Here is a 115,343-nt window from a genome sequence, read left to right as displayed (position 1 = left end):
CAGTTTCTACTGGAAGCTCGTGGCCCTCGACCGCAAGTACCACATCGGTGACCGGCTGGAGGCCCGCAAGGGCAACCCGCCGCAGGAACGGGTGGTGCAGGACATCGAGGTACCCGTGCAGCACACCGCCGACTTCGTCGAATGGTTCCTGCGGGAAATACCGATCGAGCCGATCTGGTTGTGCCCGTTGCGGTTGCGCGCGGTCGACGGTGCCCCGGCCACGGACGAGGACCGTCCGTGGCCGCTGTATCCGCTGGAACCGCAGCGCACCTATGTCAATGTCGGATTCTGGTCGGCGGTCCCGTCCGATCAGGGGAAACCGGAAGGGGCGGCCAACCGCGCGATCGAGAAGGTCGTGTCCGAATTCGACGGACACAAGTCGCTGTACTCCGATTCCTACTACGGCGAAGCCGAATTCGCCCAGCTCTACGGCGGCGCCACCTACACCGAACTGAAGACCCGTTACGACCCGGACCAACGACTGCTGAATCTGTATGCGAAGGCGGTGCAACGCAAGTGACGACATTCAAGGACCGTGCAGACAAATCCGTGGGGCTCCCCGAGCTGGGAGCCCGCCTCAGCATCGCCGAGGTGGTCGAGACACTCATCGACGGTGAGGTCCCGATCCGCCTGACCGCTTACGACGGCAGCGCGACCGGGCCGGCCGATGCGCCCTACACCCTCGACATCAAGACGCCGCGCGGGATCAACTACCTGGCCACCGCGCCGGGCGACCTCGGCATGGCGCGCGCCTACATCGCCGGTGACATGGTCGCCGAGGGCGTGCATCCGGGCGACCCGTACGACATCTTGAAGGCCATGCAGGACATGAAGTTCCATCGTCCTTCGGCCCTGTCGCTGGTCACCATCGCCCGCTCGCTGGGCTGGGAGCGGCTCAAGCCGATCGCTCCGCCGCCGCAGGAGACGCTGCCGCGCTGGCGCCGAATCGCACTGGAGGGCCTACGCCACTCCAAGACTCGGGACGCCGAGGCGATCCACCACCACTACGACGTCTCCAACACCTTCTACGAGTACGTGCTCGGCCCGTCGATGACCTACACCTGCGCGGTCTACGGCGATCCCGACTGGACGCTCGAGCAGGCGCAGGAGAACAAGTACCGGCTGATCTTCGAGAAGCTGCGCCTGCAGGAGGGCGACCGGCTGCTCGACATCGGCTGCGGCTGGGGCGGCATGGTCCGCTACGCGGCCAAACGCGGGGTGAAGGTGATCGGTGCGACGCTGTCGGCCGAGCAGGCGGCCTGGGCGCAGCAGAAGATCACCGAAGAAGGACTGGGTGAGCTGGCCGAAGTCAGGTACAGCGACTACCGCGACATTCCCGAGGGCGAATTCGACGCGGTGTCCTCGATCGGGCTCACCGAGCACATCGGCGTGCACAACTACCCGTTCTACTTCGGCTACATCAAGGACAAGCTGCGCGACGGCGGCTTGTTCCTCAACCACTGCATCACCCGCCCCGACAACACCCGCACCACCAAGGCGGGCGATTTCATCGACCGCTACGTGTTCCCCGACGGCGAGCTGATCGGCTCGGGCCGCATCGTCTCCGAGGCCCAGGACGTCGGGCTCGAGGTGCTGCACGAGGAGAACCTGCGCGAGCACTACGCGCTGACCCTGCACGAATGGTGCAAGAACCTGGTCGAGAACTGGGACGCGTGCGTGGCCGAGGTCGGCGAGGGCACCGCGAAGGTGTGGGGGCTGTACATGGCGGGTTGCCGCCTGGGCTTCCAACGCGATGTGGTGCAGCTGCACCATGTGCTCGGCGTGAAGCTGGGACGCGACGGTCGCTGGGACGTGCCGCTGCGCCCCTGGTGGCAGCCGTAGGCCGTCCGCCGCCCGCGAAGGTCACAGCAGTTCGGCGAGGAAGTGGCCGGGTAGGTCGTCGAGGATCGGGTGTTGGTGGCCGTCGTGGGCCTGGGTACGCAGGACGTGTAGCAGGCCGACGACACCCGGTCCGGCGTCGAGCAGCGGCCGGGTCCAGCCGAGTTCGGCGCAGGTGCGCAGGACCGGCAGCACCAGCCCGGTCGCCTCGCCGACCCATCCCGCGGCGGCCAGACACTCGGCGAGCAGCAGGGTGGCGTCCAATTCCGCACGGGGACGGTCCTGGTCGAGCACGCGGGAGTAGAGCACGCGCGCGTGGCGGGCGGCGCGGTCGTCGGCCCGCAGCCGTTGCTCGGTCATCAGCGCCCGGATATCGGCGTACTCTCGGGCCTCGGCGATGAGGGCGACCGCGCCCGACTTGCGGCGCGCGCCGTTACCGGTCACGTCGGTGGGGAAGCGGTCGGTGTCACCGACGGGCAGGCCGAGTCGGGACCGTTCGGCGCGCACGTGCGCGTCCAACCGGGCCAGTCCATTCGACTCGGCCACCCTGGCGCCCTCGTCCAGGCGTGCCGCCGCGGTGTACTGATCGCCCAGCGCGGCCTTCACCCTGGCCCCGATCACGAAGGTCGCGACGAGGAAGTCGACCGGGCCGACGCGGGTGAGCAGCTCGTGGCTCTCGTCGAGCAGCCGGTCGGCCAGGGTCAGATCCCCCCGGCGATACGCCACTTCGCCCAGGAGCGCCGCCGCGACGCGCACGGCGTCCGAACGTGGACCGGCCCTGGTGCGGGCGACCTCGTAGGCCTGCTCGAAACAGGCGGTGGCGGTGGTGATGTCGAGCTGTTCGTAGGCGGCGTCACCGCGGGCGCACAGGCCGAACACCGGGCCGAGCGGGTCCTTGGACCGATCGTGGAACTCGGTGGCCCAGTCCTGCATCGCGGTCACCCCGGCGAAATCGAACTCGCACAGCCGCACGAACGACATCAGGTTGGCCGCCGTCGAGACGATCCACGCGGGCAGATCGTCGGGCGCGGCCAGGCAGGCGGCCAGCTTGTCGGCCACACCGGCGGTGTCGTCGTGCGCCACCCGATCCGCCGCGTCGAGCACCGTCGCGGCGCAGCGCTGTTCGGCGTCCTCGGGGCCACCGGCGGACCCGCGGGCGAGCAGATTCGACAGCCTGCCGAGCGCGGTGCGCGCGGAGCCGGTCTGCTGCAGGTTCATGTTCGCCCTGGCGACCGCCATCAGCAGCTTGGACCGTGAAGTCACCTGTTGGACCGGCAGTTTCGAGACGCTGCCGAGCAGGGTGGCCAGCCGGGAGCCGTCGATCAGGTCCATGCCGCCGCTCTCGAGCAGGTCGGCGGCGAGTTTGAGGTCGGTGGCCGCGAGCGCGTGGTCGACCGACTTGCGCAGCAACTGATGCTCGGCGTACCAGCGAGCGGCCTTGCGGTGCAGGACCTTCGAGCGTCCGGGGTGAGCGCGCTCGAGCCGGGCGCGCAGGTGCTCGGCGAACAGCGGTTGCATCCGGTACCACTCGGGATCGTGCTCGATCCGGTGCACGAACAGCTCGCGCTGCTCGGCCTGTTCCAGCTGCGCCGCGCCGTCCTCGACCTCGGCGAGTAGCCCGGCCAGCGAACCGTTCACCCGTTCGACCACCGAGATCGCCATCAGGAACTCGAGCTGCTCCGGTTCCAGCGCGTCGAGCACGTTCTCGGCCAGGTATTCGCGCAGGCCGTGGCCGCCTTCGGCCAGCGAACTCAGCAGCTGCACCGGATCGGCCTTGCCGCGCAGGGTCAGGCTCACCAGCTGGATGGCGGCGGGCCAGCCCTCGGTCGCCAGGTGGATCTGCTCGATCTGTTCGTCGGTGAGCGCGAAACCGTTGCGCTCCACCAGGATCTGGCGGGTCTCGGCCTCGGTGAGCCGCAGCGCCGCCGCGCCGAGTTCGACCAGCTCGTCGCGCACCCGCAGCCTGCTGATCGGCAGTCCGGACTGATCGCGACTGGTCACCACGAAACGGACATGGTGGCAGCCGTTGTCGAGCAGTGTCGCCATGGCGCGGTGCACGCCGGGGTCGCGGACGCGATGCCAGTCGTCGACGAAGACCACCACCGGGCGGTCGCTGGCGTGGATCTCGTCGATGAGGGTGGCGATGACATAGGCGACCGCGTCGGCGGGCCGCTCCTCGAGCACCTGTTCGAGGCCGGCGCCCACATCGGGACGCACCCGGCGAATGGCTTCGATGAGGTGGGCGAGGAACCAGATCTCGCTGTCGTCGTCCTGGTCGACGCCGAGCCAGGCCACCGGAATGTGGCGGGCGACCAGGTCGGCCCGCCATTGCGTGGCGACGGTGCTCTTGCCGAAACCGGCGGGCGCGTGGATCAGGGCGAGCCGGCGATTGCCGCCCTCGCGCAGGACATCGAGCAGGCGCTGGCGAGGGAAGGGCTCGCGGGCCGGGGTCGGTGGCCGGAATTTGGTGGCCGCGGTCGGCGGCAGGGTGCCGGTCGGGCCGGTGGTGGCGGTGCGCATCGGGACCGAGGCACCCGCGGGCTGCAGGGTCAACGGCCAGCTGCGGCGGGCGGTGACGGCCTTCAAAACCTCCGGAGCGGACTCATCGGTGTCTTCTTCGGTGTCGAGCAGGGCCATCTCGTCGGGCATCTGCCCATGGGCACGCTGGACCTCGCGCAGCAGCTCACCGAATGCGTAGGCCGAGGCGGGACGCTCGGCGGATTCGGACGACATGGCCTGCTCGATCACGGCGGCCACATCGTCGGGGATGTCCTGATCGCGCAGGTCGGGCACGGGCTGGGTGGTGATCCGCAGGAACTGCGCGACCACCTTCTCCCCCGCCTGCCGTTCGAAGGCGGCATGACCGGTGAGCAGCGCGAACAGAGTCGCACCCAGCCCGTAGATATCGGACTGCACGGTCGGTTCACGGCCTTGGAGCACCTCCGGCGCGGTGAACGCGGGCGAGCCCGTGATCAAGCTGCTCGAGGTCTGAAAACCACCGGGAATACGGGCGATGCCGAAATCGGTGAGCTGCGGTTCGCCGTATCCGCTGATCAGCACATTCGCCGGTTTCACATCTCGGTGCAAGATGCCCGCCCGGTGCGCCGATTCGATCGCCGCGGCCAGCTTGACCCCGGCGCGCAGGGTGTCCGCCCAGGTCAGCGGGCCACGATCATGGATGAGACGCTCCAGGGAACCGCGCGAACAGTACGGCATGACGATCAGCGGCAACCCGGTCTCGGTCACGTCGACCTGCAGGATGTCGACGATGTTCGGGTGCCCCGACAGCCTGCCCATCGCCTGTTCCTCGCGCAGGAACCGCTCTCGACTCTCCGCATCGATCTCCGAGGACAGCACCTTCACCGCCACCACGCGATCCAGCGCGGGTTGCAGACACCGGTACACCACGCCGAACCCGCCGCGCCCGATCTCCTTGGCACCGGTCAGCCCCATGGCCTCGAGCTCCGCGACCACTGATTCATCGACCTCGCCGGGAGCCCGCTGGCGCTGCGTATTCGCTGTGCGCGTCTGCTGCGGATCCACGTGACCACCTCACGAATCGAATCGGCGTCACCGGCGTATCTCGGTCGGCATACAGACCCATCGGGCACACCCGATTTGTCCGTACGTATCCAAGCTAGCGCGATTCGGCATCCATCGGGTGGAGATTCGATGCTGTGGCGGCAACGGTTGTCCGCCAGAATCGTTGGCGCGCGTGTCGGCCGCAGCGCCGGGTCGGACTGGAACTCAACAACGTTCAGCCGTGGCCTTCGGATGCCGAGTTCCGGTGTATCCAACCCAGACCACCGCGAAGGCCCCGCCTCGCGATGGCGAGACGGGGCCGTTCGTGCAGATCAGCGCCGTGAAAGCGCTGTCGGCGACTTACTTGCGCAGGGAAGCCGGGACCTCGAAGCGCGGGCCGAACTTCTTGGCCAGTTCGTCGGCGCGGGCCACGAAGGCCTCCTGGCCACCGGGGTAGCCGACGATGAACTGGTGCGAGCCACCCGACCAGGCCGGGAAGCCGATGCCGAAGATCGAGCCGATGTTCGCGTCAGCGGTGCTGGTGAGCACGCCTTCGTCGAAGCACTTCTGGGTCTCGATGGCCTCGGCGAACATCATCCGGTCCTTGAGGTCCTGGAAGGTGACACCCTCCGGGAGCTCACGGCTCGAGTTGAAGATCGAACGCAGGTCGTCCCACAGGCCGGTGGCCTTGCCGTCGGCGTAGTCGTAGAAGCCCGCGCCGCCCAGCTTGCCCGTGCGGTCATACTTGTCGACCAGGGTGTCGAGGACCTTGGCGGTCTCGGCGGAAGCGGCGTTGAGCTCGCCACCCGCGGCGAGGATCGCGGCCTGGGTCTCCTTGTAGATCTTCTGCATGGTGGTGAAGTTCAGCTCGTCGCTGAGCTTCAGCGGCGCGGCCGGGTAGCCCGCCTGCAGACCGGCCTGCTCGACCGTCGAGGGGTCGATGCCCTCGGCGACCATGGAGATGGCCTCGTTGATGAAGGTGCCGATCACGCGCGAGGTGAAGAAGCCACGGCTGTCGTTGACGACGATCGGGGTCTTCTTGATGGCGAGGGTGTAGTCGTACACCCGGGCCAGCGCCTCGTCGGAGGTGTTCTCACCCTTGATGATCTCCACCAGCGGCATCTTGTCCACAGGGGAGAAGAAGTGGATACCGATGAAGTCCTCGGAGCGCTTCACGCCCTCCGAGAGCAGGGTGATCGGCAGGGTCGAGGTGTTCGAGCCGAGCAGCGCGTCGGGATCGACGATGTCCTCGATCTCCTGGAAGACCTTGTTCTTGAGCTCGGGGTTCTCGAACACGGCCTCGATCACGAAGTCGACGCCCTTGAAGTCGGCGGCGTCGGCGGTCGGAGTGATCCGAGCCAGCAGCGCGTCGGACTTCTCCTGGGTGGTCTTGCCACGCGCGAGGGCCTTCTTCTCGATGGCCTCCGAGTACGCCTTGCCCTTCTCGGCGGCTTCGAGCTTGACGTCCTTGAGGACGACCTCGTAACCGGCCTTGGCTGAGACGTAGGCGATGCCCGCGCCCATCATGCCGGCGCCGATGACACCGATCTTCTTGATGTCGCGCTTGGGCACATCAGCGACGGACGGACGCGAACCGCCACCGTTGATGTGGTTCAGGTCGAAGAAGAACGCCTGGATCATGTTCTTCGCGACCGGGCCGGTCAGCAGGCTCGTGAAGTAGCGGCCCTCGATGACCAGCGCGTTGTCGATGTCGACCTGCGCACCCTCGACCGCCGCGGCCATGATGGCGCGCGGGGCGGGCATGTTGGTGCCCTTGATCTGCTTGCGCAGGTTGGCCGGGAACGCGGGCAGGTTCGCCGCGAAGGCCGGAGTGGACGGGGTGCCGCCGGGAATCCGGTAGCCCTTCTTGTCCCACGGCTGGGCCGCTTCGGGGTTGGCCGCGATCCACGCCTTGGCGGCGGGGACGAGCTCCTCGACAGTGGCGACGACCTCGTCGATCAGGCCGATTTCCTTGGCCTTGGTGACGCGGTGACGCTGGCCCTGCAGCAGCACCTGCATCAGCGCGTTCTGCAGGCCGAGCATGCGCACGGTGCGGGTCACGCCGCCGCCACCGGGCAGCAGGCCCAGGGAGACCTCGGGCAGGCCGATGGCCGAACCCTTGACGTCGGCCGCGATGCGGTAATGGGTCGCCAGCGCGATCTCGAGGCCGCCACCGAGGGCAGCGCCGTTGATGGCGGCGACGACCGGCTTGCCGAGCTGCTCGAGGCGACGCAGCGGAGCCTTGACGTCGGTGACCATCTGCACGACCTCGGCCGCGTTGTCCGGGCCGACCTTCATCATGTTCTTCAGATCGCCGCCGGCGAAGAAGGTCTTCTTGCCCGAGGTGAGGATGACACCGGTGATGTCGTCCTTCTCCGCCTCGAGCCGCTCCACGGTCGCGTTCATCGACGCGAGGTACGCGTCGTTCATGGTGTTGGCGCCCTGGCTGGGGTCGTCGATGGTGAGGACGACCACGCCGTCGGCGTCCTTCTCCCAGCCGATGATGTTGTCAGTCATAGTTTTTGTTCTCTCCTATGAGAAAGTTCGGCCGGGGATCAGACGCGCTCGATGATGGTGGCAACGCCCATGCCGCCACCGATGCACAGCGTGATCAGCGCGTAGCGGGCGTTGCGACGCTCGAGCTCGTCGACCATGGTGCCGGTGATCATCGCGCCGGTGGCACCCAGCGGGTGGCCCATCGCGATCGCGCCACCGTTGACGTTCAGCTTCTCGTCCGGGACGTTCAGGTCCTTCTGGAACTTCAGCACCACGGAGGCGAACGCCTCGTTGATCTCGACGAGGTCCATGTCCTCGATCGTCAGACCGGCCTTGGCCAGCGCCTTCTGCGCGGCCGGGGTGGGGCCGGTCAGCATGATCGTGGAGTCCGCGCCGGAGGTGGCGGTGGCGACGACGCGGGCACGCGGGGTCAGACCCGAGTTCTTGCCGGCCTCTTCGGAACCGACCAGCACCAGGGCGGCGCCGTCGACGATGCCCGAGCTGTTGCCACCGTGGTGGACGTGGTTGATCTTCTCGATGTAGGTGAACTTCTGCAGCGCGACCGCGTCGAAGCCACCCATCTCACCGACACCGGCGAAGGAGGGGTTGAGCTTGCCGAGGTCGGCGGCGGTGGTGCCGGGGCGCATGTGCTCGTCACGGTCCAGCACGACCAGGCCGTTGATGTCCTTGACCGGGACGATCGACTTGGCGAAGTAGCCGCCGGTGGTCGCCGCGGCGGCCAGATCCTGCGAACGCACGGCGTAGGCATCGACATCGTCGCGGGTGAAGCCCTCGATGGTGGCGATCAGGTCGGCCGAGACGCCCTGCGGCACGAAGTAGCCGTCGTAGTTGGTGGCCGGGTCCAGCGCCCACGGGCCGCCGTCGGAGCCCATCGGCACGCGCGACATCGACTCGACGCCACCGGCGATGACCAGATCGTCGAAGCCGGAGCGAACCTTCTGCGCCGCCAGGTTCACGGCCTCGAGGCCGGAAGCACAGAAGCGATTGAGCTGGAAGCCGCCGACGGTGTCGGGCAGACCCGCGATGGTGGCCGCGGTGCGGGCGATGTCCATGCCCTGGTCACCGACGGGGGTCACGACGCCGAGGATCAGGTCCGAGATCTGGTCCTCGTCGAGGTTCGGGAAGCGGCCACGCAGCTCCTGGATCAGACCAACAGTCAGATCGATCGGCTTGACCGAGTGCAGCGAGCCGTTCTTCTTGCCGCGGCCGCGCGGAGTGCGGATGGCCTCGTAGATGTAGGCCTCTGTGGTCATATCGGAGTGTTTCCTTCCTTGGGGTGCGGTGGCCGCACGAACGCCACGACCGATCGTCTCGACGCCGTACAAATCCCGGCAAGCACCAGCGGAGCATAGAACCATGCCCATCCGGTGTTCCCGGCCACCCGTTCATACTACCGTGGTGTGCGAACTCCGGTTAACTTAACGCGGTACGGACGGCGACTGTCAACCATCCAGACTCTTTGCTCCGAGCTCGTCGCGCAGCAACGCCAGGGCGACCTCGTCCGGGTCCTGCCGATCACCCGGAGCCACCGGCTCCGCAGCGGCGGCCAGCATCTCCTGTTCCTCCTCCGGCGTCGGCGGCGCGGGAACACCACCGCCCGGCTTGCCCGCGCGCCCCGGTTCGCCGCCCGACCGGCCCGAATCAGGCCCGTAGCTTTCCTCCGGACCGGGGTCGTCGGGGAGGTCGGGGAAGTCCGGTGGCGGAATGTCGTCCTCGCCCGGCCCGCTCTGGCCGGACGGACGTCCCTGATTGCCCTTGGCCTGACTCGGCCGCGAGAACCGCGGCCGCGCCGCGGGCTTGTCCTCCCCCGGCCCCCGCGCCGGCGCACCCGAGCCCTTGACCACCGGCGCGGGCCGAGGCGCGGGCATCCCCGTCTCCCAGCGCACATCCAGCTCCCGCCCGAGCACCGCCCGCACCGCCGACCGCACCGCGTCGATATTGCGCGGATCCGACAATCGCTGCGCCAACGGCGGACTCTGATGCGCGAAGACGACCACGCCCCCGTCCACCCGCGATACCGCCGCCCCGGACAACAATGCCTGCAACGTCGCCCCGAACTCCCGCACCTTCCCCTTGATCTCCGGCCACGCCGCCTCGACGACACCGAGCAGATCCTCGACAGGCGCGGCCGACCCTCCGGTCGACGGCTGGGTGGCCGGCGCGCTCGGCTCCGGCGCGGTGCCGACCCGCGCCTCCGTCTGCGTGGGGGCTGTCCCATCCGGCGCAGTAGGCCGCCGGTCCGGCGTCACCCGGTTGCGGGAATCACCCTGCACCGCCGACGGTTCCACAGTCGACGCGCGCGGATCGACTGTCGGCGGAGCGATCTCGCCGACCGAAGTTGGCTGAGCAGCGACCTTCTCCGAGATCGCGGTGTCGCCTTGCTCGTTTCGCGGAGCCGACGCGGCGACTTCGGGCGGCGCGGCCTGCACTGGCGGCGCGTCAGCGGGTGCGGCGGTCTCCGCGGACGGCTCACCAGCAGGCGCGGCGCCCCGACCGGACGGTGCCGACGGGGCGGCCGAGGAACCAGCGGTAGGCGGCGCGGTAACAGTGGCCTCGGATTCCGCGACCGGCGCGGCCGGCCCACCGGCGGACGGCGTCGACCGAGCCACCGGAGCCGCAGCAGCAGGCGGCGCGGCAGCAGCAGTAGGCGCGGCAGCAGTAGGCGCGGCGGCATCCGCGGGCACGACCGGCACAGCGGCAGCAGGCGCGGTCTGCGCCGACCGATCGACCGGGGCCGACGAACCAGCGGCGGCCGGCGCGACCTGCGCGGACCGCTCAGCAGCAGACGAAGCGGACGCCGACCGAGGCCCCGACGAACCTGCGGCAGGCGACTGTGCGGTTGGTGCCGATGGGGCCGCACTTGGCGGTGACGGCGACTGCGTAGTCGGACCGGCGCCAGGCGACGGCGGCATGGCCGCCTGTGCGTCGCGCGGGGGCGCCGGGGTGGGGGGCCGGGTCGCGGCGTCCTTTTCGGCGAGCGCGGCGGCGAGGAGTTCAGCGCCGCGGGGACGACCGCCGCCGCTCGCCGGCGGTGCGGAACGAGGGGCCGGGCGTTCGGCAGGGGTGTCGTTCGAGGCGGAGACCGGGCGGGCAGGGGGGACGGCGCCCCCGGCGAATCCGCGTTCCAGGCGTTCCAGGCGCTGCAGGGTGGCGGATTCGGTGTCGGAGACCGAGGGCAGGAGCATGCGCGCGCAGATGACCTCGAGCAGGAGGCGGGGGGCGGTGGCGCCGCGCATCTCGCCGAGGCCCTCGTGCAGGAGTTCGGCGTAGCGGGTGAGGGTGGCGGGGCCGATGCGGCCGGCCTGGTCGCGCATCCGGTCCAGGACGTCACCGGGGCCGGCCACCAGGCCGCGGTCGACGGCATCGGGGACCGCGCGCATCAGGATCAGGTCGCGCAGGCGTTCGAGCAGGTCGACGGCGAATCGGCGAGGGTCGTGGCCCGCCTCCATCACCTGGTCGATGGTGCCGAACAGGGCGGCGCCGTCGTCGGTGGCCAGCGCGTCGACGGCGTTGTCGATCAGCGCCACATCGGTGACGCCGAGCAACGCGACCGCGCGCGGATAGGTGACCCCGTCGGGTCCGGCACCGGCCAGCAGCTGGTCGAGCACGCTCAGACTGTCGCGCGGCGAACCACCACCGGCCCGGATGACCAGCGGGTACACCGCTTCTTCCACTGGCACGTTCTCCTGCTCGCAGATCTTGCCGAGCAGCCCGCGCATGGTGGCCGGTGGCAACAGCCGGAACGGATAGTGGTGGGTGCGCGAACGAATCGTCGGCAGCACCTTGTCCGGCTCGGTGGTGGCGAAGATGAAGATCAGATGCGCCGGCGGCTCCTCGACGATCTTGAGCAACGCGTTGAAACCGGCCGTGGTGACCATGTGCGCCTCGTCGACGATGAACACGCGATAGCGCGACTCGGCCGGCGCGTAGAACGCCCGGTCACGCAGCTCACGGGTGTCGTCGACGCCACCGTGGCTGGCCGCGTCGAGCTCGATGACGTCGAGATTGCCCGAGCCGCCCGGCCCGAGCGCCACACAGGACGCGCAGGTGCCGCACGGCGTCGAGGTCGGACCGTCCACGCAGTTCAGCGAGCGCGCGAGAATCCGTGCGGAGGAAGTCTTTCCACAACCACGCGGCCCGGAGAACAGGTACGCGTGACTGATCCGCCCGGTGTCCAGCGCGATACTCAGCGGGTCGGTGACGTGCTCCTGCCCCACTACCTCAGCAAACGTCGCCGGTCGATACTTCCGGTACAGAGCCACGGCCAAAGGCTACCGACTACATCCGACAGTATTTTTTGGCGGCTGGTGCCGCGGGGTTTTCGGCCCTGAGGGCCTCACACCCGAAGGGCGATACTGCGCCTTCGGCGTTCCGTCTCGCCCTTCGGGTGCGAGGCGGCCGAAAACCCGTGGCCGTCAGTAATGTGATGTGAATCACATTGAATACCGCGGTCTGGAGAGTATGGACAAAGCGGGTCATTCAGGTGCAACAGGTGAGCTATCGACTGCTGCAGGAGCAGCTACTCGCGCCATCGGCCGACAGTCAACCCTGGTTATGGCGGTAATACAGACCTAGTCCCCGCTTAACGATCGCATTCCGGATGTAACGAAAGCGTCAATCATCGTGACAGCGGCGCAAGCGTCTGGCTACCGTGGATCTCGGCAACTTCGGTGGCCAAACCTTCATCAGGTTGGTGACCCCGGCCGGTCCCTCATCCCGACCGGGGCACAACCTTCGCGCACCGATCGCTCCCCCACCGCACCGACCGGAGGAACGTTTCACCGTGCTGTCGTGTGATGACATCGCAGCCGCCTGGCTGGCCCATACCGACTTCGCCGGCGACAACGCCGCGGTCGGACTGCTGAGCCGGGCGATCAGCCCCCAGGACTTCGACATCAAACGCGATTCGCTACCCGTCGCCGCCGCGGCGGATCCGGCGACCGCGGCCGCCATCCTGCAACTGCTCGAACGCGGGCAGGTGCCGACGATGGCGGCGATTCGCACCCTGACCGCGCAGAACGAGATGCGCCGCGAAGCCGAACGGATCGAACGCCTCGGCCGTCGCGCCCAGCGCAGCATCGACGAGTTCGGCCGCATCCTGGCCCGCCTGGCCGCCGCGCATTGGGCCGATCACGGCATCGGCCCGACTCGGCGCGACATCCTCGCCGACGCCGAGATCACCGAACTCATCGCCGAGCGGGTCGGCGAGATCGCGCCCTCGGCGGTCAAGCATCTGTGGCTGATCGAACGCGCACAGCGTGCGGGCTGGATCGCCTCGAACGCGAGCGCTGGTTCGCTGTGCCCGGCCCGGCGCTGGCACACCACCAAGTACGGCAACCGGGTCTCGCAGAAGCCGGTCAACATGATCGGCAAGCTGGTGGCGGGCTTCGTCATCGCGCACACGGCCGAGCGCGGCAGGCCGCCGAGCTGGGCGGCCCTGGCCCGTGACACCCGCGACGACCGCGGCCGTCGCGTCTTCTTCGACGTCGCCGACGCCCACGCCCAGCGCCGCTGGCTCACCACAGCGGAATGGCTCGCCGACAGCGATGACCTGCCCGTTCCCGGCAAGCGCGGCGCACGCGCGGTGGCGAAGGACAAGTCGGGCTCGCTGACCGCGTCTAGCTGACCTCGTTGGCCGGGGCCAGCCAGGTATTGCATTCGAAGTTGCGGTTCTTCGAATAGCCGTGGTTGTACCAGTTCCCGTTGTGCTCGGGAGTGCCGTGATCGCGGTGGCGGCCGTTGCCGTCACCACGGTCGTAGTTGTGCCGGACCGCGGCGTAGCCCTCCTGCGAGGTCCACGAACCGCCCGCCTCCGCGGAACCGATGTACATCCCACCGAAACAGCTGGCCTGCAACTCCATTCGGCGTGAGGTCTCCAGTCCGCCGTCCGACATGGCGCCCTGACCACGGCGCTGGTTCGACGAGGCCTGCAGCAGCCCGGTGATGCCCTGCACGTGGTGCCCGTATTCATGGGCGTAGATCGACAACGCCTCCATCGGCGGAAACGGGGTGTTGTTGATGACCAGCCCGGCCGTCGACATGTAGATGGTGCTCGACGCGCTGCAGTAGAACGCGTCGCTGCTGGCGCCACCACACGGTGAGGACAGCTCCCCCGGCCTCTCCGTGACGACCAGCCCCGGACTGCTGAACGGCAGATTCGCGGCGGCGAGGTTGGTGCGCCACATCTGATCGAGGCACACCTGGGCCGCGGCGAAGAACGCCGTGGCGGTGGCGGCGTCGGTCGACCAGCGCGGCAGGTCGCAGTCCATATTGGGCAGGTACGCGCTGTCGTCGTGAAACATCGGATGCTGACCGAGCGCGATCACCGGTTGCGGGCCAACGGGTTTCACCGTGGTCGGCGCGGTGGTGGGTGCCGAGGTGCGCGCGGTGGTCGCGCTGGGCGCGGCCGTCGCCGTCGTCGGCACCGTCGAATGCGGGGTGTAGGTGAAGCTGGGCGGGGTGGTCATGGCGACGTCACGCGAAGACTGCTCGGAGATCCCCACCGCGACCAGCAGCGTCCCGACGACACCGAAGACCGCCAGCACCGCGAGCACCGCGCCGAGCGTGCCCGAGCCGCCACGGCGCGGCGGTGGATACGGCCGATACCCCTGCGGCGCATAGCCGTACGGCGGCGGCAACGGCCGAGGGTACGGCGGCGGCATCGGCCTGCCGTACGGCGCCGGGTAGCCGTAGGGCCCTCGGCCCTGCTGCGGATGGCCGTACGGCGGCACCCCGGGAGGTCCGTAGGGGCCGTAGCCGGGCGGTTGGGACAAACCGAATCAGCTCACTTCGCTCGCGGATGCCGTGAAGGTGTTGCAGCGCGAGGTCAGATTGTGCGCGAGACCGTTCTCGAACCACCGGCCGCCGTTCTCGGACGAGCCGTGATCGCGCATGTCACCGACGCGATCGCCACGACCGTAGGAGTCCTCGGTGGCCAGGCCGACCTGATCGGCGGTCAGTGAGCCGCCGTCGCTGGTCGAGGAGATGAACATCCCGTCGAAACAGTTGGCCTGCAACTCGACACGGCGGGAGAGCTCCAACCCCCTGTCCGAGTGCACACCCGCGGCGCGGCGTTCACTGTTGGCCTTGATCAGGATGCCCGACTGCGCCTGGATGTGGTGGCCGTACTCGTGCGCGAACACCGACAGGTACACGATCCAGTTGTCGCGGAAGTAGTCGGTCTGCAGCTGGCTGATCGGCATGTAGATGGTCTTGTTCGCCGGGCAGTAGAAGGCGGCGAAATTGCTCGTCGAGCCGGTGCACGGGGTGGTGATGCCCGCGGTGGAGGCGGTGACGCTGAGCGTCGGCGCCTCGAACGGCAGACTGTTCCGCTCCATCACCGGTTTCCACGCCGCCTCCAGGCAGACCGCGGCCGATTCGAAGAACGCACGAGCCCGCTCCACCTGGGTGCCCCACGGCGCGTAGTCGCAGGAGGCGGGCACCAGCGTGCCGTCGGTGTCGGTGACCAGGGGATTGTCACCGGTCGCGGCGGGGGCTTCACCGGACCCGGGCGTGTAGGTCGTGGTCGGTCTCGGGCCGATGGCCCCGTCGAAACCGGTGTTCACCGCGTAGCGCACCAGACCACCGACCACCACGACGATGATGATCACGATCAGCGTCGAAAGGAATCCGCCGCCGCTCTTGCGCGGTGGCGGAGTCGGACGACCGGGCGGACCGTACGGCATCGGCGGTGGCCGGTATCCCGGCGGTGGGCCGGGGGGACGCTGTACGTAGCCCTGTGGATAACTCTGCGGCTGCGGGTATCCGGGCGGACCGTATCCGGGTTGTGGGCGATATCCCGGGGGCGGCCCATAGCCAGGAGGCGGCGGAACCTGTCGTCCACCAGGCCCGCGTGGGCCATAACCGTACGGTGGTTGGGTCACTCCCCCGTACCCCCTCGTCTCCTGAGTCGCCGACAGCCGCTGACGCAGAATAGCAAGCTGTCTAGAGTAAGCAGCCATGCTGACTTTTCGGGGGGGCGCCGCGGGCGCGCTGCTGCTCGCTTCAGCGGGCTTGTTCGCGGCCGCCCCGGTTGCCCACACGCAGCCCGCACCCGCCGGTGTGACGATCACCGCCGACCTCACCCTCACCGATGACGGCGTGCTCGAGGTTGTCGAGACCGTCGGAGTGCCCGCTGATGGCAGCTTCACGATGTCACTGCCGCTGCGCCTGAAGATCGGCGACGATGTCGAGCGGGTGTTCAAGGTCACCGACGTCACCGCGACCGGGGCGGGCACCGCGACGACGGCCAACGATCAGTTCGTCGTCGAGGCCAACCCTGGTGAATCGAAGTTCACCTACTCCGTACACAACACGGTCTCCGACGCACCGGGCACCCAGGTGTTCCACTGGCTTGGCGTGCTCAACGCCGATATCGCCGCACTGGACGTCTCGGTGATCAGCCCGAGCTTCCAGATGGGCATCGTCGACTGCAAACTCGGCCCCGCGGGCAATTCCAGGCCGTGCGCCGATGTACACGTCGAACCCGACGGCGTGCTGTATCTGAGTCAGACCGACCTGCGCAAGGGCGACGCGATCGATCTCACCCTGCAGATGCCGCCCAGCACGGTGCCCGCCAATGCCGATATCCGCGACGGCAGTTCGGCGGGCGCGTTCTCGCTGACCGCGCCCGTCTACGCCGCCTTCGGCGCGCTACTGCTGGCCCTGGCGGCAATGTTCGCCTACCTGCTGGCCGCCCGCAAGCGCGCCGCCACGGCGACCGCGGGCGGTGCGAACTTCGATCCGCTCGTCCAGCAGGGCGGCCGGGTGGACTTCACCTCCCCTGACGGCGTGCTGCCCGGCGAGGCGGGCTTGCTGCTCGATGCGCAGGTCGATCCCGTCGACATCGCCGCCACCGTCGTCGATCTCGCGGCGCGGCGCTACCTGTGGATCACGCCGGTGAACGCGCGCGGCGAGGACGACTGGCGGATCAGCCGCGTCAACGCCCCCGACGACCAGCTCCGCGACTACGAACGCGCCGTCTACGACATGCTGCTGCCCGAGGGCACCGACACCGTCGCCGTCCGCGAACTACGCGCCCCCGGCCGCGTGCAACTCGACCCCATCCGCGCCGCCATGCGCGCCGACGCGGTCGCCACCGGCGCCTTCGCCGACCCGAAGCAGCGCGCACTGCCCCGCTGGATCGGCGGGGCCCTGATCGTCGTCGGCGCCGTCGCCACCGTCGTGCTCGCCCTGACCTCCGGCCACGCCCTGGTGGGCGTCGCCATCGCCCTGGCAGGTGCCGCCGCGATGCTGCTCCCCAACTACCTACCGACCCGAACCCCCTTCGGCGACACCGTCGCAGGCCGGGTCCGCGCCATGCAGCGCGGCCTCGACACCATCGCCCGGGACCAGATCCCCCCCATCGACCAGGAAACAGTCTTCTCCCGAGCGCTGCCCTACACCCTCATCAGCGGCCGAGCCGACAACTGGATCCGCACCTTCCGCGACATGGACCCCTCCGCCGACTCCCAACCCGGCCTCTATTGGTTCGCGGGCTACGACCGAGACCACAACCTGCACCGCTTCGCCTCCCAGTTCCCCTTCTTCATCACGGCCTTGGAAGGCGCCTTCAACCCCCGCTGAACGACAGCGAATGGGATGTTCGGGAGTTCGGACTCGTCGCACAGCAGCCAGCGGATCGGCGTACAGCGCGCTCAGCGAGGTGACCACCGCCGCGAATTCCTGCACCTTCCCACCGAACTCACTGATCCGAAGGTCGGTGGGCGGCAGCTGAGTACTCTGTGTGAACGCCCGAGCCACGTGGGCCGGTAACCGGTGAATGCGTGTGCACCCGGCCGTCGAGGGTGACCGCGATGCCCGCGATCTCCCGGACGTAGAAGTACAGGCTGCTGCCGTGGTGGGTGTTCCTACACGTGGGACGTGGCAGCGCACGAATTGGCCGATTGCGCCTCCCGATGACCCGAATGAGGCTTCGCCGGGCGACCGAGTGTTGCTACTCGGCCGACGGGGTGCAGGGCTCATCGATCATGGTGATTCACCCGGACGTTTTCGCGGCGGCCTTGGCCTGCTTCTTGAATTCCCTTACTTCGGCGAGTGTTTCGGCATCGACGACATCGGCGACCGAACGTCGCGAGTTCTCGTCACCGTAGGCTCCCGCGGCCTTCTGCCAGCCGGTGGGACGCACGTCACGCTGTTTGCCGAGCAGCGCGAGGAAGATCTTCGCCTTCTGCGCGCCGAACCCCGGCAGTTCCTGCAACCTGCGCAGCACCTCCTTGCCGTCGGGATCGCCGTCGGTCCAGATCCCGGCGGGGACGCCGTCGTAGTGCTCGATCACGTACTGGGCGAGCGCCTGCGCACGCCGCGCCATCGACCGGCCGTAGCGGTGGATGGCGGGTGGGGTCGCGGCGAGTTCCTCGAAGTCGGCGGGATCAGCCTCGGCGATCCGGCGCAGATCGAATCCGCCCATGCGTTCCGCGAGTTTCCGGGGACCGCGAAACGCATGTTCCATCGGGTACTGCTGATCGAGCAGCATTCCCAGCAGCAACGCGAAATCATCGGTGCTGAGGAGTTCGTCGGCCTCGGGGTCCTGGGCCAGACACAGCGTACGAGTCATGCGTTCATCGTGACACATTTCACTAGTACCCTCATGACCCATGCTCCCGAGGACTACGGCGCCCACCGAACCGCGCCCACACAGTCTCGATATCTCGATGATGGCGGTACGCATGACCAACTACAGCCCACGACCCGCCCGCTTCGATCAAGCGGGCCAGGATCAGCTGATCGACGCGCACGACCTGGAAGTCACCCAGCCGGGGATGAGCGCGCTACGCACCTGGAGTCACGACGCGCTGGCGCTGCGCCCCGGCGAGACCGCGCTCGACATCGGCTCCGGCACCGGCTCGGAGGTGTTCGCCTTCGCCGACGCGGTCGGGCCGACCGGCACGGCCGTCGGTGTCGAACCCGATCCGAACCTGCTGGCCTCGGCCGAGCGGCGCGGCACCGAGCGTGGCTCGACGGCGGCCTTCGTCTCCGGTGACGCCTACGGTCTGCCCTTCGGCACCGACAGCTTCGACGCGGTCCTGTGCGAGCGGGTGTTCCAGCACCTCACCGCGCCGGCGCGGGCGGCGGCCGAGATCGCCAGGGTGCTGCGGCCGGGTGGTCGCGCGGTGGTGGTCGATGCCGACTGGGCAACCGCGATCGTGCACCCGGGCGATCAGCGGGTGGTCGGCGCCGTGATCGACACCCTGATCTCGTCCACCACCAACCCGCTGTCGGGGCGCCGGATCGCGGGGCTACTCAGCGGGGCCGGCCTGGTCGTCGACGGGATCGGCTCGCACGCACTGGTGCAGGATCGCACGGTGGGGGCGGGTGCGCTGGTCACCAGGATCGCGGGGCTGGCCGCCCTGCGCGGGGTGATCACCAGCGCCGAGCGCGACCAGCTCATCGTCGATCTGCAGGCGGGCGCCGACCGTGGCGACATCCACATCTCGGTCACCCTGTTCGGCACACTGGTGCACAAGCCGAACTGAGCCGGTGCCGGGCACGTGCGAACGTGCCCGGCCGCACGGTCAGTGCTGGTCGAGCAGTTTCTCCGTGGCCGCGAGCAGCACGCAGGTCGCGAGCCCTTCCATCGCCTTCTCCAGTTCCGGCAGCTGCGGGAAGCTGGGGGCGATACGGATGTTCTTGTCCTCGGGATCGGTGCTGTAGGGGAAGGCCGAACCGGCCGCGGTCAACGCGATGCCGGCGTCCTTGGCCAGCGCGATCACCCGCGCCGCCGTGCCCTCCAGCACGTCGAGGCTGATGAAATAGCCGCCCCTGGGCTCGGTCCAGGAGGCCACCTTCGAGGCGCCGAGGCGGTCCTCGAGGATCCGGCGAACCAGCGCGAACTTGGGCTCGAGCAGCTTGCGGTGTTTCTGCATGTGCTCACGCACGCCCGCGGCGTCGGTGAAGAAGCGCAGGTGCCGCAGCTGATTGACCTTGTCGGGGCCGATGCTCTTCTTCCCGGCATGCCCGAGGTACCAGTCGATGTTGGCCTTGGACGCGCCGAAGAAGCTCACGCCGGCACCGGCGAAGGTGATCTTGGAGGTGGAGGCGAAGACCAGCGGCCGGTTCGGGTTGCCCGCCGCCGCGGCCATGCCGAGCACGTCGAGCACCGGCGCGGCGGTGTCGGTGAGCGGGTGCACCGCGTAGGCGTTGTCCCAGAACAGCCGGAAGTCCGGTGCGGCGGGCAGCGAGACCAGCTCGCGGACAATCTCTTCGGAGTAGACGACGCCGGTGGGGTTGGAGTAGTTCGGCACCGCCCACAGGCCCTTGATCTGTGGGTCCTCGGCGAGCAGTTTCGCGATGGCACGGGTGTCGGGGCCGTCGTGGCGCATCGGGATGGTGATCATCTCGATGCCGAGCGCCTCGGTGATGGCGAAATGCCGGTCGTAACCCGGGGCCGGGCACAACCACTTGATCGGCTCGTCGGCCGCCCAGCGGCGCGGTGAGTCCGGGGTGCCGTAGAGCATCGAGAACACGATGATGTCGTGCATGAGTTCGAGGCTGGCGTTGTTGCCCGCCAGCAACTGCTCGACCGGGATGCCGAGCAGTTCGCCGAAGATCGCGCGTAGCTCGGGCAGACCCGTGAGGCCGCCGTAGTTGCGGCAGTCGGTGCCGGAACCGTCGCGGAAGTCGCCGTCGCCGGGCAGCGACAGCAGCGGCGTCGACAGGTCTAATTGCTCCGGCGAGGGCTTACCTCGGGTGAGATCCAGCGTGAGCTTCGCAGTCTTGAGCGTCGCATAGTTCGCGTTCTGCGACTCGTGCTCTGACACGAGTTCCGCGTGGCTCATCAAACCGATCTGCGTTTGCCGGGGCATCCTGGGCAGCCTTTCGAAGCAGCAAGGTGGGGGTAGCAGCAACGTTACCCGGCGGTTGCTCGGAATCGGTGGGGTATCCGGGCCCGGATCGGGCTCGCACGCTGCGAAGGTGCGTAGGCGGATCGATCCGGCGGGACCCCTGAGAGATTTAAGGGGACCCCGCGCACCCGGCAGAGCCCGTTGACCCTTGCTGCCTTCCGGCCCTGGGGGAGTTCACAGGATGCGCGCCGCGCGGGATCCGTCGGCCAGTGTAGCGGTAAACGAGCGCACTAGCGATCACGGGTGTCGAACAGCAGGTCGGTGGCCCGATCGAACACCTCGGCGCGGGTGCGGCCCTCGTGATCGGCGGCGAGGAAGTGTCCGCCGATGACCGCGCAGAACGCGAGCAGACTGCGCGCCTCGACTTCGTCGGGATCATCGCAGAATTCACCGATCGTCTCGCGCAGCAAGGCCATTCGCCGATTGTCGACCCGGCGCAGACGCTCGGCGACGGCAGTGTCGCGGCGGGCCCAGCCGCGGATCGCGAGGTCGATCGGCAGCAGCCGCTGGCTGGAGAAGGTGAGCAGTCCGGCCATCCTGGCCTTGGTCTTGGCGTCGATGCCGGGCTGGTCGACCTGGTCGATCACCTGGTCGACGGCCTCGCGCTCCCACTCGTCGAGCATCTCGGTGAGCAGGGCGTCGCGGTCGGCGAAGTATCCGTAGAACCCACCCTTGGTGACGCCGATGCGCTTGGCAAGCGCCTCCACCCGGACGGCGTCGACGCCCGAGGCGGCCAGCACTCGCAGACCTTCCTCGACCCATCTGGCTCGGGGAGTTCGCGCGGCGCCCACGACGTGTCCCACCTCATATCGCTCGACGATGACCGCAGCAAGAGCGGCCGGGGCACTCAGTGTACGCAGCCGTATAGTGCCCGGATCCGGCCTCGCCGACCCGACCCGTTTTTACACCGGGGCACCGCTGCCGCTATGCTGCTCCACGGAGGATTCGCCTAGTGGCCTATGGCGCTCGCCTGGAACGCGGGTTGGGTTAACGCCCTCAGGGGTTCAAATCCCCTATCCTCCGCCACAGCAGGGCCCTGATCGGTTCGCCGGTCGGGGCCCTGTTCGTTTAATCGGTGGATCTGTCGGTAGGCATCCGTAGAGTGAACCCCGATGGTGCGGGAGATCCCCACCACATCCACCCACCGGCGTCGCCGCACCTCACAAAGAAGTGCGTGCCGACACAGTGGAGTGGGTACCCAACCTTCGCGCCCGGCCCAGATGGACGGCGTGCGCCGGTCGATGTCGTTGACGGCGTCGACCGCACAGACTTGAGAAAGAAAACATCCGTAGTGAATACAGCACCTGAAACGAGCATCGGTCGCGACGCGACCGGGCCGATCCGGTTGATGCTGCGCGACCGCGATGCCACCACCGGCCCGATCGACGGCGCCTGGTGGCCGCGTACCGATCAGCCGATGACCGAACTGCACCAACTGGTGGCCGCGGTCGGACCGCGCATCGGCAAGTTGGCCCGGCTCGGATTCGACTGGAACAGCAGCGAACCCGGCACCGGCACCACCGGCGAGCAGGCCTCGCGCATCATGCACCTCGTGGGCAGCAACGGCGCGACGCTCGCGCTGCTCGTCATCCCCGCAGCGACCGAGGCGCCCGCGGCCCGCAGCCAGATGCGCTGGGCGGCGGGCAAACCCCGCGTCCAGGACCCGGCGCCCGCCGAGACCGCGGCCGACGGTCCACGCACTCTGGTGCGGAGCACCTAGGTCAGCGGTCGCTGGTATAGGTCGGGTCGAAGTCGCGCGGGGTACCGCGGCGGCTGAGCAACCGGTCGAACCACTCACCGAGGATGACGCCCGCGGCCAGCGCGCAGCCGACGCCGAACGCGCCGACCAGCTGACTGAACCCGATCAGTGACTCGTCCTCCAGCAGGGCGTAAAGGCCGCGATACACCTTCAGACCCGGCAGCAGCGGCGTGATTCCCGCGGCCGCGACGACCAGCGGCGGCGTGAGCGCGCGCCGCGCCATCAGACCACCGGCCAGCCCGATCACGGTGGCCGCCATGCCCGAGGCGACGACCGGGCCGAAGCCGATGTCCTGCGCGCCGAGGAAGACCAAGGTGCCGCCCGCGCCGCTGAGCCCGGCCGCGAGCAGCGCTCGCCGCTCGGCGTAGCAGGCCAGGGTGAAGGCGATCGCCGCCACCGCACCGGCGGCGAGTTTGATCCCCAGATACTCGGTGTCGCGCCCGGCCGAGGCCGCGATCTCGGGCACCGCGATCCCGAGCATGGTCGACACCCGCAGCGCCAGACCGATACCGGCGATGATGCCGCCGGTCATCATCAGCACCTCGAGCATGCGGGCAGCGGCGGTGATCGGCGCGCCGGTGATCGCGTCCTGCACCGAACCGACCAGTTGCTGCCCACTGAGCAGCACCGTGATGCCCGCGGCCACGATCAGCGCCGCGTCGGCGCGCCAGTGATCGCTGATCGAGGCCAGCGCGATCGCGGGCGCGGCGGCGATGACACCGCCGACCAGATGCTGGAAGAACATCGGCAGACCGAGCTGGTGCAGCGCCCGATTGACCACATCGATCAGCGCGGTGGTCGCGAAACTGATGGCGGCGAGGACGAGCCCGCCGCCGAGCAGCACCGCGATCGCGGCCGCCAGCAGCGACCAGCCCGCGGTCGAGGCCCACCGCGGATACGGGTGCCGCGCCGAGACGATCTCGTCCAGTGCGGCATGCGCCTCGTCGACGGGGACGACTTGGCTGCGGATCCGTCGGGTGAGCCGGTCGACCGCGGCGAGGCGGGTGAAGTCGAGCGAGCGGTACTTCACCACCCGCATGTCGCTGGCCGGTGGTAGCCGGGGGCCACGGTCGGCCGTGATGCGGATCGCGTCGAAGGTGACGTCGATATCGCATCTGTCCAGGCCGTAGGTCGAGGCGATGAACCGGACCTGCGCCGAGGTGTCACCGACACCGGTGCCCGCGGCCAGCACCACCTCGCCCACCCGCACCGCGAGATCGAGCACCTGCGACACCTCGGCGTCGTCGGTGAGGTCGATCGGCTGCAGCGGGGTGGGCGCGGCGACGATGTTGTCGGCCGTCGCGCGCTGCGACGGCAGGATGAATGGGCGGCGCAGCCGCCACCGGGAACGCAGACCTCGGCGCTCGGTGGCCGTACCGCCGTCGCCTTCCACCTCAGGGTCCACACTCATACCCACGACGGTAATGGCGTGCGAAGGGGGTTCGGCTCCTCGCAACGTGTTCGTCAACGTGTCGCCTGTTACACAGGCGCGCGCCGAGCACCTCACCGCGCGTCGTAGGCTCAGATGTCGTCGATCAAACCGGTGCTGTAGGCCGTCGCCGCCAGGTGTTGCAGGCAGCGCGGACCGCACCCGTCGTGCTGAGTCAGCACGAAACGGGCCTGCTGCAGCGAAGAAATGGGAGAATCGGCCACGCAGTCGGCATGCGCGGCGCGCCAGCGGTCTTCGTGATCGCGCAGGGCGGCGCGCGAGGTCGGCGGGTCTGGTGCGGATGTGTCCAGCAGGGTGTGACGGTAGGGGCCAGCGATGGAGGCGATGACTGTATGAACACCGGGACGGGGAAGGTGATCCAGGAGCGGCGGCGGCTGCTCGGGTTGTCGCAGCCCGCGCTCGCCACCGCGATCGGGGTGAGCTCGCGACAGATCACCCGGTACGAATCCGAGGAGCAGTCGCCCACGCTGCCGGTCGCGATCCGGCTGGCCGAGGCGTTGCAGATCTCGCTGGCCGAGTTGGCGGGGATTGTGGACAACCGCGTCGACCTGGCCGGTCGGTGGTGGGCGGCTTGGCAGAAGGCGGCGAAGCACGGCGAGCAGGTCGAGGTGGCCGCGGTGAACATCCGGCACGAGGGTGACCATCTGCTGCTCGACTCGGACGCGGAAACCCCAGCGGCGGAGGCGGAGCCGGTCGCGCAGGTCCGTGGCGAGATGCGGGTGTGGGACGGTGACGCACTGACCGGCTGGGTTCGCGGCATGGACATCGCGTTCCCGGTCGGCACCATCTACTACTCGCTGCACCCCCAAGGCGCTCACGCCGTCGGCTCGTGGACGACGAAATCCGGCGGCGACGGCCTCGTCCGCGGCTGGAGTGCGCTGGCCAGGGAGAAGTCCGACGCCGAGAAGCTGCTGTGGGAACTGTTGCGCACCGACGGCATCGTCGAGTCGTGGCCGGGGACGGCGCGCTCGGCCTGAAGCCGCAGCCGGATGTCGGCCACGCTCGGGCGTGCGGCGGTTTCCGGGGGCGGCAGGAGTAATAGGTAGCGGGTCAGCGCCCCGAACACCAACAGCCCCAGAGCAATCCACACGTAGATGTCCATCGGTCCCCTCCGAACGAGTCACTGCCGCACGGGTGGCGCGGTATGGTGATGACGAAGCCACCGGTGAAAAGTATGGTCGCCGTCAAGACCTTTTGGACAGCAAAAAGCGTCTACAAACGTCTACAGTTCTCTACGATGGCCTCATGTCCAGTCGGGGCGAGCAGGGGAACGGCGCGACCACCATCGTCGGAGCGCGGTTGCGACAGCTACGCGAAGAATCCGGGTTGTCCCTGACCGCGCTGGCGGCTCGCGTCCCGTACAGCAGGGCCGCGCTCGGTCACTACGAAACCGGTACGCGCGCAGCACCGTCCGAGGTGATCGCCTGGTACGAACGCATCCACTCCCAATCCGTGCCCGCGCTACCGCGCACCCGCCGACGTGACCCACGCGCCGCCGACGCCGCGCTCGCCACGGCCATCGCGGCCGCGCACCGCGCGGGACATCCGCTCATCGAGATCGGCCGACCGCACCAGGGCGACACCGGAACCGGCTATTTCTGCCCGTTTCGCATCGACGGGTTGGTCGAGGGCGAGGCCGCGGGCACCGACCCCGCGACCGCGCTGCACTCGGCGCTGCGCGCGGTCAGCATCGAATTGGCCAGGACCGTCGGGAAGCACTAACCGTGCGCGGCGACGACGGCGGCCAGCGACTCGGCGATCAGCTCCAGGTAGCGATCCGGGTCGGGCAGCACCCGGGGATCGGAATGTACCGACAGGGTGAGTTTTTCACCGATGCCGTGCACGCCGTGCGTCAGGTGCATGACCGTGCCGAGCGCGGGGAAGCCACCGGTGAACAGCACCGGCGCACCGGCGAAGGCGAGATCGGCCGCGCCGCGGTAGACGCTGGAGACGACCGTGTTGCCGTCGAGGGCGTCGGGCACGCTGTGCAGATCGGCGCGCTCGACATCGCGCACGGCCAGCACGGCCGGCACCACCTCGCTCACGCGATCCTGCGCGGCGAGTAGTGGATTGAGCGCTCGGTCGCGGCGGGTGGCGAGGCCGTCGGCGATCAGGGTGGCGCGCAGGCGCAGGTCCGGTTCCTCGATGTGCAGGTCGATCGACAGGCCGCGGTAGTTGTTGCGCGCGGCGCCTTGACTGGGCAGCGCCATCGGGAGCGCGGTACCGAGTCGCTCGGGGCGCTGGCCGCGTTCGGCGAGACAGCTGGTGAGTGCGCGTGAAATCGCTGTCAATGCAACGACAGTCACCGTGCGGCCGGGAACGCGCAGTTCGGTCGCGTCGACGACGAGCAAGCGGACTCGGTGACCGGCGACCGGCGTTGCCGGGTTGAGTGCGCAGGGCGCGAACCCGGTTGCGGCCGCGGGGACCTCGCCCGTCGCGGTTCGCTCGGCCAGCTCCCGCTGTGCGCGATAGGCGGCGTGACCACGCCAGATGGTTTCCGCTGCCTGCTGGGGAAACCGCAGTACCCCAAGCACACTCACGGCCGCTGTCAGCGGGGTCCATCCACAGACTTGTCCACAGGAATACACAGGCCGCGTGGGGGTCTTCGCTGGTACGGCGGGGTGGTCTCCCGAGTTATCCACAGGCGCAACGGGAGAGCTGTGGAGAACCTCGGATGTCGAACCGAAGAGAGAACGAGCGATCGCGGCAGCCCTGGTGCCATCGGCCAGCGCGTGGGAAACCTGAAGGATAGCCACCAGTACCGGACCTGACCACCCCGGCGCATCCCGCACCGCGCGGAAAACATGGATGCGCCAAGGGTATTCGGTGGCATCGAGGCCGGTGCCCAGAAGTTCGCCGACGCGATCGAGCAGACTGTGCCACGACAGGCCCTCGGGCCGATGGGTGACGAATTGCTGGGCGACGAATTCGGTGGATATCCACCGGGGATAGTCGAGGTCACCCGGAATCTCCTGCAACCGGATCCGCAGATCCGGAATGCGCGCGGCGCGCGCCGCGACGAATGCGCGGAGTTCATCGGTGGCAGTGGCGTTTTCGGCGAAAGAGTAGAGCAGGAACACATCATTGGCGGTGCGGCGCGACAGCCAGAACATCGTCGCGTCGCGCGGGGCCATCCTCGTCATCCGGCCACGATAGGCCACCGACGAGAAGGCCCCGAGTCCTACCGACCCGGGGCCGGGGCTGCCTGCGCGACGCGCATGGTGCGGATTCAGTCTTGCCTGAACACTCCCGAGTTGACGTCGGCCAGAAAGGCGTCCCACGCTCCCGGTCCGAAGGCCAGGATGGGGCCGCTGCCGAGATCCTTCGTGTCACGGACCGCCACCTCGGCGCCCGGCAGAAAGGCCACTTCCACGCAGTTCCCATCAGGTCCGCTGTAGGTGCTCTTCCGCCACACAGCGTTCGTCACATCAACTCCCACGGCACTTGCTCCTTTGTGTCATCGAGAACGGGATTACTCCTGGAATCGCTGCAATATTTCGGATTCCGGCGCGACCGACGAGTTACTTCGTGGCACACAGACACTGCCACACGGCACGCGCAACCAACCGGCACGAACCAGCGCATCGAGGCGTTTCCGCCTCCGGGGGCTGCCCCCGCGGAAGAGACACTAGCAGGTCTTCCGCAAGTTTGCGGATGAGAATTTGCTTTCTCATATCCTTTTGCCAATGTTGCGAAGTTTCACGTTTGCGGGACCATTGCCAGCCACCCTTACCCATTCCAATGCCCGCTGACACATCAACTTTTGCACCGGTGTGATTAGTCCGTGATACGTCACTTTCCGCGATACCTCACCCGCCCCATGGGCACCATCGTGAGCAGACATGGATCATGGGGGAATGATCTCCCGTGACCGCGACGCCGCAGGTCGTGCCCGCAACGACCGTCCCCGCGACCGACTCGGCAGGCCACTGCCGCCCGGCAGTGCCGGAGTGACCCGAATTCCGGACGACCTCGAGTTGTCACCCCAGCAAACTCTGACCTTCGCTCAGCAACTGCTGGACGATGGTCTGGCATTCAACGCGCACGAGGTATTGGAAGCGGCATGGAAGAACGGGCCGGTAGCCGAGCGGATGCTCTGGCAGGGTCTGGCGCAATACGCGGTGGGTATCACCCACATCCAGCGCGGAAACCGCAAGGGTGCGGGCACCCTCCTGCGCCGCGCGAGCGAGCGGCTCACGGTGTATCCGGCGAATGCCCAGCACCACGATGTCGACCGCGACGGACTGATCGCGCACGCGCGCGAGCTGCTCGGCGCCCTCGATTCCGGCGCCGAGATCACCGAGGACCGGCTGCGGCCGAGGCTGCGCGCCGAATCCACCTAGAATGGGTGCAGTGTCGACCAGCCATGCTCCGGGCGCGGGCCGCTACGCCCCGAGCCCGTCGGGTGAGCTGCACATCGGGAACCTGCGCACCGCCGTGCTCGCCTGGTTGTTCGCGCGAACCACCGGGCGGCGGTTTCTTCTCCGGGTCGACGACCTCGACCGGGTCCGGCCCGGCGCCGCCGAGCGTCAACTCGACGACCTCGCCGCCATCGGCATCGACTGGGACGGTCCCGTCGTCCACCAGTCCGAGCGTCTGCCCGCCTACGCGGCGGCCATCGCCGAACTCATCACCGCCGGACACACCTACGAGTGTTTCTGCACCCGACGCGAGATCCAGCAGGCCGCCACGGCACCGCACGGCCCGATGGGCGCCTATCCGGGCACCTGCCGACACCTGTCCGCGGCGCAGCGCGCCGTCCGGCGCGCCGAAGGTCGGCCCGCCGCCCTGCGTTTGCGCGCCGAGGTCACCGACTACGAGATCATCGATCAGCTGCACGGCCGCTATCGCGGCGCCGTCGACGATCTGGTGCTGCGCCGCGGTGACGGCATCCCCGCCTACAACCTGACCGTGGTGGTCGACGACGCCGCCGGAGGCATCGACCAGGTGGTGCGCGGTGACGATTTGCTGCCGTCCACGCCCCGCCAGGCCTACCTCGCCGAACTACTCGGACACGCCGCGCCGACCTACGCCCACGTGCCGCTCGTGCTCAATCAGGAGGGCAAGCGATTGGCCAAACGTGACGGGGCAGTGAGCCTTTCGGATCAACGCGCGCTGGGCAACACGCCCGAGGGCGTACTGAGCGCGATCGCCGACTCGCTCGGGTATTCCGCGCGGACCACAGCGGAGCTCCGCGAAGTATTCGACCCCACACACATCCCCGGAAAACCATGGATACTCGAGCCTATCGGGTTGTTCCGACCAGAGGGATGTCCGTAACGTACGCATCGACCGATCTACTGATCACGACGAGGACGAATCTATGACCAGCGGTGGTTACGACCCCAACCAGTACCCGCAGGGCGGTCAGCCCGGCGGCTACGGCCAGGATCCCTACGGCCAGCAGCAGCCGGGATACGGACAGCAGCAGCCCTATGGCCAGCCTCAGCCCGGCTACGGCGCCGATCCCTATGGCCAGCAGCAGCAACAGCCCGGATACGGGCAGGAAGCGTACCCGCAAGCGGGCTACGGTCAGGACCCTTACGGGCAGCAGGGATTCGGTGGGGTCACCCCGGCCGACCTGGGCATCCGGATCGGTGCGCGCATCATCGACAACCTGATCGTGAGCATCCCGATCGCGATCGTGCTCTCGCTCGTCCTCTCCGGCAACACGGTACAGCTGGCAACCGGATTCATCGGCTCGCTGGCGCTCTACGGCTACTTCGTGGCCATGGAGGTCACCCAGGGCACCTCGCTGGGCAAGAAGATCCTCGGGCTGCGCGTCGTCGCCCCCGGCGGCGCCCCGAACCTGACGCCGGAGCAGTCGCTCAAGCGCAACCTGTTCGTCGCCGTCGGCGCGGTCCCCTGCATCGGCAGCCTGGCCAGTCTGGGTCTGGCGATCTACATCATGGTCACCATCTCCCAGGACCCGAACAAGCAGGGCTGGCACGACAAGTTCGCCGGCGGCACGCAGGTCGTCAAGGGCTGATTCGCGGCTGACGCAAAGAAACAGGGGCGCTTCCGAATCCGGAAGCGCCCCTGTTGTCGTCTGTGCGGGTCAGTAGGTCGACGTGGTTTCCCACCCGCCGGCGAAGCCGAGGACCATCACGAACACCACGTACAGAAGGCCGAGCACCAGGGTGATCGCACCGATCCAGATGCCGGCCAGCGCCATCCCGCGACCCTCACCACCGCGCTCCTTGAGCTGGTTGAGCGCCATCACACCGAGCACGATGCCGACGATCGATCCGATGCAGGTGCACATGCCGATCAGCGAGGTCACCAGCGAGGCGATGGCCAGACCATTGGTGCCCTGCGGCTGGGGGTAGGCGCCATAGGGCTGGTAGCCACCGGCCTGCGGGTACCCGCCGTAGCCGGGCTGCTGCGGGTACTGCGGCGCCCCCGCCTGCGGTTGCTGGTAGTTCGGGTACTGCGGCTGCGAGGGCGGCGGAGCGGATTGCTGTGGGTACTGCGGCGCCGACGGGTAGCTGGGAGACTGCGGCTGGGAAGGCTGCGACGGCGGGGCGGTCGGGTACTGCGGCACCGAACCCGGCGCGCCGGACTCCGGCGACACGCCGGAGCCGCCGTACTGCTTCCACCACTCGTCGGAATCGCCGGGATTCGTCATTACTACAGCCTATTCCACAACCCGGGCCCGTGGCGCGGCGCGACCTTGGTTGGATAGAGGGCGTGACTGATGCAAACGCTCTCGACAAACCCACCGAAACTGGGCACCCCGCGCCGAACCATGCGGCGTTCGCCCAGGCTGCGCGGGGGTTCTATCCGGTCATCGTCGCCGCGTTCACCGCGACGCTGATCATCTCCAACATCTGCGCCACCAAGGGCGTGGAGTTCTTCGCCGACCACTCGGCGATGCTCGGACCACTGCAACTCCTGCCGATCACCACCGACGCCGCCTTCTTCCTGTTCCCGCTGGCCTACATCCTCGGTGATGTGCTCAGCGAGGTCTACGGCTTCCGCGCCACCCGCCACGCCATCTACACCGGCTTCGCCGCGCTGCTGCTCACCGTGGGCGCGTTCGCGATCGCCATCCAGCTGCCACCCGCGGGCTTCTACGACAACCAGGACGCCTTCCGCACCGTCATCGGCACCACGCCGCAACTGGTGCTCGCCGGCCTGGCCGGGTATTTCGTCGGCCAGCTGCTGAACTCGGCGACGCTGGTGCTGATCAAGGAACGCACCAAGGAAAAGCACCTGTGGGCCCGGCTGATCGGTTCCACCGTGATCGGCGAATTCGCCGACACCCTCATCTTCTGCTCGATCGCCGCCACCGCCATCGGCATCGATACCTGGCAGTCGTTCGTCAACTTCGTGATCATCGGCTTCCTCTGGAAGACGCTGTGCGAGGTGGTGATGCTGCCCGTCACCTATCGGGTGATCGCGCTGCTCAAGAAGTCCGAACCCACCTACGCCCCGGCGAAACGCGACGCGCTGCACGACTGAGCGCGCGGCGCCCGGGTCACGACGACGTCGACCCGGGCGCCTTGATCCGGCCCTGCCACTGCCCGAGGAACTCGGCCTTGAACGCGTCGAAGTAGCCGCCCTCGATGCTGGCCCTGATCCGGTCGACCAGCCGCACGGTGAACCGCTCGTTGTGGATCGTGCACAGCGTCGCCGAGAGCATCTCCTTGGCCTTGAACAGGTGATGCAGGTAGGCGCGGGTGTAGTGCGCGCAGGTGTAGCAGTCACAGTTCTCGTCGATCGGGGTGAAATCGCGACGGAACCGGCTGGTGTTGATGTTGAACCGGCCCTCGTCCACGTAGATCGCCGCGTTACGGGCCACCCGCGAGGGGTTGACGCAATCGAAGGTGTCCGCGCCGTTCTCGATGGCGGTGAACATGTCCTCGGGTTCGCTGATGCCGAGCATGTGGCGCGGCTTGTGCTCGGGCAGCTCGTCGCAGCACCAGCCGACGATGGTGCCCAGATTGTGCTTCTCCAGCGCACCGCCGATGCCGTAGCCGTCGAATTCCGTTCCGCCACTGCCGCGGATCGTCTCCAGCTCGCGACAGGCCTTGCGCCGCAGGTCTTCGTACTGCGCGCCCTGGATCACCGCGAACAGCGCCTGATACGGGCGGTGGGCCCGCTTGTCGGTGAGACGTTCGTGCTCGTCGATGCAGCGCTGGGCCCACTCGTGCGTGCGCTGCAGCGATTTCTCCTGGTAGCCACGGGTGTTCATCAGCGTGGTCAGCTCGTCGAAGGCGAACATGATGTCGGCGCCGAGCTCGTGCTGGATGCCCATCGACACCTCGGGCGTGAACCGGTGCTTGGAGCCGTCCAGGTGCGAGCGGAAGGTGACCCCGTCGTCGTCGACGGTGGCCAGCCGTTCCTTGCCCGCGGCGATCACCTGATCGGAGCGGATGTCGACGGCTTCCATCGCGAGCACCTTCTTGAACCCGACCCCGAGCGACATCACCTGAAAGCCACCGCTGTCGGTGAATGTCGGCCCCGGCCAGTTCATGAACTTCCCGAGCCCGCCCGCTTCGTCGACGATGTCCGCGCCGGGCTGCAGGTACAGGTGATAGGCGTTGGCCAGCAGCGCCTGCGCGCCCAGCTCCTTCATCGCCTCCGGCAGAACCGCCTTCACCGAGGCCTTGGTTCCCACCGGAATGAAGGCGGGCGTGGCGATCTCCCCGTGCGGGGTACTGATCACCCCGGTCCGACCATGGCGCCCACCATCGAGACGGGTACCCACCGCGAACGCGAACTCACTGCAATCAGCCACCCACTCATCGTGCCAAGTCCCTGGACACCCACCAGACCCAGCCCCGCACGACCCCACCTCGAGAGCATCCACCGCACATCTGACGGGCACCCGCGCCCCGAGCGAAACCCCCAGCCCAACTGTCCAGGTCCGCCCGCACGCACGCACCCATTCGTCCAGCCCGTTGACAACCCGTTCACCGACCGCACTCCCACCCCCGCACGACCTGACCTCGAGGAGGGTCCACCGACGCAGTCGGCGGTTCACGCCCGTCCCGACGATCAGGCGCCGTGGCGCAGGCGACGAAGGAGCAAGCAACAGTGCCCGATCAACAGGACCGCCCAGCAACGCGAACCCCGAACCCGCCACCGCTCCAACAAACCCAACCCCGCATATCCCGACCTCGAGGAGGGATCGCCGACGCAGTCGGCGGTTCGCGCCCGTCCCGACGATCAGGCGCCGTGGCGTACGCGACGAAGGAGCAAGCCACGGTGCCTGATCGTCGGGACCGCCGGGGGCGCGAACTCGAGCGCGCCAGCGCTCAATCCAACACAGCCGCGAACTGGGCGTTGTAGAGGCGGTAGTAGGCGCCGCGCTCGGTCAGCAGGCGTTCGTGGTTGCCGTGTTCGACGATGCGGCCCTTCTCCATCACCACGATCAGGTCGGCGTCGCGAATCGTCGACAACCGGTGCGCGATCACGAAACTCGTGCGATCGCGGCGCAGGGCCGCAGTGGCCTGCTGGACCAGCAGTTCGGTGCGGGTGTCGACCGAACTGGTCGCCTCGTCGAGGATCAGGATCGACGGCTTGGCCAGGAACGCGCGGGCGATGGTGATCAGCTGTTTCTCTCCCGCGCTGACTCCGCCACCCTCCTCGTCGATCACCGTGTCGTAGCCACGCGGCAGGGAGTGCACGAATCGGTCGACGTAGGCGGCGCGGGCCGCGGCCTGGATGTCGTGTTCGGAGGCGTTGGGGTTGCCGTAGGCGATGTTCTCCCGGATGGTGCCCTTGAACAGCCAGGTGTCCTGCAGCACCATGCCGATGCGCGAGCGCAGGTGGTCGCGGGTGATGGTGGTGATGTCGACGTCGTCGATCGTGATGGTGCCCGCGTCGAGTTCGTAGAACCGCATCAGCAGGTTGACCAGCGTGGTCTTGCCCGCGCCGGTCGGCCCGACGATGGCGATGACGTGGCCCGGGTCGGCGACCAGCGAGAGTCGTTCGATGATCGGGGTCTGCGGGTCGTAGCCGAAGGACACCCCCTCGAATTCGACGCGCCCGCGATCGACCGGACGCTGGTTCTCCACCAGCGGGTCCGGGCTCTGTTCCTCGGCGTCGAGGATCTCGAAGATCCGCTCGGCGGAGGCGACACCGGACTGCAGCAGATTCGCCATCGCGCCGATCTGGGTGAGCGGCTGGCTGAACTGGCGCGAGTACTGGATGAATGCCTGCACTTCACCGAGTGACAGGTTGCCGGTGGCCACCCGCAGACCGCCGACGAGGGCGATGAACACGAAGTTGATGTTCCCGAGGAACATGATCGCGGGCATGATCAGGCCGGAGATGAACTGCGCCTTGAAGCTCGCGTCATAGAGCTTCTGGTTGCGCTTGTCGAACTCCTCGCCGACCTCGCGACCGCGGCCGAAGGCGGTGATGATCTCGTGGCCGGTGTAGGCCTCCTCGACCGAGGCGTTCACCTCACCGGTGAATTTCCACTGGTCGACGAAGTGTGGCTTGGACCGCTTGGCGATCTGCGCGGTGACGATGATCGCCGCGGGCACGGTGAGCAGCGCGATCAGCGCCAGCAGCGGCGAGATCCAGAACATCATGATCAGGATGCCGACCACGGTGAACAGCGAGACCAGCAGCTGGCTCATGGTCTGCTGCAGGCTCTGCGAGACATTGTCGACGTCGTTGGTGACGCGGCTGAGCACGTCACCGCGGGGCGCGGTGTCGAAGTAGCGCAACGGGAGGCGGTGCAGCTTGTTCTCCACCTCGTCGCGCAACCGCTTCACCGTCCGGTTGATGACGATGTTGAGCAGATAGCCCTGCAGCCAGCCGAAGACCGAGGCGGCCACGTACAGGGAGAGCACCAGGATCAGCACCTGGCCGACGGCATGGAAGTCGACGCCGGTGCCGGGGATCACGTTCATCGCCGAGAGCATGTCGGCGCGGGTGTTCTCGCCCTGCTGACGCAGCAGCTCGACGGTCTGCTCCTTGCTGAGACCGGGGTCGAGCTCCTTGCCGACGAAACCGTCGAAGACGAGGTTGGTCGCCTTGCCGAGCAGATACGGGCCGAGCGTGTTGAGCACGACGGCGGTGATCACCAGCGCGATGATCACGCCGACGGTGAACCGTTCGGGAGCGAGTCTGCGCAGCAGCCGCTTCAGTGACGGGCCGAACGATTTCGGCTTGGTCCCCGGGGCTCCGGGGCCCGGCGCGCCTGGCCTCATCGAGCCTCCTCCACACTCAGCTGGGACTCGACGATCTCGCGGTACTGCGGACATCGCTGCATCAAATGGTCGTGTGTGCCGAGGCCGGCCATGGCACCGTCATCGAGCACGACGATCTGGTCGGCGTCGCGAATGGTCTGGATCCGCTGGGCGACGATGATCACCGCCGCGTCGGACGTCTCCGGCTTCAGCGCCGCGCGCAGGCGGGCGTCGGTGGCCACGTCGAGTGCGGAGAACGAGTCGTCGAACAGGTAGACGCGCGGCCGCCGCACCAGCGCGCGGGCGATGCACAGTCGCTGTCGCTGACCACCCGAGACCGTGGTCCCGCCCTGGGCGACGGGGGTATCGAGCCCCTGCGGCATCTCCCGCACGAAATCGGCCGCCTGGGCGACCTCGAGCGCGTGCCACAGTTCCTCGTCGGTGGCCTCGGGCTTGCCGTAGCGCAGGTTGGTGGCGATGGTCCCGGAGAACAGGTACGCCTTTTGCGGAACGAGGCCGATGCCGCCGCGCAGCAGTTCCAGATCGAGGTGGCGCACATCGGTGCCGCCGACATGGACCGCACCGTCGGTGACATCGATCAGCCGCGGGATCAGGTTGATCAGCGTGGACTTGCCCGAGCCGGTGGAACCGACGACGGCGGTGGTGGTGCCGGGCGCGACCTGGAAGCGGATGCCGCGCAGCACCGGCTTCTCCGCGCCGGGATAGGCGAATTCGGCGAACTGCACATCGACGGTGGCCGGGTCGCCCGCGAAGGGCTGCGGCAGCCGCGGCGGGCGGACCGAGGACTCGGTTTCGAGCACGGCCGCGATCCGGTCGGCCGAGACGGCGGCGCGCGGGGCCATCATCGCCAGGAACGAGGCCATCATGACGGCCATCAGGATCTGCATGATGTAGGACAGCAGCGCGGTGAGCGAACCGATCTGCATGGTCCCCTCGTCGACGTGGTGCCCGCCGAACCAGATCACCGCGACGGCGGTGACATTGCTGATCAGCATGACCGTGGGGAACATCAGCGCCGCCAGCTTGCCGACCCGCAGCGAGGCATCGGTGAGCGACCGGTTGGCCATCCCGAAGCGCCAGATCTCCTGGCGCTCGCGCACGAAGGCGCGCACCACCCGGATGCCGGTGATCTGCTCGCGCAGCACCCGATTGACCTCGTCGATGCGCGTCTGCATCTGCCGGAAGCCGGGCACCATGCGGGCCACGATGGTGCCCATCGACAGCGCGAGGGCGGGCACCGCGATGAGCAGCAGCCAGGACAGCCCGAGATCCTCGCGCAGCGCCATCACGATGCCGCCGATGCACATGATCGGTGCCATCACCAGAATCGTCACCGACATGACGATGAGCAGCTGCACCTGCTGGATGTCGTTGGTGGAGCGAGTGATCAGCGAGGGCGCGCCGAACACGCCGACCTCCCGTGCCGAGAAGGTCTCGACCCGGTGCAGTACCCCGCCGCGCATGTCGCGCCCGGCTCCCATCGCCGCCTGCGCGCCGAAGTACACCGAGGCCGCCGAGGCCACGATCTGCACGAAGCTCACCGCGAGCATCCACAGGCCGGTGGTCCAGATGAAGCCGATGTCGCCCTTGGTGACGCCGTCGTCGATGAGGTCGGCGTTGAGGCTGGGCAGGTAGAGCATCGCGATGACCGCGATCAGCTGGAGGACGAGGACCGCGGCCAGCTGGGCGCGGTACGGGGCCAGATAGGTCCGCAGCAGGGTGATCAACATGGTGGTCGCAGGCTACCGCGTGGGGAAGTGTGAAGCCCCGTAGTTTTACTCGACCTGTGGATAACCGGGGGGTGTGGAGTACTCATGCCCCCGCGGAGGTCCGCGGCTCGCGACGCGCCCACGCTCCGGGGTCGGATACGAGCTCGGCGATGAAGCCGGGCAGCTGGTTGTCGGCGATATCGGCGATGGAGACGTTCTCCAGCACGGCGCGGATGTTCACCCGCAGCGCGATCCACACCTGCTGCAGTGGCTCGGCCGCGCCCGGGTAGCGCACGTCCTCGGGTCGCTGCCCGCGCACCGAGGCCAGCGGCGATTCCACCGCGCGGATCACATCGGCCACCGAGATCTGCGGCGCGGGCCTGGCCAGCCGGTAGCCGCCGTCGGGACCGCGCCTGCTGAGCACGAGCTCGGCCCGGCGCAGCTCGGCCAGCACAGACTCCAGCACCTTCGGTGGGATCTGGGCGGCGGCGGCGATGGACTCGGCCTTGACGACGCCGTCGGCAGCCGCGAGCTCGAGCAACGTTCGCACCGCGTAGTCGACCCTGGCGGTGATATGCACGGGTCGAACTTACGCGCTGCCCCGGGCAGGAGTGGTCAGCGGCCGGAGGCGGTAGCGCGGCGTGACCACGCGGGCCGCCCGATCATGCCGAGTTGACACAGCCGGTCAGTACGCAGGTGGCCGCGTCGAGCAGGGTCTTCTCGACCACCTCGTCACCCACGCCCGGGGCGAGCTCGGTCGACAGCAGGGCGACCCCGAGCACCTCGATCGCGGCCGACGCGCGCAGGCGACGCTGGTCGGTCGGTTCGGGTCCGGCCAGCCACAGCCGCAGCTCCCTGGTGGGTTCCATCAGATCCGGATAGCGGTCGGCGATGGCGTTGACGATGGCGGCGGTGTCGCGCACGCACAGCGCGCCCGCGGCACGGTGCCGGATCATCCCGCGCAGATAGGTGCGCAACACCGCGCGGATACCCTCGTCGTCGTAGGGGACGGCGTCGATGTCGGTGACGATGTCGCGAATGTGATCGATGATCGGATCGATGATCGCCAGCAGCAGGTCGAGCTTCGAGGCGTAGTGGTAGTAGAGCGACGCCTTTGTGATTCCCACCATATCGGCGACCTCACGCAGGCTCGTCTGCTCGAAACCCTTGGCCCCGAACAGGTGGACCGCCGCATCGAGAATCGCCTGCTTGGTGCCTCCACCTGCGGCGACGGTGTCGTTGGTGTGTCGGGCAGCCATGCGCAGATCTTCCCATCATTCGGTGTGACTCATCCGGGACCGCCGATATCGAGGTTGCCCCTCCACTTACCGTCTCGGTAGTCTACCTACCGCACGGTAGGCAGAAAACGACGATGTGGAGGCGGGACCGTCAGCGGCGGCCCGCGTGTGCTGTCTACGAGCCTGATCCCACCCGAGTTCTTCGCGCTAGGAGCACCCTCGTGTCCGTATACCTGTACCGATGGGGAAAGTTCGCTTTCCGCCGTAAATGGATCGTGTTGCCGGTCTGGCTACTGTTGTTCGTGCTGCTCGGCTCCGTCGGCTTCTCTCTCAGCAAGCCGATGAGCAACGACTTCAGCATGCCCGAGCTGCCCTCGGCCCGCGCCAACGAGATCCTCGACAAGCACTTCCCCGGCATGTCCGAACAGTTCGAGTTCGACGCCGTGGCGGGCACCTACGTGATCGGCGCCCCCGAAGGCCAGAAGCTCACCGATCCGGCCAATCGCGCCGCGATCGACGCGTTCATCGCCAAGCTCGACGGTCTCGACATCGTCGATCACGACAAGCCGCTGACCAGCCCGGTGGAGATGACCGACGCGATGGGTTGCCTCGAGGCCCCTGACCCGTCGACCTGCTCCGGTGCCCCGCTCAACGTGCTGAACGAGACCGCGCCCGACACCGTCGGCGTGCTCACCGTGCCGTTCACCATCCCCAATGTCACCGATGTGACCGACGCCGATCGTGACGCCGCCTTCGACGTCGGCGCCGAAGCCCGCAACGCGGGCCTGACCGTCGAGCTCAGCGGCTCGATCGCGATGAAGCAGGAACAGCCGAGCGGCAAGTCCGAGATCATCGGCATGGGTGTCGCGCTGATCGTGATGGTCGTGGCCTTCGGCGCCCTCGTCGCCGCGGTCGTGCCCATCGTCACCGCCATCGTCGGCCTCGGCGCGGCGACCTCGCTGATTCTGCTCGGCACCTCGGTGATCGAAGTCCCCGCCTTCACCACCTTCCTCGCCTCGATGATCGGCATCGCGCTCTCGATCGACTACGCGCTGTTCATCGTCTCCCGGTACAAACACGAACTCGCCGTGCAGGACTCGCCCGAGGAAGCCGCGGGCACCGCGCTCGGCACCGCCGGTTCGGCCGTGGTGTTCGCCGGTCTGACCGTCATCATCGCGCTCGGCGCGCTCGGCATCGTCGGCGTGGAGTTCTTGACCTTCATGGGTCTCGGTGGCGCCATCGCGGCCGGGTTCGCCGTGCTCACCGCCGTCACCCTGATGCCCGCCCTGATGGGCGCCTTCGGCAAGTCGCTGTTCAAGCCGAAGTTGCCGCTGGTCGCCCAGCACGACCCCGAGGACGACAACTCGGTCACCCTCGGTCAGCGTTTCGGCCGCCTGATCGGCAAGGGCCCGTGGATCGCGCTGGTCATCGCCATCGGCGCGCTCGCCGCGCTCGCCGCCCCGGCGATCAATCTGAACCTCGGTCTGCCGGGTGAAGACAGCATGCCGACCACCTCGACCATCCGTAAGGCCTACGACCTGCGCACCGAGGGCTTCGGTGAGGGCAGCAACGGCGTGCTCATGGTCGCGGCCGACCTCAGCGGAGTGCCCGAGGGCGAGCGCGAAGCCGCCGTCGGCGCGCTGCGCGACAAGCTCGAGTCCTACGACGGCATGGACTACGTCACCGAGCCGCAGTGGAGCGAGAACAAGCAGGGCGTCATGCTCAACGGCGTCCCGAAGTCCGGCCCGAACAACCAGGACACCAAAGACCTGGTCGCGGAAGCGCGCGGCGCCGAAGACGAACTGAACGCGCAGTACGGCATGCAGTACGGCATCACCGGCACCACCGCCATCTACGCCGATGTCGACCACGTGCTGCTGAGCAAGATCCTGCCGTACCTGGCGATCGTGGCCGGTGCCGCGTTCATCCTGCTGATCCTGGTGTTCCGCTCGATCCTGGTCCCGCTCACCGCCGCGCTCGGCTTCCTGCTCTCCATGGCCGCGACCTTCGGCGCGACCGTGCTGATCTTCCAGGAGGGCGCGTTCGGTCTGATCGAGGATCCGCAACCGCTGGTCAGCTTCATGCCGATCATGTTGATCGGCTTGGTGTTCGGTCTCGCCATGGACTACCAGGTGTTTTTGGTGACCCGCATGCGCGAGGAATTCGTGCAGGGCAAGTCGCCCAAGGAAGCGATGGTGGCCGGTTACCACCATGGTGCCCGCGTGGTCACCGCGGCGGCGATCATCATGATCTCGGTGTTCGGTTCGTTCATCATGGAATCCGATGTCACCGCGAAGTCGTTCGGTTTCGCACTGGCCGTCGGTGTCGCGATCGACGCGTTCATCGTCCGCATGGTGATCGTGCCCGCCCTGCTGGTGATCATGGGCAAGTGGTCGTGGTGGATGCCGAAGTGGCTCGACCGCATCCTGCCCGACATCGACGTCGAGGGCGCCAAGCTCGAGCAGCTGCGCGCCGAGAAGGTCGATATCGAGAAGCAGCCGGTTCCGGTCGGCTGACCTGCGTCGACGCCAACGACCCCGCAATCCGTCACCGGATTGCGGGGTCGTGTTGTTTCGCCACTGGCGTGAGCGGGTGCTTGATATCGCACCGACCGGGCAGCAGACTCGGGGCTAGCTCGACCGGCTCCACCTCCCGATCCGCGCTCTGCACCGATCACCGCGAGGAGAATTCCGTGTCCGTCTATCTGTACCGGTGGGGCAAGCTGGCCTTTCGCCGCAAATGGATCGTGCTACCCGCCTGGTTGCTGTTGTTCTTGCTGCTCGGCGGTCTCGGCGCCCAGCTGCAGAAGCCGATGACCGACGACTTCAGCATGCCGAACCTGCCGTCGGAACGGGCCACCGAGATCCTCGACGAACATTTCCCCGGCATGTCGGAGGCCTTCGCCTTCGACGCTGTCACCGGCACCTATGTCATCGGGGCACCCGCCGGGCAGAAGCTCACCGATCCGGCCAACCGGGCAGCGATCACCGGGATCATCGAGCGGCTCGACGGGCTCGACATCGTCGACCACTCCGAACCGATCATCGATCCGATCACCGCCACCGAGGAAATGGGTTGTCTCACCGAGCAACCCGATCCCTCGACGTGCAGCGGCGCGCCGCTGAACGTGCTCAACACCGAGGCGCCCGAGACCGTCGCCTTCTTCAGCGTCCCGTTCACCATCACCGATTTCGCCGACATCACCGCCGAGGATCGCGAAGCCGCCTACGCCGTGGGCGAGGCCGCGCGCGAAGGTGGGCTGACCGTGGAGATCAGCGGCACCATCGCGATGGAACAGGAGATGCCCAGCGGCAAGTCCGAGCTGATCGGTATGGCCGTCGCCCTGGTGGTGATGGTCGTGGCGTTCGGCGCGATCGTGGCCGCGTTCGTCCCGATCATCACCGCGATCGTCGGCCTCGGCGCGGCGACCTCACTGATCTTCCTGTCCACCTCGGCGCTCTCGGTGCCCAGCTTCACCACGTTCCTCGCCTCGATGATCGGCATCGCGCTCTCGATCGACTACGCGCTGTTCATCGTCTCCCGGTACAAACACGAACTCGCCGTGCAGGACTCGGCCGAGGAAGCCGCGGGCACCGCGCTGGGTACGGCGGGCTCGGCGGTCGTCTTCGCCGGACTCACCGTCATCATCGCGCTGGTCGGCCTGAGCATCGTCGGGGTCAGATTCCTGACGTTCATGGGTCTGGGTGGCGCCGTCGCGGCCGCGTTCGCCGTGCTCACCGCCATCACGCTGATGCCGGCACTGCTCGGCGCGTTCGGAAAGTCACTGTTCAGACCGAAGCTGCCGGTGATCGCCCAGCACGATCCCGAAGACGACAGCATCGTCACCAACGGCACCCGCGTCGCGCGGGTGATCGCCAAGGCGCCCGCGATCACCATGGTGCTGGCCATCGTGGTGCTCGGTCTGCTCGCCGCACCCGCGCTCAACCTGAATCTCGGTCTGCCCGGCGAGGACAGCATGCCCAAGACGAGCACCGTCCGTCAGGCCTACGACCTGCGCACCGAGGGCTTCGGCGAGGGCAGCAACGGCGTGCTGCAGGTGGCCGTCGACCTCAGTGACACCCCCGCCGACCAGCGTCCGGAGGCGTTGGACGCCTTGCGCGCCCAACTCGCCTCCTACCCCGACATGGATCTGGTCACCGAGCCGCAGATGAGCGAAGACGGGGCGGGCGCGCTGCTCAACGGAATCCCCAAGTCCGGTCCCAACGCACAGTCCACCAAGGATCTCGTACAGTCGGCGCGCGATGCCGAAGCGGCGTTGAACGAGCAGTACAACATGTCCTACGGCATCACCGGCACCACCGCCATCTACGCCGACATCGACCACGTGCTGCTGAGCAAGATCGTCCCCTACATGGCGATCGTGGCCGGTGCCGCGTTCATCCTGCTGATCCTGGTGTTCCGCTCGATCCTGGTCCCGCTCACCGCCGCGCTCGGCTTCCTGCTGTCGATGGCGGCGACCTTCGGCGCGACGGTGCTGATCTTCCAGGAGGGCAAGCTCGGCCTGATCGAGGACCCACATCCCCTCGTCAGTTTCCTCCCGATCATGTTGATCGGCTTGGTGTTCGGCCTCGCCATGGACTACCAGGTGTTCCTGGTGACCCGGATGCGCGAGGAATTCGTGCACGGCGCGACGCCCACCGAGGCCGTGGTGAAGGGCTATCACCACGGTGCGCGCGTGGTGACCTGCGCGGCGATCATCATGATCTCGGTGTTCGGCTCGTTCCTGCTCGAAACCGATGTCACCGCGAAGTCGATGGGCTTCGCGCTCGCCGCCGGTGTGGCGCTGGACGCCTTCGTCGTGCGGATGGTGCTGATCCCGGCACTGCTCGTCCTGCTCGGCAAGTGGGCCTGGTGGATGCCCCAGTGGCTGGACAAGATCGTGCCCGACATCGATGTGGAGGGCGCTCGGCTACGGGAGCTGCAACCGCAGAAGACACCCGTCGACACGAATCCCTGACACCGACCTGCGGAAGGGGCCGTCCGACCGGATGGCCCCTTCTTCGCGTTCGAGGCGTGCAACCGCCCGCGCGCCTACTGACTCGGCTGCGGAACCTGACACTGGGTGACCCGCGGATTGAGACCCACATAGTTGGCCGGCCCCGCCGCCGCCGTCACCGCGATGGTCGCCCAATCCGCGCATTCCCGGGGCAATTGCGCGAAGTACTGCCGCTGCCCGGCCGCGAGCAGCCCGACGGCCACCCATCCGAGCACGACAAGAACCAGAAGCTTCCCCCCGAGCCCGATCCCGGACTTCGCGGGTGGCGGCTGTCGCCCGCGCATAAGACATCGTTCCTTCCCGGATTTCGGTACTCCCAGTCTATTACGTCCGGCCCCGCGGCCAGTGCCGTCCCGAGTGAACACCCGACAAAATGGCACCCTCACCTGGATTGATCACGCCGCCGACAAGTACCGCGACGCCTCTACCCTGGATGATCTTGTGGCACTTGGGCACACGGTCGCGCGCCGTTCGGGCGAGGCTGCCTGGCACGGGCCGGTGGTCGGTTGCCGTGACGGATCGCGTTGGCGGCGTGGATGCCGAGGGCGAATTCCTTCAAGTACTTCACCATGACTTCATCGTCCGAGCTTCGCGAGCTCGGAAGAAGTGGCGTAGGTGACGACTATCGCTAAGATTCAGACATGGCTTCGACAGTGTCGGTTCTGGCGTACGACGGGATGACCTCGTTCGAGACGGGCATCGTCATCGAGGTGTTCGGTCTGGTCTGGCCTGACATCGATCAGCCCTGGTACGAGCTGACCGTGTGCACCGAGACACCCGAGCCGATCCGGGTGATCGGCGGGGCGACGCTGAGCAGTCCGCACGGGCTGGCCGAGTTCGCCGCCGCGGACACCGTCGTCGTCCCCAGCGTCGCCGATCCGCGGGCCGAGACCTCCCCCGCGCTGATCGAGGCACTCCAACTGGCCCATCACCGGGGCTCCCGGGTCGTCTCGATCTGCTCCGGCGCGTTCGCCCTGGCCGCCGCGGGCCTGCTCGACGGCCGGCGCGCCACCACCCACTGGCGCTACGCCGACCTGCTGCGCGAGCGCTACCCCGCCATCGAGGTCGACCCCGAACCGCTCTACACCGACGAGGGCGACATCCTCACCAGCGCGGGCTGCGCCGCCGGCCTGGACCTCGCGCTGCACCTGGTCCGCAAGGACCTCGGTACCGCCGTCGCGAACGCCGTCGCCCGACGCCTGGTCATCCAGCCCCACCGCGCGGGCGGCCAAGCCCAGTACATCGAGTCGCCCATGCCTCCCGAACCACTCGACGCCCCGATCGCCCGCAGCCTCACCTGGGCCATCGAACACCTCGCCGACCCGATCGGCGTCCCCGACCTTGCCGACATCGCAGGCCTGTCCCCACGCACCTACCTACGCCATTTCGTCCGCTCGACCGGCACCACTCCGAGCAAATGGCTGATCGCCCAACGCATCCAAGCCGCCCTGGAAATGCTCGAAACCGGCGACGCCCCCGTCGAAGAAGTAGCCACGGCGGCCGGCTTCGCCACCCCCGTCACCTTCCGCCACCACTTCGCCAAGTCCCTGCGAACCTCCCCCTCCGCCTACCGCAACGCCTTCCGCGCCCGACAGGGCACAGCTCAGGCATCTCCGCACCCGATCTGACCGATGGCGGCCACACCGCCCACCCAACGACGAAGCCCCCACCTGGGCGAACAGGTGAGGGCTTCTTGGCGGTGGCGGAGGGATTTGAACCCTCGGACGGGGGTTACCCGTCACACGCTTTCGAGGCGTGCTCCTTAGGCCGCTCGGACACGCCACCGCCGCCTACGATACCGGAGGGGGTCCAGGATCGTTAAATCGGCTGGTCAGCGCTGGGTTCGGAAGAAACTGTCGAGGAGGGCGGCGCAGTCGCGCTCGAGGATTCCGCCGCGGACTTCAGGGCGGTGGTTGAGGCGGCGGTCGCGCACGACGTCCCAGAGCGAGCCGACGGCGCCGGTCTTGGGTTCCCAGGCCCCGAAGACCACCTTCCCGACGCGGGCCGCGACCAGCGCGCCCGCGCACATCGTGCAGGGTTCGAGGGTGACGGCGAGGGTCGCGCCTTCGAGCCGCCAGCCGTCACCGTGCACGGCGGCGGCGCGGCGCAGGGCCAGGATCTCGGCGTGCGCGGTGGGGTCGCCGAGTGCTTCCCGCGCGTTCGCGGCGCGGGCGAGCTCGCGACCCCCGGCGTCGAAGACGACGGCGCCGACCGGCACATCGCGCGGGTCGGCGGCGGCGGCCGCCGCGATCGCGGCGCGCACCATGTCGTGATCGGACACGGTGTGGTCGGTCACCTGGGCAGTTTGTCCAGCACCGCCGCGAATTCGTCGGCGAAACCGAGCCGCTGGGCGATCATGCCGAGCTGCTCGTCGGGGTAGAGGTCGGTCTCGGCGAGGATCACGCTGAGGACCGGTTCGGGGAGGCCGAGGTCGGCGAGGACGCCGAGGTCGCCCTCTTCCCACGGTTCGACGTCGTCGAGTTCGTCGGGATCGATGTCGGGGATCTCGACGTTGAGCGCGTCGAGGACATCGGCGGCGATGTCGTAGTCGATCGCCGCGGTCGCGTCGGAGACGAGCAGGCGGGTGCCGCTGGGCGCGGGGCGCAACACGATGAAGAACTCGTCATCGACGTCGAGCAGCCCGAACACCGCGCCTGAACTGCGCAATGCCTTCAGCTCGGTCTCGGCGACCGACAGATCGACGAGCGCGTCGTTGCTGAGGGGACTACACCGCCAGGTGCCTTCTTCACGGACCACCGCCACCGCGAACCCTTCGACGTCGAAGTCGTCATCCGACGTCGCCCTGTTCGTGCTCGAGCGCTGTGCTGCCATGGACCAAACGGTAGTCTGTCCCGCCCGCAATGATGAACTCGTGTGCCAATCTGTTCCGGTGACCCTCGACCCACGTGCTGCTGTCTGTGTCCTCGGAACCGGCCTGATCGGCGGCTCACTGCTGCGCGCCGCGGTCGCGGCCGGGTACGAGGCGTTCGGCTACAACCGGTCCGAGTCCGGCATCGAAGCGGCGCGTCGTGACGGATTCGATGTCTCGGGCGAGTTGTCCGCGGTGCTGCGACGGGCCGCGGCGGCCGACGCGCTGCTGGTGCTCGCGGTGCCGATGCCTGCCGTCGGGCGCCTCCTGGCCGAGATCGCCGTCCACGCGCCGTGGTGCCCGCTGACCGATGTGGTCAGCATCAAGGTGCCAGTCGCCGACGCAGTGCGCGAACAGGGCTTGCAGGCCGGCTATGTCGGCGGGCATCCGATGACAGGCACCTCCGAGTCCGGCTGGGCGGCAACCGATCCCGAGTTGTTCCGCGATGCGGTGTGGGCGGTCGGGGTGGACGAGGGCACGCGGGTCGAGCCGTGGTTGCGGGTCGTTCGGCTGGCGCTGGACTGCGGGTCGGTGGTCGTTCCGGTGGTCGCCGAGGAACACGATCGGGCCGTCGCACGGATCTCGCATCTGCCCCATGTGCTCGCCGAAGCGCTCGCGGCGGCAGGCGCGGCGGGCGGGGAGTTGGCACTGGGTTTGGCGGCCGGCTCGTTCCGCGACGGCACCCGGGTCGCCGGGACCGCCCCCGACCTGGTGCGCGCGATCTGCGAACCGAACGCCACCGCACTCGAGCGGGTGCTCGACGAAACCATCGACGCGCTGGTCGCCGCCCGCGACGCACTGCGCGCGGACGGCACCCTCGGCGAACTTGTCGAGGCGGGTTACCGCGGGCGCACCGCCTACGAGGGCCGCAGCCAGTGGGACATCACCGGCATCGCCCCTGGCGTCGGCGATTGGCTCGCAGACCTGCATCGAGCCGGTCAGCAGGGTGGGGTGCTCCGCGCCCTCTGAATCCCCGGTCGACGTCGCGCGTCGTCTTCAGCGCACGGCGAATCCCGCTCCGCGTCAGCAGTTCCGGCGTCACACCCGTTCGGCCAACCCCGGGTAGTCGAGGACGAATCCTTCCGGATCGACCGTCAGCGTGGCGCTGGAGACCGGCGAGAGCACATTGATGCCGTCGGCCGCGCTCGAGTAGGTGAGCTCGGCCTCCTGCACCAGCAGATCCGGCAGGCGCACGTAGACGACGGGGACCTGCACGTCACCGACTGCGTTCTGCAGACAGAACCGGCGGATCGGCAACGTGTTGAAGAACGGACTGAGCACCACGTCGACATCGAGCGCGCCGGCGAAGGTGGAGCGCACGTGCGTGCCGCCCGCGTCGACGAGCCAGTAGTTCTCCTCGTCGCGAGAGATCGAGGCATGGCGTTCACCGGCGGCGGTGGTGGTACGCAGCGACAATCGCCGCGTCGCGCCCGCCTCGTCGGTGACCAGGTCGTAGGAGGCGCTGAACGCCGGGTGTTCCTCGCCCGCGCTGCCGATCATCCGGCCCGCCGCCCTGATCCGGTTGCCGTTCACCGTGACGCGCACCGATTCCATGCGGGTGTTGTCGTGGGCACGCCAGGTGAGTACCGACGGCCACCGGGACGGTGGTCGGTTCTCGGTGGGGCCTGCGGCCGGGCCCGGGGCTGGGGTCGTCACCTCTCTACGGTAAGCGACACCAGCCCCACCGCTGTACAACACGGGGCCATCAGACCAGCGAATCCCGCCACGCGGCGTGCAGCCCGGCGAAGCGGCCCTGCCCGGCGATCAACTCCCGCGGTGCCCCGTCCTCGACGATCCGGCCGCCGTCGAGCACCAGCACCCGGTCGGCGATGGCGACGGTGGACAGCCGGTGCGCGATGATCACCGCGGTCCGGTCGCGCAGCAGCGTCTCCAGCGCGTGCTGGACCTGCCGCTCGCCCGGGATGTCGAGGCTGGAGGTGGCCTCGTCCAGCACGATGACCGCCGGATCGGCCAGGAACACCCGAGCGAAGGCCACCAGCTGACGCTGCCCCGCCGAGAGCCTGCCGCCACGGGTGCGCACGTCGGTGGCGTACCCGTCGGGCAGTTGGTCGACGAACACGTCGAGTCCCACCGCCCGCGCGGCGGCGGCGACCTCGGCGTCGGTCGCGTCGGGCCTGCCGAGCCGGATGTTGTCGGCGATGGTGCCGGAGAACAGATAGGCCTCCTGGGTCACCATCACGACGTGCCTGCGTAGTTCGGCGTCGACCAGGCGGCGCAGATCCACCCCGTCCAAGGTGATCGTGCCGCCGCTCGGGTCGTAGAACCGGGTGAGCAGTTTGGCCAGCGTCGATTTGCCCGCACCGGTGGCGCCGACGAGGGCCACTACCTGACCGGCCGGGATGTCCAGGTCGAACTCGGGCAGCACGCAGATGTCGTGGTAGCCGAACCAGACCTGGTCCATCCGCACCGCGCCGGTGGCCTTCTCGAGGCTGCGCGGGTCCGCGGGCTCGGCGACCGACGGCTCCTCCTCCAGCACACCGGAGATCTTCTCCAGGGCGGCCGCGGCGGACTGGTAGGAGTTGAACACCTGGGCCAATTCGTCGAGCGGGCCGTAGAACTGGTCGAGGTAGAGCAGGTAGGCGGCCAGCACACCGATCGCCAGATTGCCCTCCATCACCTGCCAGGCGCCGACCAGCAGCACGATCACCGTGGTCAGCTTGCCGATGAAGTTGGACAGGCCGACGTAGTCGCCGATGCCGCGGATGGCCGTGGTCGTCGCCCGCTGGTACTCGGCGTCCTCGGTGCCGAGTACCTCCTGGTTGCGCGCTTCGCGGCGGAACGCCTGCACCGCGCGCATCCCGCTCATCGCCTCGACGAACTGCACGACGACCCGGGCGATCGCGCCGCGGGTGCGCCGGTAGCCCGCCCGCTGGCGCCGCTGCGCCCACCGGGTGACCAGCACCAGCGGCACGAATCCGAGCAGCACGATCGAGGCCAGCATCGGGTCGAGCCAGACCAGCAGGATCGCGATGGTGACCACCGACAGGATCGCGCCGAAGGCCTCGTTCAGCGCACCTTCGAGCAGTTCCTGCAGTGCCTCGATATCGCTGGTGAGCCGGGTGACGACCTTGCCCGAGGTGTACTTCTCGTGGAACGCCACGCTCAGCTTCTGCGTGTGCTGGAACGCGCGCACCCGCAGATCGAACAGCACCCGCTGACTCAGCGACCCGGAGGCCCGCAGGAAGCAGAAGGTGGTGACACCGGAGCACACGGTCACCGCGACGAAGCCGACGACCGTGTGCACCATCGGCGCCCAATTGCCCTGTCGGCCCTGACTGATGCCGTGATCGAGGCCGTAGGCCACGAACAGCGGCAGCGACACCTTGGCCGCGTTGTCGAGCAGGATCAACACGAAGGTGAGCACCGCCTGCTTGCGGTAGGGCCGCACCAGATCGAGCAACAGACGTCGAGATCGCCCGGCCAACACCAGGTTTCCGGTGCCGGTGACGGTGTCGTCCTCCTTGGCGATACCGCGCCAATCGGCAGCCAGATCGGATTCCTCCTGCAGCACAGTGGTTTCCGGCGTTTTCGTGCTCGTGGTCATGCTTCACCTCCCATCAGTTCGCGGTAGCGGCTGTCGCTGCGCAGCAATCTCTCGTGCGTGCCCTCGGCGACGATCCGGCCGTCGGCGAGCAGCGCGACACGATCGGCCAGCGCCGCGGTGGACGGCCGGTGCGCGACCAGCAGCGTGGTGGCGTCGGCGAGAACAGTGCGCAACCGATCCTGCACGCGCTCTTCGGTGTCCACGTCCAGCGCCGAGAGCGGGTCGTCGAGCACCATGATCCGGCCACGTTCGGCGGCGGTGTCGCTGATGAGCACCGCCCTGGCCAGCGCGAGCCGCTGGCGCTGCCCGCCGGACAGACTCATGCCCTGCTCACCGATCCTGGTGTCCAGTCCCCAGGGCAGCGCGTCGACGAACTCGGTGGCCTGGGCGATGTCGAGTGCCTGGCGCACATCGGCGTCGGTGGCGCGCGGATCGCCCAGTGCCACGTTCTCGCGCACACTGGCCGAGAACAGCACCGGCTCTTCGAAAGCCACCGTCACCACCCGGCGCAGATCGGCCAGGCGCAGGGTGGCGATGTCGATGCCGTCGATGGTGATGGTGCCCGCGTCGACGTCGTAGAGCCGTGGGATCAGCTCCAGCAACGCGGTCTTGCCGCTGCCGGTGGCGCCGACCAGCGCGACCGTCTCCCCGGGGCGGATCCGCAGCGAGACATTCTCGAGCACAACGTGTTCCGGGCCGTGGTCGGCGCGCGGGTAGCCGAAGCGGACCCCGTCGATGACCAGTTCGCCGCGTAATCCGGCGGGCAGTTGCTCCGGCCGCGACGGGTCGGCGATGTCGAGCGGGGCGTCGATGATCTCCCAGAACCGGTCGGCGGCGGTACGCGCTTCGAACAGTTCCGACAGCAGGAAACCGGTCCAGATGATCGGCCACTGGAGGAACGTGGCCAGCGTGATGGTCGCGACCATCGTGCCCAGCGTCATCGTGCCCTGGACGACCGCGTAGCCGCCGACGCCGAGCGATATCGCGATCGCGACCGTCGGCAGCATCACCATGGCCGCCCACAGGGTCGCGTCGAGGCGCACCTTCTCCAGTTCGGTGCGTTGCAGTTCGCGCGAAAGCGCGGTGAAACGCGCGCCGAAGAATCGGCCGCGACCGAGCGCCTTGAGCACCCGCACACCCTGCGCGGATTCCTGCGCGATGGTCGCCAGATCGCCGGACTGGTCCTGCGAACGCCGCGAGGCCACCTCGAACCGGCGCACGAATCGCACGCAGAACAGCGTCAGCGGCAGCGAGAGCACCGTGAAGATCAGCCCCACCTGCCAGTTCATCGCGAACAGCGCGAACAGGCCGACCGGAAGAACCACGCTGTGCACGACGAGGAACGGTCCGGCGAAGGCCACGAACCGCCGGAGCACCGCGAGGTCGTCGATCGCGCGCGAGAGCAGCTGACCGGACTGCCAGCCGTCGTGCCGTCCGATCGACAGTGCCTGCAGCTGGGTGAAGAGCTTGGCCCGCATCTCGATCTCGAACAACGTCGATGGCTTGGACACCAGCCACCGTCTGCCCCACATACCGAACGATTCGAGCGAGCCGAGCAGCAGGATCAGCGCAACCGGCCCGAGCAGGCCGACGAAGTCGCGGTGCGCGATCGGCCCGTCCACCACGCTCGCGATCACCAGCGGAATGGCGATCGCGGTGCCGGTGGCGAGAATCGCGAGCACATTGGCCGCGATCAGCGGCACCCGATGCTTGCGCAGGTAGGGCAGAAACCGCCGCAGCGACCGCATTCCCCCGGTCGACTTCGGTGCGAGCGGACCCGATCTGTCGGCCTCCGTATCGGCGGCCACCAGATCTGACGTGACAGACAAAACTCCCCCTTGATGCCCGATGGATGGTGGGTTTCCGGAACGGACGCCCAGTGATGTTCGCACCGGGGTCCGACAAGTCGGTTCAACAACAGTGGCACCGCACCCCATCCTCGAGCCACTGATTTTCCGGCCACCCGGAGCGGGCTTCACCCACTCCCACCAGCCACAACCAGTCCCGATCCACCACCCGGCAGAACCCACCGTCAACACCACCCCAGCCCGCGCCAATGCCCGACGATCCGCGCTGTAGGGCCGCTTTGCCCCTCCGAAGACAACCCGCGCCCCCGTCCCGGGCAACCGCCCTCGAGCACGCCCCGGCCCACCGTTCGCCGCCCGATACAATGCGCCGCAGGCGTGAACAGCGGGTCGCTGAACGGCAGACCTCCGAACACAGGAGTTCTTTTGACGCGGATGGTCGGGTTGTTCGCCGGGATCGGCGGACTCGAACTCGGCCTCGGCAGGAATGGTTGGTCGTCCGAGCTGCTGTGCGAGATCGACCCCGGCGCACAGGGCGTGCTCGCCGCCCACTTCCCCGATACCCCGCTGCACGGCGACATCACCCGCCTGCGCTCCCTCCCCGCCGGCACCGAACTCGTCGCCGCCGGATTCCCTTGCCAGGATCTGTCGCAGGCCGGACGGACCGCGGGAATCACCGGTCGCCGTTCGGGTCTGGTGGACGAGGTGTTCCGCCTGGTCCGTAGGCAACGCGGTCCACGCTGGTTGTTGATCGAGAACGTCCCGTTCATGCTCCAACTCGGCCGTGGTGCGGCCATGCGTCACATCACCACCGCGCTGGAGGAACTCGGGTACATGTGGGCGTACCGGGTCGTCGACGGCCGCGCGTTCGGATTGCCGCAGCGGCGTCAGCGCGTGCTGATGCTGGCCTCGCGCACCGAGGACCCCCGTCCGGTCCTGTTCGGCGACGACGCGGGCCCGCGCGATTACGGTGACCCCGACCGCGATCCGTGCGGCTTCTACTGGACCGAGGGCGTGCGCGGGCTCGGCTGGGCGGTGAACGCGGTGCCGACCCTCAAAGGAGGTTCGGGTCTCGGGATCGCCAGTCCGCCCGCGGTCCGATTGCCCGCGGGCGAGATCGTCACCCCGGGCATCGTCGACGGCGAGCGATTACAGGGGTTCGACGCCGAGTGGACCGCGCCAGCCCTCGACGTGCCCGGCGTGCGGCACGGGCATCGCTGGAAGCTGGTGGGTAACGCGGTGAGTGTGCGGATGGCGAACTGGGTCGGCGAGCGACTGGCCGCCCCGCTCACCGCGCTGACCGAGGGCGAACCGCTGCGCCCCGGCCAGCCGTGGCCGACCGCGGCCTGGGGTCGGGCGGGCGTCGTGCATCGCGTCCCGCTGTCGACCTGGCCGGTCCACGAGCCCTACGAAGACCTGAAGAATTTCCTCACCGAACCCCGGTTGCTCTCGCCCCGCGCCACCGCGGGCTTCCTGCGCCGCACGTCCATGGGAAACCTACGGTTCCCGCCGGGTTTCCTCGACGATGTCCGCGACCACCTCGACCGCATGGGCGGCTGGGCGGCATGAGCGCGCGGCGCGGTGCCGACCGGCCATCGGACGAGACTCCGGCGCCCCGGTCGACCCCGAGCCGTCCCGCACCGATCGACGCCGCGACCAAGGCGCGCATGTCCCAGCAGCGGCGCACCGGCACCGCACCCGAACTGGCGCTGCGGCGCGAACTCCATCGCGCGGGCCTGCGCTATTTCGTCGATCGTCCGCCCATCAAGGGGCAGCGTCGCCGCGCGGATGTGGTGTTTCCCCGCCAGCGGGTCGCCGTCTACGTCGACGGCTGTTTCTGGCATCGCTGCCCGGAACACGCCACGGATCCGAAGAACAACGCGCAATGGTGGGCCGACAAACTGGCTGGCAATGTGGCCCGCGACCGTGCCACCGACGCCACCCTGGCCGCAGCGGGCTGGCGGGTCGTGCGGGTGTGGGAACACGAGGACCCCCAGGCCGCCGCTGAACAGATCGTCGCCCTGATTCGCCGGAATCAGGGCTCGACCGGCTGATATCGGCGATCAGCGCCGACGCGGGTCGCTGTGCACCCGCACCTTGACCAGCGAGCGTGGCGCGTTGGCCGCGATGTAGCTCGACACCGCCATCGCCGAGACCGTGGCGAACCCTGCCAGTGCCATCACGTAGCTCATCTGGACCTCCCGATCGTTTCGGTGTCCAGCCTGCCCGGTGAACCTGACAACAACCTGTGCGCACGCTGACGCAACCACGTGCGAGCGACTCGACGCGCCCGATCCACCGGTGAGGTCGCGGGTCGGCGCCGGGTGGACTGCTCGTCTTCCCGCGCCGTCGGCTGACCACGATCGGCTGGGTCGCCCTCCTGTGTTTCGGTGCCTCGACCATCGCCGACGCACTGTTCCCCCTGCACGACTGCGATCCCGGCGACAGCACGTGCGGCGGTGACAGCGGCCTGTTTCCGCAACTGCATCACCCACACGCGCTGACCAGCACCCTGGCCGCCGCCGCGATCATCGCTGGTTGAATCCTCACACGGCGGTGCTCTTGGCCGCTGGCCTCGATGGCGAAATCCGCACAGTTGTCCACAGGTTCACGGTTGTCCACAGGCCGGTATCAGGACCGGTTGAATGCCGATGCGCGCGGACCCGGGCAACTACGCTCGACCCCGTGACCAGCGAAACGGCTACTCCCACCGACCTGCTCACCCAGGTCGCCGCCTCCACCGCACGCCTCGACACCGCGATCGGGACGCTCACCGACGCGGCGCTGGCCGAGCCGTCCCAATTACCCGGCTGGACGCGCGGCCATGTCCTCGCCCATCTGTCCCGCAATGCCGACAGCCTGCTGAACCTGCTGCTCTGGGCGCGCACCGGCATCGAGATCCCGCAGTACCCCAGCGGCGCCGTGCGCGATGCCGACATCGTCGCGGGCGCACCCCGCTCGCTGGAGGTGCAGCACGACGATTTCACCGCCTCGGCGCACCGCTGGCAGGCGGTCGCCACCACGATGCCCGCCGCCGACTGGCACGCGGTGGTGCGCAACCGCCAGGGTGGCGAGCTGACCGCCGACCAGATCCCGTGGATGCGACTGCGCGAGACCGAGATCCACCACGTCGACCTCGACGTCGGCTACACCCCCGCCGACTGGCCCGCCGCCTTCGTCGCCCGCCTGCTCCCCGAAGCCGTCATCGACCTGTCCGCCAAGGTGCTCCCCGCAGCCACCCCCACCTTCGACATCCAGTCCACCGATACCGATTTCATCGCCACCGTAGGCCCTGGCCGCCCCCACCACACCGTCCTCGGCCCAGCCTCCGCCCTGCTGGCCTGGTTACTCGGCCGCAGCTCGGGCAGCGACCTCACCGGGCCGCTGCCGCCACTGCCCGCCTGGAAATAGCGATCCGGCCAACAGCCGCCGCCAAGAATTCCACAACCGCCACCGCCGATCATCAAGTGCATGAAATCTCTTGCCACACTTGGTTTCAAGCTCGCCTCGGTCGTAGCCCTGGCAGGGATCGGAGCCACCGTCACCACTGCCCCCGCATCGGCCGAATCAACCCTCTACGCGTCGATCGCCATCTCGCGCCAGACCGGCGTAACCGCCGCGGCATGGAACTACCCGACCCAACGTGCCGCTGAAAAGGCCGCGAAAAAGGCCTGCAAGAAAAGCGACTGCAGACCGTATGTCACCGCCGCCAGCGGCTACTGCGCCGCCGTCGCCCGCGCGACCAACAAGAACTGGTCGTGGGCCAGGGCCACTACCCGAGGCGTAGCCGCGGCGAACGCCGTCGGCGTCAACTCGGGCCCACAACCTCGCGTCGTCAACTCCGTGTGCCAGAACGCCGCCCTCGGCGTCGGCGCCCTCGAATCCTTCGCGCCCGAACAACCCACCGAGTGAGGAACATTGGTGGCGCCCCACCGATGTCATCGATGTCGGCCTCATCGAAGGACGCGGGTGGGCGGTCGTCGAAGCCAATTGCGCATTCGGAGCGGGCATGTACGGATGCGACCCAGTGCGCGTTCTCGAGGTACTCGCCCGTGCCTGTGTGCCCCGCCACGAGCTCCTCGGGTCCGACGCCACCTGGGCGTTGCCACCGGTCCGGCTCGCATATCCCGGAAAGTGTGGGTTCGTTTGCAAGGGGAAAGTAGGTGATCCTGCCCGGATCACCCGGAAACGAAACTCGCCTCCTACCGGTTTGCACTGGTAGGAGGCGAATTGTTGTGCGCCCGAAGGGATTCGAACCCCTAACCTCTTGATCCGTAGTCAAGTGCTCTATCCGTTGAGCTACGGGCGCATGGTCTTCAGTTGTTACCCGGCGAACCGGGGTGTGGCGGAGGCGAGAGGATTTGAACCTCCGGTCCCCGTGAAGGGACAACTCATTAGCAGTGAGTCCCATTCGGCCGCTCTGGCACGCCTCCTGGAGCCTTCTCTTCGAGGGCACCGGTCCTTGTCGAACCGCCGGGAATGAAGATTACACGAGCAGTCATGGTAGTCCAAAACGCCTGGTCAATCAGCGTAAGTTGCTGTCGAACCAGTCGTAGATGCGGGTCTGTGAATCGATCTGGATCGCGGCGGCAGCATCGTCGTCGGGATCGGGGCGATCGACGCGGTGGCCGAGGCCGGAGTAGCTGATGGTGAGACTGGCCACATTCGCGCGAGCGGTCGCGTCGCGGAGACGGTCGACGGCCTCGGGCGGGGTGGCCGGGTCGTCGGCGCCGAACAGGCCGAGCCAGGGCGCCTGGAGATCGGCGGCGACATCGACCAAGGCGGTGTCCTGATCCGGCAGCGGCTCGAGGATGCCTGGCGCGGCCACGCTCACCGCGGCGCCGATCGGTCGATTGGTGGCGACGAGGAAAGCGGCGGTGCCCGCGGTGTCGAAGCCGAGGACGCCGATGGTGTCGGGGAAGACCCCGCGGCGGGTGAGCCAGTCGAAGCCCGCGTCGAAATCGTCGAAGAGTTCCTCGCCGAACACCTCGCGCACTCCATCGTCGGTGCTGCGGTCGAACAGGTGCGGGGCGATGACGATCCAGCCCTCGAACGCCAGCGACTTCATCAACTCGCGCAGCTGGGGCGAGAATTCCCTGGATTCGTGCAGGACGACGATGCCACCGCGGGCAATGCGCTCGGGCTCGACGACGGTGATGGGCACACCGGTGCGGCTCGCGGATCCGATCGTGTCCACGCCGCGCGCCTCGGCGGTGGGCTCCACCGGCCGGAGTGGGGCGACATCGTCATAAGTGCCCGGCATAAACCCAGCGTAGGCGCCGGAACTGGACTTGGGTAGACCTTGTCGGCCGCGCCGCGCGCCGAGCCGGCCGATCATCGTAGGGTGGAGGCGTGACAGCGCACATCCGGCCCGACCTCGCCACCATCCCGGCCTATGTTCCCGGTCGTAACCACCCCGATGCGGTGAAGCTCGCGTCCAACGAGACGACCTTCGGCCCGCTGCCCAGCGCGGCCAAGGCGATCGCGGAGGCCGCTGAGCAGGCCAACCGGTACCCGGACAATCAGGTCACCGAGCTGCGGACGGCGCTGGCGGGGTTCCTCGACGTGAGTGTCGCCCAGGTCGCGGTCGGCTGCGGCAGCGTCGCGCTGTGCCAGGAACTCGTGCAGATCACCTGCGACGCACCCACCGACGAGGTGGTCTTCGCGTGGCGCTCGTTCGAGGCATATCCGATCGTCACACAGGTGGGTAATGCCACCGCGGTGCCGGTGCCGCTGACCGAGGGCCATCTGCACGATCTGGACGCGATGGCCGCGGCGGTCACCGAGCGCACCAAGCTGATCTTCGTCTGCAACCCGAACAATCCGACCGGCACCGCGCACGGCCGTGCCGAGCTGGAGCGGTTCCTCGACCGGGTGCCGGCGCACGTGCTCGTCGTGCTCGACGAGGCCTACTACGAGTACCTGCGACTGACCCCGGCGACGCGCCCCGACGGCGTCGAGATCGCGCGGACCCGGCCGAACGTGGTCGTGCTCCGCACCTTCTCCAAGGCCTACGGTCTGGCCGGACTACGGGTGGGATACGCGGTGGGCGATCCCGAGGTGATCACCGCGCTGCTGAAGGTGCACATCCCGTTCAGCGTGAACCGGGTGGCGCAGGCGGCCGCGATCGCCTCGCTGGAGGCGCGTGGCGAACTGCTCGATCGCACCGAGTTGCTGGTGGCCGAGCGCGGCCGGGTGCGCTCGGCGCTGCTCGCCGCGGGCTATGCGATGCCACCGAGCGAGGCCAATTTCGTGTGGCTGCCGCTGGGCGCGCGCACCGTGGAATTCGCCGAGGCCAGTGCGGCGGCGGGGGTACTGGTCCGCCCGTTCGCCGGAGACGGCGTGCGGGTGACGATCGGCGATCCGCACGAGAACGACCAGTTCCTCGCCTTCGCCACCGGCCCGGAGGCCGCCCCATTCCGTCAGACCAGCACACGGTCAGCATCCCTTGACGCGAGTCCAGGGGGCATTACCGCGATTTCGAGCACACCGCCAGCACACCGGTCGTAGGCTGATCTCACGCTGATTTCGGTGTTCGAACAGGACGAATATGCACGGGGCGATGATCGGTCGATTACCTGGTCGGCGCGCGCCACCGGTCGAGCGGAGTGTTCTCGGCGGGCGATCGACCCGCATCTCGGGTCCGCCCGCACGGCCCTGCACCCGCTGCCCGACCGGAGATGTACCGTGAACCAACGCTCCCGCCCTGCTGTCTGCGAAAAGCCCACCACCGCACCTACTTTGGACGACACGAGCGATCTCGTCACCACACCCGACACCGAGCTCGACCGTCGGCTGCGCGAATGCGACGAGTTCTTCCGCAACCCCGAACTCGGGCATCTGCCCACCCAGCGACGCCTCGGCGCACTCGCCGAACTGCGCGAAACCGGCACCTATCGACAGACCGCCGAGGAGATATTGATCGGCGCGAAACTGGCTTGGCGCAACCACGCTCGCTGCGTGGGCCGCAAACACTGGCGGTCGCTGAAACTGCTCGACGCGCGCCGAGTTACTTCCGCGCACGAGCTTTCCGAAGTGTGCTGGCAACATCTACGACTGGCCACCAATGGCGGCGCCATCCAGTCGATGATCACGGTGGGCCCCCCGCGTGATCCCGGCGGTGCCGAATACCGCATCGAGAGTTCCCAGTTGATCCGCTATGCCGGATACCGCAACGGTGACGGCACCGTCACCGGCGATCCGGCCAATATCGCCGCCACCGAGCAGGCACTCGCGCTGGGCTGGCACGGCGAGCGGACACCCTTCGACGTGTTGCCCGTTCTGATCAGCACGCCCACCGAGGACCTGCAGTACTTCGACGTCCCCCGCGAACTCGTTCGCGAAGTCGAGCTGAGCCACCCCGACTACCCGTGGTTCGCCGGGCTCGGCCTGAAATGGCATGCGCTGCCCGCGGTCTCGAACATGGACCTCGAGGTCGGCGGTGTCACCTACTCCTTCGCCCCGTTCAACGGCTGGTACGTCGGCACCGAGATCGGCGCGCGCAATCTCAGCGACAGCGACCGCTACAACATGCTCCCCCTGATCGCCGACATGATGGGTCTGGACACCTCATCGGTGCGCACGCTCTGGCGCGACAAGGCCCTGATCGAACTGAATCACGCTGTCCTGCACAGTTTCCGCACCTCGGGAGTGCACATGGTCGACCATCACACGGTCGCCAAGCAGTTCTGCGACCACGTCCAGCGCGAGGAATCCGCCGGCCGGGCCTGTCCCACCGACTGGAGCTGGGTCAACCCGCCGATCTCCTCCGGACTCACGCCCACCTTCCACCGCTACTACGACCCGCCCGACCTGGACGTGCGCCCCAACTTCGTCCGCAGGGACTGAGTGAATCCGGCCCCTGACCGGGGGTGTTTGGCCCGAAACCGACCGGGTATTTGCTGCCACGTAGCTGATCACCAACAACCCAGCGGAGCCCGGATGGCTCCCGGTAGGAGGGATCACGATGAGCAGAGCAACCTTGGATTCCCTGATCGGCGCGACCGCGTACGACGCGCACGGCGAGAAGATCGGCAAGGTCAAGCAGATCTATCTGGAGAACGCGACGGGTTCGCCGACCTGGGCCTCGGTCTCGACCGGGCTGTTCCACGGCGACTCCCTGGTGCCGCTGGCCGGCGCCGAGCACCAACCCGACCAGGACGCGCTGCGCCTTCGAGTCGACAAGAACGAGGTGAAATCCGCGCCGCATCTCGACGAGGGCGGCCGGATCAGTCCGGCAGCCGAGCAGGAACTGTTCGCGCACTACCATGTCGATCCGCGGGCCGCGGGCTGGAACACCTACGGCCGTCAGCAGATTCGGCCCGGTGCCGACGAACCGATGACGCACGGCCAACGCGCCGAGGATTCGGTCATCCGCTCGGAGGAACAGCTGCGCGTCGAGACCGACAGCGAGGAGGTCGGCACCGCCCGGCTGCGCAAGTACGTCGTGGAGGAGGAGCAGACCTTCACGGTGCCCACGACGCACGAGGAGGTCCGCGTCGAACGTGAGCCGATCACCGGCGAGCGCGGGCCGACCGAGATCGGCGAGGAGGAACGCGAGGTCCTTCTGCACGCCGATCAGGTGCACGTCGACAAGGAGGCCGTTCCCGTCGAGCGGGTGCGGCTGGCGGTCGACGAGGTCGACGACGAGCAGCAGGTGTCCGGCACCGTACGCAAGGAACGCGTGGAAACCGAAGGAGTGCAGGACGATCCGCGCCGGACCTAGTCAGGTGACGGACGGCACCTTCGCCGCCCCGGCCGGGCATCATCGGTGATCGGCCGGGGCACTCGCGGCCACCGCGAGCGCGGCGGCTGGGCGATCAGCTGACCAACCGGTACACCGAGAACGCCAGGAGCAGGACGCAGACAGCCATGCCGATGTAGCCGAGCACCTGACCGGGCGCACTCCGGCGCTCGGGCGTGAGCGCGCCCTTCGCGAACGTGTTCGCAGGCGCCGTGTAGTGGACCTCGGTGGCGTATCCGGGGAAAACCTGCAGCGCGACGGCGCCGCCGCCGTACTCCATCCCCAGCTGACTCGAATCGACGGTCACCGTGTGTACACCGGGCGGACCCGGCACGAAGTTGGCCCCCCACTGCGCATTCGGGACCGGATAGCCGTTGACTCGAATCTTCACCCCGATGCCGAAGGCGATCGGCATCTTCCAGGCGTAGACGGTGATCCCGGTCTGGCCCGGGACGGTGCGGAACTGTGGCGGCGCCGGAACGGCGAACCCGGGCACGGGACCGGTCATGAGAATTCCCCCTCGCACACATTCGTCGCCGCTCGATGATGACGACTCACAATCTGCAGACGGGGCGGGCCCGGCACGAAGTGTTTCGTCAGGCCCCGACCCGACAATGGCGGAGACGGAGGGATTTGAACCCCCGGTGGTTTTTTACGCCACGCTCGCTTTCAAGGCGAGTGCATTCGGCCGCTCTGCCACATCTCCCTGCTGGGGGATCTTAGCTGAGCCGTCCGTCTCGTCGCGATTCCGGGCTCGCCCGCCATCGCGACCAGCTCAGGTGCGGATCGTCGTGGCGGGCGACTGGGGCGCTGGGCCGGCACCCGAGAGGTGACCGACTTCAGCTGTCCTTGAAGGGGTTGAAGGTCTTTCCGACGAGGTAGCCCAGGCGGATGGGCAGGGGCTTCATGACGGCGGCGGAGATCTTGTTGACGGTACCCGGGACGCACACGGGTTTGCCTTTCATCACGGCTGCCCAGCCCTCGGTGACGACGGCGTCGGGCTGCTGCCAGAGGATGCCGGGCAGGTGGTCGGCCTTGTCCCGAGTGCCCATCACATCGTGAAACTCGGTGCGGGTGAAGCCGGGGCACAGGGCGGTGACATGGATGCCGTGGGGTTTGAGTTCCATATCCAGGGCTTGCGAGGCGTTGAGGACGTAGGACTTGACGCCGGTGTAGAGCAGGCCGGCGCCGGGTGGGGCGAACGCGGCGACCGAGGACAGGTTGACGATGCGGCCCCAGTGGCGCTCCTTCATGCCGGGGATGACCAGGTGGGCGAGTTCGGTCGGGGCGGTCACCATCAGCTGGATCTCCCCGGCCAGGGCGTCCCACGGGGTGTCGGCGAACGCGGTCTTGCCCGACAGGCCCGCGTTGTTGATCAGGACGTCGATGTCCAGGCCCTGCTGTTCGGCGTGGTCCACGATCGCGGCGGGGGCAGCGGGGTCGGTGAGGTCGGCGGCGAAAACCTCGCAGCGCACATCGTGGCGTTCGGCCAGCTGTGTGGCGAGCTCCTGCAGGCGATCGGCGCGACGGGCGACGAGTAGCAGCTGGTAGCCGCTTGCGGCCAGATGGTGGGCGAATGCCGCGCCGATGCCGGCGGACGCGCCGGTGATCAGGGCGGTGCGGGGGGATGTGGTCATGGTTCCTTCGCTCGGGTGGGGGTCGAGAGGTGGGGGTCGTCAGGCAGGTGGGCCGGGCAGCTCGCGGGGGCCGGGGGTGAAGTCGGGCCGAGCTGTGCCGATGTCGCCGCGGTACTCACCGACCGGGCCGGTGAGCAGGAAGGGCCGGGGGACGCGACGCTGAGCGTCGGTGAATCCCCAGGTGCCCATGCCCAGGTAGACCCCGGGCGCGGCACGGCGTAGCTCGTCCACCATGTGGATCGACCCGCACATCGAGGTGTAGGCGCGATAGACGAGCGTGTAGGCCGGGGCGCCGTCGTAGCGCGACGGGGCGATCAGCGTGCGCATCGGGTAGCGCTGCCGGACCCGCCCGAACTCGCGGAAGGTGTTGTAGCCGCGCCCGCCGTTGGCGTCGACGGGCCGGAATGCCTTGCACAGCCACGGCCCGAGCGGGTTGGCCACGGCCACTTTTCCGGTCACCATGGCGAACAGATTCGGCTGGGCGAGCAGGGCGGCGGTGTACTCGCCGTCGATCTCGGCGATCGTGGGGGCTTCCAGATCGGTGAACAGCGCGAGCAGCTCGCTGGTGTCGAGCCGGCGCAGCTCGGCGGCCGCGTTGTCGGTGTCCATGGGAACCAGCCTCATCTCGAAAGATCTTGAACGTCGCTCAAGAAGCGTAGCGCCTTCTTGAGTGCCGCTCAAGATAGGGTGGTGAAGTGCCAAGGAATCGACGCCCGCAGAATCGCGAGGAGAAGCGCGAGGAGATCATCGCCGCCGCGCAACGCCTGCTCATCGACGACGGCTTCGAATCCGCGTCCACGGCGCGGATCGCCAAGAGCGCGGGAGTCACTGTCAATACGATCTACTGGTATTTCAAGGACAAGGACGAGTTGCTCATCGAGGTCCTGGACCGCGTCCTGGCCGAGGCACTCGCCGCCTACGCGGCGATCGACAGCCTGTCGTTGAACGACCGCCTGCTGTGGGTGGTCGACCAGCTGGAGCAGCTGCGCGGGCTCGTCAACACCGTGCACGCCCGCGCCGCGAGTTCCCCCGCCATCGACACCTGGCACACCGCGTTCCACCAGCTGGCCGACGCGCTGTTCGCCGACAACCTCCGCACCGCTGGAGTCACCGAGACCGACCTCCCGGCCATGTCGGCCATCGGGACCTTCGTCATCGAAGGACTTCTCACCCATCAGCGCGACGACGCGGACAAGCGAGCGGTCATCGACCTGCTCGTACGCAGCCTCACCGCCGCCTCCGATCGACCCGGGCCGAACTGACCCCGGCAGCCGTGCGAGATCGGTGACGATATTTCCGTGTGGGTGCTCGCGGTCGGGCATCGGCGCGTGGAGGATCGGTATCCATGCACGCAATCGAGTTGAATGGGTTCGGTGGGCCCGAGGTGATGGAGTGGACCGTGACGGTCGATCCGGAGCCCGGGCCAGGGGAAGTTCTGGTCGAGGTCATCGCGGCGGGGGTGAACCGGGCCGATCTGTTGCAGCGGCGGGGGTTGTATCCGCCGCCCGCTGACGCGAGTTCGGTGTTGGGGCTGGAGTGTTCGGGGACGATCGTCGCGCTCGGGACGGGAGTGACCGACTGGCAGGTGGGCGATCGGGTGTGCGCGCTGCTGTCGGGGGGCGGGTACGCGGAGGTGGTCGCGGTGCCGGCCACCCAACTGCTGCCGATCCCGGACGGGCTCGATCCCGTCGCAGCCGCGGGGCTGCCCGAGGTGGCGGCCACGGTGTGGTCGAACCTGGTGATGACCGCGGGGATGCGGGCTGGGCAGTTGGTGTTGCTCCACGGTGGTGGGGGTGGGATCGGGACGCACGCGATTCAGGTGGCTCGGCGGTGCGGTGCGCGGGTGGCGGTGACGGCGGGGTCGGACGAGAAGCTGGCCCGGTGCGCCGAATTGGGGGCCGAGGTGCTGATCAACTATCGGACGCAGGACTTCGTCGAGGTGATCGCGAGCGAGTCGCCGGCGGGTGCCGACATCATTCTCGACAACATGGGCGCGACGTATCTGGAGCGCAATGTGGAGGCACTGGCCCCGCACGGGCAGCTGGTGGTGATCGGCATGCAGGGCGGCGTCAACGGCACGTTGAACCTGGGTGCGCTGCTGCGCAAGTGGGGCACGGTGCACGCCACCAATGTGCGCAGCAGGCCGCGGACCGGCGTCGGCAGCAAGGCCGAGATCGTGGCGGCGGTGCGAGCACAGTTGTGGCCGCAGGTCGCCGCGGGTGACGTTGTTCCGGTGATCTCGGCGGAGGTGCCGATCGCGGAGGCGGCGCGGGCACACGAGATGCTCGACGAGCCGGACACCTTCGGCAAGGTGATCCTGCGTCTCCGCGACTGACCGACGCGGTCGGGACCGCGCTCGTGGTCACCCCGCGGGAGGGCCGGTCGCCGACCGCGACGCCGACGTCACCGGTGGTGGTCGGCGGGTCTACTCGAGGGTGATGAGCGCGCGGCCGAGCTGGTCGATCTCGTAGCGAGTCGTATAGGGAGCCAGCCCGATGGTGACAGCGCCACCCTCGTCGTTGACCCCGAGCGCGTCGAGCAACCGGCTCCCGCCGTGCACCCCGCTGACCGTGCCGATCCGATTGTCGGCGAGCTTGGCCGCCACCTTCTCCGCCTGCATCCCGGCCATCGTGAAGCTGACGGTGGGGATGCGGGTGGAGGCGCGGCCGATCACGGTGAGGCCCTCGACCTTCTCCAGCACCTGCATCAGATGATCGAAGAGCTGATCGTGGTAGTCCTGCAGCGAGGTGATCGACATCTCCAGCCGCTCGCGACGGGTGCCGGTGGCGCGATCGTCGAGCGCGGCGAGGAAGTCGATCGACTCGGTGAGCCCGGCCAGCAGGGCGTACTGGTGTCCGCCCACCTCGAGCCGTTCAGCGCCCTTGGCATAGGGATTGAGCGACATCGACGGGATCCGGTCGAGGAAGGCCGGGTCGCGGAAGACCAGCGCGCCCACCTGCGGGCCGCCCCACGACGGTGCGCTCAGCGCCACCACATCGGCGTTGAGCTCGTCGATGTCGATCAGCGCGTACGGCGCGGCGCCGAACGCGTCGGCGACCAGCAGGCCCCCGACGTCGTGCACCCGGTCGGCGGCCACCCGGACCGCGGGCGCGGAGCCGACGATCGGGGACGCGGCGGTGAGCGCGACCAGGCGCGCGGTCGGGCCGATCAGTTCCTCGAACTGCCACGACGGCATCTCGCAGGTCTCGATCTCCACCTCGGCCCAGCGCACGTGCGCGCCGTAGCGGTTGGCGATGCGCAGCCACGGCGCGACGTTGGCCTCGTCGTCGAGGCGCGAGAGCACGATGCCGGTACCGAGGCCAAGGCGCGAGCTCAGCGATTCCGCCAGCCAGGCCAGCAGCACCGCACGATCGGGTCCGAGCACGACGCCGGCCGGATCTCCGCCGACCAGGTCGGCGACCGCCTCGCGGGCGGCGTCGAGAATGGCGCCGCTGCGTGTCGCCGCACCGTGGCGGCCGATGTGCGAAAACGAGGAGGTACGGAAACCCGTTGAGACGGCACGCGATACCGAATCGGGAACCAGCATCCCCGCCTGCGGGTCAAGATGGATCCAGCCGTCGCCGAGGGACGGTATCAGGCCCCGAACCCTCGCGACGTCATAAGTCATGGAGGCCACTTTAAGGGCAGCGGGCCTCGCGGGGTAACCGCGTGGGGGTTTTCGCGCGAAGCCGACACACACGCAATGATGGGGATATGACGCACTCGGAGGATGTCCCCGAATCCATCGTCGTGATCGGTCCCGACGGCCGTCCGCTCACCGTGCCCGCCGACGCCGATGGCGCGGCCGCCTTCACCGGACAGGTCGTCCCCGACGACGAGAAGGCCGACGACGGGAGCGGCGAGTCGCTGGCCGACATGGTCGAGCAGCCCGCCAAGGTGATGCGCATCGGCACCATGATCAAACAGTTGCTCGAAGAGGTGCGCGCGGCACCGCTCGACGACGCCAGCCGCTCGCGCCTCAAGCAGATCCACAAGTCCTCGGTCCGCGAGCTCGAGCAGGGCCTGGCCCCCGAGCTGCGCGAGGAGCTGGAACGGCTGACCCTGCCCTTCACCGAGGAGTCGGTGCCCTCGGACGCGGAACTGCGCATCGCCCAGGCCCAGCTGGTCGGCTGGCTGGAGGGCCTCTTCCACGGCATCCAGACCGCGCTGTTCGCCCAGCAGATGGCCGCGCGCGCCCAGCTCGAACAGATGCGTCAAGGGGCGCTGCCGCCGGGCATGCACACCGTCGATCCCAAAGCGGGCGGTCACGTCGGCGGCGGGCAATACCTGTAGAGCCGGTCACCCTGAACCGCCGAAGGCGGGTTCGCGGCCGGCCCCGATCTGGACTGACCAGAGGGTGCGACGAAGGAGTACCCGGCGGGAGGGAAGATCGGGGCCCTCGGGGCCGCGAACACCCGGCGCCAGCCGGAATACAACACTGTAGTGTCGGGGACCGTGCCCGCCGCCTCCGCTCGCCCCGAATCGGTCTCCGACCAGAGTGACGCGCGTCCCGAAGAGAGCCCCGTGCCTTCCGAAGACAACACCGACGGTTCAGCCACCGACGTCCAGCGCGAGCTGACCGAAGTAGCCGAAGCCGAGCACACAGCCGACGCACCGCTGGTCGTCACAACCCCGATGGTGTCGGACTCGCAGACGTTCAAGCGCGCGTTCAAGGACATGCGCGAGGGCCTCCATCAACGCGAGCTGTGGTTGTCGCTGGGCTGGCAGGACATCAAGCAGCGGTATCGCCGGTCGGTACTCGGTCCGTTCTGGATCACCATCGCGACCGGTCTGCAGGCGCTGGCGATGGGCCTGCTGTATTCGACTTTGCTCAATCAGCCGATCAGTGAGTATCTGCCCTATGTGACGATCGGCCTGATCGTCTGGAATGTCATCAGTGCCGCGATTCTCGACGGCTCCGATGTATTCATCGCCAATGAGGGTCTGATCAAGCAGTTGCCCTCGGCGCTGAGCGTGCACGTCTATCGACTGGTGTGGCGACAATTCCTCTTCTTCCTCCACAATGCGGCGATCTACCTCTTGCTGCTGGCGGTGTTCTCGATCTGGCGTGATCTCGACGCCTCGGTGCTGCTGGTGATCCCCGCGGTCCTGCTGCTGTTCCTCAACGCGATGTGGATCTCGATCGCGTTCGGCATCTTCGCCACCCGCTACCGCGACATCGCCCCGATCCTCGGCTCGATGACGCTGATGCTGTTCGTGCTGACCCCGGTCATGTGGTCGACGAAGGCGCTGGAGAACTCGGTCGGCGGGATGAGCGATCGCGCCCGGCTGGTCGAGATCGTGCCCACCTTCCACTACCTCGAGATCGTGCGCGCCCCCCTGCTGGGCGAACCGTCGGCGCTGCGGCACTGGGTGATCGTCGGCGTGATCACGCTGATCGGCTGGATCGTCGCGATCCTGGCGCTCAAGCAGTACCGTGCCCGCGTCCCGTACTGGGTTTAGGAGCAGACTCCGATGAGCCGTGTGAGTATCGAAACCCATGAGGCGTGGGTCGAGTTCCCCATCTTCGACGCCAAGTCGCGGTCGCTGAAGAAGGCGTTCCTGGGCAAGGCGGGCGGCGCGATCGGGCGCAACAGCTCCGATGTGGTGGTCGTCGAGGCGCTGCGCGACATCAACCTCTCGCTGAAAGAAGGCGACCGGATCGGTCTGGTCGGCCACAACGGCGCGGGCAAGTCGACGCTGCTGCGGCTGCTGTCGGGTATCTACGAACCCTCGCGCGGCAGTGCCCGCATCCGCGGCCGGGTGGCCCCGGTGTTCGACCTCGGTGTCGGCATGGACCCGGAGATCTCCGGCTACGAGAACATCATCATCCGCGGTCTGTTCCTCGGGCAGACGCGTAAGCAGATGCTGGCCAAGATCGACGAGATCGCCGATTTCACCGAACTCGGTGAGTACCTGTCGATGCCGCTGCGCACCTACTCCACCGGCATGCGGGTGCGGCTGGCGATGGGCGTGGTGACTTCCATCGACCCCGAGATCCTGCTGCTCGACGAGGGCATCGGCGCGGTCGACGCGGAGTTCATGAAGAAGGCCCGCACCCGGCTGCAGTCGCTGGTCGCGCGCTCGGGCATCCTGGTCTTCGCCAGCCATTCCAACGAGTTCCTGGCCCAGCTCTGCGATACCGCGATGTGGATCGACCACGGGCAGATCCGCTTGCACGGCGGAATCGAAGAAGTTGTGCGAGCGTACGAGGGTCCCGAGGCGGGTAATCACGTGGCACAGGTGCTGCGTGAACTGGAGACCGAGGGTGCGACGGGCGAGAAGGAACTGGAGCAGAACCAGGCATGAGCGGTCAACGGCCGGAGGCGGCAGCGCAGCGTAACCACGGAGGCCGTCCGAGCATGCCCGGAGTTACCGCATGAGCGGTCAACGGCCGGAGAAGAGCCAGCCCAGTGTGCCCGGCGGGTTCAGCATGACCGACCGGTTGGAAGCGACCGATGCCCCGGTCGAACCCGCGGCGGTCCTGCCCGATGACGCCGAGCTGCCCGAGGGCGCGGAACTGGCCGATCTGCGGACCGAGACCGGCCCCCAGGCGCGGATCGTCGCGGTGGTCGTCACGCACAAGCGCCGGGAACTGCTGGCCGAGTCGTTGAAGGTGCTGGCCTCGCAGTCGCGGCCCGTCGACCATCTGATCGTGGTCGACAACGCCAACGAGGACGCGGTCGCGGAGCTGGTCGCCCAGCAGCCGATCGAGGCGACCTACCTGGGTTCGCGGCACAATCTCGGCGGCGCGGGCGGTTTCGCCCTCGGCATGCTGCACGCGCTCACCCTCGGCGCGGACTGGGTCTGGCTGGCCGATGACGACGGCCGCCCCGACGGCCCCGAGGTGCTGGCCACGCTGATCGATTGCGCGCGCAGGCACGATCTGGTCGAGGTCTCGCCAGTGGTCTGCGACATCGACGAACCCGACCGTCTCGCCTTCCCGCTGCGTCGCGGCGTGGTGTGGCGGCGGCTGCGCTCCGAGCTCGGCGACGAGGACTTCCTGCCCGGCATCGCCTCGCTGTTCAACGGGGCGCTGATCTCGGCCAAGGCCGTCGACCTGATCGGCGTGCCCGACCTGCGCCTGTTCGTGCGCGGCGACGAGGTCGAGGTGCATCGTCGGCTGGTCCGCTCGGGTCTGCCGTTCGGCACCTGCCTGCAGACCGCCTACCTGCATCCCAACGGCGCCGAGGAATTCAAGCCGATCCTCGGCGGTCGTATGCACACCCAATACCCGGACGACCCGGTGAAGCGCTATTTCACCTATCGCAACCGCGGCTACCTGATGTCACAGCCGGGCATGCGGAAGTTGTTGCCGCAGGAGTGGATCCGCTTCTCCTGGTTCTTCCTGGTGACCCGCCGCGATCCGGCCGGACTCAAGGAATGGTTCCGGCTGCGCTCCCTTGGCCGCAACGAGCATTTCGGCAAACCCGAATAGCCCCGGAAACTCAGGGTAGTTCGCTCTGGTAAAGAGCGGCGGTTCCGTCTTACGATGCGAGATGTGACCTTCAGAAAGAGTTTCGCATCCGCCGCGGCGACCGTGCTCGCCGGCGCCGCGCTCTGTCTCGCCGCGCCGGGCACCGCGCACGCCGCCGACCCCTGCCGGCTCGGCTGGTCCAATGTGGGCCCGCGTACCTGCGCGATGACCGACGTACGGACCGCCCCGGTCGCCTTCCTCGGCGACGGCGTCTGCGTGGGCATTCTGAACGTGTCGGGCAACGCGTTCGACGGCCCACTCGCCGAGTACACCGAGGCACCCGGCGCCGCCCACGCGGTGGTGTTGCGGATCGGCCAGGGCTTCTCCCCGCTGGGCACCTGGGCGCCGACCGTGCTGGCCTGCGACGTGCACCTCGTCGTCGAATGGCACAACCTCGACCACGGCAACACCGGTTCGGTGACCCGGTTCGTCCCCGCCGCGCGCACGAACAATTCGCCAGAGATCGTGCTCGCCGACACCGGACCGGGCCGGGTGCAGTTGACCGTCCGCACCGACCGGCCGAACCTGCCGCAGTCGGTCGAGATCTTCGTGCCGTAGTCGGGCCGAGCTGGTCGCGGCTCGGCCGTGACCACCGGGGGGCGGCTACTCCCGGCGGTACGAAAATCAGTTGCGGAGTCCTCGGGCCGTGGGGCAGAGTCGAGGTCGAACGTTGGAGAGGAGGTGGATGTCCGTGAGCACACACGTGTGGATTGCCGTGCCCGGGCGGCGCGCTTGTGCACCCGCCCTGGTTGCTCCGGACATCACCTCACCTCGCTGAATCCGCTCGTTCGGGTTCGGCACCCGACGAAGGATTACCCATCATGGTCGACTACGACCGTCTCGTCCCTTACGGCTGGACCGAAGCCGTAGCCAACGAATACCTCCCCCAGCTCGACCCCGATCGCACACCGGCCCGGATCGTCCGGATGGACCGCAGCGAATGCGATGTGGCGACACCGAGCGGACCGGCCAGGGCCACCTGTACCCGCGACCTCACCGGTCTGTGTACCGGCGACTGGGTCGGCCTCGACTCCGAAGGCACTGTGCGACAACTGTTGCCGCGACGCTCAGCGATCGTCCGGTCGTCGGTCTCGGGTCGATCCGTCGCCCAGGTGCTGGCCGCCAATGTCGACACCGTGCTGATCTGCACCGCCGCCGACGGCGATGTGGACCTCGGACGGATCGAGCGCATGCTCGCCCTCGCCTGGGAGAGCAACGCCCAGCCGATCGTGGTGCTCACCAAAGCCGATGCGGCCGAGGACATCCCACTCGACGTGGTGCGCGCGATCGCGCCCGGTGCGACGGTACTCGCGGTGAGCGCCGCCGCCGAGGTGGGGCTGGATGTGCTGACCGCGTTGCTCGACGGCACCGTCGCGCTGATCGGTCCGTCCGGCGCGGGCAAGTCGACCCTCGCCAACGCGCTGCTCGGCGAGGAGGTGTTCGCCACCAACGCGGTGCGCGCGGTCGACGGCAAGGGCCGCCACACCACCGTGCACCGGGAATTGCGGGCGCTACCCGGGGGCGGCACGCTGATCGACACGCCAGGTCTGCGTGGCATCGGCCTCCACGACGCCGCCGAGGGCCTCAGCAAGACCTTCAGCGATATCGAATCCCTCACCGCCGATTGCCGTTTCACCGACTGCGCGCACGAGTCCGAACCCGGCTGCGCGGTCCTGGCCGCCGTCGACAACGGCACGCTGCCCGAACGCCGCCTGGCCAGCTACCGCAAACTCGCCAAGGAGAACGAGTACCAAGCAGCCAAAACCGACAAACGCCTGGCCGCCGAACGCGAAAAGGTCTGGCGCGACATCACCAAATTCCAGCGCCGCCACTACCGAGCCCGCGGTCACCGCTGACTGGGCGAGTGATCACCACGCTCTGGTGGCGGCAACGGCCGAGAGCCGACGCCACCGGAGCGTGGTGGGCAAGGGTTCAGCTGGGGTCGATGCCGTAGAGGCGGGCCCAGTTCTCGCGGCTGGTGAGTTCGGGGACGGCAGCGCGGTATTCGGCCTGCAGGGCCGGGAGTTCCTTGCGGAGTTTGCGCAAGGTGCGGTAGGTGCGGATGAGCAGAGCGCGGGCACGGGCCTTGTCGCGGATGCGGACACGGACGCCGGATTGGGAGGCGTCGGTGACCACCACGTGGTCGAACAGGCCGATGTGCCACCAGTGCGCGTCCTCGCGGGTGACGCCGATCAGGCCGTGCTGAGTGCGTCCGGTCCACTGGCCGATCGCGCGCTTGATCAGCACGAGGGTGACCCGGCTCGGTTCGCCGCCGGCGCGGCGGACCTGGATGTCGGCGGAGTTCACCGGCGGGGTCGCGGCGGGGTGCTTGATCGTCTCCGGGTAGTCGTTGCGGGTGGCACGGGCGGCGGCGAGGGCGTCGATCCCGCCGTCGCGCAACACCTTCGGGCCCTTCAGGAAGTCCTCGATGCCCTGCAGGGTGGTGTGCACCAGGCCGTACTGCATGCCGACGAGGTGCTCGGCGATGGTGCGGAAGAACTCGCGCGTGATCGCCTTGCCGTCCAGGTCGGTGTGCAGCGCGCCGACGATGAGCGAGTTACGGGTGGAGAAGTAGCGCGCCCAGTCGTCGTAGTCCTTCCAGTAGAAGTCGGCGTGCCAGACCGCGGCGTTGGGCAGGGTGACGGTGACGAAACCGTGCTCACGCGCCCGCACGCCGTACTCGACATCGTCCCACTGGAAGAAGATCGGCACCGGCAGGCCGATCTCGGCGACCACTTCGGCCGGGATCAGGCAGGTCCACCAGGCGTTGTAGCCCGCGTCGACGCGACGCTCCTGGTTCTTCTTGAGCATGGAAGTGTTGCGCAGCGCCTTGGGCACCTTCTGACCGTGCTTGAGCTCGTGCAGGTGCACGTCCTCGGCGCCGACATTGAGGTAGTCGGGGTTGAGCAGGAACAGCATCTGCGCGCCGACCAGGGTGGGCTCGACGGTGAGGTTGGCGAAGGCCCGCAGCCGAAGGACCGTCTCGGGTTCGCAGAGGATGTCGTCGTCCATCAGGATGACGTCGGCGTGCGCGGTGGCTTTGCCGCCCAGTGTGGCAGTGGCCGCCGACACCTCGTAGAGGCCGCGGGTGAACCCGCCCGCGCCACCGAGGTTGGGCTGGCGGATGTAGCGCAGCTTGTCGCCGAAGTCGGGCCGCACCCGCTGGAACAGCGGCCGGTTCTCGACCAGATCGGTGCCCTGGTCCACGACGTAGACCGCGTCGATGGCGGCCAGCACGGTCGGATCGGAGGCCAGCGCGGCCACCGTGTGCGCGCAGTCCTCGGCGCGGTTGAACGTGCAGATCGCGATGGCGACCGGGCGTACCCGCTCGGGCGCCTGCGCGGTCCAGGCGAGGTCGGTGATGCCGAGTTCGCCACCGATGGCGTCGAACTCGAGCCACAGCGCGCCGCCGTCGACGTACTGATCCAGCGGCGCGGTCAGGCTCACGACGCCGCTGCTGGTCGCCACCAGCGAGGCGATGATGCGCCGGTGGCCCGCGATGTCGGAGGCGACGAGGCGCACGTTGGCCTTGTTGCCGACGGTGAGCTGAGCGCTCACACTCACCTCGGTGACGGTGGTCCAGCGCTGCCAGTAGCTGGCGGCGAAGCGACCGAAGTAGGTGTTGGTGTGCGCGGAGGCGCCCTTGGGCAGATGCAGCGCCAGCCGCTCGCGAATCGCGGCGCCCCCCTTGACGACGGCGTACAGCTCGTCGCTCACCCGCGCCGACGGCCCGGTGAAGATGCCCCTGGCCAGCACGAGCCGTTCGGGCGCTGAGTGCTCGGCTCGAAGCGATGCGGGCGCGGCCTCGCGCCGATCGTTCGATTCGGTCACGGCTTGGGTAGCCGACTGCTCCATGAAGTCCTCGAAATTCTCGGTATCGACTGCGCCGACGCAGGCAGTCACGTAAAGAAAGGGGGCGTCGCCGCGGGCGGGGGTGAGGATATCAATCGCGCGGCGCCGTCGCGCTGTCAGTGAGGCGTTGCCGCACCCCGCGCGTGTTGCTCCTCGGTAACCGAGGAACCGGTGAAGACGAATTTGTCATAGGCCCAATACCGGAATACCACCGCGACGATCTGACCGATCAAGGTGCCGGAAATGTTGTCCGACAGCGGTGACGACAGATCGAGCACATAGCGGGAAAAGCCGAGGCAGCCGAGCTGCAGTCCGATCGCGACGATGTTGAACAGAAAGTACAGAAGGTATTCGCGCCCCGGATTGTCGGTCTTCTTGTGCGCGAAGGTCCACCACTTGTTGCCGAAGTAGGTGACCACCGTCGCCACCGCGATCGCGATGATCTTGGCAGGCAGTGGCGCGTGATAGAGCACACCTTCCCCGAAGGAGAATCCGCCGTCCCAGAACACCAGCAGGTTGTAGGTACCCGCGTCGACGAGGAACCCGATCGCCCCGACGACGAGGAACGCCGCACCCTGCCGCAGGGCCGTCATCACCTTCGACGTGAGGGCGATCGGGGCGGAGGCGGGCGGATCAGGCTGGGACACGGGCCGACCGTACACCGAGAGCGCTTCCGCCCCCGCGTTAAGCTCGCGGAACCGGGTGCGCGAACAGGACACACGCTGTGTACCCTCCCGGTGACCCATTGATGCCTACATTCGAGGATTGACCCGGGTGGACTCCACCGAGCTTCGCATTGCCGCCGTGGTCCCCTGCCACAACGAAGAGGCCGCGGTCGCCAAGGTCGTCGCCGACCTCAAGGCCGCCGTGCCGGGGATCGTCGTCTACGTCTACGACAACCGCAGCACCGACCGCACCGCCGACCGCGCTCGCGAAGCCGGGGCGATCGTGCGCTACGAGCACACCAAGGGCAAGGGCAATGTGGTCCGCCGCGCCTTCGCCGACATCGAGGCCGACGTCTACCTGATGATCGACGGCGACGACACCTACGAGGCCTCGGCGGCCCCGCTGATGATCAAGACGCTGCTCGACGGCCCTTACGATCACGTGCTCGGCGTGCGCAAGCAGGACGACACCGACGCCAGCGCCTACCGCTCCGGCCACGAGACCGGCAACAAGGTACTCAACGGCGTGGTCGGCAAGGTGTTCGGCGAGAACGTCGAGGACATGCTGAGCGGCTTCCGGGTGTTCTCGCGCCGATTCGTCAAGAGCTTCCCCGCGGTCTCGCGCGAGTTCGAGATCGAGACCGAGCTGACGGTCCACTCGCTGCACCTGCGGGTACCGCAGACCGCCGTGCAGGTGGGTTTCCGCGACCGCCCGGCCGGCAGCGAGTCCAAGCTGCGCACCTATCGCGACGGCACCAAGATCTTGGCGCTGATCCTCGGCCTGGCCCGGCACGAGCGGCCGGTGGCGTTCTACGGCCTGTTCGGCACGCTGGCCTGGCTGGTCTCGCTCGTGCTCACCGTCCCGATCGTGATCGAGTTCTACAACACCCACGAGGTGGCGCGGTTCCCGACGCTGTTCTTCGCGTTCACACTGATGCTGCTGGGCAGCCTCGCCTGGACCGCCGGACTCATCCTCGACGGCATCCGCCGGTCCCGGCACGAGACGGCGCGACTGGTCTACCTGCGCTACTCGGCCGCCGGGGTGAACGCCGACCTCGCGACCGGAGACCATCGGTGACCACCTCGACCGAGCCGGACGCCACCGTCGAGCTCAGCAAGCCCGCTGCTCCCGCACCCTCGGCCAAGGATCGGGCGCTCGCTCCTATCCAGTCGCTGACCAGGCGATTCGGTGCCGCGACCGTCGCGTTCGCGGTGGTCGCCACCGTCTTCGGCGCGCTGTTCGCCGTGCTGACCCCGCCGTTCTGGGGCCACGACGAGCTCACCCAGTTCGGCCGCGCCTACCAGGTCGCCCACGGCGGGGTGTTCCCGCAGGAGATCGAGGATGATCGCGGGGTCGCCTACGGCGGGCAGATCCCCGTGAGCGTCGACGCGCTGATGAGCTACGCGTTCCACGACTACAACGACAACCCCGAAGAGCCCTTCGCGATGGTTGCCGACCCGGCCGCCTACGACCGGCTCGGCGCCGCGAAGATCTCCGCGGAGACCCGGCAGATGTGGTTCACCAACACCGCCGCCTACTCTCCTGTGCCGTACGTGCCCGCTGCCGTCGGCATCCGCCTCGGTGAGGCGCTCGACCTGAATGTGGGCGGCATGTACCTGCTGACCCGGCTGGCGGGCCTGGTGGCCTACCTGGCGGTGGTCGGGTTCGCGCTCTACGCGCTGCGCGAGCGGCGCAGCCAGTGGCTGGTGTTCACCGTCGCGGTGCTGCCGATCGCGCTGTTCCAGGCGGGCACCGTCACCGCGGACACGCTCACCAACGCCCTGGCCATCATGGTGTCGGCATTGCTGCTCAAGGCGCTGTTCGTCGGTGATCGCCTGCGCCCGGTGGAGACCGCCGCGCTGCTGGCCGCGACGATCGCGCTGCCCCTGAGCAAGCCGACCTATGTGCTGCTGGCGATGCTCGTCGTGGTCGTTCCGGCCGACCGGCTCGGCCTCGCCGGAAAACTCAAGTTCCTGCCCTGGGCCTTCGCCGCGACCGGTGCCGCGCTGTTCTTGGCCTGGACCAAGATCGCCGCGCCGACCGGTGACGGCATGAGCCTGATGCGCCCGCCGCACCAGTGGGGCCAGGTGCGTCCGGGCGACCAGCTCGCGGGCATCCTCGGTGACCCGGTGGGCTTCGTGCACACCTTCGGCGAGAGCATCGCGCTGCGCGATCACCGCTGGTTCACCCAGTTCTTCGGTGAACTCGGTTTCGCGTATGTGGACGTGCCGGCGGTATCGATGCTGGCGTGCCTGATCGCCTTCGCGGTGAGTTTCGGCATCGCCGATCGAATGAACACCGCGACAGCCACTTTCCGACGCACGCTGATCGTGGCGCTCACGGTGCTGGCGAGCGTGGCGATGATCTATGTGACGCTGTACATGTCGTTCACGCCGGTCGATTTCTACATCATCGACGGCGTGCAGGGCCGGTACTTCGTCCCGCTGGCCATCGTCGGCCTCGCGGTCGTCGCGCGGTGGGTGCCTCTGCGGCTCACGAATCCCGACGGTGTGACGCCGACGCGCGGGACGGCGATCACCGTCACCTTCGCCTCGGTCTTCGCGCTGATCGCCGCCGCCGCAACGTATTACACCGTCATCTGGGGATGATCCCCCGGATGACGGTGCGCGGTCACAACGTCTGTTCGCCCGCGGCCGCGTAGGCGCGTTCGGTATCGGCCTTCTTGGGCCGCCACCAGTTCTCGTTCTCGCGGTACCAGGTGATGGTGTCGGCCAGCCCGGCGCGGAAATCGGCGTAGCGCGGTGACCAGCCGAGCTCATCGCGCAGCACGCTCGCGTCGATGGCGTAGCGCTGGTCGTGGCCGGGGCGATCCGTCACGTGATCGAAATCGGTGGGATCACGGTCGAAGGCCCGCAGAATCAGCTGGACGACGCTGAGATTGTCGAGTTCGCCCTCGGCGCCGATGAGGTAGGTCCGGCCGATTCGGCCGCGGTCGAGAATGTCCCAGACCGCGCGATTGTGGTCGTCGACGTGAATCCAGTCGCGCACCTGATGACCGGCGCCGTACAGCCGCGGCCGCACGCCGTCGATCAAATTGGTGATCTGTCGCGGAATGAATTTCTCCACGTGCTGATACGGGCCGTAATTGTTGGAGCAATTCGACAGGGTGGCGCGGACACCGAACGAGCGGGCCCAGGCGCGCACCAGCAGATCGCTACCGGCCTTGGTCGCCGAATACGGGCTCGACGGGTTGTAGGCGGTGGTTTCGGTGAAGGCGGGATCGTCGGGGGTGAGGTCGCCGTACACCTCGTCGGTGGAGACGTGGTGGTAGCGCACGTCATGACGGCGCACCGCCTGGAGCAGCGAGTAGGTGCCGACGATATTGGTCTGCACGAACGGCCACGGTTCGGCCAGGGAGTTGTCGTTGTGCGATTCGGCCGCGAAATGCACGACGGCGTCGACGCCGCTGACCAGATTGTCGACCAGGTCGAGGTCGGCGATGTCGCCGTGCACGAACTCGATTCGGTCGGCGACCGGGTCGAGGGAGGCGCGATTACCGGCGTAGGTGAGCGCGTCGAGCACGGTCACTCCCACGTCCGGGCGCGTGGCCACGGTCTGCTGGACGAAATTCGCACCGATGAACCCGGCCCCGCCGGTTACGAGCACTCGCACCAGGTCAACGATACGTGCCCGCTGACGACGAACCGGTGCCGAGGCAACGATGACCGAGCACCCGAACACCCCAGAAGTGATGTCCATCACAGTAACCCGCTCTAGGTTAAAACCAGGGGTCTCCTTTCCTGAGAAAATGCCCGGTCGGTACTCAGGTTTCCGACGCCGCACAGACCCCGGGGCATCAGCAGTGAACGGAATTTGAATGGAAGGTCATGCCGGGTTCACCACTCGTTGGCTGCAGGGGATTTGGATCATCGAGTCCCCTCCGAAAAGCTCCAACATCGAGGTTCAACAAAAATGCTGATGAGGAAATTCGCCGCCACTTCGGCGCTGCTGATCGCTGCCATGGGCGTCGCCGCCGGCACCGTGAACGCGGCCCCGGTCGTAGAGGCCGCCCCGATCAACTTCACCGCCGAGGAAGTGAACGGCACCTCGGTGATCACCACCGACGCCGGTTCACTGGTCGTCGAGGAAGGCGCGTTCAAGGTCAAGGCCGCCAATGGCACGACCGTCGCCGCGACCCCGCTGTCGTTCCGTCTCGACGAGTTCGAGTTCCCGATCGCCGCGGAGATCTCGGGCAACAAGGCCGTCCTGACCCCCGAGCTGGACCCGGCCAAGGCCGTCTACAAGCCGGTCGCCCTCCCCTTCGAGGACCAGGCTGAGTTCAAGAGCGAGTACGCGCGCGAGACCGCCGCGTGGAGCCGCATGACCTCCACCATTTCGATGGGTGCCGGGATCGGCGCCCTGGTCGGCGGCATCGGCGGCGGCGCTGTCGGCTGTGTGCTGGGCGGCATCGCCGGCGCGACCATCGCCTCGGCGACCATCGTCGGCCTGTTCGGGCCGTTCATCCCCGCCGCCGCGGTGGGCTGCATCGGCGGCATCCTGGCCATGGGCTCGCTCGGCGCGCTCACCGGTCAGATCCTCATCACCGCGCCGGTCGCGATCGGTGCCGTGATTCAGTACTTCACCACCATCAACGCGCCCTTCACCCCGCCGGCCAAGTAATCTCGCCGGACACTGAACCCGAACGGCCCCAGCTCGCAGTACTGCGAGCTGGGGCCGTTCGACGTCTGCGAGCGACTCGGTCGGACCGGCCGAGCCGTCCTCAGGCGGTGCGGGCCCGCTGCGCCGGTTCCAGCGCCGCCCGAACGAATTTCGAGACCCGGCCGAGCGCCGACCGGCTCTCCGGCATGCTCGGCAGAATGCTCATGAAAGCGTGCACCTGGCCGCGCCACAGTTCGAGCGTGGTCGGCACGCCCGCCGCGGCGAGGCGATGCGCCATGAGTTCGCAGTCGTAGCGCAGCAATTCGTCTTCGGCGGCGATGAGCAGGACCGGCGGCAGTCCGGTGAGGTCGGCGTTGACCGGCGACAACGCCGGGTCGAGCGGACCCTCGGCCTCGGCGCCGAGACGAACGACGGCTTCCAGCCCCGCAAGCGGGATGTAGGCGTCGCGACGGACGTTGACGTAGTTCTCCTTGGCCCGGTAGTCCAGGTCGAGCAGTGGCGACAGCCCGATCAGCGCCGCGGGCAGCGGCAAACCGATCTCGCGGGCGCGCAGTGCCGAGGCGAAGGTGAGGAAGCCACCCGCCGAGTCACCGGCGAACACGATGCGGGCCGGGTCGGCGCCGTGGCGCAGCAGCCACCGGTAGGCGAGCACACAGTCGTCGACCGAGGCGCTGATCGAACCGGGCAGCTGCCGGTACTCCACGTTGAGGACGGGCAGACCGGTGCGCCGGGCCAGCCCGGCGACGACCGCCCGATGGGTCTGCAGGCCGCAGACGGCGAAGCCACCGCCGTGCAGATACAGCACCGCGCCGTGCCGCAGCGCCCGTGAGCCACCCGCGGGCCGCACCATCTCCATCCGGAAACCGTCGAGCTGGATCTGCTCGCGCTCGATGCCGTGCGGTTCGGGCCGCAGCCGCGAGAGCAGGTCCACGGCGACGGCACCGATCGGAATGGTCGTCCGGTTGATCGGGACCGTGCGCAGCAGCGGCCCGATGACGCCGAGGCAGGCGCCCATCAACACCCGCGACGATGTGCTCATCTGCCCGGAGTTGACGACGATCCCCTGATCAGGCCGCTCGACGCTGGTCACCGGGGCAGCGGGCACGATCCCGCTCAGCACACCGGTTCCGGCGATCTTGGTCGCTCCCATCGCGCACCTACCTCACAGCTGGCGCGTCGACCCCACCCCGGGAGCCCCGGATCGGATGTCGACGCTGACATCTAACACAGTGATGTTTCACACATCGACGCTCACCCAATCAGATGAACGTCGTCTCTGCACCAGTAATCGCCCGACACGCCAACCTTCGAAACCTCCGTGATCAGATCGTGCCGAGCCCGGCACCCCGAAGTGACCGGCCAGGCCAACCCGGCACGCCCGCCGCCCCGGCCGCCCATAGACTCCTCCCATGCGCGGAATCATCCTGGCGGGCGGCACCGGCTCCCGGCTGCACCCGATCACGCGCGGAGTGAGCAAGCAGCTCGTTCCGGTCTACGACAAGCCGATGGTCTACTACCCGCTGTCGACCCTCATGCTGGCCGGCATCGACGACATCTTGGTGATCACCACCCCGGACGATGCCGCGGCGTTCGCGCGGCTGCTCGGTGACGGCAGCCAGTTCGGCATCTCGATCAGCTATGTCGTCCAGCCCAACCCCGACGGTCTGGCCAGCGCGTTCGTCCTCGGCGCCGACCACATCGGCACCGAACCGGCCGCGCTGGTGCTCGGTGACAACATCTTCCACGGCCCCGGCCTCGGCGCCAGCCTGGAGCGGTTCCACGACATCGACGGCGGCGCGGTGTTCGCCTACTGGGTCAGCGACCCGACCGCCTACGGCGTGGTGGAGTTCGCGCGGGGCCGCGCGGTCTCGATCGAGGAGAAGCCGAAGGTCCCGCGCTCGAACTACGCCATCCCCGGCCTCTACTTCTACGACAACGACGTGGTGGAGATCGCCCGCGAGCTGCGGCCGTCGGCGCGCGGGGAGTACGAGATCACCGACATCAATCGGGCCTATCTTGATCAGGACAAGCTCAGCGTCGACGTGCTGGCGCGCGGCACCGCCTGGCTCGACACCGGCACCTTCGACTCGCTGCTCGATGCCGCCAACTACGTGCGCACCATCGAGGAACGCCAGGGCCTCAAGATCGGCGTGCCGGAGGAAGTCGCGTGGCGGCGCGGCCTGATCACCGACGAACAGCTGTGCAAACTAGCCGAACCGATGGTGCGCTCGGGCTATGGCCGCTATCTGCTCGACCTGATCGATCGCGGAAAAGACTGGTAGCGCATGGATTTTCGGGAACTGTCCATCCCCGGCGCGTGGGTGGTGACCCCGCGCCTGCTCGGCGACGACCGCGGCATGTTCTGCGAGTCGTTCAAGGCCTCGGAGTTCGAGAAGGCCACCGGCCGCCCGTTCGACCTGCACCAGGTGAACACCTCGGTCTCGGCGGCCGGAGTGCTGCGCGGGATCCACTACACCGACGATCCGCCCGGTCAGGCCAAGTACGTGACCTGCGTGCGTGGCGCGTTCCTGGATGTGGTGGTCGACCTGCGACCGGGCTCGCCCACCTACGGCCGTTGGGACAGCGTGCTGCTCGACGACGTCGACCGCCGCTCGGTGTATCTGTCCGAGGGTCTCGGCCATGCCATCCTCTCCCTGGAGAACCGCTCGACGGTGACCTACCTGTGCTCGCTCGAGTACTCTCCCGAATTCGACCGGGACATGGATGCTTTCGACTCCGGCCTGGGTATCGAGTGGCCCACCGAGGGCCGCGACGGCCGTCCGCTGACCTACATCCGGTCGGCGAAAGACGAAGCGGCCCCGCCTTTTTCCTGATCCACGTGAAACACTGAACGGCGCCACCTGCGAAAAGTGGCGCCGTTCGGCGTTTTCGGGCCGGATCAGCCGACCGGTTCGAGCTCCTTGGTGTCCTCGTCACGTTCCTCGGCGACCGGCTTGCGCGGCAGGAACATCGGCGGCAGGAAGATCGTGAGCGCGACCAGCGCGCCGACGATCGTGATGCCCGCGGCGAACTCCAGGCCGGGCCGGTAGGTGTCGAGCATCTGCTGCGGCGAGTTGCCCTGGTGGACACCGGAGGTGACGATCGCGGTGGTCACCGCGAGCACGATGGCCGCGCCGACCTGCATGGAGGTCTGCAGAACACCGGCCGCCAGGCCCTGCTCGTCGTCGTCGATTCCGCTGGTGGCCTGCACATTGATGGCCGGGAAACCGACCCAGCCGATGCCGATCAGCAAGATCGCGGGCAGCAGCATGGTCAGGTAGCCGGGCGCGGTGTCGATCCGCAGGAACAGCAGGTAGCCGATGGCCATCACCGACAGGGTGACCGCGATGATCGGGCCGGTACCGAAGCGGTCGATCAGCTTGTCGGAGAAGAACGCGGACGCGACCACCAGCACACCCACCGGCAGCAGCGCCATGGCCAGCTTCAGCGGCGACCACGCCAGCGTGTCCTGCAGGTACAGGGTGACGATGAACTGCCAGCTGAAGTAGGAACCGGCGAGCGCGACGACGGCCAGGCTGGCGCGCACGAGACTCACCTTGCGCAGGATGCTCAGCCGGATCAGCGGGTGCTTCACCCGCTGCTCGGTGATCACGAACGCGGCGAACAGGGCGATCACGGCGAGGAAGGAGATGACCGTCCGGGCCGAGCCCCAGCCGACCTCCGGCGCGGTGACCACGGTGTAGACCAGCAGCAGCATGCCCGAGGTGGACAGCAACGCGCCGAGCAGGTCGTGGCCACCTTCTTCGGCAGGTCCGTCCTTCGGGATCAGGAGGTAGGCCGAGACCAGGGCCGCGAGCGCGATCGGGACGGGCAGCAGGAAGGTCCAGCGCCAGCCGATCCCGGTCATCAGGCCGCCGAACAGCAGGCCCATGGAGTAGCCGCCCGCACCGAAGACGGTGTAGACCGACAGCGCCTTGTTGCGCGCCTTTCCTTCGGCGAAGGTCGTGGTGATGATCGATAGGCCGGTCGGCGCGGTGAACGCGGCGGCGAGGCCCTTGATGAAGCGGGTGACGATCAGCAGCATCGGGTCGCTGACCAGGCCGCCGATCAGCGAGGCGATGGCGAACACGGCGAGCGCGATCAGGAAGACCTTGCGGCGTCCGAGCAGGTCGGCGGTGCGCCCGCCCAGCAGCAGCAGGCCGCCGTAACCGAGGACGTAGCCGCCGATGAGCCACTGCAGGGTGGAGGTGGACAGATCGAGTTCGGCGCCGATGGACGGTAGCGCGACACCGATCATCGAGACGTCGAGACCGTCGAGGAACAGAACGATGCACAGGGTGATCAGCATGGCCCAGAGCCGGGCGGGCCACCTGGTCGGATCGGCTGCCTGATCGGCGGCCGACAGCGTTGCTGGCGAAGTCATGGTCGAGGACATTACATGCGCACGCATTAATTGCCAACACATAAAATGCCGTTGCATGGACAGGCTGGGGACACTAAGATGGCCGCATGTCGAACCCGGCCACCACATCAGCTCGGCGCAACGAGGCGCCTTCCGAGCTGGTCGGTCAATGGCGCGCACTGCTCGATCGGCATGCCGCCGTGAGCTGCGCGCTGGAAAAGGCGCTCCAACAACGACACGGCATCGGGCTCAGCGAATTCGAGACACTCGATCGCCTGGTCGAGGCCGCCTGCCAGAAGTACCGGATGACCGAGCTGGCCGGCGACATCTACCTGAGCCAGAGCGCGCTCTCGCGCGCCGTGGCCCGGCTCGAACGCGACGGACTGGTCGAACGCACGATGTGCGCCGACGACCGCCGCGCGATCTTCGTCCACCTGACCGACAAGGGCAGGGCGCTCTACGATCACGCCCTGCCCACCCACCGTTCGGTGCTCGCCGGCTCCTGGTGAGCGACTACACCTCGCCCGACGCCGCCGCGACGATGTCGGCGAAGGCGTCGCGGAAGCGGTCGTGGTCGTTGGGCTTGTCCAGGTAGGCCGAACCGGCGAAGGTCTCGACGTAGACCACCGGCGGCTCCGGCCTGTCCACCGAGTCGTCGACCCCGAAGTCGAGGATCACGAACCGGCCCGATTCCAGCCCCGCGTGGTAGCCGGTGTCCGCGGGGACCACCTGGATCCGCACCGTGTCCGACTCGGCCAGCTCGCGCAACCGCGCGCGCTGGGCGGCGACCACCTTGTGGTCACCGATTCGCCTGGTCAGCACCGCCTCAGCCAGGACGACGTGCACGCGCAACGGCGACTCGGCGCGGGTGAGCAGCGCCTGTCGCGCCCGCAACACCCGCAGTCTGCGCTCGAGTTCGGCCTCGGTCAGACCGGGGACGGTCTGTTCGAGCAGCGCCGTGGCGTAGTCCTCGGTCTGCAGCAGCACGGGGATCAGGCCGTCCTCGTAGAGCGACAGGCCCGTCGCGGCCTCCTCCAGGCCGATGTAGACCTCGAATCCCTCCGCGATCACATCGCCGTAGCCCGTCCACCAGCCCCGCGCCTTGGTCTCCCGGGCCAAGGCCGCCAGCGGTTCGACCAGATCGGCCGGTGCGCCATACACCTTGCACATGGCTTCCACGTCGAGGCTGCGCAACGAGGTCTGCCCCGTCTCTATCCGCCAGATCTTCGCTTCCGACCATTCCAGTTGCGCCGCAGCGGTCCGTGTCGTCATCCGCGCACGATTGCGCAGGTCACGTAAGTGCCTGCCCAACTGCCTGCGCGGCATCGTCGAACCCGTGACGCCCTGTGGTGAAGCCATACTTCCCCCCTGTATCCAAATCCGGTCTCCCCCATCTCATCCGGAGACCGCCGTACGCAGCTGACGCATCATCAGATCTGCGGACGGATTGTTTCACAATGAATCGGACATCGCGCAGGACTACTTCTTCTTCCGGAATCGCCAGAACTGAACGGCCCGAACGTCTTCGGAGAGCTGGTTCACCGGCTCGGCGACATCGGACAGGGCTTGGAACAGGCCGTCGGCCAGCTCACTGATGTGCTCGACCCGGCCCGCGAGCCGGGCGGCGTTGTCGGCGAATTCGAGCATCAGGCGGACCGAGGCGGCGATGGTGAGACCCAGCGGCACCGCGACCAGCGCGGCGAGGATGCCGAGCAGAGCCGATGCCTTCCACATCAGCACCGTCAGCGCGATCGGCAGGCCGATGCCGAAGGACACGACGCCGAGGATGTAGGCCAGTGGGAGCAACGTCCTGGTCGCCGGCCTGCGGAACTGCACGTCGAGCAGCGAGCGTGCCGCCTCGGCGGCCCACTCCTTGGCGGTACCGGTGCTGCGAAACGGGTCATCGAAGCCCGCATCGCGTGGTATGTCTGTTTCCTCCGGAACGTCGCTGTCGGCACCGGCGCGGTCGGACTTGGCCGCCGAACGCTTCACATCGGTCTCTTTCCAAGAGAGCCAGCGTGATTCGGCTTCGAACTCCTCGCTATCCTCCTCGGACGACGGGGTGGTGCCCGGCACTTCGGTCATAGCCCGAATCCTGCCCCGTTTCGGCCCCTACGCCAACCCGGATCGAACCCACCCTGCGATAGCGAAGGTTGCGAAACTGAGACGAACCCGACAGTCTCGGACATTTTTCGGTAACGGCGTAACACCGCGGCCACCCCGAGCCGATACGACCCATGAACGCAGGAACGACAGCATTCGGGGAATGGAGAACACAGTGCGCACGACGTTTCCGACCACCACCATGGGCACCGACAAGGGTGCCGCCGCGCAGGAGTACGCCGCGCTTGGTTGGACGGTTGCCGAAACGGCCAACGGCCTGTGCCTGATCACCGACGAAGACCTCAGCGCCATCGAGGTCACCGGTGACATGGCCGCCGCGGTCCGCCGCTTCCTGCGCGCCAACAATCTCTCCGGTCCCGTGATCGAGATCCCGGGCCAGGAGCGTCGCGAGATCCACCTGGTCACCGGTGTCCGCAAGGCCACCATGGCGATCGAGGCGATGCGCGAGGCCGGTGTCATCGTGCACACCGACGGCGCGAGCATCCCGCTGCCGCCGACCCTGCTGGCCGCCGGTTCGGCCGCCTGGAGCGTCGCGCCCACCGAGGCGCGCTGGATCCCGCCGGTCGTCGCGCTCGGCGCGGCCGTGCGCGCGGCCGCGGCCCGCACCAACGCGGCCAGCACCAAGCGCACCGCGCTGACCGTGGCCTGCTAGGCACCCGAAACCACCGAACCCGCGATCGCGACGTTTCCCCGACGTCGCGATCGCGGGTTTTCGGCGTTTCCGAACGGGACGGGGGTGCGCGGCGTAAGCATGAATCATGGCTCCGCGAACACTGCTGCGCACCTGCCCACTGTGTGAGGCCGTCTGCGGTCTCACCCTGACCCTCGACGACACCGATCGCGTGCTCTCGGTGCGCGGCGATCGGGAAGATCCGTTCAGCAAGGGCTTCCTGTGCCCGAAGGGCGCCAGCTTCGGCAAGCTCGACGACGACCCCGACCTGGTCGCCACCCCGCTGATCCGCGACGGCGCCGGTTTCCGCGCCGCGGGCTGGGACGAGGCGTTCGACCTGATCGCGGCCCGCTTCGCCGAGGTCGTCGCCGCGCACGGCAGCGGTTCGACCGGGATCTACCTCGGCAATCCCAATGCGCACACCGTCGCCGGGGCGCTCCATCTGCCCGCCCTGATCCGCGCGCTGAGCACCCGGCACATCTACACCGCGAGCACCGCCGATCAGATGCCCAAGCAGGTCGCCGCCGGACTGATGTTCGGTGATCCGCTGACCGTGCCGGTGCCGGACCTCGATCGCACCGACTACCTGCTGATGCTGGGGGCCAATCCGCTCGAATCCAACGGTTCGCTGTGCACCGCGCCGGACTTCCCCGGCCGGTTGAAGGCGCTGCGGGCGCGCGGCGGGCGATTGGTCGTCGTCGATCCGAGGGCGACGCGGACGGCGGCGGTCGCCGACGAGCACCTGTTCATCAGGCCGGGCGCCGACGCGTATCTGCTGTTCGCGGTGGTGCACGTCTTGTTCGCCGAGGAGCTGGTCGACGTTCGCGTCGAGGTCGAGGGCCTCGACGAGCTCCGCGCGGCAGCCCAGGATTTCCCGCCGGACGCGGTGGTCGCGCGCACCGGGATCCCCGCGGCGACCATCCGCGCGCTGGCCCGCGACCTCGCCGCGGCACCGACGGCCGCCGTCTACGCCAGGATCGGCACCTGCACCGCCGAGTTCGGCACGCTCACCCAGTGGCTGGTCGACGCGGTCAACGCGCTCACCGGCAATCTCGACTCCCCCGGCGGCGCCATGTTCGCCGCGGCGGCCGCGGGCGGGGTCCAGCGAAGCAGGCCGTTCCGGCCCGGCCGGTGGACCAGCCGAGTGCGCGGGCTGCCGGAGGCGATGGGCGAGCTGCCCGTCGCCACGCTCGCCGACGAGATCGATACGCCGGGCGCGGGGCAGATCAAGGCACTGGTGACCGTGGCCGGCAATCCGGTGCTGAGCGCGCCGAGCGGGGACCGGCTGGACCAGGGGCTGGCCGGACTGTCGTTCATGGTGAGCGTGGACCGCTACGTCAACGAGACGACCAGGCACGCCGATGTCATCCTGCCGCCGCCGCGCTCGGTGCAGTCGCCGCACTTCGATTTCGCGCTGCTGCAGTTCGCGGTCCGCAACTACGCGAGGTACTCGCCGCCGCTGGTCGCGCTCGACGGCAGGCCATCGGAATCGGCGGTGATCGCGCGCCTGGCCGCCGCCGTCAGCGGGCAGCCGCACGCGGGGACCGGCGCGGAGAGCCCGATCGCCGTGGTCGACGAACTGGTGATCGCCGGCATGCTGCACAAGGCAGGCATGAGCGAGCGCCGCGACGAGCTGACCGGCGCCGACACCACCGAACAGCGCCTCGATCTGATGGTGAAACTCGGTCCCTACGGCGAATGGAACGGTGGCGACCTCAGCCTGAAGACCCTGCTGGACAACCCGCACGGCATCGACCTCGGACCGCTGCGGCCGCGTCTGCCCGGGGTCCTGCGCACCGCGTCGGGCCGGGTGGAGCTCGCCCCGCCGCAGCTCCTCGCCGATGTGCCGCGTCTGCGGGACGGGCTCATGGCGAGCACACCGGAGATGGTGCTGATCGGGCGCAGGCAGTTGCGGTCCAACAACAGCTGGATGCACAACATCGCCGGACTGGTCGGCGGGTCCAACCGCTGCACGCTGCAGATCCACCCCGACGACGCGAGCAGGCTCGGTCTCGGCGAGCAGGCCGAGATCACCTCGGCGGCCGGATCGCTGACTGTCCAGGTGGAACCGACGCCCACGATCATGCCCGGCGTGGTGAGCCTGCCGCACGGCTGGGGCCATGCCGCGAGTACCACCCAGTCGGTGGCCTCGGCGACCGCGGGCGTGAATGCCAATGTGCTGACCGATGATTCGGTGGTCGACGCGATCTCCGGTACCGCCGTGTTCAACGGGGTACCGGTGACGGTAGGACCAGCCTGATCAGTCCGGTCCCGGAAACCGTTGCGCAAACCTGGCTTTCATCCCATTCGCAACAATGGACACGCCCCACGGCCTGTGATGCTCCCCTACACTGGATGAGATTGCGGCCACAGCGGGGGGTTTCGGCGCGAGGGCCGCAACGCCCGGTCGGCTAGCAGAGGGAGCCCCGATGCCCGAGAGAAACGTCGGAAGCGACGGAGAGCACGAGCTACAGGACACGTTGGGCACCACGGAACGGGCCGAACGCTTCTACGACGACCAGGTACTCGACCATCTCAATCCGACGATGACCGAATTCGTCGCCCGGATGGACATGGCCTTCGTCTCCACCGCGGACGCCCACGGCGAATGCGATGCCAGCTTCCGCGCCGGGACACCGGGATTCCTGCACGTGATCGACGAACGCACGATTGCGTACCCCGAGTACCGAGGTAACGGGGTGATGGCCAGCCTGGGCAACATCCTCGAGAACCCGCACGTCGGGATCCTGATGATCGACTTCGTCCGTGACCTGATCGGGCTGCACGTCAACGGTAAGGCACGCATGGTCGCCGACAGCGAGCTGCGCGCGGCCGTCGACGATCTGCCGCCCCCGGAACGGGGGAAGATGTCGCAGGTGTGGGTCGTCGTCGATGTCGAAGAGGCCTACATCCACTGCCGCAAGCACATTCCGCAGATGGTCCCGGTCGCGCGCGACCGCCGCGAGTGGGGCACCGACAACGTCAGGGCCAAGGGCGGTGACTACTTCGGCGTCAAGGCGGGCAAGCAGCACGCCCCCGCCGCCAAGGCCAGCTGACCTACTTGATCTTGAAGATCACCGCGCGCTGCACCACGAAGTTGATGACGGTCGCCGTGCCCTGCGCGATGACGAACGCCAGGGGCTGGCGCCACCACTCGTCGGCGAGCGCGTAGTACAGCAGCGCGTAGATCCCGACCTGCACCGCGAAGGTCACCGCGTACAGCGCGATCACGGCGATGAACCGCGCCCGGCTGGGCTCGGCGTTGAAGGTCCAGCGCCGGTTGATCAGGTACGCGGTGGTCGTGCCCGCGACGAAGCTGATCGCTTTGGCCAGGATCTCCGGGACGCCGAGCACATTGGACAGCAGAGTGAGCAGCCCGAAGTCGACGACGGCGGCGAATCCGCCGGTGAGGGTGAACCGCACGATCTGCGTCTTGAGGTCGACATCGGTCCCGCCCGGCTCGTCGACCAGGGGAATTTCGGCGGGCAGGGGCAGATGCGGTTGGGCTTGCACGTGAGGAAGACTACGAGACGGGCCGCGTATCTCGCCATGCATGTAGCCTCTAAGCCGATGTCCGAGAACATTTCGACCACCGACGATGGGCCGTTTGCGCTCCCTACGCGCACCCGCAAGCTCACCGGATGGGGTCGCACCGCACCCACCTCCGCCGAAGTTCTCTCGACCAGCGATCCCGAGTTGATCGTCCAGGCCGTGAGCATGGTCGCCGAGGACAACGACGCCAAGCCAGCGCACCTGCGCCGTGGCGTGATCGCGCGCGGCCTCGGCCGCTCCTACGGCGATCACGCGCAGAACGCGGGCGGCCTCGTCATCGACATGCCCCGGCTCAATCGCATCCACCGCATCGATCGCGACACGCGCATCGTCGATGTGGACGGCGGCGTGAGCCTGGACCAGCTGATGAAGGCCGCGCTACCGTTCGGCCTGTGGGTGCCCGTGCTACCCGGCACCCGTCAGGTGACCATCGGCGGCGCCATCGCCTCCGACATCCACGGCAAGAACCACCACAGCGAAGGCAGCTTCGGCAATCACGTCCGCTCGATCGATCTGCTCACCGCCGATGGGTCAGTGCGGACGATCTCGCCGAGCGAGGATGCGGAGCTGTTCTGGGCGACCGTCGGCGGCAACGGCCTGACCGGCATCATCCTGCGGGCCACCATCGAGATGGCGCCCACCGAGACCGCGTACTTCCTCAACGACGGCGTCAAGACCTCGACGCTGGACGAGACCATCGCCGTGCACAGCGACGGCAGCGAAGCCGACTACACCTACTCGAGCGCCTGGTTCGACGTGATGAACCCGCTGCCGAAGCTGGGTCGCGCCTGCCTGACCCGTGGCCGCCTGGCCAAGGTCGACGAGCTGCCCAAGAAACTGCGCAAGAATCCGCTGAAGTTCGACGCGCCGCAGCTGCTGACCGTCCCGAACATCTTCCCCAGCTGGTCGGCCAACCGGCTGTCGCTGGGCGCGGTCGGCGAGGCGTACTACGCCATGGGCGGCACCTACACCGGCAAGATCCAGAACCTGACGCAGTTCTATCACCCGCTCGACATGATCGCGGAGTGGAACCGGGCCTACGGACCCGCGGGCTTCCTGCAGTACCAGTTCGTGGTGCCGACCGAGGCCGTCGAGGAATTCAAGCGAATCATCATCGACATCCAGGCCTCCGGGCACATCTCCGCGCTGAACGTGTTCAAGCTGTTCGGCGAGGGCAACGCGGCACCGCTGAGTTTCCCGATGCCCGGCTGGAACATCTGCGTCGACTTCCCGATCCGGCGCGGCCTCAACGAGCTGGTCAGCGACCTGGACCGGCGCGTGATGGAATTCGGCGGCCGCCTCTACACCGCCAAGGACTCGCGTACCTCCGCCGAGGCGTTCCACACGATGTACCCCCGGATCGACGAGTGGATCAAGGTCCGCCGCAGCGTCGACCCGAACGGCGTTTTCATGTCCGATATGGCCAGGAGGCTGGAGCTCCAGTGATCAACGCAGTTGGCAACCCGCAGACCATCCTGCTGTTCGGCGGCACCTCCGAGATCGGGCTGGCGATCTGCGCCGAGTACCTGCGCAAGAGCCCGGCCCGGATCATCCTGGCGAACCTGCCCGGCGATCCGCTGCTCGACAACGCCGTCACCGAGTTGAAGGCGGCCGGGGCGACCCAGGTCGAGGTCATCGACTTCGACGCGCTCGACACCGACTCCCACCCCAAGGTCGTCGACGCGGCGTTCGCCGCCGGTGACGTCGACGTCGCCATCGTCGCCTTCGGCGTGCTCGGCGATGCCGAACAGCTGTGGCAGGACCAGCGCAAGGCGGTCATGACCGTCGGCATCAACTACACCGCCGGTGTGTCGGTGGGCGTGCTGGTCGGCGACAAGTTCAAGGCGCAGGGCCACGGCCGGTTCATCGTGATGTCCTCGGTGGCCGGTGAGCGCGTGCGCCGCTCCAACTTCGTCTACGGCTCCACCAAGGCCGGCCTCGACGGCTTCTATCTCGGTCTCGGCGAGGCCTTGCGCCCGCACGGCCCCCGCGTGACCGTGGTGCGCCCGATGCAGGTCCGCACCTCGGCGACCAAGGCGCACTGGGAGGCCACCGGTACCAAGGAAGCTCCCCTCACCGTCGACCCCGCCGACGTCGCCCGCCTGGCGGTCAACGCCTCGCAGAAGGGCACCGAGATCGTGTGGACCCCGGGCGAGGCCCGCTTCCTGATGTCGGCCCTGCGCCACGTCCCCCGCCCGATCTTCCGCAAGCTGCCCATCTAGGCCGCACCCCGCTCCGAAGAACTGCCGCCCCGTCACCAACGGGGCGGCAGTTTCATTTACGGGCTGGATCGTCCGCGACGACAACGACTTCGTCACCGCGACCGAGTTCGCGACCGAACTGCAGGAAGTCAACGTTCACGACGGACCGATCCAACTGGACTCGCGAGTTGTCGGCTCAGCGGTGTGTCGAGCTGCTCGGGTGGTCGGCCGGCCGGCTCCGCCGCGAACTGGCGCGGTCGCGCTGAGCCCGGACGTGACAGGGGCATCTGCCGGCGGATGGGCTCCACTAGGCTGACCCGGACCGTGGAGCTGAGTGGATCCGGAGGATTGCGCGCCGATGACGACCAACGAACAGGTGCGGCCGGGGCGCAGGATCGGGGCGGGGGTCGCGGAGGCGGCCGTCGGTGCGCTGGTGGCGCTGGTGGTCACCGTGGTCGGGCTGTACGCGTTCTCGGCGGTGCAGTGGCCTGCGTTCAACTCCTCCCATGTGACTCGGGCGCTGACGACCGTCGGTCAGTTCGTCGCGGTGGCGCTGCTGGCGGTCGCGGTGGCGTTGATCCGGCTGCGGAAGTGGCCGGTGGTGGCGAAACTGGCGTCCTGGGTGGGGATTTCGGGCTTCGTTACGGTGACGCTGGGGATGCCGCTGGCCGCGACCAAGCTGTACCTGTTCGGCATCTCGGTGGATCAGGAGTTCCGGACCCAGTACCTGACGCGCCTCACCGACAGCGCCGCGCTGCGCGACATGAACTACGTGGACATGCCCCCGTTCTATCCGGCCGGATGGTTCTGGCTCGGCGGGCGCGTGGGCAACGTGCTCGGCATGGACGGCTGGGAAGTGTTCAAGCCGTACTCGATCGGGCTGCTCGCGGTGGCGGCGGTGGTGGCGCTGGTGCTGTGGACACAGCTGGTGCGCGCCGATCTGGCGGTGGGCGCCGCCGCCGCGGTGACGGCGATGACGCTGGCCTACGCCTCGCCCGAAGCCTATGGCGCGGTGCTGGTGCTGTTCATTCCGCCGGTGTTGATCCTGGCCTGGGGCGCCCTGCACCGCCCGTCGGGGCGCGGCGGTTGGGGCGCGGTGCTCGGGACCGGACTGTTCCTCGGCGTCGCGGCCTGCTTCTACACGCTGTATCTCGCGATCGCGGCCTTCACCGTGGTGTTGATGGCGGTGCTGGCGGCGGTGCTGGCCGTCTACGCGCGGCGCACGGCCGACCGACGAGCCTCGCGTTCGGCCTCGGCCAGGGCGCGCAAGACCGCCGCGATCAGCGAGAACGGGGACAGTGCCACGGCGGCTTCGGCTGACGCGGCGGACGACCGGTCCGAGTCCACGGACGCATCCGCCTTCGCGGGCACATCATCCGCCACGACGGGTGCACCATCCGGCCCGGCGGGCGCGGTCGTGACGGCCACGGAGGCACCGCGGACCGACTCGGCGCCGTGGCGGGCAGCGATCGCATCGTTGACCCGCCTCGTGGCGATCGGCGCGATCTCGGGAGTGCTGGCGCTGGTGGTGTGGGCGCCGTATCTGCTGGAGATGGTGTCCGGGGCCGAGATTCCGTCCGGTAGCGCGTTTCACTATCTGCCCGAAGCCGGTGCGCAGCTGGCCTTCCCGATGCTGGAGTTCTCCCTGCGCGGCGGGCTGTGCCTGATCGGCGTGCTGTGGCTGGTCGTGCGCGCCGGGTCCTCGCGCCGGGCGCAGGCGCTGGGGATCGGGGTCGTGGCGATCTACCTGTGGACCCTGCTGTCGATGACCGCGACCGCGGCCGGCACCACGCTGCTGTCGTTCCGGCTGGAGCCGGTGCTGCTCGCCCTCCTCGCCGCGGCGGGCGTCTTCGGCTTCGTCGAGGGTGGACGCGCGGTCTATCAGGCACTGAACGAGCCCGCCCCGCTGCGCACCACGGCCGCGGTGGTGGCCGTGCTCGGCGCGCTGGCCTTCGCGCAGTCGATTCCCACCGTGCTCACCCACGAGATCGACACCGCCTACACCGACACCGTGCCCACCGACGTCCCCGATGCCGACGGCACCTACGGCGAGCGCGCCGACCAGCGCAAGCCCTCCGCAGTCGCCTATTACCACGAGGTCGACGAAGCCATCCTGGCCCACACCGGCCATCCACAAAGCGAAACCGTCGTCCTGACCGCCGACACCAGCTTCCTCGCCTACTACCCCTACTTCGGTTTCCAGGCCCTCACCTCGCACTACGCGAATCCCCTTGCCGACTTCAAGGGCCGTGCCGACACCATCGCCGCCTGGAGCGAACTCGACTCCTCCCCCGCCCTCCTCGACGCCCTGTCCGCCGCCCCGTGGCGCGCCCCCGACGCCTTCCTCTTCCGCCGCGACGGCGACAACTACACCCTGCGCCTCGCCGAAGACGTCTACCCCAACGACCCCAACGTCAAGCGCTACACCGTCACCTTCCCCGCCGCCCTCTTCACCGATCCGGCCTTCACCACCACCGACATCGGCCCCTTCACCCTGATCACCGTCCGCCGCTGACGCCTCGGATCACACGCCGTCGAATCCTGGCTCGATCCGCTGCACGGTTCCCACCTTGCCCATCCGCCCTGTCCGGGCCGCTCGACGGCACTACACTGACATGTGCGGCACGGTCGCCCGCCGGTCACCGGCGGATGGCGTTGGAATCTTCGATCCTGCACGTCGGGTCACCGCCGACCCGCTACCGGAGGAGGACGTATGTCCGATCCGTCGCACACGAGGGTGTGCCTCACCGGGATGAACTGCACCTGCCCGAGTATCAGCGTCTTCCTGGTGCCCGAACCGCTGGTCCGCGGCGGACAGATGCTGCATCTGCTCGAACAGGCGCCGGTCGCCGGACACACACCGGAACCCGACGCCGAACTGATCGACCTGATCCAGGCCGTGCGCACGCCACTGAGCACCCGCGGCCTCGCCCGCGCCCAGCGCGTGGCGTTCGCCGGACCGCGCCACGATCCGCCCACCGCGCGGACCGTGCTGCACGATCACCTCATCGAGGAACCGGCGCCCTGGGGGCTCGACGTCGATGATCCGGCCGAGCTGACCCGGCTGGAACTGCTGCCCGAGCGCCGCATCGGCCCGCGCCGCATCGACGATTTCCAGGCGCATTCGATCCGTCAGGCGATGGCCGCGGTCTATCGATATTTCGCGATCGACCAGCGCGTTCCGCTGATCTATCACGGTTTCGCCGACCCGCGCGACGGCTGGTTCGCGCTCCGCGCCTCGGCCGCCTGAAATAGTCCTGTGTTCATGGACACCCGGTAGCCACTGGTGTGCGGGAGCCCGATAGACCACAATATGTCCGGTCAGTGTCAACGAACCGCACGATTGGTGTAGCGGGGCGAGTACGCTGCGAAATGTTGGAAAGTTCGGCCGACCGAAATCAGTTTTGGTAGTGCTGATCGGTACGGATGCAGAGGTATAGCTATGACGCTCAGCCGACCCGAGCGGATCGATCTCCTGATGCCACGCCAGCCGCGCGCGGGCACCGAATCCGCACCTCGTGAGCCGCTCGGCTCGCTCGCCGAGATCGAACGGGCCGTGATCGACGCGACGATCGCCATCCTCGCGCCCGGCCAGCGATTCGTCCTGCTGTGGTCGCTGCAGATCGGCGGACACACCGTGGCCGGCGTGCAGACCAAGCAGCGCGACGGCACCGTCGCCAACCTGGTGCCCCCGCCCGAGGTTCTCGCGCACCTCGCCGACCACAAGCGCATGTCCTACGACCCGAACACCGGCGCCTGGCTCAGCGCCGAGATCTTCATCGCGGGCCCCACCCGCTACAAGGCCACCTACTCCACCGGCACTGTCGCGGACTGGATGCCCGAGGTCTCCGTCGAGGACCTGCGCGCCGAATTCGACGCCTTCCCCCGCCCCGCCGCGGAGATCCCCGACTGGATCAGAACCCAGCTCGACTGGTCGACGAAGATGACCGGATAACACCTTTGGGACGCGGCGCCGACGCGCGCACAGGTTCGATGGCTAGCATCAACCCCCGTGCGACCGGACCGATCTGAACGAGCGTTCAACCGATACCGCCTGATCGCCCTGCTCTGTGGGCTGCTCGGGTTCGTGCTTGCCCTGTTGGCGCCGCTGTTGCCGGTGCGCCAGGACCGCGCGAGCCTGGAGTGGCCGCAGCCCGGCGCGACCAGTGTCGAGGCACCGCTGGTGTCGTATGTGCCGCAGCAGCTGGACGCCCAGCTGCCGTGTTCGATGCTGAGCGGGTTGCCCGGGGCCGAGGACGCGCAGACGACCACCCTGCTCACCACGATCCCGGTCGAGTCGGGGCAGACCGCGCGCGGTCTGAGCGTGACCGCGCGCGACGGGGTGCTCGCGGTGCAGGCGCGCGATGTGCCGATGCTGTCCGCGCCGATCGCCGAGATCGCCGACTGCGAGCGCATCGACATCGTCTCGACCATCGAGGCGACGACCGTCGAGTTCGTCGGCACCACCCGCGAGGACGGGACGCCGTTCCGCAACACCGTCACCGTGGACAAACGACCGCAGATCGTGGGCGTGTTCACCGACCTCGACGAGGCCGCGCTCACCGGCGCCCGGCTGCACGCCGACATCGACTCCCGGTTCACCTCGACGCCGACGCCGTGGAAGCTGGCGGCGATGATCGCGGCCGCGGTGTTCACGGTCATCGCGCTGATCGCGCTGCACCTGCTCGACACCTCCGACGGTCGCCGGGCCCGCCGGTTCCTGCCGCGGCACTGGTGGCGGGTCACCCCCACCGACGGTGTGGTGGTCGGCACGCTGCTGCTGTGGCATGTGATCGGCGCCAACACCTCCGATGACGGCTACATCCTGAACATGGCGCGCGCGTCGGGTCCGTCGGGCTACATGGCCAACTACTACCGCTGGTTCGGGGTGCCGGAGGCACCGTTCGGCTGGTCCTATGAACTGCTGGCCTGGATGACCAAGATCTCCGACGCCAGCCCGTGGATGCGCCTGCCCGCCCTGCTCGCCGGACTGGTCTGCTGGGCGGTGATCAGCCGGGAAGTGCTGCCGCGCCTCGGCGCTCGTGTGCGTCGCGACAAGGTGGCGCTGTGGACGGCCGGACTGGTGTTCCTCGCCTTCTGGCTGCCTTACGACAACGGCCTGCGCCCGGAACCACTGATCGCGGCGGGCGCGCTGCTCACCTGGTGCGCCATCGAGCGCGCCATCGCGACCGGACGACTGCTGCCCGCGGCGCTGGCGATTCTGATCGCCGCGTTCTCGCTGGCCGCCGGGCCGACCGGATTGATCTGTATCGCGGCGCTGATCGCCGGGACGCGCCCGGTCATGCAGATCATCATCAAGCGGGCACAGGGTGTGCTGCCACGCCAGATCGCCGCTGATCGAGCGGGATTCGGCGAGACGGATATCGCGTCCGGTGCGAATCGCCCAGCCGGGAAGGGCGTCGCGGCTGCCACAGACAGCGAATCCGAGACCGCCGACCTGGCCGGCACGGCCGCGGCTGGACAGCGACGCTCACTGGGCTCGACCATCTTCCGGTACGCCGCCCTGCTCGCCCCCGGTCTCGCCGCGGGCACGCTGGTGCTGATTGTCGTCTTCGCCGATCAGACCCTCGCCACCGTCATGGAGGCCACCCGCGTCCGCACCCTGGTCGGCCCCAACGTCGCCTGGTTCGACGAACGCACCCGCTGGGACTCGCTGTTCATGCTCTCCCCCGACGGCTCGCTCGCGCGCCGCTTCGGCGTGCTGGTGATGGTGCTGTGCCTGCTCGTGTGCATCCTGCAGGTCCTGCGCAAGGGCCGGATTCCGGGCACCTCGCGCGGCCCGTCGGTGCGCATCCTCGGCGTCGTGTTCGCGGCGATGCTGCTGATGATGTGGACGCCGACCAAGTGGACCCACCACTTCGGCGTCTACGCGGGCCTGGCGGGCTCGCTGGCGGCCCTGGCGGCGGTCGCGGTGGGCGTCAACGGTATTCGCGCACCACGCAATCGAGCGCTGTTCGCCGCGGCGGTGCTGTTCCTGCTGGCGATGACCTTCACCGGCTCCAACGGCTGGTGGTACGTCTCCAGCTACGGCGTGCCGTTCTGGGACAAGGCGCCGCTGATCGCCGGGAAGGGCGTGTCGACGCTGTTCCTCGCACTCAGCGTGCTCGCCCTGCTGCTCGCGCTCTACTTCCATCTGCGCGACCCCTATCGAAAGCCCACCCGCGCACCACGTTTCGACCGGTTCGCGACCATGCCGTTGACCATCGCGGCGGCGCTGCTCGTGCTGTTCGAGGTGGCGTCGATGGCCAAGGGCGCCATCACCCAGTACCCGGCCTACTCGATCGCGAAGTCGAACATCGAGGCGCTGCGCGGCAACACCTGTGCCATGGCCGATGACGTGCTGGTGGAGACGAATACGGCCGATTCCCTGCTCACCCCGTACGACGGTGCGCCCGGCGACGGGCTGGCCGCCGAATCCACCGGCTTCACCCCGAACGGCGTGGCCGACGATCTGACCGCCGACGCCGACGAAACCGTGGTCGGCGGGGCCAATTCGGTCGACAACGACTCGGCCAACAAGACCACCAACACCACCGGCGCGGGCACCGGCGGCGGTACCAGCGCCGAATCGGGCATCAACGGCAGCACCGTGGCGCTGCCGTTCGGTCTCGACCCCGCCCGCACGCCCGTCCTCGGCTCCTACCAGGACGGTGTGCAGCAGCAGGCCGGGCTGACTTCACAGTGGTACCGCGTCGACCTGTCCGACGCCGTGCGCGACGACCCGGCCTATCAGGCGCTGGTGGTCACCGCGGCGGGCCGCATCCGCTACATCGACACCGACGGCGTCGTGCACTACGGCCAGGAACTGCTGCTGGAATACGGCACCAGGGCCGCCGACGGCAGCGTCGAGGTGTCCGGGTCGATCATGCCGATGGACATCGGGCCCGCGCCGTCGTGGCGCAACCTGCGAGTGCCGATCGATCAGCTGCCCGCGGGCGTCGACGCGGTGCGCCTGGTCGCCGTCGACAACGACATCACCCAGCGGCAGTGGCTGGCGGTGACCCCGCCGCGGCTGCCGAGGCTGGCCACCCTCGACGCGGTCGTCGGCCGCACCGATCCGGTGCTGCTGGACTGGCACGTCGGCCTCGCCTTCCCCTGCCAGCGTCCGTTCGAGCACCACGACGGGGTCGCCGAGGCACCGCAGTGGCGGATTCTGCCCGACCGCGTCGGCTCCGACGCGTCCAACGCCTGGCAGGACGACATCGGCGGCGGCCCGCTCGGGTGGACAGGTCTGCTGTTGCGGGCCGAGACTGTCCCCACCTATCTCGATCGTGATCTCGGCCGGGACTGGGGCTCGCTGGAGCGCTTCACGCCCTACGAGTCCGCGCCGCCCGCGGAGATCTCGGTGAGTGTGATCGATCAGACAGGATGGGCGAAAGAGCCTGGCATACGGGCGAAGTAGGGACTGCGGCAGCGCAAGGGCAGTGGGCGGGCAGTTGCGCGTGCGCCGAATGAAAATGCCTGTGTCCGTTGAGATTTCAAGTTGATGAAGCACCTGTAAAGGAAGGGCCGAAGGCATTTCGCGGTCACGTTTGAGCACGTACCCTTGTGGGTATGACAGGAGCCTTCGATGACATGGATCTGCGAGATCTCGTCGAGCTGCTCAGCGACGACGAGAAGCAGGAACTACGACCGGCCGTGATGCGGGTGCTGGAAAGACTGCCTTCGCAAGAGGTATTACGCCGCGACCTCACCCGTCGCATGCTCAACGTTTGACTCCTGCACCCCATGACGGCCACAAGGGGCGGACCACCTGGGTGGTCCGCCCCTTCTACTGTCCGGGCCCGGCTCAGAACACCCGCAGGCGCCCCGGGCTCCACAGACCGCCGCGCGTCTCGGTCCCGGTCGTGAGCTGGGCGGGCTCGGCGTCGTAGTACTGGTCGTAGCGTTCCAGCGAACCCCAGTCGCGAGCCCAGTCATCCTTCAGGTAGGTCGGGATGGTGACCCGGCTCGCCAGCATCTGGGTGAAGCCGAGCGGGCCGCCGAACTCCTGGGCCTGCCACGTGTCGGTGGACGAGATCGCCAGCGGGCGGTCCGGCAGAATGCGGTAGTTCGGCACCTCGGCGACACCGTTGCGATGCGAGAACGGACGCTGGCACGGGAACTGCAGGCCGACGGCCCAGTCCAGCAGCACCGGCTGGTCGCGACCGATGAAGGTGTCGAGCGTCTGCAGCTTCGGCACCCGCGGCGGGGTGAACGCCAGCCACTGGTCACCGATCAGGATCGGGTCGTTGGCCACGATGCGCACCGCGTCGGCCTCGGCGGGGAGGTCGGCCAGCGGCACGCGCAGGTTGCGCCACGACGGGAACGGGCCGATGTCGCGGGGCAGGTAGCTACCCAGGGGGGTGACGCTGCCGTCGGGATCACGGGTGCCGTACTCGACCAGCAGCAGCTGACCGTAGGTGTCGTTGCCGGTGTCGGTCTTGGAGTGGATGCGGCCCGCCGCGCTGATCACGACCAGCGGCGAGTCCGCCGAGCGCTCCGGCAGTCCGTACCAGGCCGACTGCAGGTTCGCGGGCTGCTGCACGCCCTCCTGGTAGGAGCCGAGCACCGGCGTCTGCGCCGGATCGAGGCCGAATGGCAGGGCCACGGTCGACCCGTTGACGCCGAGCGCGCCCTCACCACCGCCGGTGCCCGCGCTCTCGCCCTCGGCGAAGGCGGCACCGACCGACTGGTTGCTGGTGTTGCCGGTACCCGGCTTCACCTCCACCGCGTCGGCGGACAGGTCGCCCGGCACCCCGTTGGGGCTGAAGCCCGCCGAGCCGCGACCGGCCAGCGGATCGTTCGGGTCGTCGAACGGGCGGGCCGGGTCGATGATCGGGTCCAGCCTGCCGCTGTTGGGATCGGGCTCGACCAGCACCTCGTTGGCCAGGCCACACGCGTTGCCGCCGAGCGCCTCGATATTGGAGCGGGCCAGCGAGTACGCGGGGTACTGCTGGGTCGCGCCCTTGACCATCGAGGCCACCTCGAGCGCCACCATCAGCCCGACGACGACCGTCAGCGGAATGGCGGCGAACTTGCGGATGCGCCTACCGCGCGCGGTCCGCACCGACGGCACCGGTTTCACATAGTCCTCGCGCAGCGCGTACCAGCCGACCAGGGCCAATGCCACGCCGAACAGGATCAGCATCACCGTGTTGGAGTGGATACCGCGCACCGAGATGACTTTGTCGAACCACGGCACGCCGTAGCTCGAGACGTACCAGTAGCCGTTGATCCCGGAGAACGACAGGGCGAGCACGAACAACAGTCCGGCCAGGAAGATCGCTCGGTTCTTGCGTGAGCGCAGCGCGCTCTGGGAGACGGCCACCGCCGTCACCGCGGCGAGCGCACCGGCGATGCCCGCGTACGCGCCGAAGTGGTGGGTCCACTTCGTCGGATTGAACATCATGAAGAAGATCGTTCCGAAGACCACGCCCATCAACCGCCAGGTCGGACCCGAGGCGATACCGGGCACCTGACGGCGGCGCAGCAGCACCAGCAGCGTGGTGAACAGGCACAGCAGCATCACCAGGAAGGCGAAGCGGCGGGCCAGTGAGCCGTCGACGGTCTCGACGAACATGTAGTAGTAGCGCAGGTAGTCCTCGTACCAGGCCAGATTCGGGCCGGTGGCCTGACGAACCCGGTTGGCCTCCTGGATGCCGGCGAAAGTCTGGTCGCCGAAGACCACGACAAGGACCAGCAGGCCCGCCGAGGCGATCGGCGCGAGCAGTGCCACGGTGCCGAACTGGCGATGACGCCGCACCACGATCCGCACCAGCGGCCGGATACCGGCCAGCAGCGCGGCGACACACATCAGGCCGGTGGGTGCCGCGGCCAGGGTGAAGGCCGCGATCAGGACCGCGATGCCCGCGGGCAGCAGCCTGCCGGTGGCGATGGCGCGTTCGATCGAGACCCAGGTCAGCAGCGCGCCGAGGGCGACGATCGGCTCCGAGCGCAGGCCGTTGTCGAACGGCAGCCAGAAGGCGAGGAACACCAGGCCACCGGTCCACAGCGCCACCTGGCTGCGCTTGACGGCGTTGCCGAGGCGCGGCACCACCTCGCGGCTGATCACCATCCAGCACAGGATCGCGCAGAACAGGGCGGGCAGACGCACCCACGCACTGGCCGTGGAGACCTCGGCGAACACCTGGATGACGTGGTAGTACCAGCCGAACGGCGCCTCCGGCACGCCATACCAGCGGAAGTAGTTGGCCATGTAGCCCGCCTCGGGGGCCACCCGCACCATCGAGAGGATGTAGCCGTCGTCGGAGGTGTTCGCGCCGACGAAGTGCCACACCAGCAGCGTGCCGATCACCGCGCCGTCGGCTCCGGTGGGCCGCAACCAGTTCCTCGGCAGGAACCGGCGGTGCCCACGCCCGTCGCTGCCGTCGAGCCGGGCCAGCGCGCCGAGCGCGAGCAGTGTGCACAGCACGGCCGCGATGATCGCGATCAGCTTGATCACCGAGGGGCTGGAGGTGAATCGCGAGTCGATCGTCGAGGTCAGCGACAGACCCTCGGGCACGTCACCGCGCAGATCGGTGAACACGCCGACGACCTGCGGGCGCAGGTCACCACCGAGCTCGCCCGCCACCGGGACCCGCACGGTTTCGACCGCACCCGGCTGACCCTCGATCGGACGCTCGATCTCCCTGGTCATGCCCTGGAACTCGGCCGTCGTGCGGTCGTGGTCGGAGCTGATCACGATCACCGAGCACTGATCCATCGCCGCGCGATCCGCCGAGGCGACCACCGCGTTGCGGTCGACCACGTCGACCGAGGTGTCGGAGACGCGGACGAACAGCGCCTCCAGCGCCGCGCGATCACCCTGTGGCGGCGCGGTCGCCAACAGCATGCCGCCCTGCTCGGGCAACTGCGCGACCGCGGCGCAGGGGATCGTCGCGTTCAGATCGATCGGCACCTGCGACATCAGCGGCGCATCGATGTTGCCGAGGCTGCCGTTCTGCGGCCAGCTCAGTTCCGCGGTGGTCTGATTGACCGGGAGAAACGGTGTGGCCACCGCGAACACGGCGCCGAGGATTCCGGCGATGATCGCGATCCATCGCGCGATCCGGAAGTCCTTCGCGGCAGCCACCGGTTCTGCGGGTGGCTTGGGGAGAACAGCTACGGCGTCTGGCACGGTTCGACATGGTATCCGCACCCAGGTCGTTGTGAGGGTCCGCACGCCATGCTGCCGGGCCGGACCCGCACCGCGATGTGAAGATTAAACGTTTCATTAAGCGTTCGACGCTCGCCGCCTGCAGGGAGCGAGAAGGGGATGACGCGCGCCCAGAGGTTTCGGCGTCATGCGAATCCGCTATCGATCGAGTTCCGGCCAGTGCGGTCGGGAATCAGGCGCGAACGACACAGGAGTTTTCCGATACTACCAGTGTGCAGCATGCATATAGATAAAAACCGAGGTAACCGTTACGCCTGGTAACGGTCGCGCATTTTAAATGCTGCTCGCTGTCGCGGCGGCCGAAACGCGACGGTTCCCGAATGAAATGGTAGGCGTGAACAACCCGCTGCAAAAATTGGCTGTTCGTATTCTTGAAACACGACAACTTCACATCCGAAGTTGTCGTTTCCCCAAGGAGTACACATGGACAGCAGCAGATTCTTCGCTCGCACCGCACTGGCCACGGCCGGCTGTGCGGTGGCCGCGGCGTCGTTCGGCATCGGCCCCGCCGCGGCCCAGGCCTCGACCACCGTCACGCCCGCGGGCGCGGCGGTGCAGGCCACCAACCAGGGCGTGGTCAAGGCCGTGGCGGGTGGTGTCACCATCACCTGCAACACCTCCACCGCGACCGGGGCGGTGCCCGCCGCGCCGGGCAACACCAACCCGAGCGGCCCGGTCACCGTGCCGATCAGCGCGCCCACCTTCACCGGCTGTTCCACCAGCATGTGGGGCGTGAGCGCGACGGTGACCACCAGCGGCAACTGGTCGATCACCGGGCAGAACGGGTCGCCGATCGCCGGGACGATCAACGTCCCGACCGGCGGCATGGTCATCCAGACCAGCGGGTTCGCCTCGTGCAAGGTGGTCGTCGCGCCCACCGCGCCGGCCGCGCTGGCGGGCACCTGGACCAACGGCACCCCGTCGACGGTCCAGGCCACCAACTCCCCGGCGCCCATCAAGGTGACCGGCAGCTTCGGTTGCCCGACCAGCGCCACCACCGGATCGGTGACCGGGACCTACCAGGTCACCAACACCACCACCCCGTCGGTGCCGATCACGGTCGGTCCCTGACAATTCCGGGGAGAAACTCGGAAATGAGGTGACGGGGCCATAAAAAGGAACCCGCGTGCGTCTCTCACTCGCACGCGGGTTCCGCCCCACATCGTAGGCAATATTCGCGCCGGGTGCCGCGCACGGGTACCCCGCGCGAAACACCCCGATGCGACGCGCCCGCCGGACCCCGGTCCCTTCCGGACCCCTCCCCTCCCTAGACTCGACCCCATGACCAAGGTGAATCTCGAAACCAACTACGGACCGATCGTGCTCGAGTTGGACGACCAGGCCGCGCCGAACACGGTCGCCAACTTCGTGAACTACGTGAACACCGGCCACTACAACGGCACCGTGTTCCACCGCGTCATCCCCGGTTTCATGGTGCAGGGCGGCGGGTTCGAGCCCGGCCTGAAGCAGAAGCCCACCCAGGCGCCGATCCAGAACGAGGCCACCAACGGCCTGAAGAACGACAAGTACACCGTCGCGATGGCCCGCACCAACGACCCGCACTCGGCCACCGCCCAGTTCTTCATCAACGTCTCCGACAACGCCTTCCTCAACCACTCGGCCCCCCAGGGCCAGGGCTGGGGCTACGCGGTGTTCGGCAAGGTCGCCGATGGCACCGAGGTCGTCGACAAGATCGCCGCCGTCACCACCGGCAGCGCGGGCCCCCACCAGGATGTCCCCGTCGACGACGTCATCATCGAATCCGCCACCGTGGCTTAATCTCTCGACGTCGACTGTGGGCCGTCACCCGCTTGGTGGCGGCCCACATTCAGATGCCGTGATCAGGCGGTGCGCGGTGGATGGCGCCGCCTGGACTGCTCGATCGCGGCGCGAAATCGCGGCTCGGCCTCGACGAAGGCGAATCGTTCGTCGTAGATGGGCCGGAATTTCACCGGCTCCTCCTGCTCGCCCACCAGCCGGCGAATCAGGATCGGGAGGAGGATCACCGCCGGGCAGAGCAACATCGAGAGCTCGATCGGCCACTGGTATCCGCGTCCACCGATCACCGCCATCAGGATGGCGGGAACCGCGATGATCGCCAGCACCGTCCACAGCGCTCGGGCGAGTCTACGATAGCGGATCGCGGCGTGCATGCACTGAGCGCAGACCGGCCAGTCACCGACGATGATCGTCGACACCGGCGCGGCTCGATTCCACTCCATCCTGGTGAAGTCCTCCCGCCGATCACCAGGCGAGGGCAGATGGAACCGGGGATGAGTCTGCGTCTCGTAGAAGATCGCCCGGAACGGGTGCCGATCAACCGCGGGCTCGCCGTGCCGACTGCACATGTTCGGCAGCGGTTCAGCGATCTCCAGTTCCAGCGGCGCCACGTGCAACTCGTACCCCCGCTTCTGCCAGTGCTGCGCGGTATCCGACAGCGGCTGTCGACACCTACGCAATCGAATGGTGGCGTCCCCGGGATTAGTCCATGGCCGCGGAGACAGATTCGGTTGGTACGTAAAGGAATTCCGCGGGTGCACTTGGATCGCGACTTCGCGGTTGGGTTGATAGTAGAACCGCGGTACTATGACTTGCTTTGTCACACAGTCACGCTGCCGGTCATTGCAGCCAGCCCTTGTTGCGCCGGTCCTGGTAGTAGAGGTCATCGTCGTCGGGCTCATCGGGCGTGACGATCCGATCGCGATTGGGCTTGCGCGTACCGGGGACGACCTTGGGCTCCTGCCCGACGTGAGCACTGGGCGCGGGCTCGCCCGAGGAAGGCTCCCCCGCCGGCATCGGCTCGGCCGACTCATCCGGTACCTCGTTGCGATACCGCTCCAGAATCGCCTCACCGGCGGCGGCCCACCGCTGCATCTCGTCGGCGGGCGTGTTCGCGACATCGGCAAGCGCTTTCGGCACAACAGCGTCGGACAGTCGCAGGAAGGCTTCGCTCTGTGCCAGGTCGCGCATACTCGCTTTGCCTTCGGCGATGTCACGAAACTGCTTCTGCAGACCCTTGTCGATATCGCTGTCGGCCAGGATCTTCAGCGCCTTGGCGAGATGCCTCGACATGCCGATATCGCCACCTGCGAGATCGAGCATCGGCTCGTTGTCGCGCTTCATGTCACACTCCGGGATGGTCGTAGGAGGACGATGCCAATTCGGGGACCTCCGCAGCCTGAATTGCCGATCCACCGGCGTGCAGGTAGCCCATCATCGCCTCCGCGCCGTTGACGATGTTTCCGATCATGCTGATGATTTGCACCACCTTCAGCGCCATGAAGGCGAGGATCGCTGCTTCGACCGCCTTCAGTGCGGCCACCGCCGGGGCACCGACCACACTGCTCGCCGCAGCTACCTGTGCCGCCCAGGTCACGACCAGCTGAATGACGAGATCGCCGAGATATTGCACTACGCCAGCGATACCGTTCGCCATGCCGTACGAGGCGAGGGCGAATTCGTCGAGCGCGTCGGCGACCTCGTTCATCGGGTCGATCTGACTGTCCAGAGCAGCCGTCAATTCGGAAAAGAAATCGCGCGCGCTGTCGGCCGCGTTGCCCTTCCACGAGTCCTCGACATTACTCATCGCAGTATCGATCGAATTGTGGTACGCGGTATTGTATTCGGTCAGGTTTCGAATCGCGCCTGCTGACTGCTGCAAAGCGGCCCAGTCGCCGGAGAGTTTGTTGGTAATGGTTCCGATGAGATCGGTTCCAGTAACTCCCTTGATGATCATATTCGCGTAGTATGTCAGACTGACACCGTTTCCTGCGATGATGAGCTCAACAAAGTCCGGGACGGGATCTGAGCTGGTGGGAGTGGTCAGCTTGTCGATCGGGTACGCACTGGGGTTGTAGGTGCTCAATTTGCTCGACATTTGTCAGCCCTCACTCGGAAACGTAGGTACGGTCGAGCGCTTCGGCCGAGGCGTTGTCGGTCTTTCGGTACATTTTTGCAGCATTGGTCAGCTCGGTGGACGACGAATCGGTGACCCGCCCCAGCCGCTCATAGTTCGCCTTCATGACGTCGCAGGCTGCCTGCAGCTGTTCCAGCACCGGAGTGATGATCTCGCCTCCGCTGCTCTGCACATCGAGCCACTCCGCCGAATAGGAGACCGCACGGGAATTGTCTTCGGCGATTTTCCACAGTCCCCGCGCCGCCAGATCGATATCATCTGGATCAACAGTGAAATTATATGAAGAAGCTTTTCGCACTATTCAGGTCCCACATTCGCTCGACGGGCCGCCGCCCTGGTCACTCCGTGCCGTTCGTCCACAACAGACGACTATCCATACTCTCTTGGACGCGCCCGCCACCCACATGGCTCCCATGCGTGATGTATGTCACTGAGCCCTTTCATCCTGTCGCTGGACCATGTTGCACCGCAGCATGACTGACCTGCGACTCGGGATGCGCACTGGCGAAGCCCCTGGTAAGAGCTGATTACCACACCGAATCGTCCACCAGAGGCTTCACTTGTTGTTTACCTTGCCGCGCTGCCGTTGTCATCTTCGACCCGACGCTTCGTCGCCGCGGTGATCCGCCGCCGTGTTGTTGTCCCGACGAGACGACTCGGCTCGTCAAGGCGATCGGAGCACTTCAGGACCCGCGAGCGTCAGGCCGCGGCGGCAGAATGAAAAGGCTCACTGAGCCGTACTCCACTGGAGGGGATTTCGGACCCCCATTGCCGTGTGACCATACTGGATTGAAATGTGCGTTTCAGGTTCTCCGAACGCATTGGCCGTGGCTTGTCCACGCGTACGTAACACTCCGGCGACAGCATTGTTCTGTGCGCGTTGCCCGTTCAATTGCTTCTTGCTCTCACAACGGGCTCGACGATGTACTCGACGTAGCGGGGAAGCAGAACACCCCGGTAGCGGACGTCCTCCGAAGGAGACTCCTGCCACCCCTGCCGTGGACTGTTGAACTGCCCGTACGGCTCTCCTGGGTACTGCGGCTGCGACCGAACCAGCGCCCCCTCCTCAACGCGACGGGTTCGGAACCCCTACGGTGACGGCACCGCCTGGCCGCCACAGGGAACCATTCGATGCCCACTCGCGTCAGGTATCTCACGTGCGGCAGGACTCGCTTCCGCCTTCACAACCGACCTTGCACTCGGATTGGAAGGTCGAAAACTCGGTAGTGAGCTCAACGATCTGGGGAAGATGAACGAGTGGTTCATGGCGGACGATACAAGCAACGATTCGCCCAACGGCGCCAATCCTTCCAGCCTCGACCTCCCTTGATCGGGAACCACGTCTGAGCCGCGGCTGGGACCGGGCCGTGATGAGGCACGGGAACTGGGGGTGGTCGACCGGTGGGCGGTAGGGTCAGGCCAGTCGATGAGATGCTGTGTCGAGGGAACCGGTTGGGGGCGTGGTGCGTCCAACTTGGTGAGTGGACGTGGTTTCGAGGAACTGGGGAGAGCTTGTGCGAAGCGCTGATCTGATGCGGACGGCTGTCGGGGCTGTCGTCGTCGCGGCTGTTGTCAGCGGTTGTGGTGGGGGTGAGTCCGGGTCGGCGCAGCCTACGACCACGACGCGGGATCTGGAGAAGATCATCGTGTTCAACGTGTGTAGTGAGTTGGGTGATGATGCGCTGTTGGAGGCGGGGCTGGATCCGGCGACGAAGCGGGTGCTGACAGATCCGCCGACGGGGGTGTCGACCTGGCGTGTATGCAATTGGAAGTCGCTCGACAATCGCTACGGGGTCGGCAGCCAACGTGTCGACGTCTTTTCCACCAGCCACACTCTCGCGGAGACTCGGGTCAAGGAGAGCGTCACTGATCTCCGCGACACCACTGTCGGCAACCGACCGGGACTGATTTTCCGGGAGAAGAACGACCCTGAGGCCTGCTATGTGGCCTTTGAAGCAGAACAGGGCATGTTCGAGGTAGCTGCTACGTGGTTGTCCGACGAAGACAACCGGACAGGTGACCAGTGCGATCTGGCGGCTCAGTACGCGGCTGCCCTCGAGCCGAATCTGCCAAAGTAGAGGGGGAGCAATGACAGACCAGGCGGCATACTGGCGAAATTTGAAGCAACAGGCGGTGTCCGGCAACTTTCGTATGGAGGAAGGCCTCGGCGAGTCCCTGCGCTCAGCGTGCGAACAGTACGTGATGGACCTCAAGGACCTGAAGCGCGATACAAATCGACTCGAGCATCTCTCGGGATGGGGTGGCCTCGAATCCGCCATCCTGCTCCGGCAAAAATTCGAAGCGAAAGCCGTTTCCGGCAGCGCCGACGACACCACCGACTCCGCCGCAGGCCGTCTCGCCCAACACATCGAGATCGCCCAGCTCATGCGCGACACCTTCGCTGCCGCGATCGGCAAGCTACAGGCCGTCGACGGCCAGAATGCCGGCGACATCGCCGCGAACGGGGAGGGGATCTGATGCCGCTGCCGTTGATCGCTGCCGCGGTGGTCGCTGTCGGCGCCGTAGCCGCCGAGGGCAAGGCCATCTACGACAACCAGAAGGCCGCCCACGACGACGCCACTGCCCGGGGTGAACTCGGCATCGCGGCCAACGATGCCGTGAGTGGCGATCGCGAGATCATCGAGTCCGAACGCGGACGGCTCGAATCGGGGTTCGACGGCACGTACGCGCAAGCTGTGCTGACCGGCAAACTGGAAGGCTTCTCCTCTCTTTCGCATCAGGCGATCTGGGATGCGTTGAACGGCACGGGAGGACAGCCGGGGGTGCTGGCCGCCGAGATCAATGCCGGCGCCGACGGTTGGCGGCGGCTGGTGTCCGGCATGTCCGACGCCGTGACCAGCTTTCGCACCAAGATCGATACCGCGATCAACGACGGCTGGGACGGCGCGGCCGCCAATGCCGCGATCGACGGGGTGCGCGGATACGCGACGGAGGCGGAGAAGCTGCCGACGACGTTCCAGATGGTCGCCAACGGCATCGACCTGATGGAAGGTGCGCTGCAGCAAGCCAAGATGGCGATCGACGAGCCCAAAGACGTGTCGTGGGACGAGAAGCTGCTCGGTGCGATCCCGTTCACCGACTGGCTCAAGGGCGAACAGTTCCGGGCCGACGAGGCCGAACGGGCCGCGCAGGAGATCCTGGAGCGCGTCTACAAGCCGCAGGCGGAGATCACCGATACCAAGACGCCGGTTCTCGCCGTCCCCAAGAACACGATCGGTGGCGACGGCCTCCCCAGCGATGGTCGCGGCCCCTTCACTGGTGGCGGTGGCACCACCGGTGGCTCCAACGGTTCCACCGGTGGCGGGGATCAGGGCACGCCACAGACGACCACTCCGCAGACGACGGCGGAGAATCCGGATGGCAACTCCGGTGACAACGCGCCTGGTGAAGACACCGACCCCGCGGCAACCACACCCGCCGCGACCACACCCGACACCGGGCAGACGACACCGGCCGCGACCACACCGGGCGCCACTGGCACCGGCACGCCGGGCGGCGGCATACCGGGCAGCGGCGGCGCGCCGGGTGGCGGCGGGGGAACAGCGGGCAGCGGATCTCCCGGACTGGGCGCGGGGGCGCACGCTCCGGGCGCGGGTCGCGGTCTGCCCGGTTCGCCGTCGACGGGCACGCCCGCGGCGGCGGCCGCGGGACGCGCGGGCGGCGCGGCTGGGCGCGGCATGTCCGGCATGCCGGGCATGATGGGTGGCGGCGGCCGCGGTGGGGGCAAGGATGACGAGAGCGAGCACAAGATCCCGGACTACCTGATCCAGGATCGGGAGAGCGAACTCATCGGCCAGCTCCCGCCGACCCTGCCGCCAGGCGGTGTGATCGGCGAATGAGCAACGAAACGCGCTGGCAACTGGACAGTCTCGGCTTCAGCATCGCCCTCGAGGCGAACGGTCGCGACCGGCTGCCCTACCCGTTGCGTTACCGCGCCGAATTCCCGGAAACCGCAGACGAGTACGCCCGCAGGCGAGCGCGCAGTGCGCAGAACCTGCAGCAGGTCTACGACGATTCCCTGCATCGCACGCTGGAAATCCTGTTGGAACCGCACGTACGGGTGGAGATCCAAGGGTTTCACGGACCGCGCCAAGCACAGACGATCGGCATCCATGTCGGGATCGCTGATGCCGAAGCCGTGGTCGCGGTGCAGTATTCGGAACGCGATCGGCGTGGCGGCGGGGACATAACCCTCAATCGCCATCCCGCAAGTTCGGTGGCGGCCGAAATCGTCGCCCTGCTCCCCCGCTGCCCCGGCGGTGGCGAACCACGCTTCGAAGGACGGCGCAGCGACCTCGACGCGGCCGTGCACGCGCGCCACCCCACCCGCCTGTCGCCCACCGAGAAACTCCAGCGCTTCCTGAAACGTCCCCGGACCGGCACCGGCGAGATCACCGTCTACCCCGGCTTCGAGATCGACGCCCGCCCCACCACCGACGGTTCGGCGTTCCTGTGGCTGGACTACCCCGACGACGGCCGCTACCTGATGCAACACCACGACACCGACAACTTCACCGTCATCCCCGGGCCGACCGAGGAGATCACCCGCCGACTGCAGGCCAGGATCGCCTCCATGTCCGAGCGAGTTCGACCGACCCGCTGACTTCCTCTGCTGGATTGGATTGGATCCAGCGGGTTTCAGGCCCGTCTCGATGATGTCTGGGAGGGTGCGCCATGACTGCCACAGTCCCCGCGTGGATGCGCGAGCAGATCACGACCCAGGAGTACGACTCCTGGTCAGCGGAGCAGTGCGCGGGTATTGAAATCGTGGACGGGATGGTCGCCGTGAGCCCCCGTGCGTCCAAGCGGCACAATCGGTTGGCTCGGATCCTGGCGAACGCTCTCGATGTCGCGGCCGGGCCGGAGTGGAATGCCGACACCGACTTCGACGTCCGGCTCCAGGATGTCCCGCTCACCAATCGGCGCCCCGATGTGGTGGTTTATCGTGCCGACACGATCGATGTCACGCCGACCCGTCCCGAGCATGTACTGCTGGTCGTCGAAGTCGTTTCACCTGGATCGGAGACCACCGATCGAATCGTCAAGGTGGATCAGTACGCCAAGGCGGGCATTGCCTTCTATTGGCGAGTCGAGCAGGCCGCGACCGGCCTCCCGCTGATCTATACCTACGTCCTCGACCCCGCCACCGGGCTGTACCGGACCGGTGAGATGTTCACGGGTGCGATCGAGGCATCCGCACCCTTCCCCGTGGAGATCGACCTCGGCAAGATCTGAATCTCACGCCGCCATGTCTACAGCGGGAAGACGTGGTGTTTGCGGGGGTTGCGGTGCAGTTTCTTGTCCTGGAGCAACTTCAGGGCTCGGCGGATTTCGAGGCGGGTGGTCGAGGGTTCGATGACGGCGTCGATGTAGCCGCGTTCGGCCGCGATCCAAGGGGTGGCCATGGTGGCGTTGTAGAAGTCGATGAGTTGCTGGCGGACCGCGGGGCGCTGGTCTTCGGGGGCGGCGGCGATCTGGGCGGCGCCGATGAGGCTCACCGCGCTTTCGGCGCCCATGACGGCGATGCGGGCGGTGGGCCAGGCGAGGTTGATGTCGGCGCCGAGTTGTTTGGAGCCCATGACCGCGTAGCCGCCGCCGTAGGACTTGCGGACCACCAGGGTGATCTTGGGGACCGAAGCCTCGACGAAGGAGAACAGGAAGCGGCCGCCGCGCTTGATGACGCCGATCTTCTCCTGCTCGACACCGGGCAGGAAGCCGGGGGTGTCGACGACGAAGATCAGCGGGATCTCGAACGCGTCGCACAGGCGCACGAAATGCGAACCCTTGTCGGAGGCCCGGGCATCGAGGGCTCCGGCCGACACCATCGGCTGATTGGCGACCACGCCCACGGCGCGACCGTCGACGCGGGCGAAGCCGGTGATGATGTTGGTGCCCGACTCGGCGCTGATCTCCTTGAACTCACCGTCGTCGAAGATGCGCAGCAGCACGTCGTGCATGTCGTAGCCCGCGTTGTCGGCATCGGGGATGATGCCGTCGAGCTCGCGGTCGGACTCGGTGATCTCCGGTTCCATCCCGGGGTTCACGATCGGCGGCAGTTCCTGGCAGCTGGTCGGCATGTAGCTCAGGTACTCGCGCACCCAGGTGAACGCGGCTTCCTCGTCCTTGGCGACATGGTGGATGTTGCCGTACTGGGCCTGGGTGCGGGCGCCGCCGAGTTCCTCGAGGCTCACGTCCTCGCCGGTGACCTCTTTGATCACCTTCGGGCCGGTGACGAACATGTGCGCCGACTCGATCGCGACCACCACATCGGTGTTGATCGGCTGATACACCGCGCCGCCCGCGCAGTTGCCGAGGATCATCGAGACCAGCGGGACCATGCCGGACAGCGGCTCGACGGCCAGCGCCATGTTGGCGTACCAGGCGAGTGAGCTCACCGCCTCCTGCACGCGGGCACCGCCGGAATCGTTGATGCCGACCAGCGGCACGCCGACCTTCGAGGCGTACTGCATGATCCCGCACAGCTTGCGCCCGAAGGCCTCACCGACCGAACCGCCGTAGACGGTCTGGTCGTGGGAGAACACCGCCACCGGTCGGCCGTCGACCAGGCCGTGCCCGACCACTACGCCGTCGCCGTAGAGCGCGGTCGGGTCGCCGGGCTTGCGAACCAGCGCACCGATCTCGACGAACGTACCCGGATCCATCAGCATGTCGATCCGGGCCCGAGCACTCGGGATCCCCTTGCGCGCCCGCTTCTCTATCCCCTTGATACCCGCGGGTTCTTTGGAAAGGTCGAGCCGGTGGTGCAGATCCGCGAGTTTCTCGGCGGTGGTGCTCACTTATCTCCCTTCGGCGGAGATCCTCGTGAGCTTCGCGGCAAGGTCGGCACCGATCTGGCCGATACGCGGCTCATCGACGATCTGCAGGTGGTCGCCCGGGATGTGGACGACTTCGAGATTCGAGACATATTCGTTCCAACCGCCATTGGGCTTGCGGTCGGCGAAGCGGGGCTCGAGTTCGATCGCCCCGTCGTGGTAGCGATCGGCCAGGTAGAGCACGACATCACCGTCGTACTTGCGCGGCTGCACCTGTGCCAGTGCGCGGTTCTCGATCCATGAAGTGCGCTGGTGTTCGAGCACACCGCCGGGGATCTTCGCGCCGGAGAGCTTGATCAGGTCGCTGATCATCGAGAACTGCTCGGCGTCACTGGCAGCGGCAAGTTCTTCGATCTGGCCGCGATCGAGCTCGGCGGGAACGTTGTAGGTTTTCTTCGCGAAAGCCTGGTAACGCTCGAGGCGGCGGACTCGCTCCTCGGGGCTGTTGTCCTCGTCTTCGACGGTCATCGCGAGGTCGATCAGGCCGACGTAGCGCACGTCGGCGCCTTCCTCACGCAGCAACTGGCCGACCTGCATCGCGAGCACCGCGCCCAGCGACCAGCCGTACAGCACGTACGGGCCGCCACCTTGGATTTTGCGCAGCTCGGGCAGGTACTGCCGGGCACGTTCCTCGATGGAACCGTCGACGCGCTCGATGCCGTACATCGGGGTGTCGGCAGGCAGGCGCTTGAGCAGCGGCTCATAGACCAGCGTGTTGCCGCCCGCGGGGTGGAAGACGAACACCGGGGTGGCGTCGGACCCTTCCGAACGAGCACGGAGCGGACGGACGAACCCGTCCACATCGGCACCACTGTCCTGCAGCTGACGGACCACATCGGCGAGCTGCTCGATGGTCTCACCGTCGAGAACATCGTCGACCGTCACCTCTGCGCCCACCCGCTCGGTGAGCCGGGCCGCCAGCTTCTCGGCGACCTCCTCTTCGAGGATCGGGAGGGTGTTGAAGATGCCGCCGGGCGAGGTGCCCGTGACGACAGCCCAGCTGGCATAGGTGAGACGCTCGGCGGCGTCACGCGGCGGAACATTGTCCTCGTCACCCGCCGGGGCCGAGTAGTCCACATCGGGGATCGCCTGCGCGGCTGCGCCGTTCACAACCGGCGCGGACTCGGCAGCGGAGGTTGCCGTGGCGGCGTCCGCAGCACCTGCCCCGGCTCCCGCCGCGATCGGCTCGGCCTCGCCGGCTTCACCTGCCGAAGCGGCATCCGAAACCGTTTCAGCGGCAGTGGTATCCGAAGCCTGCCCGGCAGCCTCCGACGGCAGCTCGGCACCCGCCTTCTTCGCGGCGGCCAGCGGATCGTCACCCGCGGCGATCGCGGCCCGCGCGGCCTCGACGAAGTTCGCGTCGACACCCAGCTCGACATCCTCACCCGCGGCCTTGGCGGCAGCCTGCTTCTCCGCCATCGCCGCGACCTCGTCACGATGCTCGATGGCGTAGCGCAGCACCTTCGACACCTCGTTGAGGCTGGCATCGCGCACGGCGGAGACCTGCAGCTGCGGGATGTCGAACTCGTATTCGACGCGGTTCTTGATGCGCATCGCCATCAGGGAGTCGAGACCGAGTTCCATCAGCGGGATTTCCATCGGGAGGTCCTCGACGGCGTAGCCCATGGATTCGGCGACGATGACGCACAGTCGCTGCTCGACGGTTTCGCCGGTGTCGGGGTTCCAGCGGTCGCTGGTGGCGACGGCGAGCTCGGCGGCGGTCGGCGCGGCGGCGGTGTCGGTGATCGGAACGGCGACGGCGGCAATGGGTTCGGGCAGGGCGGCACCGGAGGTGACGACCGCGTCGAACAGCAGCGCGAAGCCGACCGGGGACTTGGCGTGCACCTGCACCGAGGCACCACCGAGGTGCGGGGTGAGGGTGGTGGTCAGCGTGCCGGTGCTCGGCAGCGCGCCGTGCGGGTGCGAGACCGCCACGGTGACATCGGAGAGCACCTGGGCGGCAGCGGCTTTCACCAGCGCGGCCAGATCGGTGACCGAGGACGCCTGGACCTCCCAGGCGTGGCGGCCGTCGGGCATGGCGACGTGCGCGCCGGGCACGCGGGAGTTGCCGCCCGAGGAGATCTTGGCCTTGGGCCAGTACTCCTTGCGCACGAACGAGGTCCGCGGCACGTCGGCGTAATCGC

101 protein-coding genes, 5 tRNA genes, 1 other RNA gene and 1 pseudogene (2 of these 108 running past the window's edge) are annotated in these 115,343 nt (G+C 67.9%); 57 read left to right on the top strand and 51 right to left on the bottom strand.

The annotated features are described in order from the left end of the window. A protein-coding gene (locus BOX37_RS01295; protein WP_071925846.1) for an FAD-binding oxidoreductase crosses the window boundary here: on the top strand, positions 1-520 show its end. It extends 923 nt beyond the left edge of the window; only the last 520 of its 1,443 coding nucleotides appear in the window; the start codon falls outside the window, past its left edge; it ends in the stop codon at positions 518-520. Beyond that, the gene (locus tag BOX37_RS01290) at positions 517-1,842 is read left to right on the top strand and encodes a class I SAM-dependent methyltransferase (protein WP_071925845.1); all 1,326 of its coding nucleotides are present in this window, start codon (positions 517-519) and stop codon (positions 1,840-1,842) included. Before BOX37_RS01295 ends, BOX37_RS01290 begins: the two co-directional genes overlap by 4 nt. A 21-nt stretch (positions 1,843-1,863) precedes the next feature. Here BOX37_RS01290 and BOX37_RS01285 read toward each other — a convergent pair whose 3' ends face one another. From BOX37_RS01285 to BOX37_RS01270, 4 genes are all read right to left on the bottom strand, one after another. Next, positions 1,864-5,382 (bottom strand): serine/threonine-protein kinase, encoded by a 3,519-nt coding sequence (locus BOX37_RS01285; protein ID WP_071925844.1) that lies wholly within the window; start codon positions 5,380-5,382, stop codon positions 1,864-1,866. A gap of 339 nt (positions 5,383-5,721) precedes the next feature. After that, complete coding sequence (locus tag BOX37_RS01280) at positions 5,722-7,878, bottom strand: 3-hydroxyacyl-CoA dehydrogenase NAD-binding domain-containing protein (protein WP_071925843.1); 2,157 nt, start codon at positions 7,876-7,878, stop codon at positions 5,722-5,724. A 38-nt stretch (positions 7,879-7,916) separates the two neighbouring features. Then, positions 7,917-9,131, bottom strand: coding sequence for an acetyl-CoA C-acetyltransferase (locus BOX37_RS01275; protein WP_071925842.1), 1,215 nt, complete (start codon positions 9,129-9,131; stop codon positions 7,917-7,919). Between the two features lie 189 nt (positions 9,132-9,320). Next, positions 9,321-12,140, bottom strand: coding sequence for a DNA polymerase III subunit gamma and tau (locus BOX37_RS01270; RefSeq protein ID WP_071925841.1), 2,820 nt, complete (start codon positions 12,138-12,140; stop codon positions 9,321-9,323). A gap of 521 nt (positions 12,141-12,661) precedes the next feature. On the opposite strand from BOX37_RS01270, the gene BOX37_RS01265 reads away from it, so the two are divergent. After that, the gene (locus BOX37_RS01265) at positions 12,662-13,504 is read left to right on the top strand and encodes a hypothetical protein (RefSeq protein WP_071931089.1); all 843 of its coding nucleotides are present in this window, start codon (positions 12,662-12,664) and stop codon (positions 13,502-13,504) included. Here BOX37_RS01265 and BOX37_RS35020 read toward each other — a convergent pair. Both BOX37_RS35020 and BOX37_RS01255 read right to left on the bottom strand, forming a co-directional pair. Continuing rightward, the gene (locus BOX37_RS35020) at positions 13,497-14,651 is read right to left on the bottom strand and encodes a neutral zinc metallopeptidase (RefSeq protein WP_240505166.1); all 1,155 of its coding nucleotides are present in this window, start codon (positions 14,649-14,651) and stop codon (positions 13,497-13,499) included. The genes BOX37_RS01265 and BOX37_RS35020 overlap by 8 nt on opposite strands. Before the next feature lie 6 nt (positions 14,652-14,657). Then, positions 14,658-15,563 (bottom strand): neutral zinc metallopeptidase, encoded by a 906-nt coding sequence (locus BOX37_RS01255; RefSeq protein WP_071925840.1) that lies wholly within the window; start codon positions 15,561-15,563, stop codon positions 14,658-14,660. A gap of 274 nt (positions 15,564-15,837) precedes the next feature. On the opposite strand from BOX37_RS01255, the gene BOX37_RS01250 reads away from it, so the two are divergent. Beyond that, positions 15,838-17,463, top strand: a complete 1,626-nt coding sequence (locus tag BOX37_RS01250) for a DUF2207 family protein (protein WP_071925839.1) — start codon at positions 15,838-15,840, stop codon at positions 17,461-17,463. A 412-nt stretch (positions 17,464-17,875) separates the two neighbouring features. On the opposite strand, the gene BOX37_RS01245 is transcribed toward BOX37_RS01250, so the two are convergent. After that, the gene (locus tag BOX37_RS01245) at positions 17,876-18,454 is read right to left on the bottom strand and encodes an HhH-GPD-type base excision DNA repair protein (RefSeq protein ID WP_071925838.1); all 579 of its coding nucleotides are present in this window, start codon (positions 18,452-18,454) and stop codon (positions 17,876-17,878) included. 112 nt (positions 18,455-18,566) lie between these two features. Between BOX37_RS01245 and BOX37_RS01240 the strand changes: the two genes are divergently transcribed. After that, a complete protein-coding gene (locus tag BOX37_RS01240; protein WP_071931087.1) occupies positions 18,567-19,373 on the top strand; it encodes a methyltransferase domain-containing protein in 807 nt (268 codons plus the stop codon). A gap of 39 nt (positions 19,374-19,412) precedes the next feature. Here the strand turns inward: BOX37_RS01240 and BOX37_RS01235 are convergent, their stop codons facing one another. The 3 genes from BOX37_RS01235 to BOX37_RS01225 form a co-directional block, all read right to left on the bottom strand. Next, entirely contained in the window at positions 19,413-20,702 is a 1,290-nt protein-coding gene (locus tag BOX37_RS01235; protein ID WP_071925837.1) for an aspartate aminotransferase type Ic, read from the bottom strand. A 148-nt stretch (positions 20,703-20,850) separates the two neighbouring features. After that, positions 20,851-20,945: signal recognition particle sRNA small type (ffs, locus tag BOX37_RS01230), an RNA gene on the bottom strand. A gap of 26 nt (positions 20,946-20,971) precedes the next feature. Beyond that, positions 20,972-21,532 (bottom strand): TetR/AcrR family transcriptional regulator, encoded by a 561-nt coding sequence (locus tag BOX37_RS01225; RefSeq protein ID WP_206045751.1) that lies wholly within the window; start codon positions 21,530-21,532, stop codon positions 20,972-20,974. A 147-nt stretch (positions 21,533-21,679) separates the two neighbouring features. Here BOX37_RS01225 and BOX37_RS01220 point away from each other — a divergent pair. Both BOX37_RS01220 and BOX37_RS01215 read left to right on the top strand, forming a co-directional pair. Beyond that, positions 21,680-21,767 (top strand) — tRNA-Ser (locus BOX37_RS01220). Between the two features lie 265 nt (positions 21,768-22,032). Further along, a complete protein-coding gene (locus BOX37_RS01215) occupies positions 22,033-22,461 on the top strand; it encodes a DUF5994 family protein (protein WP_156910226.1) in 429 nt (142 codons plus the stop codon). 1 nt (position 22,462) lies between these two features. On the opposite strand, the gene BOX37_RS01210 is transcribed toward BOX37_RS01215, so the two are convergent. Together BOX37_RS01210 and BOX37_RS35705 are read right to left on the bottom strand one after the other, a co-directional pair. After that, positions 22,463-23,911 (bottom strand): threonine/serine exporter family protein, encoded by a 1,449-nt coding sequence (locus BOX37_RS01210; RefSeq protein ID WP_084759369.1) that lies wholly within the window; start codon positions 23,909-23,911, stop codon positions 22,463-22,465. 110 nt (positions 23,912-24,021) lie between these two features. Next, entirely contained in the window at positions 24,022-24,153 is a 132-nt protein-coding gene (locus BOX37_RS35705; RefSeq protein ID WP_019044495.1) for a hypothetical protein, read from the bottom strand. Positions 24,154-24,282: 129 nt separating this feature from the next. Between BOX37_RS35705 and BOX37_RS01205 the strand changes: the two genes are divergently transcribed. Beyond that, positions 24,283-24,927 (top strand): helix-turn-helix domain-containing protein, encoded by a 645-nt coding sequence (locus BOX37_RS01205; RefSeq protein WP_071925834.1) that lies wholly within the window; start codon positions 24,283-24,285, stop codon positions 24,925-24,927. Between the two features lie 268 nt (positions 24,928-25,195). Beyond that, complete coding sequence (locus tag BOX37_RS01200; protein WP_071925833.1) at positions 25,196-25,672, top strand: helix-turn-helix domain-containing protein; 477 nt, start codon at positions 25,196-25,198, stop codon at positions 25,670-25,672. Here BOX37_RS01200 and BOX37_RS01195 read toward each other — a convergent pair. Both BOX37_RS01195 and BOX37_RS01190 read right to left on the bottom strand, forming a co-directional pair. After that, positions 25,669-27,093 carry a WS/DGAT domain-containing protein gene (locus BOX37_RS01195; RefSeq protein WP_071925832.1) on the bottom strand — a complete coding sequence of 475 codons (1,425 nt, stop codon included), beginning with the start codon at positions 27,091-27,093 and terminating at the stop codon, positions 25,669-25,671. The two genes, BOX37_RS01200 and BOX37_RS01195, sit on opposite strands and share 4 nt — an antisense overlap. A gap of 86 nt (positions 27,094-27,179) precedes the next feature. Further along, on the bottom strand, positions 27,180-27,377 hold the full coding sequence (locus BOX37_RS01190; protein ID WP_240505165.1) for a DUF397 domain-containing protein: 198 nt from the start codon (positions 27,375-27,377) through the stop codon (positions 27,180-27,182). Positions 27,378-27,807: 430 nt separating this feature from the next. Between BOX37_RS01190 and BOX37_RS01185 the strand changes: the two genes are divergently transcribed. From BOX37_RS01185 to BOX37_RS01175, 3 genes are read left to right on the top strand one after another with little or no spacing between them, the layout of a single operon-like run. Next, positions 27,808-28,293, top strand: a complete 486-nt coding sequence (locus BOX37_RS01185) for a DUF309 domain-containing protein (RefSeq protein WP_071925830.1) — start codon at positions 27,808-27,810, stop codon at positions 28,291-28,293. 1 nt (position 28,294) lies between these two features. Further along, a complete protein-coding gene (gene gluQRS / locus BOX37_RS01180; protein WP_071925829.1) occupies positions 28,295-29,230 on the top strand; it encodes a tRNA glutamyl-Q(34) synthetase GluQRS in 936 nt (311 codons plus the stop codon). A gap of 43 nt (positions 29,231-29,273) precedes the next feature. Continuing rightward, positions 29,274-29,939, top strand: coding sequence for an RDD family protein (locus tag BOX37_RS01175; RefSeq protein ID WP_071925828.1), 666 nt, complete (start codon positions 29,274-29,276; stop codon positions 29,937-29,939). 69 nt (positions 29,940-30,008) lie between these two features. On the opposite strand, the gene BOX37_RS01170 is transcribed toward BOX37_RS01175, so the two are convergent. Further along, positions 30,009-30,578 carry a DUF4190 domain-containing protein gene (locus BOX37_RS01170; protein WP_071925827.1) on the bottom strand — a complete coding sequence of 190 codons (570 nt, stop codon included), beginning with the start codon at positions 30,576-30,578 and terminating at the stop codon, positions 30,009-30,011. Between the two features lie 62 nt (positions 30,579-30,640). Here BOX37_RS01170 and BOX37_RS01165 point away from each other — a divergent pair, with 62 nt between their 5' ends. Further along, the gene (locus BOX37_RS01165) at positions 30,641-31,414 is read left to right on the top strand and encodes a queuosine precursor transporter (RefSeq protein WP_071925826.1); all 774 of its coding nucleotides are present in this window, start codon (positions 30,641-30,643) and stop codon (positions 31,412-31,414) included. A gap of 16 nt (positions 31,415-31,430) precedes the next feature. Here the strand turns inward: BOX37_RS01165 and tgt are convergent, their stop codons facing one another. From tgt to BOX37_RS01140, 5 genes are all read right to left on the bottom strand, one after another. Next, positions 31,431-32,693, bottom strand: a complete 1,263-nt coding sequence (gene tgt / locus BOX37_RS01160) for a tRNA guanosine(34) transglycosylase Tgt (RefSeq protein WP_071925825.1) — start codon at positions 32,691-32,693, stop codon at positions 31,431-31,433. 520 nt (positions 32,694-33,213) lie between these two features. Beyond that, positions 33,214-35,121, bottom strand: coding sequence for an ABC transporter ATP-binding protein (locus tag BOX37_RS01155; protein ID WP_071925824.1), 1,908 nt, complete (start codon positions 35,119-35,121; stop codon positions 33,214-33,216). After that, positions 35,118-36,851, bottom strand: coding sequence for an ABC transporter ATP-binding protein (locus tag BOX37_RS01150; protein ID WP_071925823.1), 1,734 nt, complete (start codon positions 36,849-36,851; stop codon positions 35,118-35,120). Before BOX37_RS01150 ends, BOX37_RS01155 begins: the two co-directional genes overlap by 4 nt. 82 nt (positions 36,852-36,933) lie before the next feature. Further along, positions 36,934-37,410 carry an RrF2 family transcriptional regulator gene (locus BOX37_RS01145; protein WP_071925822.1) on the bottom strand — a complete coding sequence of 159 codons (477 nt, stop codon included), beginning with the start codon at positions 37,408-37,410 and terminating at the stop codon, positions 36,934-36,936. Positions 37,411-37,492: 82 nt separating this feature from the next. Further along, entirely contained in the window at positions 37,493-38,089 is a 597-nt protein-coding gene (locus BOX37_RS01140; protein ID WP_071925821.1) for a TetR/AcrR family transcriptional regulator, read from the bottom strand. Between the two features lie 200 nt (positions 38,090-38,289). Here BOX37_RS01140 and BOX37_RS01135 point away from each other — a divergent pair, with 200 nt between their 5' ends. Together BOX37_RS01135 and BOX37_RS01130 are read left to right on the top strand one after the other, a co-directional pair. After that, positions 38,290-40,584 carry an MMPL family transporter gene (locus tag BOX37_RS01135; protein WP_071925820.1) on the top strand — a complete coding sequence of 765 codons (2,295 nt, stop codon included), beginning with the start codon at positions 38,290-38,292 and terminating at the stop codon, positions 40,582-40,584. A 176-nt stretch (positions 40,585-40,760) separates the two neighbouring features. Beyond that, complete coding sequence (locus BOX37_RS01130; RefSeq protein WP_071925819.1) at positions 40,761-43,046, top strand: MMPL family transporter; 2,286 nt, start codon at positions 40,761-40,763, stop codon at positions 43,044-43,046. 74 nt (positions 43,047-43,120) lie between these two features. Here the strand turns inward: BOX37_RS01130 and BOX37_RS01125 are convergent, their stop codons facing one another. Continuing rightward, complete coding sequence (locus tag BOX37_RS01125) at positions 43,121-43,300, bottom strand: hypothetical protein (RefSeq protein WP_338039836.1); 180 nt, start codon at positions 43,298-43,300, stop codon at positions 43,121-43,123. Between the two features lie 426 nt (positions 43,301-43,726). Between BOX37_RS01125 and BOX37_RS01120 the strand changes: the two genes are divergently transcribed. Further along, the gene (locus tag BOX37_RS01120) at positions 43,727-44,713 is read left to right on the top strand and encodes a helix-turn-helix domain-containing protein (RefSeq protein WP_071925817.1); all 987 of its coding nucleotides are present in this window, start codon (positions 43,727-43,729) and stop codon (positions 44,711-44,713) included. Positions 44,714-44,779: 66 nt separating this feature from the next. Here BOX37_RS01120 and BOX37_RS01115 read toward each other — a convergent pair. From BOX37_RS01115 to BOX37_RS01105, 3 genes are all read right to left on the bottom strand, one after another. Beyond that, positions 44,780-44,870 (bottom strand) — tRNA-Ser (locus BOX37_RS01115). 46 nt (positions 44,871-44,916) lie between these two features. Next, a complete protein-coding gene (locus tag BOX37_RS01110; protein ID WP_071931086.1) occupies positions 44,917-45,351 on the bottom strand; it encodes a nucleoside deaminase in 435 nt (144 codons plus the stop codon). A gap of 26 nt (positions 45,352-45,377) precedes the next feature. Then, positions 45,378-45,917: a tRNA adenosine deaminase-associated protein gene (locus BOX37_RS01105; protein ID WP_071925816.1), complete on the bottom strand. Its 540-nt coding sequence runs from the start codon at positions 45,915-45,917 to the stop codon at positions 45,378-45,380. A gap of 58 nt (positions 45,918-45,975) precedes the next feature. Here BOX37_RS01105 and BOX37_RS01100 point away from each other — a divergent pair, with 58 nt between their 5' ends. Then, positions 45,976-46,923, top strand: a complete 948-nt coding sequence (locus BOX37_RS01100; protein WP_240505163.1) for a prephenate dehydrogenase — start codon at positions 45,976-45,978, stop codon at positions 46,921-46,923. A gap of 69 nt (positions 46,924-46,992) precedes the next feature. On the opposite strand, the gene BOX37_RS01095 is transcribed toward BOX37_RS01100, so the two are convergent. From BOX37_RS01095 to BOX37_RS01085, 3 genes are read right to left on the bottom strand one after another with little or no spacing between them, the layout of a single operon-like run. After that, positions 46,993-47,610, bottom strand: coding sequence for a putative glycolipid-binding domain-containing protein (locus BOX37_RS01095; RefSeq protein ID WP_071925815.1), 618 nt, complete (start codon positions 47,608-47,610; stop codon positions 46,993-46,995). A gap of 49 nt (positions 47,611-47,659) precedes the next feature. Next, positions 47,660-49,519, bottom strand: coding sequence for an ABC transporter ATP-binding protein (locus BOX37_RS01090; RefSeq protein ID WP_084759365.1), 1,860 nt, complete (start codon positions 49,517-49,519; stop codon positions 47,660-47,662). Then, positions 49,516-51,267 (bottom strand): ABC transporter ATP-binding protein, encoded by a 1,752-nt coding sequence (locus tag BOX37_RS01085; protein WP_167660025.1) that lies wholly within the window; start codon positions 51,265-51,267, stop codon positions 49,516-49,518. Before BOX37_RS01085 ends, BOX37_RS01090 begins: the two co-directional genes overlap by 4 nt. 492 nt (positions 51,268-51,759) lie before the next feature. On the opposite strand from BOX37_RS01085, the gene BOX37_RS01080 reads away from it, so the two are divergent. Together BOX37_RS01080 and BOX37_RS01075 are read left to right on the top strand one after the other, a co-directional pair. After that, entirely contained in the window at positions 51,760-52,893 is a 1,134-nt protein-coding gene (locus tag BOX37_RS01080; RefSeq protein WP_071925813.1) for a DNA cytosine methyltransferase, read from the top strand. Continuing rightward, positions 52,890-53,378: a very short patch repair endonuclease gene (locus BOX37_RS01075; protein ID WP_276207230.1), complete on the top strand. Its 489-nt coding sequence runs from the start codon at positions 52,890-52,892 to the stop codon at positions 53,376-53,378. Before BOX37_RS01080 ends, BOX37_RS01075 begins: the two co-directional genes overlap by 4 nt. Positions 53,379-53,387: 9 nt before the next feature. On the opposite strand, the gene BOX37_RS35700 is transcribed toward BOX37_RS01075, so the two are convergent. Continuing rightward, on the bottom strand, positions 53,388-53,516 hold the full coding sequence (locus BOX37_RS35700; RefSeq protein ID WP_276207229.1) for a hypothetical protein: 129 nt from the start codon (positions 53,514-53,516) through the stop codon (positions 53,388-53,390). Positions 53,517-53,653: 137 nt separating this feature from the next. Here BOX37_RS35700 and BOX37_RS01070 point away from each other — a divergent pair, with 137 nt between their 5' ends. The 4 genes from BOX37_RS01070 (at position 53,654) to BOX37_RS36015 (ending at position 55,546) form a co-directional block, all read left to right on the top strand. After that, entirely contained in the window at positions 53,654-53,866 is a 213-nt protein-coding gene (locus BOX37_RS01070; RefSeq protein ID WP_084760531.1) for a DUF998 domain-containing protein, read from the top strand. A gap of 143 nt (positions 53,867-54,009) precedes the next feature. Next, complete coding sequence (locus tag BOX37_RS01065) at positions 54,010-54,735, top strand: maleylpyruvate isomerase family mycothiol-dependent enzyme (RefSeq protein WP_071925812.1); 726 nt, start codon at positions 54,010-54,012, stop codon at positions 54,733-54,735. Positions 54,736-54,795: 60 nt separating this feature from the next. Continuing rightward, a complete protein-coding gene (locus tag BOX37_RS01060) occupies positions 54,796-55,236 on the top strand; it encodes a DUF4189 domain-containing protein (protein WP_071925811.1) in 441 nt (146 codons plus the stop codon). A 28-nt stretch (positions 55,237-55,264) separates the two neighbouring features. Continuing rightward, complete coding sequence (locus tag BOX37_RS36015; protein WP_156910681.1) at positions 55,265-55,546, top strand: ATP-grasp domain-containing protein; 282 nt, start codon at positions 55,265-55,267, stop codon at positions 55,544-55,546. A 14-nt stretch (positions 55,547-55,560) separates the two neighbouring features. Here the strand turns inward: BOX37_RS36015 and BOX37_RS01050 are convergent. The 3 genes from BOX37_RS01050 to BOX37_RS01040 form a co-directional block, all read right to left on the bottom strand. Next, positions 55,561-55,633, bottom strand: a tRNA-Arg gene (locus BOX37_RS01050). A gap of 34 nt (positions 55,634-55,667) precedes the next feature. Then, a tRNA-Ser gene (locus BOX37_RS01045) sits at positions 55,668-55,757 on the bottom strand. A gap of 92 nt (positions 55,758-55,849) precedes the next feature. Then, positions 55,850-56,587, bottom strand: coding sequence for a dienelactone hydrolase family protein (locus BOX37_RS01040; RefSeq protein ID WP_071925810.1), 738 nt, complete (start codon positions 56,585-56,587; stop codon positions 55,850-55,852). An 89-nt stretch (positions 56,588-56,676) separates the two neighbouring features. On the opposite strand from BOX37_RS01040, the pseudogene hisC reads away from it, so the two are divergent. The 3 genes and pseudogenes from hisC to BOX37_RS01025 all read left to right on the top strand — a co-directional run. Then, positions 56,677-57,765: pseudogene (gene hisC, locus BOX37_RS01035) on the top strand (histidinol-phosphate transaminase); the annotation flags it as partial. A 300-nt stretch (positions 57,766-58,065) separates the two neighbouring features. Continuing rightward, entirely contained in the window at positions 58,066-59,172 is a 1,107-nt protein-coding gene (locus BOX37_RS01030; RefSeq protein WP_071925809.1) for a nitric oxide synthase oxygenase, read from the top strand. Positions 59,173-59,290: 118 nt separating this feature from the next. Next, the gene (locus BOX37_RS01025) at positions 59,291-60,049 is read left to right on the top strand and encodes a PRC and DUF2382 domain-containing protein (protein ID WP_071925808.1); all 759 of its coding nucleotides are present in this window, start codon (positions 59,291-59,293) and stop codon (positions 60,047-60,049) included. A 94-nt stretch (positions 60,050-60,143) separates the two neighbouring features. Here the strand turns inward: BOX37_RS01025 and BOX37_RS01020 are convergent, their stop codons facing one another. The 4 genes from BOX37_RS01020 to BOX37_RS01005 all read right to left on the bottom strand — a co-directional run bounded on the left by BOX37_RS01020 (position 60,144) and on the right by BOX37_RS01005 (position 62,313). Further along, positions 60,144-60,575, bottom strand: coding sequence for a hypothetical protein (locus tag BOX37_RS01020; RefSeq protein ID WP_071925807.1), 432 nt, complete (start codon positions 60,573-60,575; stop codon positions 60,144-60,146). A gap of 107 nt (positions 60,576-60,682) precedes the next feature. Beyond that, positions 60,683-60,773, bottom strand: a tRNA-Ser gene (locus BOX37_RS01015). 133 nt (positions 60,774-60,906) lie between these two features. Then, on the bottom strand, positions 60,907-61,704 hold the full coding sequence (locus BOX37_RS01010; RefSeq protein ID WP_071925806.1) for an SDR family NAD(P)-dependent oxidoreductase: 798 nt from the start codon (positions 61,702-61,704) through the stop codon (positions 60,907-60,909). 39 nt (positions 61,705-61,743) lie between these two features. Then, complete coding sequence (locus BOX37_RS01005) at positions 61,744-62,313, bottom strand: hypothetical protein (RefSeq protein WP_071925805.1); 570 nt, start codon at positions 62,311-62,313, stop codon at positions 61,744-61,746. A gap of 86 nt (positions 62,314-62,399) precedes the next feature. Here BOX37_RS01005 and BOX37_RS01000 point away from each other — a divergent pair, with 86 nt between their 5' ends. Next, positions 62,400-62,966 carry a TetR/AcrR family transcriptional regulator gene (locus tag BOX37_RS01000; RefSeq protein ID WP_071925804.1) on the top strand — a complete coding sequence of 189 codons (567 nt, stop codon included), beginning with the start codon at positions 62,400-62,402 and terminating at the stop codon, positions 62,964-62,966. Between the two features lie 83 nt (positions 62,967-63,049). Next, positions 63,050-64,039 carry an NAD(P)H-quinone oxidoreductase gene (locus BOX37_RS00995; protein ID WP_071925803.1) on the top strand — a complete coding sequence of 330 codons (990 nt, stop codon included), beginning with the start codon at positions 63,050-63,052 and terminating at the stop codon, positions 64,037-64,039. Between the two features lie 90 nt (positions 64,040-64,129). On the opposite strand, the gene BOX37_RS00990 is transcribed toward BOX37_RS00995, so the two are convergent. Continuing rightward, complete coding sequence (locus tag BOX37_RS00990; protein WP_071925802.1) at positions 64,130-65,332, bottom strand: cysteine desulfurase-like protein; 1,203 nt, start codon at positions 65,330-65,332, stop codon at positions 64,130-64,132. 86 nt (positions 65,333-65,418) lie between these two features. Here BOX37_RS00990 and BOX37_RS00985 point away from each other — a divergent pair, with 86 nt between their 5' ends. From BOX37_RS00985 to rsgA, 6 genes are all read left to right on the top strand, one after another. After that, positions 65,419-65,997, top strand: a complete 579-nt coding sequence (locus tag BOX37_RS00985) for a bacterial proteasome activator family protein (RefSeq protein ID WP_071925801.1) — start codon at positions 65,419-65,421, stop codon at positions 65,995-65,997. 342 nt (positions 65,998-66,339) lie between these two features. After that, positions 66,340-67,167, top strand: coding sequence for a galactan export ABC transporter permease subunit Wzm/RfbD (wzm, locus tag BOX37_RS00980; protein WP_071931082.1), 828 nt, complete (start codon positions 66,340-66,342; stop codon positions 67,165-67,167). A 12-nt stretch (positions 67,168-67,179) separates the two neighbouring features. Next, the gene (wzt, locus tag BOX37_RS00975) at positions 67,180-68,013 is read left to right on the top strand and encodes a galactan export ABC transporter ATP-binding subunit Wzt/RfbE (protein WP_071925800.1); all 834 of its coding nucleotides are present in this window, start codon (positions 67,180-67,182) and stop codon (positions 68,011-68,013) included. A gap of 70 nt (positions 68,014-68,083) precedes the next feature. Continuing rightward, on the top strand, positions 68,084-69,142 hold the full coding sequence (glfT1, locus tag BOX37_RS00970) for a galactofuranosyltransferase GlfT1 (RefSeq protein WP_240505162.1): 1,059 nt from the start codon (positions 68,084-68,086) through the stop codon (positions 69,140-69,142). A gap of 63 nt (positions 69,143-69,205) precedes the next feature. Beyond that, positions 69,206-69,739, top strand: a complete 534-nt coding sequence (locus tag BOX37_RS00965; RefSeq protein ID WP_240505161.1) for a hypothetical protein — start codon at positions 69,206-69,208, stop codon at positions 69,737-69,739. Positions 69,740-70,002: 263 nt separating this feature from the next. After that, complete coding sequence (gene rsgA / locus BOX37_RS00960; protein ID WP_071925799.1) at positions 70,003-71,037, top strand: ribosome small subunit-dependent GTPase A; 1,035 nt, start codon at positions 70,003-70,005, stop codon at positions 71,035-71,037. A gap of 76 nt (positions 71,038-71,113) precedes the next feature. On the opposite strand, the gene BOX37_RS00955 is transcribed toward rsgA, so the two are convergent. Next, entirely contained in the window at positions 71,114-73,036 is a 1,923-nt protein-coding gene (locus tag BOX37_RS00955) for a glycosyltransferase (protein WP_071925798.1), read from the bottom strand. A 113-nt stretch (positions 73,037-73,149) separates the two neighbouring features. After that, positions 73,150-73,680 carry a GtrA family protein gene (locus tag BOX37_RS00950; protein WP_084759362.1) on the bottom strand — a complete coding sequence of 177 codons (531 nt, stop codon included), beginning with the start codon at positions 73,678-73,680 and terminating at the stop codon, positions 73,150-73,152. Between the two features lie 127 nt (positions 73,681-73,807). On the opposite strand from BOX37_RS00950, the gene BOX37_RS00945 reads away from it, so the two are divergent. Together BOX37_RS00945 and BOX37_RS00940 are read left to right on the top strand one after the other, a co-directional pair. Then, positions 73,808-74,776 (top strand): glycosyltransferase, encoded by a 969-nt coding sequence (locus BOX37_RS00945; RefSeq protein ID WP_071925797.1) that lies wholly within the window; start codon positions 73,808-73,810, stop codon positions 74,774-74,776. Then, entirely contained in the window at positions 74,773-76,308 is a 1,536-nt protein-coding gene (locus tag BOX37_RS00940; protein ID WP_071925796.1) for a DUF2142 domain-containing protein, read from the top strand. Before BOX37_RS00945 ends, BOX37_RS00940 begins: the two co-directional genes overlap by 4 nt. Positions 76,309-76,330: 22 nt before the next feature. Here BOX37_RS00940 and rfbB read toward each other — a convergent pair whose 3' ends face one another. After that, complete coding sequence (gene rfbB, locus BOX37_RS00935; RefSeq protein WP_071925795.1) at positions 76,331-77,332, bottom strand: dTDP-glucose 4,6-dehydratase; 1,002 nt, start codon at positions 77,330-77,332, stop codon at positions 76,331-76,333. A 300-nt stretch (positions 77,333-77,632) separates the two neighbouring features. Between rfbB and BOX37_RS00930 the strand changes: the two genes are divergently transcribed. After that, positions 77,633-78,340 (top strand): DUF8020 domain-containing protein, encoded by a 708-nt coding sequence (locus BOX37_RS00930; RefSeq protein ID WP_071925794.1) that lies wholly within the window; start codon positions 77,633-77,635, stop codon positions 78,338-78,340. A gap of 100 nt (positions 78,341-78,440) precedes the next feature. Here BOX37_RS00930 and BOX37_RS00925 read toward each other — a convergent pair whose 3' ends face one another. Then, positions 78,441-79,490, bottom strand: coding sequence for an alpha/beta hydrolase (locus BOX37_RS00925; RefSeq protein ID WP_084759361.1), 1,050 nt, complete (start codon positions 79,488-79,490; stop codon positions 78,441-78,443). Positions 79,491-79,749: 259 nt separating this feature from the next. Here BOX37_RS00925 and rfbA point away from each other — a divergent pair, with 259 nt between their 5' ends. Both rfbA and BOX37_RS00915 read left to right on the top strand, forming a co-directional pair. Next, positions 79,750-80,622: a glucose-1-phosphate thymidylyltransferase RfbA gene (gene rfbA, locus BOX37_RS00920; RefSeq protein ID WP_071925793.1), complete on the top strand. Its 873-nt coding sequence runs from the start codon at positions 79,750-79,752 to the stop codon at positions 80,620-80,622. 3 nt (positions 80,623-80,625) lie between these two features. Next, positions 80,626-81,174, top strand: a complete 549-nt coding sequence (locus BOX37_RS00915) for a dTDP-4-dehydrorhamnose 3,5-epimerase family protein (RefSeq protein WP_071925792.1) — start codon at positions 80,626-80,628, stop codon at positions 81,172-81,174. A 65-nt stretch (positions 81,175-81,239) separates the two neighbouring features. Here the strand turns inward: BOX37_RS00915 and BOX37_RS00910 are convergent, their stop codons facing one another. Next, a complete protein-coding gene (locus BOX37_RS00910; RefSeq protein ID WP_071925791.1) occupies positions 81,240-82,724 on the bottom strand; it encodes an MFS transporter in 1,485 nt (494 codons plus the stop codon). A gap of 86 nt (positions 82,725-82,810) precedes the next feature. Between BOX37_RS00910 and BOX37_RS00905 the strand changes: the two genes are divergently transcribed. After that, positions 82,811-83,212: a MarR family winged helix-turn-helix transcriptional regulator gene (locus BOX37_RS00905; protein WP_071925790.1), complete on the top strand. Its 402-nt coding sequence runs from the start codon at positions 82,811-82,813 to the stop codon at positions 83,210-83,212. Between the two features lie 4 nt (positions 83,213-83,216). Here BOX37_RS00905 and BOX37_RS00900 read toward each other — a convergent pair whose 3' ends face one another. Both BOX37_RS00900 and BOX37_RS00895 read right to left on the bottom strand, forming a co-directional pair. After that, positions 83,217-84,062: a helix-turn-helix domain-containing protein gene (locus BOX37_RS00900; RefSeq protein ID WP_084759360.1), complete on the bottom strand. Its 846-nt coding sequence runs from the start codon at positions 84,060-84,062 to the stop codon at positions 83,217-83,219. A gap of 120 nt (positions 84,063-84,182) precedes the next feature. Further along, complete coding sequence (locus BOX37_RS00895; protein ID WP_071925788.1) at positions 84,183-84,788, bottom strand: DUF4282 domain-containing protein; 606 nt, start codon at positions 84,786-84,788, stop codon at positions 84,183-84,185. Between the two features lie 181 nt (positions 84,789-84,969). On the opposite strand from BOX37_RS00895, the gene BOX37_RS00890 reads away from it, so the two are divergent. The 3 genes from BOX37_RS00890 to BOX37_RS00880 all read left to right on the top strand — a co-directional run bounded on the left by BOX37_RS00890 (position 84,970) and on the right by BOX37_RS00880 (position 88,553). Continuing rightward, positions 84,970-85,479, top strand: a complete 510-nt coding sequence (locus tag BOX37_RS00890; protein ID WP_206045750.1) for a hypothetical protein — start codon at positions 84,970-84,972, stop codon at positions 85,477-85,479. A gap of 106 nt (positions 85,480-85,585) precedes the next feature. After that, positions 85,586-87,757 (top strand): molybdopterin-dependent oxidoreductase, encoded by a 2,172-nt coding sequence (locus BOX37_RS00885; RefSeq protein WP_071925787.1) that lies wholly within the window; start codon positions 85,586-85,588, stop codon positions 87,755-87,757. A gap of 169 nt (positions 87,758-87,926) precedes the next feature. Further along, positions 87,927-88,553: a pyridoxamine 5'-phosphate oxidase family protein gene (locus BOX37_RS00880; protein ID WP_071925786.1), complete on the top strand. Its 627-nt coding sequence runs from the start codon at positions 87,927-87,929 to the stop codon at positions 88,551-88,553. A 1-nt stretch (position 88,554) separates the two neighbouring features. Here BOX37_RS00880 and BOX37_RS00875 read toward each other — a convergent pair whose 3' ends face one another. After that, complete coding sequence (locus tag BOX37_RS00875) at positions 88,555-89,052, bottom strand: GtrA family protein (RefSeq protein ID WP_084759359.1); 498 nt, start codon at positions 89,050-89,052, stop codon at positions 88,555-88,557. 15 nt (positions 89,053-89,067) lie between these two features. Here BOX37_RS00875 and BOX37_RS00870 point away from each other — a divergent pair, with 15 nt between their 5' ends. The 7 genes from BOX37_RS00870 to BOX37_RS33600 all read left to right on the top strand — a co-directional run bounded on the left by BOX37_RS00870 (position 89,068) and on the right by BOX37_RS33600 (position 98,987). Further along, positions 89,068-90,495 (top strand): decaprenylphosphoryl-beta-D-ribose oxidase, encoded by a 1,428-nt coding sequence (locus tag BOX37_RS00870; protein ID WP_167659883.1) that lies wholly within the window; start codon positions 89,068-89,070, stop codon positions 90,493-90,495. Then, entirely contained in the window at positions 90,492-91,271 is a 780-nt protein-coding gene (locus tag BOX37_RS00865; RefSeq protein WP_071925785.1) for a decaprenylphospho-beta-D-erythro-pentofuranosid-2-ulose 2-reductase, read from the top strand. Before BOX37_RS00870 ends, BOX37_RS00865 begins: the two co-directional genes overlap by 4 nt. Before the next feature lie 337 nt (positions 91,272-91,608). Continuing rightward, positions 91,609-93,765, top strand: coding sequence for an arabinofuranosyltransferase (locus BOX37_RS00860; RefSeq protein ID WP_071925784.1), 2,157 nt, complete (start codon positions 91,609-91,611; stop codon positions 93,763-93,765). A gap of 198 nt (positions 93,766-93,963) precedes the next feature. After that, entirely contained in the window at positions 93,964-94,500 is a 537-nt protein-coding gene (locus BOX37_RS00855) for a hypothetical protein (protein ID WP_071925783.1), read from the top strand. Between the two features lie 192 nt (positions 94,501-94,692). Beyond that, positions 94,693-95,205 carry a hypothetical protein gene (locus tag BOX37_RS00850; RefSeq protein ID WP_071925782.1) on the top strand — a complete coding sequence of 171 codons (513 nt, stop codon included), beginning with the start codon at positions 94,693-94,695 and terminating at the stop codon, positions 95,203-95,205. 57 nt (positions 95,206-95,262) lie between these two features. After that, positions 95,263-98,673 (top strand): arabinosyltransferase domain-containing protein, encoded by a 3,411-nt coding sequence (locus BOX37_RS00845; protein WP_071925781.1) that lies wholly within the window; start codon positions 95,263-95,265, stop codon positions 98,671-98,673. A gap of 152 nt (positions 98,674-98,825) precedes the next feature. Continuing rightward, the gene (locus BOX37_RS33600) at positions 98,826-98,987 is read left to right on the top strand and encodes a hypothetical protein (RefSeq protein ID WP_156910224.1); all 162 of its coding nucleotides are present in this window, start codon (positions 98,826-98,828) and stop codon (positions 98,985-98,987) included. Positions 98,988-99,060: 73 nt separating this feature from the next. Here the strand turns inward: BOX37_RS33600 and BOX37_RS00840 are convergent, their stop codons facing one another. Further along, on the bottom strand, positions 99,061-102,390 hold the full coding sequence (locus tag BOX37_RS00840) for an arabinosyltransferase domain-containing protein (protein WP_071925780.1): 3,330 nt from the start codon (positions 102,388-102,390) through the stop codon (positions 99,061-99,063). Between the two features lie 462 nt (positions 102,391-102,852). Between BOX37_RS00840 and BOX37_RS00835 the strand changes: the two genes are divergently transcribed. Together BOX37_RS00835 and BOX37_RS00830 are read left to right on the top strand one after the other, a co-directional pair. Further along, positions 102,853-103,500, top strand: coding sequence for a hypothetical protein (locus tag BOX37_RS00835; RefSeq protein WP_071925779.1), 648 nt, complete (start codon positions 102,853-102,855; stop codon positions 103,498-103,500). A 210-nt stretch (positions 103,501-103,710) separates the two neighbouring features. After that, positions 103,711-104,208: a peptidylprolyl isomerase gene (locus BOX37_RS00830; RefSeq protein ID WP_071925778.1), complete on the top strand. Its 498-nt coding sequence runs from the start codon at positions 103,711-103,713 to the stop codon at positions 104,206-104,208. Positions 104,209-104,270: 62 nt separating this feature from the next. Here the strand turns inward: BOX37_RS00830 and BOX37_RS00825 are convergent, their stop codons facing one another. The 4 genes from BOX37_RS00825 to BOX37_RS00810 all read right to left on the bottom strand — a co-directional run bounded on the left by BOX37_RS00825 (position 104,271) and on the right by BOX37_RS00810 (position 106,643). Beyond that, positions 104,271-104,819, bottom strand: coding sequence for a hypothetical protein (locus BOX37_RS00825; protein ID WP_167659882.1), 549 nt, complete (start codon positions 104,817-104,819; stop codon positions 104,271-104,273). Positions 104,820-105,048: 229 nt separating this feature from the next. Then, the gene (locus tag BOX37_RS00820) at positions 105,049-105,552 is read right to left on the bottom strand and encodes a hypothetical protein (RefSeq protein ID WP_071925776.1); all 504 of its coding nucleotides are present in this window, start codon (positions 105,550-105,552) and stop codon (positions 105,049-105,051) included. A gap of 1 nt (position 105,553) precedes the next feature. After that, positions 105,554-106,294 (bottom strand): WXG100 family type VII secretion target, encoded by a 741-nt coding sequence (locus tag BOX37_RS00815; protein ID WP_167659881.1) that lies wholly within the window; start codon positions 106,292-106,294, stop codon positions 105,554-105,556. 22 nt (positions 106,295-106,316) lie between these two features. Further along, the gene (locus BOX37_RS00810; RefSeq protein ID WP_071925774.1) at positions 106,317-106,643 is read right to left on the bottom strand and encodes a type VII secretion target; all 327 of its coding nucleotides are present in this window, start codon (positions 106,641-106,643) and stop codon (positions 106,317-106,319) included. A gap of 1,216 nt (positions 106,644-107,859) precedes the next feature. Here BOX37_RS00810 and BOX37_RS00805 point away from each other — a divergent pair. From BOX37_RS00805 to BOX37_RS00785, 5 genes are all read left to right on the top strand, one after another. Then, entirely contained in the window at positions 107,860-108,423 is a 564-nt protein-coding gene (locus BOX37_RS00805) for a DUF3558 domain-containing protein (RefSeq protein WP_156910222.1), read from the top strand. A 10-nt stretch (positions 108,424-108,433) separates the two neighbouring features. Further along, the gene (locus BOX37_RS00800; RefSeq protein WP_071925772.1) at positions 108,434-108,823 is read left to right on the top strand and encodes a hypothetical protein; all 390 of its coding nucleotides are present in this window, start codon (positions 108,434-108,436) and stop codon (positions 108,821-108,823) included. Then, on the top strand, positions 108,823-110,205 hold the full coding sequence (locus tag BOX37_RS00795) for a PPE domain-containing protein (RefSeq protein WP_071925771.1): 1,383 nt from the start codon (positions 108,823-108,825) through the stop codon (positions 110,203-110,205). The genes BOX37_RS00800 and BOX37_RS00795 overlap by 1 nt, the downstream gene beginning before the upstream one ends. Then, positions 110,202-110,969 carry an ESX secretion-associated protein EspG gene (locus tag BOX37_RS00790; protein ID WP_071925770.1) on the top strand — a complete coding sequence of 256 codons (768 nt, stop codon included), beginning with the start codon at positions 110,202-110,204 and terminating at the stop codon, positions 110,967-110,969. The genes BOX37_RS00795 and BOX37_RS00790 overlap by 4 nt, the downstream gene beginning before the upstream one ends. Positions 110,970-111,040: 71 nt before the next feature. Next, positions 111,041-111,601, top strand: a complete 561-nt coding sequence (locus BOX37_RS00785; RefSeq protein ID WP_071925769.1) for a Uma2 family endonuclease — start codon at positions 111,041-111,043, stop codon at positions 111,599-111,601. 17 nt (positions 111,602-111,618) lie between these two features. Here the strand turns inward: BOX37_RS00785 and BOX37_RS00780 are convergent, their stop codons facing one another. Together BOX37_RS00780 and pks13 are read right to left on the bottom strand one after the other, a co-directional pair. After that, on the bottom strand, positions 111,619-113,163 hold the full coding sequence (locus BOX37_RS00780; RefSeq protein ID WP_071925768.1) for an acyl-CoA carboxylase subunit beta: 1,545 nt from the start codon (positions 113,161-113,163) through the stop codon (positions 111,619-111,621). Beyond that, a protein-coding gene (gene pks13 / locus BOX37_RS00775; RefSeq protein ID WP_071925767.1) for a polyketide synthase Pks13 crosses the window boundary here: on the bottom strand, positions 113,164-115,343 show its 3' portion. 3,100 nt of this gene lie beyond the right edge of the window; 2,180 of the gene's 5,280 nt are visible here — the last part of the coding sequence; its start codon lies off the right edge, out of view — the gene reads right to left on this strand; its stop codon occupies positions 113,164-113,166.

The organism is Nocardia mangyaensis (genome assembly GCF_001886715.1).
Taxonomy (GTDB): domain Bacteria; phylum Actinomycetota; class Actinomycetes; order Mycobacteriales; family Mycobacteriaceae; genus Nocardia; species Nocardia mangyaensis.
This window is presented reverse-complemented; position numbering and strand designations above follow the sequence as displayed.

What these genes read in the sequence shown, in the direction of transcription:
- BOX37_RS01280 (WP_071925843.1), bottom strand. Translation starts at nt 7,878, where the DNA reads ATGACTGACAACATCATCGGCTGGGAGAAGGACGCCGACGGCGTGGTC.
- BOX37_RS01275 (WP_071925842.1), bottom strand. Translation starts at nt 9,131, where the DNA reads ATGACCACAGAGGCCTACATCTACGAGGCCATCCGCACTCCGCGCGGC.
- BOX37_RS01255 (WP_071925840.1), bottom strand. Translation starts at nt 15,563, where the DNA reads ATGCCGTACGGTCCGCCCGGTCGTCCGACTCCGCCACCGCGCAAGAGC.
- BOX37_RS01250 (WP_071925839.1), top strand. Translation starts at nt 15,838, where the DNA reads ATGCTGACTTTTCGGGGGGGCGCCGCGGGCGCGCTGCTGCTCGCTTCA.
- BOX37_RS01245 (WP_071925838.1), bottom strand. Translation starts at nt 18,454, where the DNA reads ATGACTCGTACGCTGTGTCTGGCCCAGGACCCCGAGGCCGACGAACTC.
- BOX37_RS01240 (WP_071931087.1), top strand. Translation starts at nt 18,567, where the DNA reads ATGACCAACTACAGCCCACGACCCGCCCGCTTCGATCAAGCGGGCCAG.
- BOX37_RS01235 (WP_071925837.1), bottom strand. Translation starts at nt 20,702, where the DNA reads ATGCCCCGGCAAACGCAGATCGGTTTGATGAGCCACGCGGAACTCGTG.
- BOX37_RS01210 (WP_084759369.1), bottom strand. Translation starts at nt 23,911, where the DNA reads ATGAGTGTGGACCCTGAGGTGGAAGGCGACGGCGGTACGGCCACCGAG.
- BOX37_RS01205 (WP_071925834.1), top strand. Translation starts at nt 24,283, where the DNA reads ATGAACACCGGGACGGGGAAGGTGATCCAGGAGCGGCGGCGGCTGCTC.
- BOX37_RS01200 (WP_071925833.1), top strand. Translation starts at nt 25,196, where the DNA reads ATGTCCAGTCGGGGCGAGCAGGGGAACGGCGCGACCACCATCGTCGGA.
- BOX37_RS01195 (WP_071925832.1), bottom strand. Translation starts at nt 27,093, where the DNA reads ATGACGAGGATGGCCCCGCGCGACGCGACGATGTTCTGGCTGTCGCGC.
- BOX37_RS01185 (WP_071925830.1), top strand. Translation starts at nt 27,808, where the DNA reads ATGATCTCCCGTGACCGCGACGCCGCAGGTCGTGCCCGCAACGACCGT.
- gluQRS (WP_071925829.1), top strand. Translation starts at nt 28,295, where the DNA reads ATGGGTGCAGTGTCGACCAGCCATGCTCCGGGCGCGGGCCGCTACGCC.
- BOX37_RS01175 (WP_071925828.1), top strand. Translation starts at nt 29,274, where the DNA reads ATGACCAGCGGTGGTTACGACCCCAACCAGTACCCGCAGGGCGGTCAG.
- BOX37_RS01170 (WP_071925827.1), bottom strand. Translation starts at nt 30,578, where the DNA reads ATGACGAATCCCGGCGATTCCGACGAGTGGTGGAAGCAGTACGGCGGC.
- BOX37_RS01155 (WP_071925824.1), bottom strand. Translation starts at nt 35,121, where the DNA reads ATGAGGCCAGGCGCGCCGGGCCCCGGAGCCCCGGGGACCAAGCCGAAA.
- BOX37_RS01150 (WP_071925823.1), bottom strand. Translation starts at nt 36,851, where the DNA reads ATGTTGATCACCCTGCTGCGGACCTATCTGGCCCCGTACCGCGCCCAG.
- BOX37_RS01140 (WP_071925821.1), bottom strand. Translation starts at nt 38,089, where the DNA reads ATGGCTGCCCGACACACCAACGACACCGTCGCCGCAGGTGGAGGCACC.
- BOX37_RS01120 (WP_071925817.1), top strand. Translation starts at nt 43,727, where the DNA reads ATGGCTTCGACAGTGTCGGTTCTGGCGTACGACGGGATGACCTCGTTC.
- BOX37_RS01110 (WP_071931086.1), bottom strand. Translation starts at nt 45,351, where the DNA reads ATGGTGCGCGCCGCGATCGCGGCGGCCGCCGCCGCCGACCCGCGCGAT.
- BOX37_RS01105 (WP_071925816.1), bottom strand. Translation starts at nt 45,917, where the DNA reads ATGGCAGCACAGCGCTCGAGCACGAACAGGGCGACGTCGGATGACGAC.
- BOX37_RS01090 (WP_084759365.1), bottom strand. Translation starts at nt 49,519, where the DNA reads ATGACCACGAGCACGAAAACGCCGGAAACCACTGTGCTGCAGGAGGAA.
- BOX37_RS01085 (WP_167660025.1), bottom strand. Translation starts at nt 51,267, where the DNA reads ATGCGGTCGCTGCGGCGGTTTCTGCCCTACCTGCGCAAGCATCGGGTG.
- BOX37_RS01080 (WP_071925813.1), top strand. Translation starts at nt 51,760, where the DNA reads ATGGTCGGGTTGTTCGCCGGGATCGGCGGACTCGAACTCGGCCTCGGC.
- BOX37_RS01075 (WP_276207230.1), top strand. Translation starts at nt 52,890, where the DNA reads ATGAGCGCGCGGCGCGGTGCCGACCGGCCATCGGACGAGACTCCGGCG.
- BOX37_RS35700 (WP_276207229.1), bottom strand. Translation starts at nt 53,516, where the DNA reads ATGAGCTACGTGATGGCACTGGCAGGGTTCGCCACGGTCTCGGCGATG.
- BOX37_RS01060 (WP_071925811.1), top strand. Translation starts at nt 54,796, where the DNA reads ATGAAATCTCTTGCCACACTTGGTTTCAAGCTCGCCTCGGTCGTAGCC.
- BOX37_RS01040 (WP_071925810.1), bottom strand. Translation starts at nt 56,587, where the DNA reads ATGCCGGGCACTTATGACGATGTCGCCCCACTCCGGCCGGTGGAGCCC.
- BOX37_RS01025 (WP_071925808.1), top strand. Translation starts at nt 59,291, where the DNA reads ATGAGCAGAGCAACCTTGGATTCCCTGATCGGCGCGACCGCGTACGAC.
- BOX37_RS01020 (WP_071925807.1), bottom strand. Translation starts at nt 60,575, where the DNA reads ATGACCGGTCCCGTGCCCGGGTTCGCCGTTCCGGCGCCGCCACAGTTC.
- BOX37_RS01010 (WP_071925806.1), bottom strand. Translation starts at nt 61,704, where the DNA reads ATGACCACATCCCCCCGCACCGCCCTGATCACCGGCGCGTCCGCCGGC.
- BOX37_RS01005 (WP_071925805.1), bottom strand. Translation starts at nt 62,313, where the DNA reads ATGGACACCGACAACGCGGCCGCCGAGCTGCGCCGGCTCGACACCAGC.
- BOX37_RS00995 (WP_071925803.1), top strand. Translation starts at nt 63,050, where the DNA reads ATGCACGCAATCGAGTTGAATGGGTTCGGTGGGCCCGAGGTGATGGAG.
- BOX37_RS00990 (WP_071925802.1), bottom strand. Translation starts at nt 65,332, where the DNA reads ATGACTTATGACGTCGCGAGGGTTCGGGGCCTGATACCGTCCCTCGGC.
- BOX37_RS00985 (WP_071925801.1), top strand. Translation starts at nt 65,419, where the DNA reads ATGACGCACTCGGAGGATGTCCCCGAATCCATCGTCGTGATCGGTCCC.
- wzm (WP_071931082.1), top strand. Translation starts at nt 66,340, where the DNA reads ATGGTGTCGGACTCGCAGACGTTCAAGCGCGCGTTCAAGGACATGCGC.
- wzt (WP_071925800.1), top strand. Translation starts at nt 67,180, where the DNA reads ATGAGCCGTGTGAGTATCGAAACCCATGAGGCGTGGGTCGAGTTCCCC.
- glfT1 (WP_240505162.1), top strand. Translation starts at nt 68,084, where the DNA reads ATGAGCGGTCAACGGCCGGAGAAGAGCCAGCCCAGTGTGCCCGGCGGG.
- rsgA (WP_071925799.1), top strand. Translation starts at nt 70,003, where the DNA reads ATGGTCGACTACGACCGTCTCGTCCCTTACGGCTGGACCGAAGCCGTA.
- BOX37_RS00955 (WP_071925798.1), bottom strand. Translation starts at nt 73,036, where the DNA reads ATGGAGCAGTCGGCTACCCAAGCCGTGACCGAATCGAACGATCGGCGC.
- BOX37_RS00930 (WP_071925794.1), top strand. Translation starts at nt 77,633, where the DNA reads ATGCTGATGAGGAAATTCGCCGCCACTTCGGCGCTGCTGATCGCTGCC.
- BOX37_RS00925 (WP_084759361.1), bottom strand. Translation starts at nt 79,490, where the DNA reads ATGGGAGCGACCAAGATCGCCGGAACCGGTGTGCTGAGCGGGATCGTG.
- rfbA (WP_071925793.1), top strand. Translation starts at nt 79,750, where the DNA reads ATGCGCGGAATCATCCTGGCGGGCGGCACCGGCTCCCGGCTGCACCCG.
- BOX37_RS00915 (WP_071925792.1), top strand. Translation starts at nt 80,626, where the DNA reads ATGGATTTTCGGGAACTGTCCATCCCCGGCGCGTGGGTGGTGACCCCG.
- BOX37_RS00910 (WP_071925791.1), bottom strand. Translation starts at nt 82,724, where the DNA reads ATGACTTCGCCAGCAACGCTGTCGGCCGCCGATCAGGCAGCCGATCCG.
- BOX37_RS00905 (WP_071925790.1), top strand. Translation starts at nt 82,811, where the DNA reads ATGTCGAACCCGGCCACCACATCAGCTCGGCGCAACGAGGCGCCTTCC.
- BOX37_RS00900 (WP_084759360.1), bottom strand. Translation starts at nt 84,062, where the DNA reads ATGGCTTCACCACAGGGCGTCACGGGTTCGACGATGCCGCGCAGGCAG.
- BOX37_RS00895 (WP_071925788.1), bottom strand. Translation starts at nt 84,788, where the DNA reads ATGACCGAAGTGCCGGGCACCACCCCGTCGTCCGAGGAGGATAGCGAG.
- BOX37_RS00890 (WP_206045750.1), top strand. Translation starts at nt 84,970, where the DNA reads ATGGAGAACACAGTGCGCACGACGTTTCCGACCACCACCATGGGCACC.
- BOX37_RS00885 (WP_071925787.1), top strand. Translation starts at nt 85,586, where the DNA reads ATGGCTCCGCGAACACTGCTGCGCACCTGCCCACTGTGTGAGGCCGTC.
- BOX37_RS00880 (WP_071925786.1), top strand. Translation starts at nt 87,927, where the DNA reads ATGCCCGAGAGAAACGTCGGAAGCGACGGAGAGCACGAGCTACAGGAC.
- BOX37_RS00875 (WP_084759359.1), bottom strand. Translation starts at nt 89,052, where the DNA reads ATGCATGGCGAGATACGCGGCCCGTCTCGTAGTCTTCCTCACGTGCAA.
- BOX37_RS00870 (WP_167659883.1), top strand. Translation starts at nt 89,068, where the DNA reads ATGTCCGAGAACATTTCGACCACCGACGATGGGCCGTTTGCGCTCCCT.
- BOX37_RS00860 (WP_071925784.1), top strand. Translation starts at nt 91,609, where the DNA reads ATGACGACCAACGAACAGGTGCGGCCGGGGCGCAGGATCGGGGCGGGG.
- BOX37_RS00855 (WP_071925783.1), top strand. Translation starts at nt 93,964, where the DNA reads ATGTCCGATCCGTCGCACACGAGGGTGTGCCTCACCGGGATGAACTGC.
- BOX37_RS00850 (WP_071925782.1), top strand. Translation starts at nt 94,693, where the DNA reads ATGACGCTCAGCCGACCCGAGCGGATCGATCTCCTGATGCCACGCCAG.
- BOX37_RS33600 (WP_156910224.1), top strand. Translation starts at nt 98,826, where the DNA reads ATGACAGGAGCCTTCGATGACATGGATCTGCGAGATCTCGTCGAGCTG.
- BOX37_RS00835 (WP_071925779.1), top strand. Translation starts at nt 102,853, where the DNA reads ATGGACAGCAGCAGATTCTTCGCTCGCACCGCACTGGCCACGGCCGGC.
- BOX37_RS00830 (WP_071925778.1), top strand. Translation starts at nt 103,711, where the DNA reads ATGACCAAGGTGAATCTCGAAACCAACTACGGACCGATCGTGCTCGAG.
- BOX37_RS00820 (WP_071925776.1), bottom strand. Translation starts at nt 105,552, where the DNA reads ATGAAGCGCGACAACGAGCCGATGCTCGATCTCGCAGGTGGCGATATC.
- BOX37_RS00800 (WP_071925772.1), top strand. Translation starts at nt 108,434, where the DNA reads ATGACAGACCAGGCGGCATACTGGCGAAATTTGAAGCAACAGGCGGTG.
- BOX37_RS00795 (WP_071925771.1), top strand. Translation starts at nt 108,823, where the DNA reads ATGCCGCTGCCGTTGATCGCTGCCGCGGTGGTCGCTGTCGGCGCCGTA.
- BOX37_RS00790 (WP_071925770.1), top strand. Translation starts at nt 110,202, where the DNA reads ATGAGCAACGAAACGCGCTGGCAACTGGACAGTCTCGGCTTCAGCATC.
- BOX37_RS00785 (WP_071925769.1), top strand. Translation starts at nt 111,041, where the DNA reads ATGACTGCCACAGTCCCCGCGTGGATGCGCGAGCAGATCACGACCCAG.